This is a genomic window from Nereida sp. NH-UV-3 (genome assembly GCF_042939535.1).
Taxonomy (GTDB): domain Bacteria; phylum Pseudomonadota; class Alphaproteobacteria; order Rhodobacterales; family Rhodobacteraceae; genus Nereida; species Nereida ignava.
Genome location: NZ_CP132157.1, coordinates 1,355,913 through 1,465,830 on the forward strand (window position 1 = coordinate 1,355,913; position 109,918 = coordinate 1,465,830).

The 109,918-nt window shown below is 55.4% G+C and carries 117 protein-coding genes and 1 riboswitch (1 of these 118 running past the window's edge); of the genes, 63 read left to right on the forward strand and 54 right to left on the reverse strand.

Annotation, left to right across the window (positions count from 1 at the left end):
- Positions 1-293: the 5' portion of a DNA-directed RNA polymerase subunit omega gene (rpoZ, locus tag NeNHUV3_RS06730; protein WP_048598370.1), read on the reverse strand. 64 nt of this gene lie to the left of the window's left edge; only the first 293 of its 357 coding nucleotides appear in the window; its start codon is at positions 291-293; the stop codon falls past the left edge of the window.
- 82 nt (positions 294-375) lie between these two features.
- Positions 376-978, reverse strand: a complete 603-nt coding sequence (folK, locus tag NeNHUV3_RS06735) for a 2-amino-4-hydroxy-6-hydroxymethyldihydropteridine diphosphokinase (protein ID WP_391480515.1) — start codon at positions 976-978, stop codon at positions 376-378.
- Between the two features lie 120 nt (positions 979-1,098).
- Between folK and ispH the strand changes: the two genes are divergently transcribed.
- Genes ispH through rnhA form a run of 4 tightly spaced genes read left to right on the forward strand, consistent with a single transcriptional unit; the run spans position 1,099 to position 3,545 of the window.
- Complete coding sequence (gene ispH / locus NeNHUV3_RS06740) at positions 1,099-2,049, forward strand: 4-hydroxy-3-methylbut-2-enyl diphosphate reductase (protein ID WP_391480517.1); 951 nt, start codon at positions 1,099-1,101, stop codon at positions 2,047-2,049.
- Positions 2,046-2,498: a DUF3429 domain-containing protein gene (locus NeNHUV3_RS06745; RefSeq protein ID WP_391480518.1), complete on the forward strand. Its 453-nt coding sequence runs from the start codon at positions 2,046-2,048 to the stop codon at positions 2,496-2,498. Before ispH ends, NeNHUV3_RS06745 begins: the two co-directional genes overlap by 4 nt.
- Positions 2,495-3,085: a class I SAM-dependent methyltransferase gene (locus NeNHUV3_RS06750; protein WP_391480520.1), complete on the forward strand. Its 591-nt coding sequence runs from the start codon at positions 2,495-2,497 to the stop codon at positions 3,083-3,085. Before NeNHUV3_RS06745 ends, NeNHUV3_RS06750 begins: the two co-directional genes overlap by 4 nt.
- A 1-nt stretch (position 3,086) precedes the next feature.
- Entirely contained in the window at positions 3,087-3,545 is a 459-nt protein-coding gene (rnhA, locus tag NeNHUV3_RS06755) for a ribonuclease HI (RefSeq protein ID WP_391480521.1), read from the forward strand.
- 14 nt (positions 3,546-3,559) lie between these two features.
- Here rnhA and NeNHUV3_RS06760 read toward each other — a convergent pair whose 3' ends face one another.
- The 4 genes from NeNHUV3_RS06760 to def (NeNHUV3_RS06775) are packed head-to-tail and all read right to left on the reverse strand — an operon-like array spanning position 3,560 to position 5,750.
- A complete protein-coding gene (locus NeNHUV3_RS06760; RefSeq protein ID WP_391480522.1) occupies positions 3,560-3,799 on the reverse strand; it encodes a hypothetical protein in 240 nt (79 codons plus the stop codon).
- Position 3,800: 1 nt separating this feature from the next.
- Entirely contained in the window at positions 3,801-4,712 is a 912-nt protein-coding gene (gene fmt / locus NeNHUV3_RS06765; protein WP_391480524.1) for a methionyl-tRNA formyltransferase, read from the reverse strand.
- Positions 4,713-4,715: 3 nt separating this feature from the next.
- Complete coding sequence (gene def / locus NeNHUV3_RS06770) at positions 4,716-5,219, reverse strand: peptide deformylase (protein ID WP_391480525.1); 504 nt, start codon at positions 5,217-5,219, stop codon at positions 4,716-4,718.
- Between the two features lie 9 nt (positions 5,220-5,228).
- Complete coding sequence (gene def / locus NeNHUV3_RS06775) at positions 5,229-5,750, reverse strand: peptide deformylase (protein WP_391480527.1); 522 nt, start codon at positions 5,748-5,750, stop codon at positions 5,229-5,231.
- A gap of 120 nt (positions 5,751-5,870) precedes the next feature.
- Between def (NeNHUV3_RS06775) and NeNHUV3_RS06780 the strand changes: the two genes are divergently transcribed.
- Complete coding sequence (locus NeNHUV3_RS06780) at positions 5,871-7,052, forward strand: MalY/PatB family protein (protein WP_391480528.1); 1,182 nt, start codon at positions 5,871-5,873, stop codon at positions 7,050-7,052.
- A 23-nt stretch (positions 7,053-7,075) separates the two neighbouring features.
- Here the strand turns inward: NeNHUV3_RS06780 and cobM are convergent, their stop codons facing one another.
- The 7 genes from cobM to NeNHUV3_RS06815 are packed head-to-tail and all read right to left on the reverse strand — an operon-like array spanning position 7,076 to position 13,734.
- Positions 7,076-7,843 carry a precorrin-4 C(11)-methyltransferase gene (cobM, locus tag NeNHUV3_RS06785; protein ID WP_048598379.1) on the reverse strand — a complete coding sequence of 256 codons (768 nt, stop codon included), beginning with the start codon at positions 7,841-7,843 and terminating at the stop codon, positions 7,076-7,078.
- Positions 7,840-9,666, reverse strand: coding sequence for a precorrin-3B C(17)-methyltransferase (gene cobJ, locus NeNHUV3_RS06790; protein WP_391480530.1), 1,827 nt, complete (start codon positions 9,664-9,666; stop codon positions 7,840-7,842). The genes cobM and cobJ overlap by 4 nt, the downstream gene beginning before the upstream one ends.
- Positions 9,657-10,358, reverse strand: coding sequence for a precorrin-2 C(20)-methyltransferase (cobI, locus tag NeNHUV3_RS06795; protein WP_391480532.1), 702 nt, complete (start codon positions 10,356-10,358; stop codon positions 9,657-9,659). The genes cobJ and cobI overlap by 10 nt, the downstream gene beginning before the upstream one ends.
- Positions 10,355-11,563 (reverse strand): precorrin-6y C5,15-methyltransferase (decarboxylating) subunit CbiE, encoded by a 1,209-nt coding sequence (gene cbiE / locus NeNHUV3_RS06800; protein ID WP_391480533.1) that lies wholly within the window; start codon positions 11,561-11,563, stop codon positions 10,355-10,357. The genes cobI and cbiE overlap by 4 nt, the downstream gene beginning before the upstream one ends.
- Positions 11,564-11,603: 40 nt before the next feature.
- Positions 11,604-12,242, reverse strand: coding sequence for a precorrin-8X methylmutase (locus NeNHUV3_RS06805; protein WP_391480535.1), 639 nt, complete (start codon positions 12,240-12,242; stop codon positions 11,604-11,606).
- Positions 12,243-12,265: 23 nt separating this feature from the next.
- Positions 12,266-13,507 carry a sirohydrochlorin chelatase gene (locus NeNHUV3_RS06810; RefSeq protein WP_391480537.1) on the reverse strand — a complete coding sequence of 414 codons (1,242 nt, stop codon included), beginning with the start codon at positions 13,505-13,507 and terminating at the stop codon, positions 12,266-12,268.
- Positions 13,504-13,734, reverse strand: a complete 231-nt coding sequence (locus tag NeNHUV3_RS06815; RefSeq protein WP_391480538.1) for a DUF6732 family protein — start codon at positions 13,732-13,734, stop codon at positions 13,504-13,506. The genes NeNHUV3_RS06810 and NeNHUV3_RS06815 overlap by 4 nt, the downstream gene beginning before the upstream one ends.
- Positions 13,735-14,019: 285 nt before the next feature.
- Between NeNHUV3_RS06815 and NeNHUV3_RS06820 the strand changes: the two genes are divergently transcribed.
- Positions 14,020-14,994: a glutathione S-transferase family protein gene (locus NeNHUV3_RS06820; protein ID WP_391480540.1), complete on the forward strand. Its 975-nt coding sequence runs from the start codon at positions 14,020-14,022 to the stop codon at positions 14,992-14,994.
- Between the two features lie 17 nt (positions 14,995-15,011).
- Here the strand turns inward: NeNHUV3_RS06820 and NeNHUV3_RS06825 are convergent, their stop codons facing one another.
- A complete protein-coding gene (locus NeNHUV3_RS06825; protein WP_391480542.1) occupies positions 15,012-15,428 on the reverse strand; it encodes a response regulator in 417 nt (138 codons plus the stop codon).
- A gap of 150 nt (positions 15,429-15,578) precedes the next feature.
- Here NeNHUV3_RS06825 and NeNHUV3_RS06830 point away from each other — a divergent pair, with 150 nt between their 5' ends.
- From NeNHUV3_RS06830 to NeNHUV3_RS06845, 4 genes are read left to right on the forward strand one after another with little or no spacing between them, the layout of a single operon-like run.
- Positions 15,579-15,953 carry a DUF1636 family protein gene (locus tag NeNHUV3_RS06830; protein ID WP_391480543.1) on the forward strand — a complete coding sequence of 125 codons (375 nt, stop codon included), beginning with the start codon at positions 15,579-15,581 and terminating at the stop codon, positions 15,951-15,953.
- A complete protein-coding gene (locus NeNHUV3_RS06835) occupies positions 15,950-16,891 on the forward strand; it encodes a threonine-phosphate decarboxylase (protein ID WP_391480544.1) in 942 nt (313 codons plus the stop codon). Before NeNHUV3_RS06830 ends, NeNHUV3_RS06835 begins: the two co-directional genes overlap by 4 nt.
- Positions 16,888-17,781: an adenosylcobinamide-phosphate synthase CbiB gene (cbiB, locus tag NeNHUV3_RS06840; protein ID WP_391480545.1), complete on the forward strand. Its 894-nt coding sequence runs from the start codon at positions 16,888-16,890 to the stop codon at positions 17,779-17,781. The genes NeNHUV3_RS06835 and cbiB overlap by 4 nt, the downstream gene beginning before the upstream one ends.
- The gene (locus NeNHUV3_RS06845) at positions 17,778-18,965 is read left to right on the forward strand and encodes a lytic murein transglycosylase (RefSeq protein ID WP_391480547.1); all 1,188 of its coding nucleotides are present in this window, start codon (positions 17,778-17,780) and stop codon (positions 18,963-18,965) included. The genes cbiB and NeNHUV3_RS06845 overlap by 4 nt, the downstream gene beginning before the upstream one ends.
- Before the next feature lie 8 nt (positions 18,966-18,973).
- On the opposite strand, the gene smc is transcribed toward NeNHUV3_RS06845, so the two are convergent.
- A complete protein-coding gene (gene smc, locus NeNHUV3_RS06850; protein WP_391480548.1) occupies positions 18,974-22,429 on the reverse strand; it encodes a chromosome segregation protein SMC in 3,456 nt (1,151 codons plus the stop codon).
- Positions 22,430-22,652: 223 nt separating this feature from the next.
- Positions 22,653-22,868, forward strand: a riboswitch (cobalamin riboswitch).
- A gap of 32 nt (positions 22,869-22,900) precedes the next feature.
- On the opposite strand from smc, the gene NeNHUV3_RS06855 reads away from it, so the two are divergent.
- The 4 genes from NeNHUV3_RS06855 to cobN all read left to right on the forward strand — a co-directional run bounded on the left by NeNHUV3_RS06855 (position 22,901) and on the right by cobN (position 28,945).
- Positions 22,901-23,578: an energy-coupling factor ABC transporter permease gene (locus NeNHUV3_RS06855; protein ID WP_048598390.1), complete on the forward strand. Its 678-nt coding sequence runs from the start codon at positions 22,901-22,903 to the stop codon at positions 23,576-23,578.
- A gap of 89 nt (positions 23,579-23,667) precedes the next feature.
- On the forward strand, positions 23,668-24,783 hold the full coding sequence (gene cobW, locus NeNHUV3_RS06860; protein ID WP_391480549.1) for a cobalamin biosynthesis protein CobW: 1,116 nt from the start codon (positions 23,668-23,670) through the stop codon (positions 24,781-24,783).
- Positions 24,780-25,262, forward strand: a complete 483-nt coding sequence (locus NeNHUV3_RS06865; protein ID WP_391480550.1) for a GNAT family N-acetyltransferase — start codon at positions 24,780-24,782, stop codon at positions 25,260-25,262. The genes cobW and NeNHUV3_RS06865 overlap by 4 nt, the downstream gene beginning before the upstream one ends.
- A 5-nt stretch (positions 25,263-25,267) precedes the next feature.
- Positions 25,268-28,945, forward strand: a complete 3,678-nt coding sequence (cobN, locus tag NeNHUV3_RS06870) for a cobaltochelatase subunit CobN (RefSeq protein WP_391480551.1) — start codon at positions 25,268-25,270, stop codon at positions 28,943-28,945.
- Here cobN and NeNHUV3_RS06875 read toward each other — a convergent pair.
- On the reverse strand, positions 28,942-29,262 hold the full coding sequence (locus NeNHUV3_RS06875) for a hypothetical protein (protein WP_391480553.1): 321 nt from the start codon (positions 29,260-29,262) through the stop codon (positions 28,942-28,944). The two genes, cobN and NeNHUV3_RS06875, sit on opposite strands and share 4 nt — an antisense overlap.
- A 130-nt stretch (positions 29,263-29,392) precedes the next feature.
- Here NeNHUV3_RS06875 and cobO point away from each other — a divergent pair, with 130 nt between their 5' ends.
- Genes cobO through NeNHUV3_RS06890 form a run of 3 tightly spaced genes read left to right on the forward strand, consistent with a single transcriptional unit; the run spans position 29,393 to position 30,711 of the window.
- A complete protein-coding gene (cobO, locus tag NeNHUV3_RS06880) occupies positions 29,393-29,995 on the forward strand; it encodes a cob(I)yrinic acid a,c-diamide adenosyltransferase (RefSeq protein WP_048598394.1) in 603 nt (200 codons plus the stop codon).
- A gap of 18 nt (positions 29,996-30,013) precedes the next feature.
- Positions 30,014-30,367: a Lin0512 family protein gene (locus NeNHUV3_RS06885; protein WP_341246142.1), complete on the forward strand. Its 354-nt coding sequence runs from the start codon at positions 30,014-30,016 to the stop codon at positions 30,365-30,367.
- On the forward strand, positions 30,364-30,711 hold the full coding sequence (locus NeNHUV3_RS06890) for a Lin0512 family protein (protein ID WP_391480554.1): 348 nt from the start codon (positions 30,364-30,366) through the stop codon (positions 30,709-30,711). Before NeNHUV3_RS06885 ends, NeNHUV3_RS06890 begins: the two co-directional genes overlap by 4 nt.
- On the opposite strand, the gene NeNHUV3_RS06895 is transcribed toward NeNHUV3_RS06890, so the two are convergent.
- Complete coding sequence (locus NeNHUV3_RS06895) at positions 30,694-32,337, reverse strand: thiamine pyrophosphate-dependent enzyme (protein WP_391480555.1); 1,644 nt, start codon at positions 32,335-32,337, stop codon at positions 30,694-30,696. The genes NeNHUV3_RS06890 and NeNHUV3_RS06895 overlap by 18 nt on opposite strands.
- Positions 32,338-32,404: 67 nt before the next feature.
- Between NeNHUV3_RS06895 and NeNHUV3_RS06900 the strand changes: the two genes are divergently transcribed.
- A complete protein-coding gene (locus tag NeNHUV3_RS06900) occupies positions 32,405-32,929 on the forward strand; it encodes an NADPH-dependent FMN reductase (RefSeq protein ID WP_391480556.1) in 525 nt (174 codons plus the stop codon).
- Here NeNHUV3_RS06900 and NeNHUV3_RS06905 read toward each other — a convergent pair.
- Both NeNHUV3_RS06905 and NeNHUV3_RS06910 read right to left on the reverse strand, forming a co-directional pair.
- Entirely contained in the window at positions 32,926-33,318 is a 393-nt protein-coding gene (locus tag NeNHUV3_RS06905) for a VOC family protein (RefSeq protein WP_391480558.1), read from the reverse strand. The two genes, NeNHUV3_RS06900 and NeNHUV3_RS06905, sit on opposite strands and share 4 nt — an antisense overlap.
- Positions 33,318-34,340 carry an NAD(P)/FAD-dependent oxidoreductase gene (locus tag NeNHUV3_RS06910; RefSeq protein ID WP_391480559.1) on the reverse strand — a complete coding sequence of 341 codons (1,023 nt, stop codon included), beginning with the start codon at positions 34,338-34,340 and terminating at the stop codon, positions 33,318-33,320. The genes NeNHUV3_RS06905 and NeNHUV3_RS06910 overlap by 1 nt, the downstream gene beginning before the upstream one ends.
- Before the next feature lie 48 nt (positions 34,341-34,388).
- On the opposite strand from NeNHUV3_RS06910, the gene mnmD reads away from it, so the two are divergent.
- From mnmD to dapA, 3 genes are all read left to right on the forward strand, one after another.
- Positions 34,389-35,045, forward strand: coding sequence for a tRNA (5-methylaminomethyl-2-thiouridine)(34)-methyltransferase MnmD (gene mnmD, locus NeNHUV3_RS06915; protein WP_391480561.1), 657 nt, complete (start codon positions 34,389-34,391; stop codon positions 35,043-35,045).
- Positions 35,042-35,914, forward strand: a complete 873-nt coding sequence (locus NeNHUV3_RS06920) for a DMT family transporter (RefSeq protein WP_391480562.1) — start codon at positions 35,042-35,044, stop codon at positions 35,912-35,914. Before mnmD ends, NeNHUV3_RS06920 begins: the two co-directional genes overlap by 4 nt.
- A gap of 80 nt (positions 35,915-35,994) precedes the next feature.
- Entirely contained in the window at positions 35,995-36,864 is an 870-nt protein-coding gene (dapA, locus tag NeNHUV3_RS06925; RefSeq protein ID WP_391480563.1) for a 4-hydroxy-tetrahydrodipicolinate synthase, read from the forward strand.
- Positions 36,865-36,941: 77 nt separating this feature from the next.
- Here dapA and hemN read toward each other — a convergent pair whose 3' ends face one another.
- Positions 36,942-38,297, reverse strand: coding sequence for an oxygen-independent coproporphyrinogen III oxidase (hemN, locus tag NeNHUV3_RS06930; protein ID WP_391480565.1), 1,356 nt, complete (start codon positions 38,295-38,297; stop codon positions 36,942-36,944).
- A 54-nt stretch (positions 38,298-38,351) separates the two neighbouring features.
- Between hemN and fnrL the strand changes: the two genes are divergently transcribed.
- From fnrL to NeNHUV3_RS06990, 12 genes are all read left to right on the forward strand, one after another.
- The gene (fnrL, locus tag NeNHUV3_RS06935; protein ID WP_341246152.1) at positions 38,352-39,083 is read left to right on the forward strand and encodes a transcriptional regulator FnrL; all 732 of its coding nucleotides are present in this window, start codon (positions 38,352-38,354) and stop codon (positions 39,081-39,083) included.
- Positions 39,084-39,205: 122 nt separating this feature from the next.
- The gene (gene ccoN, locus NeNHUV3_RS06940; RefSeq protein WP_391480567.1) at positions 39,206-40,816 is read left to right on the forward strand and encodes a cytochrome-c oxidase, cbb3-type subunit I; all 1,611 of its coding nucleotides are present in this window, start codon (positions 39,206-39,208) and stop codon (positions 40,814-40,816) included.
- Positions 40,817-40,828: 12 nt separating this feature from the next.
- Positions 40,829-41,554 (forward strand): cytochrome-c oxidase, cbb3-type subunit II, encoded by a 726-nt coding sequence (gene ccoO / locus NeNHUV3_RS06945; protein ID WP_341246153.1) that lies wholly within the window; start codon positions 40,829-40,831, stop codon positions 41,552-41,554.
- 16 nt (positions 41,555-41,570) lie between these two features.
- A complete protein-coding gene (locus tag NeNHUV3_RS06950; RefSeq protein ID WP_341246154.1) occupies positions 41,571-41,807 on the forward strand; it encodes a cbb3-type cytochrome c oxidase subunit 3 in 237 nt (78 codons plus the stop codon).
- Positions 41,800-42,663 carry a cytochrome-c oxidase, cbb3-type subunit III gene (ccoP, locus tag NeNHUV3_RS06955; protein ID WP_391480569.1) on the forward strand — a complete coding sequence of 288 codons (864 nt, stop codon included), beginning with the start codon at positions 41,800-41,802 and terminating at the stop codon, positions 42,661-42,663. The genes NeNHUV3_RS06950 and ccoP overlap by 8 nt, the downstream gene beginning before the upstream one ends.
- A 181-nt stretch (positions 42,664-42,844) precedes the next feature.
- On the forward strand, positions 42,845-44,257 hold the full coding sequence (gene ccoG, locus NeNHUV3_RS06960; protein WP_391480571.1) for a cytochrome c oxidase accessory protein CcoG: 1,413 nt from the start codon (positions 42,845-42,847) through the stop codon (positions 44,255-44,257).
- A complete protein-coding gene (locus NeNHUV3_RS06965) occupies positions 44,254-44,733 on the forward strand; it encodes a FixH family protein (protein ID WP_391480572.1) in 480 nt (159 codons plus the stop codon). The genes ccoG and NeNHUV3_RS06965 overlap by 4 nt, the downstream gene beginning before the upstream one ends.
- A complete protein-coding gene (locus NeNHUV3_RS06970; protein WP_391480573.1) occupies positions 44,730-46,856 on the forward strand; it encodes a heavy metal translocating P-type ATPase in 2,127 nt (708 codons plus the stop codon). Before NeNHUV3_RS06965 ends, NeNHUV3_RS06970 begins: the two co-directional genes overlap by 4 nt.
- Positions 46,853-46,993, forward strand: coding sequence for a cbb3-type cytochrome oxidase assembly protein CcoS (gene ccoS, locus NeNHUV3_RS06975; protein ID WP_048598412.1), 141 nt, complete (start codon positions 46,853-46,855; stop codon positions 46,991-46,993). Before NeNHUV3_RS06970 ends, ccoS begins: the two co-directional genes overlap by 4 nt.
- Before the next feature lie 56 nt (positions 46,994-47,049).
- Entirely contained in the window at positions 47,050-47,529 is a 480-nt protein-coding gene (smpB, locus tag NeNHUV3_RS06980) for an SsrA-binding protein SmpB (RefSeq protein ID WP_048598413.1), read from the forward strand.
- A 96-nt stretch (positions 47,530-47,625) separates the two neighbouring features.
- Complete coding sequence (gene sseA / locus NeNHUV3_RS06985; protein ID WP_391480574.1) at positions 47,626-48,486, forward strand: 3-mercaptopyruvate sulfurtransferase; 861 nt, start codon at positions 47,626-47,628, stop codon at positions 48,484-48,486.
- The gene (locus tag NeNHUV3_RS06990) at positions 48,479-49,663 is read left to right on the forward strand and encodes an aromatic amino acid transaminase (RefSeq protein WP_391480575.1); all 1,185 of its coding nucleotides are present in this window, start codon (positions 48,479-48,481) and stop codon (positions 49,661-49,663) included. Before sseA ends, NeNHUV3_RS06990 begins: the two co-directional genes overlap by 8 nt.
- A 63-nt stretch (positions 49,664-49,726) precedes the next feature.
- Here NeNHUV3_RS06990 and amt read toward each other — a convergent pair whose 3' ends face one another.
- Positions 49,727-51,043 (reverse strand): ammonium transporter, encoded by a 1,317-nt coding sequence (gene amt / locus NeNHUV3_RS06995; RefSeq protein ID WP_177193405.1) that lies wholly within the window; start codon positions 51,041-51,043, stop codon positions 49,727-49,729.
- Positions 51,044-51,070: 27 nt separating this feature from the next.
- Positions 51,071-51,409: a P-II family nitrogen regulator gene (locus NeNHUV3_RS07000; RefSeq protein WP_048598770.1), complete on the reverse strand. Its 339-nt coding sequence runs from the start codon at positions 51,407-51,409 to the stop codon at positions 51,071-51,073.
- Between the two features lie 265 nt (positions 51,410-51,674).
- On the opposite strand from NeNHUV3_RS07000, the gene NeNHUV3_RS07005 reads away from it, so the two are divergent.
- A complete protein-coding gene (locus tag NeNHUV3_RS07005; RefSeq protein ID WP_391480577.1) occupies positions 51,675-53,858 on the forward strand; it encodes a transglycosylase domain-containing protein in 2,184 nt (727 codons plus the stop codon).
- Positions 53,859-53,883: 25 nt separating this feature from the next.
- Here NeNHUV3_RS07005 and NeNHUV3_RS07010 read toward each other — a convergent pair whose 3' ends face one another.
- The gene (locus tag NeNHUV3_RS07010; RefSeq protein ID WP_391480579.1) at positions 53,884-54,483 is read right to left on the reverse strand and encodes a phospholipid-binding protein MlaC; all 600 of its coding nucleotides are present in this window, start codon (positions 54,481-54,483) and stop codon (positions 53,884-53,886) included.
- The gene (locus tag NeNHUV3_RS07015; protein ID WP_334067006.1) at positions 54,467-55,228 is read right to left on the reverse strand and encodes a VacJ family lipoprotein; all 762 of its coding nucleotides are present in this window, start codon (positions 55,226-55,228) and stop codon (positions 54,467-54,469) included. The genes NeNHUV3_RS07010 and NeNHUV3_RS07015 overlap by 17 nt, the downstream gene beginning before the upstream one ends.
- Before the next feature lie 230 nt (positions 55,229-55,458).
- Between NeNHUV3_RS07015 and NeNHUV3_RS07020 the strand changes: the two genes are divergently transcribed.
- The 5 genes from NeNHUV3_RS07020 to NeNHUV3_RS07040 are packed head-to-tail and all read left to right on the forward strand — an operon-like array spanning position 55,459 to position 59,018.
- On the forward strand, positions 55,459-55,920 hold the full coding sequence (locus NeNHUV3_RS07020) for a RidA family protein (RefSeq protein WP_391480581.1): 462 nt from the start codon (positions 55,459-55,461) through the stop codon (positions 55,918-55,920).
- On the forward strand, positions 55,917-56,666 hold the full coding sequence (locus NeNHUV3_RS07025) for a glycerophosphodiester phosphodiesterase family protein (protein WP_391480582.1): 750 nt from the start codon (positions 55,917-55,919) through the stop codon (positions 56,664-56,666). Before NeNHUV3_RS07020 ends, NeNHUV3_RS07025 begins: the two co-directional genes overlap by 4 nt.
- Before the next feature lie 30 nt (positions 56,667-56,696).
- Positions 56,697-57,878 (forward strand): GNAT family N-acetyltransferase, encoded by a 1,182-nt coding sequence (locus NeNHUV3_RS07030; protein ID WP_391480584.1) that lies wholly within the window; start codon positions 56,697-56,699, stop codon positions 57,876-57,878.
- Complete coding sequence (locus NeNHUV3_RS07035) at positions 57,875-58,162, forward strand: 4a-hydroxytetrahydrobiopterin dehydratase (protein WP_391480585.1); 288 nt, start codon at positions 57,875-57,877, stop codon at positions 58,160-58,162. The genes NeNHUV3_RS07030 and NeNHUV3_RS07035 overlap by 4 nt, the downstream gene beginning before the upstream one ends.
- A 1-nt stretch (position 58,163) precedes the next feature.
- Positions 58,164-59,018: a mechanosensitive ion channel family protein gene (locus NeNHUV3_RS07040; protein ID WP_391480586.1), complete on the forward strand. Its 855-nt coding sequence runs from the start codon at positions 58,164-58,166 to the stop codon at positions 59,016-59,018.
- On the opposite strand, the gene NeNHUV3_RS07045 is transcribed toward NeNHUV3_RS07040, so the two are convergent.
- On the reverse strand, positions 59,015-59,506 hold the full coding sequence (locus tag NeNHUV3_RS07045; protein WP_341246170.1) for a peroxiredoxin: 492 nt from the start codon (positions 59,504-59,506) through the stop codon (positions 59,015-59,017). The genes NeNHUV3_RS07040 and NeNHUV3_RS07045 overlap by 4 nt on opposite strands.
- An 82-nt stretch (positions 59,507-59,588) precedes the next feature.
- Here NeNHUV3_RS07045 and NeNHUV3_RS07050 point away from each other — a divergent pair, with 82 nt between their 5' ends.
- Together NeNHUV3_RS07050 and rsmD are read left to right on the forward strand one after the other, a co-directional pair.
- The gene (locus NeNHUV3_RS07050; protein ID WP_391480587.1) at positions 59,589-60,794 is read left to right on the forward strand and encodes an NAD(P)/FAD-dependent oxidoreductase; all 1,206 of its coding nucleotides are present in this window, start codon (positions 59,589-59,591) and stop codon (positions 60,792-60,794) included.
- Complete coding sequence (rsmD, locus tag NeNHUV3_RS07055) at positions 60,791-61,330, forward strand: 16S rRNA (guanine(966)-N(2))-methyltransferase RsmD (protein WP_391480589.1); 540 nt, start codon at positions 60,791-60,793, stop codon at positions 61,328-61,330. The genes NeNHUV3_RS07050 and rsmD overlap by 4 nt, the downstream gene beginning before the upstream one ends.
- On the opposite strand, the gene map is transcribed toward rsmD, so the two are convergent.
- Together map and sfsA are read right to left on the reverse strand one after the other, a co-directional pair.
- A complete protein-coding gene (gene map / locus NeNHUV3_RS07060) occupies positions 61,327-62,139 on the reverse strand; it encodes a type I methionyl aminopeptidase (protein WP_048598423.1) in 813 nt (270 codons plus the stop codon). The genes rsmD and map overlap by 4 nt on opposite strands.
- Positions 62,140-62,171: 32 nt before the next feature.
- Positions 62,172-62,882, reverse strand: a complete 711-nt coding sequence (gene sfsA, locus NeNHUV3_RS07065) for a DNA/RNA nuclease SfsA (protein WP_391480590.1) — start codon at positions 62,880-62,882, stop codon at positions 62,172-62,174.
- 49 nt (positions 62,883-62,931) lie between these two features.
- Between sfsA and NeNHUV3_RS07070 the strand changes: the two genes are divergently transcribed.
- The 3 genes from NeNHUV3_RS07070 to NeNHUV3_RS07080 are packed head-to-tail and all read left to right on the forward strand — an operon-like array spanning position 62,932 to position 65,272.
- Positions 62,932-63,654, forward strand: a complete 723-nt coding sequence (locus NeNHUV3_RS07070; RefSeq protein WP_391480591.1) for a competence/damage-inducible protein A — start codon at positions 62,932-62,934, stop codon at positions 63,652-63,654.
- Positions 63,651-64,343, forward strand: coding sequence for a GNAT family N-acetyltransferase (locus NeNHUV3_RS07075; RefSeq protein ID WP_391480592.1), 693 nt, complete (start codon positions 63,651-63,653; stop codon positions 64,341-64,343). Before NeNHUV3_RS07070 ends, NeNHUV3_RS07075 begins: the two co-directional genes overlap by 4 nt.
- Positions 64,340-65,272: an OmpA family protein gene (locus tag NeNHUV3_RS07080; protein ID WP_391480593.1), complete on the forward strand. Its 933-nt coding sequence runs from the start codon at positions 64,340-64,342 to the stop codon at positions 65,270-65,272. The genes NeNHUV3_RS07075 and NeNHUV3_RS07080 overlap by 4 nt, the downstream gene beginning before the upstream one ends.
- 21 nt (positions 65,273-65,293) lie before the next feature.
- Here the strand turns inward: NeNHUV3_RS07080 and NeNHUV3_RS07085 are convergent, their stop codons facing one another.
- From NeNHUV3_RS07085 to ilvD, 6 genes are all read right to left on the reverse strand, one after another.
- Positions 65,294-66,199: a LysR family transcriptional regulator gene (locus tag NeNHUV3_RS07085; protein ID WP_391480595.1), complete on the reverse strand. Its 906-nt coding sequence runs from the start codon at positions 66,197-66,199 to the stop codon at positions 65,294-65,296.
- Between the two features lie 129 nt (positions 66,200-66,328).
- The gene (locus tag NeNHUV3_RS07090; RefSeq protein ID WP_391480596.1) at positions 66,329-68,356 is read right to left on the reverse strand and encodes an FAD-dependent oxidoreductase; all 2,028 of its coding nucleotides are present in this window, start codon (positions 68,354-68,356) and stop codon (positions 66,329-66,331) included.
- A 99-nt stretch (positions 68,357-68,455) separates the two neighbouring features.
- Positions 68,456-68,824, reverse strand: a complete 369-nt coding sequence (locus NeNHUV3_RS07095) for a hypothetical protein (RefSeq protein ID WP_391480597.1) — start codon at positions 68,822-68,824, stop codon at positions 68,456-68,458.
- A gap of 26 nt (positions 68,825-68,850) precedes the next feature.
- Entirely contained in the window at positions 68,851-69,621 is a 771-nt protein-coding gene (locus NeNHUV3_RS07100; protein ID WP_391480599.1) for a DUF6478 family protein, read from the reverse strand.
- A 115-nt stretch (positions 69,622-69,736) separates the two neighbouring features.
- Positions 69,737-70,354, reverse strand: a complete 618-nt coding sequence (locus tag NeNHUV3_RS07105; protein WP_391480600.1) for a hypothetical protein — start codon at positions 70,352-70,354, stop codon at positions 69,737-69,739.
- Complete coding sequence (ilvD, locus tag NeNHUV3_RS07110; RefSeq protein WP_048598431.1) at positions 70,335-72,062, reverse strand: dihydroxy-acid dehydratase; 1,728 nt, start codon at positions 72,060-72,062, stop codon at positions 70,335-70,337. The genes NeNHUV3_RS07105 and ilvD overlap by 20 nt, the downstream gene beginning before the upstream one ends.
- Positions 72,063-72,145: 83 nt before the next feature.
- Here ilvD and NeNHUV3_RS07115 point away from each other — a divergent pair, with 83 nt between their 5' ends.
- From NeNHUV3_RS07115 to NeNHUV3_RS07135, 5 genes are all read left to right on the forward strand, one after another.
- Positions 72,146-73,021: a CPBP family intramembrane glutamic endopeptidase gene (locus tag NeNHUV3_RS07115; protein ID WP_391480601.1), complete on the forward strand. Its 876-nt coding sequence runs from the start codon at positions 72,146-72,148 to the stop codon at positions 73,019-73,021.
- 55 nt (positions 73,022-73,076) lie between these two features.
- Positions 73,077-73,988, forward strand: coding sequence for an acetyl-CoA carboxylase, carboxyltransferase subunit beta (gene accD, locus NeNHUV3_RS07120; RefSeq protein WP_048598433.1), 912 nt, complete (start codon positions 73,077-73,079; stop codon positions 73,986-73,988).
- Complete coding sequence (locus NeNHUV3_RS07125) at positions 73,985-75,256, forward strand: bifunctional folylpolyglutamate synthase/dihydrofolate synthase (protein ID WP_391480603.1); 1,272 nt, start codon at positions 73,985-73,987, stop codon at positions 75,254-75,256. Before accD ends, NeNHUV3_RS07125 begins: the two co-directional genes overlap by 4 nt.
- A gap of 167 nt (positions 75,257-75,423) precedes the next feature.
- Positions 75,424-76,044, forward strand: a complete 621-nt coding sequence (locus tag NeNHUV3_RS07130; RefSeq protein WP_391480605.1) for a rhodanese-like domain-containing protein — start codon at positions 75,424-75,426, stop codon at positions 76,042-76,044.
- Positions 76,041-76,859 carry a LysM peptidoglycan-binding domain-containing protein gene (locus NeNHUV3_RS07135; RefSeq protein ID WP_391480607.1) on the forward strand — a complete coding sequence of 273 codons (819 nt, stop codon included), beginning with the start codon at positions 76,041-76,043 and terminating at the stop codon, positions 76,857-76,859. The genes NeNHUV3_RS07130 and NeNHUV3_RS07135 overlap by 4 nt, the downstream gene beginning before the upstream one ends.
- An 88-nt stretch (positions 76,860-76,947) precedes the next feature.
- Here the strand turns inward: NeNHUV3_RS07135 and zapE are convergent, their stop codons facing one another.
- Entirely contained in the window at positions 76,948-78,000 is a 1,053-nt protein-coding gene (gene zapE, locus NeNHUV3_RS07140) for a cell division protein ZapE (protein ID WP_391480608.1), read from the reverse strand.
- A gap of 57 nt (positions 78,001-78,057) precedes the next feature.
- Here zapE and NeNHUV3_RS07145 point away from each other — a divergent pair, with 57 nt between their 5' ends.
- Both NeNHUV3_RS07145 and NeNHUV3_RS07150 read left to right on the forward strand, forming a co-directional pair.
- The gene (locus NeNHUV3_RS07145; RefSeq protein WP_391480609.1) at positions 78,058-78,342 is read left to right on the forward strand and encodes a DUF5665 domain-containing protein; all 285 of its coding nucleotides are present in this window, start codon (positions 78,058-78,060) and stop codon (positions 78,340-78,342) included.
- Between the two features lie 52 nt (positions 78,343-78,394).
- Entirely contained in the window at positions 78,395-79,639 is a 1,245-nt protein-coding gene (locus NeNHUV3_RS07150) for an MFS transporter (protein ID WP_391480610.1), read from the forward strand.
- A 10-nt stretch (positions 79,640-79,649) separates the two neighbouring features.
- Here the strand turns inward: NeNHUV3_RS07150 and NeNHUV3_RS07155 are convergent, their stop codons facing one another.
- From NeNHUV3_RS07155 to NeNHUV3_RS07170, 4 genes are read right to left on the reverse strand one after another with little or no spacing between them, the layout of a single operon-like run.
- Positions 79,650-80,270, reverse strand: a complete 621-nt coding sequence (locus NeNHUV3_RS07155) for an HAD family hydrolase (protein ID WP_391480611.1) — start codon at positions 80,268-80,270, stop codon at positions 79,650-79,652.
- Positions 80,267-80,734, reverse strand: a complete 468-nt coding sequence (locus NeNHUV3_RS07160) for a YaiI/YqxD family protein (RefSeq protein ID WP_048598440.1) — start codon at positions 80,732-80,734, stop codon at positions 80,267-80,269. The genes NeNHUV3_RS07155 and NeNHUV3_RS07160 overlap by 4 nt, the downstream gene beginning before the upstream one ends.
- On the reverse strand, positions 80,731-81,555 hold the full coding sequence (fghA, locus tag NeNHUV3_RS07165; RefSeq protein WP_391480612.1) for an S-formylglutathione hydrolase: 825 nt from the start codon (positions 81,553-81,555) through the stop codon (positions 80,731-80,733). The genes NeNHUV3_RS07160 and fghA overlap by 4 nt, the downstream gene beginning before the upstream one ends.
- A 9-nt stretch (positions 81,556-81,564) precedes the next feature.
- The gene (locus NeNHUV3_RS07170) at positions 81,565-82,500 is read right to left on the reverse strand and encodes an AEC family transporter (RefSeq protein WP_391480613.1); all 936 of its coding nucleotides are present in this window, start codon (positions 82,498-82,500) and stop codon (positions 81,565-81,567) included.
- 123 nt (positions 82,501-82,623) lie between these two features.
- Between NeNHUV3_RS07170 and NeNHUV3_RS07175 the strand changes: the two genes are divergently transcribed.
- Positions 82,624-83,241: a TetR/AcrR family transcriptional regulator gene (locus tag NeNHUV3_RS07175; RefSeq protein WP_391480614.1), complete on the forward strand. Its 618-nt coding sequence runs from the start codon at positions 82,624-82,626 to the stop codon at positions 83,239-83,241.
- A 9-nt stretch (positions 83,242-83,250) separates the two neighbouring features.
- Here the strand turns inward: NeNHUV3_RS07175 and NeNHUV3_RS07180 are convergent, their stop codons facing one another.
- The gene (locus NeNHUV3_RS07180; RefSeq protein ID WP_391480615.1) at positions 83,251-84,363 is read right to left on the reverse strand and encodes an S-(hydroxymethyl)glutathione dehydrogenase/class III alcohol dehydrogenase; all 1,113 of its coding nucleotides are present in this window, start codon (positions 84,361-84,363) and stop codon (positions 83,251-83,253) included.
- A gap of 306 nt (positions 84,364-84,669) precedes the next feature.
- Between NeNHUV3_RS07180 and NeNHUV3_RS07185 the strand changes: the two genes are divergently transcribed.
- Positions 84,670-85,005, forward strand: coding sequence for a DUF2794 domain-containing protein (locus tag NeNHUV3_RS07185; protein WP_048598445.1), 336 nt, complete (start codon positions 84,670-84,672; stop codon positions 85,003-85,005).
- A gap of 4 nt (positions 85,006-85,009) precedes the next feature.
- Here the strand turns inward: NeNHUV3_RS07185 and NeNHUV3_RS07190 are convergent, their stop codons facing one another.
- The 3 genes from NeNHUV3_RS07190 to NeNHUV3_RS07200 all read right to left on the reverse strand — a co-directional run bounded on the left by NeNHUV3_RS07190 (position 85,010) and on the right by NeNHUV3_RS07200 (position 87,639).
- Positions 85,010-85,741, reverse strand: coding sequence for an NlpC/P60 family protein (locus NeNHUV3_RS07190; RefSeq protein ID WP_391480617.1), 732 nt, complete (start codon positions 85,739-85,741; stop codon positions 85,010-85,012).
- 3 nt (positions 85,742-85,744) lie between these two features.
- Positions 85,745-87,127, reverse strand: coding sequence for a leucyl aminopeptidase family protein (locus tag NeNHUV3_RS07195; protein WP_391480619.1), 1,383 nt, complete (start codon positions 87,125-87,127; stop codon positions 85,745-85,747).
- A gap of 155 nt (positions 87,128-87,282) precedes the next feature.
- Positions 87,283-87,639 carry a hypothetical protein gene (locus NeNHUV3_RS07200; protein WP_391480620.1) on the reverse strand — a complete coding sequence of 119 codons (357 nt, stop codon included), beginning with the start codon at positions 87,637-87,639 and terminating at the stop codon, positions 87,283-87,285.
- A 191-nt stretch (positions 87,640-87,830) separates the two neighbouring features.
- Here NeNHUV3_RS07200 and NeNHUV3_RS07205 point away from each other — a divergent pair, with 191 nt between their 5' ends.
- Genes NeNHUV3_RS07205 through NeNHUV3_RS07215 form a run of 3 tightly spaced genes read left to right on the forward strand, consistent with a single transcriptional unit; the run spans position 87,831 to position 89,782 of the window.
- Positions 87,831-88,493: a carbonic anhydrase gene (locus NeNHUV3_RS07205; RefSeq protein ID WP_391480622.1), complete on the forward strand. Its 663-nt coding sequence runs from the start codon at positions 87,831-87,833 to the stop codon at positions 88,491-88,493.
- Positions 88,494-89,474, forward strand: a complete 981-nt coding sequence (locus NeNHUV3_RS07210) for a sodium-dependent bicarbonate transport family permease (protein WP_391480623.1) — start codon at positions 88,494-88,496, stop codon at positions 89,472-89,474.
- Positions 89,474-89,782 (forward strand): P-II family nitrogen regulator, encoded by a 309-nt coding sequence (locus tag NeNHUV3_RS07215; RefSeq protein ID WP_048598451.1) that lies wholly within the window; start codon positions 89,474-89,476, stop codon positions 89,780-89,782. The genes NeNHUV3_RS07210 and NeNHUV3_RS07215 overlap by 1 nt, the downstream gene beginning before the upstream one ends.
- A 91-nt stretch (positions 89,783-89,873) precedes the next feature.
- On the opposite strand, the gene NeNHUV3_RS07220 is transcribed toward NeNHUV3_RS07215, so the two are convergent.
- Positions 89,874-90,896 carry an aspartate-semialdehyde dehydrogenase gene (locus NeNHUV3_RS07220; RefSeq protein WP_391480625.1) on the reverse strand — a complete coding sequence of 341 codons (1,023 nt, stop codon included), beginning with the start codon at positions 90,894-90,896 and terminating at the stop codon, positions 89,874-89,876.
- A gap of 313 nt (positions 90,897-91,209) precedes the next feature.
- Between NeNHUV3_RS07220 and NeNHUV3_RS07225 the strand changes: the two genes are divergently transcribed.
- The gene (locus NeNHUV3_RS07225) at positions 91,210-92,535 is read left to right on the forward strand and encodes a DEAD/DEAH box helicase (RefSeq protein WP_391480626.1); all 1,326 of its coding nucleotides are present in this window, start codon (positions 91,210-91,212) and stop codon (positions 92,533-92,535) included.
- Between the two features lie 365 nt (positions 92,536-92,900).
- On the opposite strand, the gene NeNHUV3_RS07230 is transcribed toward NeNHUV3_RS07225, so the two are convergent.
- The 3 genes from NeNHUV3_RS07230 to NeNHUV3_RS07240 all read right to left on the reverse strand — a co-directional run bounded on the left by NeNHUV3_RS07230 (position 92,901) and on the right by NeNHUV3_RS07240 (position 96,546).
- Positions 92,901-93,755, reverse strand: a complete 855-nt coding sequence (locus NeNHUV3_RS07230; protein WP_341246196.1) for a universal stress protein — start codon at positions 93,753-93,755, stop codon at positions 92,901-92,903.
- Position 93,756: 1 nt separating this feature from the next.
- Positions 93,757-95,259 (reverse strand): SulP family inorganic anion transporter, encoded by a 1,503-nt coding sequence (locus NeNHUV3_RS07235; RefSeq protein ID WP_048598456.1) that lies wholly within the window; start codon positions 95,257-95,259, stop codon positions 93,757-93,759.
- Between the two features lie 123 nt (positions 95,260-95,382).
- Entirely contained in the window at positions 95,383-96,546 is a 1,164-nt protein-coding gene (locus tag NeNHUV3_RS07240; RefSeq protein ID WP_391480628.1) for an MFS transporter, read from the reverse strand.
- A 112-nt stretch (positions 96,547-96,658) separates the two neighbouring features.
- On the opposite strand from NeNHUV3_RS07240, the gene NeNHUV3_RS07245 reads away from it, so the two are divergent.
- Complete coding sequence (locus NeNHUV3_RS07245; RefSeq protein ID WP_391480630.1) at positions 96,659-97,867, forward strand: Coenzyme F420 hydrogenase/dehydrogenase, beta subunit C-terminal domain; 1,209 nt, start codon at positions 96,659-96,661, stop codon at positions 97,865-97,867.
- Here the strand turns inward: NeNHUV3_RS07245 and NeNHUV3_RS07250 are convergent.
- On the reverse strand, positions 97,855-98,721 hold the full coding sequence (locus NeNHUV3_RS07250) for an amidohydrolase family protein (protein WP_391480631.1): 867 nt from the start codon (positions 98,719-98,721) through the stop codon (positions 97,855-97,857). The genes NeNHUV3_RS07245 and NeNHUV3_RS07250 overlap by 13 nt on opposite strands.
- Before the next feature lie 70 nt (positions 98,722-98,791).
- Between NeNHUV3_RS07250 and NeNHUV3_RS07255 the strand changes: the two genes are divergently transcribed.
- The 4 genes from NeNHUV3_RS07255 (at position 98,792) to NeNHUV3_RS07270 (ending at position 101,580) form a co-directional block, all read left to right on the forward strand.
- Positions 98,792-99,499: an ABC transporter permease gene (locus NeNHUV3_RS07255; protein ID WP_391480633.1), complete on the forward strand. Its 708-nt coding sequence runs from the start codon at positions 98,792-98,794 to the stop codon at positions 99,497-99,499.
- The gene (locus NeNHUV3_RS07260) at positions 99,492-100,244 is read left to right on the forward strand and encodes an ATP-binding cassette domain-containing protein (protein WP_391480635.1); all 753 of its coding nucleotides are present in this window, start codon (positions 99,492-99,494) and stop codon (positions 100,242-100,244) included. The genes NeNHUV3_RS07255 and NeNHUV3_RS07260 overlap by 8 nt, the downstream gene beginning before the upstream one ends.
- The gene (locus NeNHUV3_RS07265; RefSeq protein WP_391480637.1) at positions 100,234-101,055 is read left to right on the forward strand and encodes an extracellular solute-binding protein; all 822 of its coding nucleotides are present in this window, start codon (positions 100,234-100,236) and stop codon (positions 101,053-101,055) included. Before NeNHUV3_RS07260 ends, NeNHUV3_RS07265 begins: the two co-directional genes overlap by 11 nt.
- A gap of 72 nt (positions 101,056-101,127) precedes the next feature.
- The gene (locus NeNHUV3_RS07270; protein ID WP_341246201.1) at positions 101,128-101,580 is read left to right on the forward strand and encodes a DMT family transporter; all 453 of its coding nucleotides are present in this window, start codon (positions 101,128-101,130) and stop codon (positions 101,578-101,580) included.
- A 40-nt stretch (positions 101,581-101,620) separates the two neighbouring features.
- On the opposite strand, the gene NeNHUV3_RS07275 is transcribed toward NeNHUV3_RS07270, so the two are convergent.
- The 7 genes from NeNHUV3_RS07275 to NeNHUV3_RS07305 form a co-directional block, all read right to left on the reverse strand.
- Positions 101,621-102,580 (reverse strand): DMT family transporter, encoded by a 960-nt coding sequence (locus NeNHUV3_RS07275; RefSeq protein ID WP_391483198.1) that lies wholly within the window; start codon positions 102,578-102,580, stop codon positions 101,621-101,623.
- Positions 102,581-102,679: 99 nt separating this feature from the next.
- Positions 102,680-103,783, reverse strand: coding sequence for a 3-isopropylmalate dehydrogenase (gene leuB, locus NeNHUV3_RS07280; protein WP_334066947.1), 1,104 nt, complete (start codon positions 103,781-103,783; stop codon positions 102,680-102,682).
- Positions 103,784-103,849: 66 nt separating this feature from the next.
- Positions 103,850-104,794, reverse strand: a complete 945-nt coding sequence (locus NeNHUV3_RS07285) for an endonuclease/exonuclease/phosphatase family protein (RefSeq protein ID WP_391480639.1) — start codon at positions 104,792-104,794, stop codon at positions 103,850-103,852.
- A gap of 71 nt (positions 104,795-104,865) precedes the next feature.
- Positions 104,866-105,738: a hypothetical protein gene (locus tag NeNHUV3_RS07290; RefSeq protein WP_391480641.1), complete on the reverse strand. Its 873-nt coding sequence runs from the start codon at positions 105,736-105,738 to the stop codon at positions 104,866-104,868.
- Positions 105,739-106,099: 361 nt separating this feature from the next.
- Positions 106,100-106,705, reverse strand: a complete 606-nt coding sequence (gene leuD, locus NeNHUV3_RS07295) for a 3-isopropylmalate dehydratase small subunit (RefSeq protein ID WP_391480642.1) — start codon at positions 106,703-106,705, stop codon at positions 106,100-106,102.
- Positions 106,706-106,780: 75 nt separating this feature from the next.
- Positions 106,781-108,187, reverse strand: a complete 1,407-nt coding sequence (gene leuC, locus NeNHUV3_RS07300; RefSeq protein WP_048598464.1) for a 3-isopropylmalate dehydratase large subunit — start codon at positions 108,185-108,187, stop codon at positions 106,781-106,783.
- A gap of 65 nt (positions 108,188-108,252) precedes the next feature.
- Positions 108,253-108,342, reverse strand: coding sequence for an isopropylmalate isomerase (locus NeNHUV3_RS07305; RefSeq protein ID WP_218151592.1), 90 nt, complete (start codon positions 108,340-108,342; stop codon positions 108,253-108,255).
- 179 nt (positions 108,343-108,521) lie between these two features.
- On the opposite strand from NeNHUV3_RS07305, the gene NeNHUV3_RS07310 reads away from it, so the two are divergent.
- Positions 108,522-109,829, forward strand: a complete 1,308-nt coding sequence (locus NeNHUV3_RS07310; protein WP_391483200.1) for a mechanosensitive ion channel family protein — start codon at positions 108,522-108,524, stop codon at positions 109,827-109,829.
- Positions 109,830-109,918 lie beyond the last annotated feature (89 nt).

Sequence of the window (109,918 nt, forward strand, 5' to 3'; positions counted from 1 at the left end):
TCTGCCGGTTTGTCAGTTTCCTGACCCATCAGAAGCGCCATATCATCGTCTTCTGCTTCGTCGACTTCGATCTGGTTCTGGTTGCTCTCGATCAGACGCTCGCGAAGATCATCCGCTTGCTGTGTCTCATCAGCAATCTCACGCAGAGAAACGACAGGGTTTTTGTCGTTGTCACGGTCCACAGTGATGGGCGCCCCGCTCGAGATTTCGCGGGCGCGATGAGCAGCCAGCATAACCAAATCGAAACGGTTCGGAACCTTATCAACGCAATCTTCTACGGTAACGCGCGCCATCAGGCAGCCCTCCAAATTGGGAAAAATCCATGAAGAATAGGCAACTAGGGCAGATTCCCTTTATTTGCAACTGAAAACTAGCTCAAATGCGCCATTCTTCGCCAGAGCAGATCAACGACACCTCTGAGATGTCTTCTGCAGGACTGCGCGCAAGCATCTCTGTCACCGTTTGCCCCACCACAGGGTGGCACCATGTTGGCGCAACGTCCGCAAGCGGCACAAGGACAAACGCCCGCTCGTGCAAACGTGGGTGCGGCAAGATCAATTGGTCTGGCGCGCGTAGTTTCTGGGTTTCAAGCGGCAGGTTTTGCCAGTGATCAAATGTCGCCAGATCAGGGGCGACCTGTGTACCAAGTGCCAATAGATCAAGATCAAGCGTCCGCTGCCCCCACCGCTGCACACGCTGGCGGCCAAAATCGGCTTCTATTTCGTGCAACGCCTTCAGCACAGAGGCTGCTGGCAAATCCGTGAAAAGCGCCAGCGCGGCGTTGACATAATCAGGGCCCGCCCCCGCCGGAAAGCAAGGCGTTGCATAAAGACCGCTTTGTTGCACTGGACCCAAAACGCGCGCGACTTCGACTGCTGCGCGCTCGATAATCATGCGGCTGGTTTCTGCCTCGGTCTGCATGTTGCTGCCCATCGCAATCAAACACACAGTCGGCTCGGTTTTGGTTTGTGTCGCCACAGTGACGGCCCCTTAACAATTCTTGTCTCTTCTAACGCACACCACAGCAGCATTTTCAATCCGCCCCTAGACGCCGCCACCGCAAAACGCATAGTTTCTGGGCAATCGTTGGAGACCCTCATGACCAAAGCGCCGCTTACTTTATATCTTGCAGCCCCACGCGGCTTTTGCGCCGGCGTGGACCGCGCCATTAAGATTGTCGAAATGGCGATCGAGAAATGGGGCGCACCTGTCTATGTTCGCCACGAGATCGTTCACAACAAATTTGTTGTCGACACCCTGCGCGAGCAAGGCGCGGTTTTTGTTGAGGAACTGGATGAATGCCCAGATGACAGGCCAGTTATTTTCTCAGCTCACGGAGTGCCAAAGTCAGTACCTGCCGCCGCCGCCGCCCGTGAAATGGTGTATGTGGATGCAACCTGCCCACTGGTGAGCAAAGTGCACATCGAAGCACAGCGCCATGCAGACAATGGATTGCAAATGGTCATGATCGGTCACGCCGGACACCCCGAAACAGTAGGCACCATGGGACAGCTACCCGACGGTGAGGTCATACTGGTTGAGACTGTCGACGACGTGGCTCGCATCGACGTACGCAACCCCGATCAGCTTGCCTTCGTGACCCAAACGACCCTGTCGGTCGATGATACCAAAGACATCGTTGAGGCGCTGAACACACGTTTTCCCAACATTGTTGGACCACATAAAGAAGACATCTGTTATGCCACGACCAATCGCCAAGAGGCCGTCAAAGCTATGGCGCCGAAATGCGATGCAATGTTGGTGGTGGGTGCGCCCAACTCCTCGAACAGTCAGCGCCTTGTTGAGGTCGGTCGCAAAGCAGGCTGCACCTATTCCCAACTTGTGATGCGCGCTGAAAACATTGATTGGCGCGCGCTTGAGGGGATCAAGAGCATCGGCATCACCGCAGGTGCATCAGCCCCCGAAGTGCTGATCAACGAGGTCATTGATGCGTTCAAATCACGGTTTGATGTGACCGTTGAGCAAGTTGTCACCGCAGAAGAAAACGTTGAATTCAAAGTGCCGCGCGTGTTGCGCGAACCTGCATGATGCAAATACCGCGCTCTGCCCTGTTGCTTGGTCTGGCCGGTGTGATCCCGTTTGCTTGGGGTGCGCTGACAACCGTGAACGCCGATCTGCAAATTTGGGGCAGCACCAACTTGGGCCCACGCTTTGTTGGGCCTTACGTGCAGCTTTTCTATGGCTCAGTCATCTTGTCATTTATGTCCGGCGTGCTTTGGGGATTTTCAGCCAAAACAACAGGACGCATGGCAACGGCGGGATACGCCCTTTCGGTCATTCCAGCGCTTTGGGCATTTTTCATGACCGGTGGCGGGCCTACGTCTGCGGCGACATCCCTAATTTTCGGGTTCCTTGGGTTGCTATTGCTTGACTGGTTCTTTTGGCGGCTTGGGTTAGCACCAAGCTGGTGGATGAACCTGCGCGGATTGCTGACCGCACTGGTTGTGGGCTGCCTTGCAGTCGGAGTTTACGCGTGAGCGACCCTGAGACGATCGCCACCTACGATGCACGTGCGGCGGCCTACGCAGAGCATTTTTCCAACACTTCGCCCGATGCTGATCTTCAGGCGTTTATTGACGCACTGCCTGACGGCGGGGACGTTCTTGATCTAGGATGTGGGCCGGCACATTCCGCCGCAATGATGCAGCGCGCAGGCCTGTGTGTTACCGCATGGGATGCCAGTGCTGAAATGGTGGCATTGGCGCGTCGGTTGCACGGCATTGAAGCCGAGCAGAGAACGTTTGATGCGCTTGAATACCAGCAGACCTTTGATGGTGTCTGGGCGAACTTCAGTCTGTTGCACGCCCCGCGCCAAGATTTCCGGCGCCACCTTAAGGCCATTCACGCGGCGCTGAAGGACGGCGGCTTACTGCATCTTGGCCTTAAAACAGGTACAGGCACCAAGCGCGACACATTGGGGCGGCTTTACACGTTCTTTACCCCTACCGAATTGACTGACCACCTGCACAGCACAGGCTTTACGCCAATCGCGTCTCGACAGGGTCGGGAAGTCGGGCTAGCAGGCACAAAAGATCCCTTCATTATCCTAAGAGCAACGCGCTGATATGGCCCAAATCTATGCATATACGGACGGCGCGTGCAGCGGAAACCCTGGCCCTGGCGGATGGGGGGCGATCCTGATCGCCAAAGACGGTGATACAGTGCTGAAAGAACGCGAATTGAAAGGTGGCGAAGCGCAGACCACCAACAACCGCATGGAGCTTTTAGCAGCCATCCATTCACTTGAAACACTTGAGCGGCCCGCCGTGGTCACGGTGGTCACGGACAGTGCCTATGTGAAGGGTGGCATCACCGAATGGATACACGGTTGGAAACGTCGCGGCTGGAAAACTGCCGCGAAAAAGCCCGTGAAAAATGTCGAACTGTGGCAGCGCCTTGATGAAGCAGCCGCTCGGCATTCAGTGACTTGGGAGTGGGTCAAAGGCCACGCAGGACACCCAGAAAACGAGCGCGCAGATGAGCTTGCCCGCGCAGGCATGGAGCCGTTCAAGCAGCGCAGCTAAGCTTTGGCCAAGCGTTACCTACGCCAATGCCACGGAACGATCGCCAGCGCGCCAATGCTTGAAACAATCGCATTCACGCCCGTGCTGCCGAAGCTGACACCAAACATGACCCGCAGCATGAAAAATGCTACCGTCCCGCCGATACAAATGATGATAGAGGGCACATAGCCGTTGTGCGTAAAGCCTGACTTTTCGGCAATATACCCAACAACACACGCAACAAACAAAGACCCGAAAAAGGCAAAAAACGCCATACTAGCTCCCTAATAACGAGGGAAGCGGCTTCCCTCGTAAGAACTCATCCACATCTTGGGCTGACTTGCCAGCCCTTTGCGCCCGACCGATCTGTACGGCACCCTCACCGCAGGCAACTGTAAAGCCCCCAAGCACCTGACCGGCTTGCGCAGTATCGCGAGCTTCATCAGCAACAAGGCTCTCCAAAAGCTTCACACGCACACCGTCCGCGATGGTCCACGCACCGGGAAACGGCGATAGGCCACGGATTTGGCGATCAATCTCAGTCGCGGTTTTGAACCAATCAATCTCCGCCTCTGCTTTGTCGATTTTATGGGCGTAGGTCACGCCGTCCTCGGGCTGTGGCGTCGGGGTTAAATCATCAAGTTGAGCGAGCGCACTTACGATGGCCTGCGCACCGATACCTGATAAACGATCGTGCAGCACGCCAGTCGTTTCACCCGCAGCAACAGGTGTTTCATGCCGCGACAACACAGGGCCTGTATCAAGCCCCGCTTCCATCTGCATAATGCACACACCGGTCTGCGCATCACCGGCCATAATCGCGCGGTGAATTGGGGCAGCGCCCCGCCAACGGGGCAGCAGACTGGCGTGGATGTTCAAACATCCTCTTTCAGGCGCATCCAGCACGGCCTGCGGCAGGATCAAACCGTAGGCAACCACCACGGCAACCTCAGCCTGATGCGCTGCAAAATCGGCTTGGGCCTCGGGCGTGCGAAGGCTTACGGGATGATAAACAGGCAATCCCAACGCGTCGGCCCGTGCGTGAACCGGTGTGGGGCGGTCTTTTTTACCGCGCCCCGCAGGACGAGGCGGCTGACAATAAACGGCTGCAATCTCGTGTCCTGCATCCACCAACGCATCCAGAATAGGCACCGAAAAATCTGGCGTGCCCATAAATACAATACGCATGGCTTACCCCTTTTGAGCTTTGAGCGACTTCTTGATCAGCATATCGCGCTTGGGCCGTGACAAGCGGTGAATAAAGAGCCTGCCTGCAAGGTGATCAATCTGGTGCTGAACAGATGTGGCCCACACATCGACCAAGTCACGCTCTTGCGCCACGCCGTCGCGGTCAAGATATGCAACCGTCACAGCGCGCGGGCGCTTCACCACGGCACTTACAAACGGCAAATTCGGGCTGGCCTCTTCATGCTCACGCAGCACGCCACTGGCTGCAACAATACGCGGGTTTGCCATACAAATCGCTTGGCCACGTTTGTCACTCGCATCAACAACGGCGAGAGCCTGCATCACACCAATTTGTGGCCCCGCAAGACCAACACCGGGCATTGCATCCATCGTCTCGATCATGTCGTCCCAGATGCGGCGGGTCTCATCGGTTACAGCCTCAACAGCCTCAGCTTTGGTCAGCAAACGGCGGTCAGGCCACATAACAAACGGACGGATCTGCGCCATGTCTGGTCTCTACCCCCGCGCCAATTCGCGCTTAAGCTTTTGCATCTTGCGGGTGATCATTTGCCGTTTGAGGGGGCGCAGGTAATCGATGAACAGCTTGCCGTCCAAGTGATCAATCTCGTGCTGAACACAAGTTGCCCATAGACCGTCAAATTCTTCTTCGTGGGTCTGCCCGTCAAGACCAAGCCAGCGCACAGTCACAACCGCAGGGCGCTCAACTTCGGCGTATTGCTCGGGGATCGACAAGCAGCCTTCGTCGTAGACACCAACATCATCGCTTTCGGCGATCACTTCGGGGTTCATCATCACAAGCGGGCGCGGTTCTTCGCCCTCTTCTTTGACGCAATCCAGAACAATAATCCGCTGCAGCACACCAATTTGGTTGGCAGCAAGGCCAATGCCCGGGGCGTCATACATCGTCTCAAGCATATCATCGGCGAGCTTGCGCAGCTTATCAGTGACGGCCTCAACGGGCTCTGCTACTTTCTTAAGACGGGGATCAGGGTGGATCAGGATGGGTAAAATGCTCATGTGCGGCACATAAGACATCGCCGCTTTGCTTGCAATCACCCCGCAGGCAATAGCCCTGCTTGCAATCACGGTGGGCGCGGCTAACACTGCCAGTGTTACATGTAATCCGGAGAGACCCCCATGAGCTTTGACGAAATCATCGACCGCCGCGGCACCCATTCAGTGAAGTGGGACATGATGGAAAGCATCTATGGCGTTTCTGCCGATGAAGGTCTTTCGATGTGGGTGGCAGATATGGATTTTGCAGCACCCCAGTGCATCCAAGACGCCATCCAAAAGATGCGCGACCACGAGGTATACGGCTATTTCGGGGACGACAGTAAATACACAGCCGCAATTCAATGGTGGATGAAAAATCGCCACGGCTGGGACGTACAGCCCGAGTGGATTTTCACAACCCACGGGTTGGTCAACGGTACCGCCATGTGTGTGGACGCCTTTACAAACGAAGGCGATGCGGTCGTTCTGTTCACCCCCGTCTACCACGCCTTTGCCCGCGTCATCAAAGCCGCAGGGCGGACAGTAACCGAACTTGAATTGACCCAAACGGATGGGAAATACACCCTTGATTTCGACGCATTTGAGGGGGCGATGACGGGGCGCGAAACCATGATGATGCTGTGCTCACCGCATAATCCCAGCGGACGGGTCTGGACACATCAAGAGCTGACAGACATCGCGCATTTCGCCAAACGTCACGACTTGATCGTGGTCAGCGACGAAATTCACCACGATCTTATTTTGTCACCAGGCGCCCAGCACATCCCCTACCAACACATCGCCCATGAAACCGATACGGTCGCGCGCACCGTTATGATGACGGCGACAACAAAAACCTTCAACATCGCAGGATCACACTCGGGCAATGTAATCATTGAAGATGCTTCGTTACGCGCAAAATTTGCCGCGCGCATGGCCGCCCTTGGCATTTCAGCAAACAGCTTTGGCTTGTTTATGGCGACTGCGGCCTACTCACCGGAGGGAGCGAAATGGGTCGATGAAGTTTGTTCCTATATTGCCGAAAACGCCCGTATTTTCGACGAGGGCATCAACGCAATTCCGGGGCTAAAATCCATGCCCCTTGAAAGCACATATCTGGCTTGGGTAGATTTCTCAGGCACGGGCATGACCCGCGAGGAGTTCACCAAACGGGCCCAAGACGTGGCAAAGATTGCTGCCAATCATGGACCTACTTTTGGTAAGGGCGGCGAGAATTTCTTACGCTTCAACATCGCCTGTCCGCGCAGCACGGTGCATGACGCGGTCGCACGGATGCAACGCGCGTTCAGCGACCTTCAGTAGAAAATAACGTGCAGTGCGCCCGATCAGGTTTTGACCTTCGGGCGCAGCACATGCGGTGTGGCTGGATCGTAAAGCGCGCTGTCTTTGAAGTCTTTAACCTCGCCCAACACGGGGCCCACCATGATCAACGCGGTGCGCGTGATTTTTGCAGCACGGACTTTTTCGCGGATGTCTGACAGCGTGCCACGGATAAACAACTGATCCGGCCAACTGGCGCGGTAAGCAACAACCACAGGGCAATCTTCACCGTAGTACGGGATCAACTGGCGCTCAATTTCGCGCAGGTTACGAATTGCCAAATGGATCGCAAGAGTTGTACCCGTTTTGGCAAAATTCTCAAGCGTTTCACCTGCTGGCATTGATGTTGATTTCATCGACATCCGCGTCAGAACGATAGATTGACCAATCTCAGGGATGGTCAGTTCTTGACCAAGAGCCGCCGCCGCCGCCGCGTATGCAGGCACACCGGGGATGATCTCGTAATCAATACCGTCACGACGCAACAACCGGATTTGCTCTGCGATTGCGCCATAAAGCGACGGATCGCCAGAATGAACGCGCGCCACATCTTGACCCGCTTTATGCGCTGTCAGAATTTCAGCGTGCGTGTCCTCAAGGGTCATTGGGGCAGTGTCCATCACGCGCGCATCCGCAGGTGCTTCACCCACAACGGCTTCGGGCACCAAAGAACCGGCATAAAGGCACACAGGGCACCGGCTGATGATACGCTGCGCCTTCAGGGTCAACAGATCGGGATCACCGGGGCCGGCACCAATAAAATAAACGGTCATGACAGATCTCCATCGATTTTGCGTGCGTAACCGCGCGGCGTGTACATGCGCGGACCTTCACCCAATTGGGCAAGCTTTGAATGGCTTGAACCGACCAAGACAACTGTCAGCATGTCCACCTCATCCACCTCCAGATCCGCAAGATTGCGGTAGCGAATATGTTCTTCTGGACGACCCAAAGACGACGCCAGCATTACTGGCGTTGTGGCGGGGCGGTGCTTAAGCAAAATGTCGCGGGCTTCGGCCAACAAAGTGCGGCGGCGCATTGAAACGGGGTTGTAGAATGCAATCACAAAATCGCCCTCAGCCGCCGCATGCAAACGCTTCACGATATCTTCCCGCGGGGTCAGCAAATCTGACAGGCTAATCGCGCAGAAATCATGCCCAAGGGGTGCACCTGCACGCGCTGCCGCACCCTGCAAAGCCGACACACCAGGCGAGCAGACCACATCAACACGTTTGGCCACATCACTCACCCCAAGCGCATCTGCGTCGCGGTCCAGCAATTCAAACACCAGCGCGCCCATGGCGTAAATGCCCGCATCACCCGAACAGACCAGCGCCACATTCAGCCCCTTCGCGGCTTGTTCCAGCGCATAGCGACAGCGATCTTCCTCACCCCCCAACGGGAAGTCAGAGCGCGCTTTACCTGCCGCCAACGGACCCAGCAGATCAATGTAAAGACCATAGCCAACCAGCTCTTCAGCGTCGGCCACAAGGCGGCTGACCTCGGGGGTTCGCCAAGTGGCTTGTCCCGGTCCAATACCCACAATCGACAAACGCCCGCGTGAGCGGCCACGCATCTCAGTCAGCGGTTGCGCCAGTTCTGCCACAGCGCATGTGGCGTTGGCTGTTTTACGCTTTTCTACGCGCAAAGTGGCATCTGGGCCCGCTTGCGCAAGGGCTGCGCCTTCTGACACACCGTGGCATCCGACTTCAGCAAAAACCACATCAGACGGGTTAGCCAACCGAGGTGTCTCAGCTTCAAGGCTTGCCGCATCAAACACGCGGAAGGGCACACCAAGCTGTGCTGCAAGCTGGTTCATCGCCGGCTCATCCCCCTTCAAATCAAGTGAGCTGACAGAGTGGATCGCACCGGCTGCAATGCCCGCATCCGCAAGTGTTTGAGAAACCAGCTCAGCCAATTCCACAGGGTCAGCATTGCGCGCGCAACCCACACCCAATGCAAACAATTGGGGGTGAAACACCAAATGATCTGGCCCACCTTTTACGTCAGCGGTTGTGCAGGAAATACGAAGGCCGTCCCCCTTGGGCAAATCAGCAAGCCACGTCGCATCAGCGGCCGCGTCTCCGGAAATAGTAGCGCCCCCGCCCGCGAGCAGACCTGCCATAGCGGCTTTTGCATCTTCGGGGTTTGCCAAGCGCCAGCCAACTGGCGGTTCATCAAGCGACACACCAAGCGACACATCGCCTGCGGTCGTCACTGCAGCTGTCGCCCCAAGAGCCACTGAAATTTCGCGCGCAATCCGGTTGGCCCCGCGGTGCCCACCAAGCAAAGGCACAACAACCGACCCATCATCGGATACGGACACAACAGGCGGCTCTGATGTTTTGTCGCCCAACAAAGGCGCCACACCGCGGATCAAAATACCGCTGGCGCAAACACCCACAATCGGCATGCCTGCCGCAAATAAATCGCGTGCATGGTCAAGTGCGTTGGCAAAGAATACGTCAGCCTTCGCGACACGACCCTCGCGGCCATGCACCTGTGCGCCAATCGCCTTGGCAACACGGTGCGCTGTGGCCTCACCAGATGCAGACAGCGCCAACACAACAGGCGACTTAGGGGAAGTTAGAGCCATGGATCGGCCCCTTTCGTAATAAGGATCATAGAAAAATAGGGCGCCTTTTCAGGCGCTTTTGCGAGAGGCAGCGTGACCTGCGCAGGTAGCGTTGCGCGCTCAATATAAGTGGCTTGGTCCAACAGGCCGAGACGTTCAATCACCGCGCGAATTTTTGGCAGATGGCGACCAACCTTCATGATGACCAGACTGTCAGATCCGGCAATGCGCGCCTCAAGGGCTGCTTCTTCAAGGGGGCCGGGAATGACCGTGAGGACCTCGTTGCGCGCCGCAAGTGGCATACCTGTCATCGCAGCACTTGCCGTCATGGACGTAACGCCTGGCACGACCTGACAGGTGAACTCGCCCGACAAACGCGCGTAAAGATACATGAAAGAGCCGTAAAAGAACGGGTCACCCTCACACAGACACACAACATCAAGACCGCTGCGAAGGGCGTCTTCAATTTGTGCAGCGCCCGCATCATAGGCGTCTTGTGCAGGTTGGCGCGCAACGGTCATTGGCACGTCCATCACAATTTCTGTTGCGCCCTCAGCGATTGAGCCCGCCGCAATAGAGCGGGCAAAACTGTGCGCGCCAGCCAGTGTTGGATAGGCAATTACTTTGGCAGCACGGATCAAACGATCTGCCTTCAGCGTCATCAACTCCGGATCACCGGGGCCAACGCCTACGCCATAAAGAGTTCCAGTCATCTTTTGATAAGGCTCCATTGGGTCACAGGCATGGACGGTCGCCAGCCGTGATACGCACCAACCGGCTCAGCACGGCTGATCTGCAGCTTCGCCAACTGACCGCCATGTTTTTGATGCAGCGCGATTAACAGCGCCTCTGATTCAAGTGTCACTGCATTTGCCACTAACCGTCCGAGGGGGCGCAGGTTTTCCCAAGCAATGTTGAAAGTCTGTTCGCTTAGGCCACCACCGATAAAAATTGCGTCAGGTGCCTCAAGACCGTCAAGCATGTCTGGGACTTTACCCTCAACCAGCTCAAGTTTCGGCACGCCCAGTGCAAGTGCGTTTTGCGCGGCCATTGCACGCCGATCTGCGCGTGGCTCAATACCAATGGCGCGGGCATAGCGCGCCGCGCGCATCCACTCGATCGCAACAGAGCCGCACCCCGTACCGATATCCCACAGCAGTGCGCCGCGCATCGGCATCAGCTTTGCCACTGTTGCCGCACGCACTTCTTGTTTGGTCATGGTCCCATCTGATTGGAACAGCTCATCTGCCAAGCCAGGAACACGCGGCAACAAAGCCGCATCTGGTGCCGCAATGCATTCGACACAAAGCGTGTTGAACGCTGGCACTTCGTGGTTCCAACCGTCAGCGGTGGCATCAAAACGTTTCTCGTTTTCACCGCCCATGGCCGCAAGCACAGTCATTTTTGACTGGCCAAACCCGCGCGACGACAAAAACTCTGCGATCTGTGCCGGTGTTTCAACGCCCGTTGTCAAAACGATCAACCGCTGGTCCGGCTGAATGAACGCCACCATTTGGCTAACGGGCCGGCCATGAACCGTCAGGGTCTCAACATCCGCAAGCGACCAGCCCATCCGCGCCGAGGCCAGTTGAAACGCACTTAGCTGCGGATGGTAAGTGATTTGCTCAGAAGGGATAGACCGCCCAATTCGCGCACCCACAGAAAACCAAAGTGGATCACCCGTGGCCAACACAACAACACGTTGGCCTTTGTGCGCCTCAAGGGTGTCAATCAGCGCATCAAACGGGCTTGGCCACGCGATGCGTTGCGCTGATACATCTGGGGTTAAGCTGTGATGACGCTCGCCGCCAATGATGACGTCTGCGGCCTCAACCACTGCGCGCGTTGCGGGGGTCAGCCCGTCCATACCATCTTCGCCAATCCCGACGATATGCAACCATGGTGCCGCGTTACTCATGAGCCGAACCGCACCTCAGTTTTGGAAGATCGATCAACACTCACTTTGCAATCTCCGGCAGACCCGCGGACAGCGCATTTACTGCCGCAGACGCAATTGCAGACCCGCCGCGACGGCCGCGCAAAGCCACGAAGTCACATCCGCGCGCATTCACTGCCAACTCGGCTTTGGATTCGGCCGCGCCCACAAAACCCACAGGAAAACCAAAAATGATCGCGGGCTTTGGTGCGCCAGCGTCCAAATGTTCCAAAAGCCGAAAAAGGGCCGTGGGCGCGTTGCCAATCGCCACGACGGCTCCCTCAAGATGGGGCAACCACGCATCAACAGCCGCCGCTGAGCGGGTGTTTTCGATGGTCTTGGCGTGTTCAGGAGTTTCCGCGTTGTTCAAAGTGCAGATCACATCGTTGTTTGCGGGCAGGTAACGGCGAATGATCCCGCTGGCGACCATCTCACAATCACACAGCACGGGCGCACCGGCGCGCAACGCACTAGCGCCAGCCTCATAGGCACCGCCGGAAAAGGCGATACGGTCAGCAATTTCAACCATGCCACACGCGTGGATCAAACGGATAACAAGCGACTGCAACCCGTCATCAAAGCGCGCAAGGTTCGCCTCGGAGCGGACCGTGGCGAAAGACTGGGCATAAATCGCCGAGGGAACTTTTTCATATGGACGCATGGAGAGGCCTATCTGCGCGGCCCTTAACGGGCTTTGCGCGCGCTTTCGGGCCCATGCGGGTGTTTTGCATGAGGATATTCAGGGTGCGCATGATCATGATCGTGGTGATGATGATCGTGCTCCGCGTGATCATGATCATGACTGTGGTCACCATGATGATGATGGTGATGATTGTCCTGCATCTCAAGACGGCACATGCCCGTGCAGAACGTGTCGCAAAGCTTACAATCGGCCACGTTTGAACCCGGCGCAGACGCACCTTGCCCTTCAACATGGTGGTGATGGCTGTCTTGAATGGCGCCAACCTCAGCTTCAAAACCCAGCACCTGAGTACGGTATTTGCACAACACACATGTCGGTGGCGGTGTGTCGGAAAACGCAGGGTGGCTCGCACGCTCGGACGCGGGGATGGTGATCGGCGCCTGGCCATCCGGTGCGAGAACTTGGGTCCGATACGCGCATGTACCACAGTTGGGCGGCGGGTTTGCCCCCATCTGTTCGCGCACACGCTCCGCAAATGTTTCAAGCACTTTGGGGTGATCCCCAAGATAGCCCGCTTTGACAAAGCTGATATCAGGATGATCGGCAGCAACCTGATCCGTGAAGCCGTAAATGCGGTCGATCAAAATGCCTGAGAATAAGAAATACGGGAAGACGATGATCCGCTTGTATCCCAACTTGGCAGCGTGTTGCAGACAAGGCTCAACCAGCGGGAACGTCACACCTGAATAGCCAACTTCAACCCAGCCGAAACCGATGCCCTCGTGCAGCATCCGCGCAATCTTTGCCACGTTACCATTCGCATCGGGATCAGACGCACCACGGCCAATCACCACCAAGCAGGTATCGTGGTTTTCCACAAACTCGGACTTATTAGCTTCGTCAACCGCTTCTTGAATACGTCCCGCAGCAGCGGCAATCATCTTGGGATCAACGCCCAATTCACGGCCATAGCTCACATCAACCCCGTGCTTAGCGGCATATGTATTCAGAACGGTCGGGATATCGTTTTTCGCGTGCATCGCGGCAAACAACATGCCGGGTACCGCGAGGATTTTCTCGCACCCACCTGCGCGCAACTTATCAAGACCATCACGAATGACCGGATTGGCGAATTCAAGATACCCATATTCTGTCTGCCATTCAGGCGGCAAAAACGCGGGCAGTTTATCCGCAAGGGTCGCAAATTCATCCACCGCAGACTGCGAACGTGACCCGTGCCCACAGATCATCACACCGATTTTCGGGTTTGCATCGTTGCTCATGCGGGTTCCTCCTCGGTGGTGGGCTCAACCGCATCTGCCTCTTCGGCCTCTGCCTCGTCCTTTTTGCCCTTGCGCCACCCCCAAAGTGCCGCAGCCGCTGCAGCGCCAAGCGCGCCTGCCGCAACCCAATGATCATGCCCCGCCACATCAGCCCAGTGGCCAACGTGCGCATTTGCAGGTGCCGCAAAAAGAGGCAGCACACTTAGGATGGCAATCAGGTGTTTCATAGGGTCATCTCCCGCACATTCAGGCAGCCGTGCGGAACCTTGACGATACACGCGTCGATCCCCTGTCTGGGTCGATCATTGCATGCCTTCGGTCTGGCCCCACTTGGGCGTCGTCTTCGACAGGTGTATCGGCGCGCAGGCCTGTGTGCAAACGGATAAAAGGCACGCCAGCGCCCGTTTACGACCTGTGCAGATATGCGCAGTAGTTGCGCGCGCGTCGGGGTTTGTTGTGCATCTGCGCAACGTTAGGGTTGCGGCAACGATTAATGCGGAGGGAATTTCACAATGGGTCAGCTGGTTGATGGTGTTTGGCACGACGTTTGGTACGATACAAAATCCACAGGTGGCGCGTTCAAACGCACCACGGCTGCGTTCCGTAACTGGATCACTGCAGACGGCAGCGCGGGGCCATCAGGCACCGATGGCTTTAAAGCCGAAAGCGGTCGCTATCACCTTTATGTATCGCTTGCTTGCCCTTGGGCGCACCGCACGCTGATTTTTCGCCAACTCAAAGACCTAACGGATCACATCACTGTTTCAGTGGTCCACCCAGATATGCTCAGCGACGGCTGGACGTTTGAGAAGGACGACGATGGCGCAACAGGCGACACGCTTTTTGATCTGCCGTTTGCTCGTGACATTTACCTGCGCGCCGATCCAAAAGTCTCGGGCCGTGTGACAGTGCCCATTTTGTGGGACAAAGAGCGCAACACAATTGTGAGCAACGAAAGCGCTGAAATCATTCGGATGTTCAATTCGGCATTCAATGACATCACTGGTAACACAGCCGACTATTGGCCCGAAGAAATGCGCGATGACATCGAAGAGGTAAACGACCGCATCTACAACACCGTCAACAACGGCGTCTACAAAGCAGGCTTTGCCACATCACAAGATGCATATGAGGCAGGTGTGATCCCACTTTTTGAAAGTTTGGAGTGGCTGGAAGAGCGGTTGAGCAAAAGCCGCTACCTGATGGGTGACAAAGTAACCGAAGCAGATTGGCGCCTCTTCACCACGCTTGTTCGGTTTGATCCGGTGTATCACTTGCACTTCAAGTGCAACAAAAAGCGCATCATCGACTACCCCAATCTGTGGGCTTACACGCGCGATTTGTATCAAATTGAGGGCGTTGCTGGCACAGTTGGTATGGCGCACATCATCCGTCACTACCACTACAGCCACGACACCATTAACCCGAGCCGCATTTTGCCGATTAACCCTGATCTGGACTTCATGGAGCCCCACGGACGCGGCTGACCATTCGACCAGCCAACTTATGTCTGATCAGGCATATGATGGGTGACCAAAGCCGCTAAATCATGCGGGTTCGTTCCTTTACTCAGGAACCCGCATGCATTGGGCACGTTGCGGAAAATACTGCCATCCGAGAAGAACGTGCTTTTGGTCACCAGCACAACCTTACACATCGGATGGCGGTAGCTGATGATGTCGGCCAACCCAAGCGCACTGCCGTCAGGCAGGTCTAAATCCAGCACAACAACGCGGTAGTCCTTCTTGATCAAAGCATCAGTGGCCTCGTCAGCCGTTGCTGCAATATCGACCCAGGGCCCCATCCGCCGTAAATGGCTGGCCCAGATCTTTGCTAGATCACTATTATTCTCAACCACCAAAACCGGCATAAACTCACAACCCAAAAACACCCAAACAGAATCAACAATCGCTCTGTTCATTTTGCGTTCATAACACAGTTTGCCAGCCAACGGCTAAGTTTGTTGTTCAAAGCGGTAAACTATTCTTTACCAACCAATTCGCCTTGCAGTGCTCAGGCAATTACGGTTGTGTCTGCGCAGCAAAAACTGACAGCGGAAAAGGCAAAGATCATGACCACTTGGATTACCATTTGTGATACGTGCAAGCATGGCGATTGGGACGCTGCTACCGACGCGCAAACCCACGGCGAACAACTTGCTGCCTTGATCGAAGCCGAAGCGAATGGCGATGTGAAAACACGCCGCGTCTCGTGCCTGATGGGCTGTACCCGTGCGTGCAATGTGGCAATTCAGGGCGAGGGTAAACTGGCCTACACACTTGGCAACTTTGCCCCCTCTGAAGAAGCTGCCGCGGGTATCGTGGAATATGCGCAAAAACACGCCGCCAGCGAAACCGGGCAGGTGCCATTCCGCGAGTGGCCGCAGGCCATCAAGGGGCATTTTGTAACGCGCCACCAACCGCTTCCCAAGTCAGACCAAGCATGAGCAACGCCCGCGATCATGGGGGCGGGCTTGATGCGGCAGTGGCAACATTTGGCGGCACGCGTGACAGCTGGCTTGATCTAAGCACGGGCATCAACCCTGTTGCTTATCCGGTAAAAGACATCGCCGCGGATAGCTGGACTGCACTGCCCGACCAAGCAGCCCTCGATGCGTTGATCAATGCCGCACGGGATTTTTGGAACGCGCCAGACAATGCAACAATTATTCCCGCAGGTGGTGCATCAGCAATCATTGCGCAGATGCCGATGTTGCCGGCCCTCAAGGGGCTAAGCGGCGCACAAATTCAGAACCGCACCTACAATGAACATGCCGCCGCATTTCGTCATCACGGCTGGGATGTCAGCCCCGATGCCGGCGATGTTCACGTGTTGGTTCGGCCCAATAATCCAGACGGCGACATGTGCCTTCCGAACGCTGCTGCACGCCTCACAATCATTGATGAAAGCTTTGGCGATGTGTGTCCGAGTGATAGCATGGTGCACCGTACTGCAGATAAAAATACGATCGTTCTAAAAAGCTTTGGCAAGTTTTGGGGACTTGCAGGCGCGCGACTTGGGTTTGCCATTGGCCACCCCAAAACCCTTGCTGGGCTGAGCGAGCAACTAGGCCCTTGGGCTGTTGCGGGACCAACACTGGCACTGGGTGCGCGCGCGCTATCCGATCATGACTGGGCCACGGCAACCCGTCAGCGTCTGGCCGCAGATGCACGCCGCCTTGATGATCTGATGACCCAACATAACGCCAAAGTAGTAGGCGGCACGGACCTGTTTAGGCTGTACCAAGTCGACGACGCGCAAAGCTGGCAAACACGCTTGGCAGAGGGCCATGTCTGGTCACGCGTTTTCCCTTACGCGGGCGATTGGCTGCGCCTTGGCCTACCTGCCCCTGATCAATGGCAACAGCTTGAGGCCGCCTTATGATTTTGTCGCTTGCGATGATCCTTGATGCGATTTTCGGTGAACCGAAATGGCTTTGGTCGCGACTACCCCACCCCGCCGTATTGATGGGCCGGCTGATCGGTTTGGGCGACGAGCGCTTCAACAACGGCGAACACAAGCGCATCAAAGGTGCGCTCATGATGATCGCCTTTTGTTTTGCGATGGGCATTCTTGGATTGCTGCTCAGCACCCTTGGCTGGCCCATTCAGGTTATTATTACAGCAATTCTTTTGGCCCAAAGGTCACTGGTTGATCACGTGCTGGCCGTCGCAAAAGGTCTGCGCACAGGACTTGAGGAAGGGCGCGCAGAAGTCGCGATGATTGTTGGCCGCGACACACGCCAGATGGATGAGAACGCCGTTGGCCGTGCAGCCATTGAAAGTGCGGCAGAAAATCTGAGCGACGGCATTATTGCCCCAGCGTTTTGGTTTGCTGTCGCGGGTCTTCCGGGCTTGCTGATCTATAAAATTACGAACACCGCAGATAGCATGATCGGCTATCGCACGCCCCGCCACGAGGCGTTTGGCTGGGCCGCAGCGCGCCTTGATGATGTGTTAAATTTCATTCCAGCGCGGCTAACCGCGTTGTTAATTGCGCCAATGCAGATCACCAAAATTGGCCCCGACGCCCGCTTGCACCGCTCGCCAAACGCAGGCTGGCCCGAGGCCGCAATGGCCCTTCGTCTCGACATCGCCCTATCGGGTCCACGCACTTATGAGGGTCAGCTTACAGACTTTCCGTGGGTCAACGCCGCCGCAAGAAAGGTTGCAGCGCCCCGCGATATTGAGCAAGCTGTAGCAGTATTATGGAGCGCATGGGCAGCTGCCCTCGCCTTGTCACTATTGCTATGGTTAGGAATGAGTCAAGCATGAACGCCCTTCTCCGCATCGCCTTTGTCACGACCCTTACCTGCCTCGCACCGCTGACAGTGGCAGCACAAACGCCATGCGGCGGGTCGTTCAACGCCTTCATCGCTGATCTAAAGACAGAGGCCCTCGCCAAAGGTCATAGCCGAAGGACCGTCAACACATTCTTTGACGGCACCCAACAAAGCGCGTCCGTCTTGAAAGCCGACAGAAGCCAAGGTGTTTTTCAAAAGCCATTCATCGAATTTTCACGCGCTCTGATCAGCAGCAACCGCATCAACGCAGGGGCCGCAAACGCCAAAAAGTGGGCCAGCACGTTTGATCGCGCTGAGCGTCAATTTGGCGTGCCGCGTGGTATTTTACTGGCATTCTGGGCGTTTGAAACGGATTTTGGCGCATTTCAAGGCAACTACAACACCCGCGATGCGCTTGTGACGCTTGCCCATGATTGCCGCCGTCCAGACCTTTTCCGCCCGCAGGTTCTTGCCGCGATTGAGCTTTACGAACAGGGCGGCATGGACCCAAGCACAACGACGGGCGCTTGGGCTGGCGAAATTGGCATGGTTCAGATGCTACCCGAGGACATCTTACAAAACGGCGTTGACGCTGATGGTGATGGACGGGTCAGCCTTAAAACCTCTGCCCCTGATGCGCTGATGTCTGGCGCAAAACTTTTGGCAGACTTGGGTTGGAAAGCGAACCAGCCTTGGCTGCATGAAGTGAGCGCACCAGCAGGTTTTGATTGGTCGCTCAGCGGCACGGACAAAGAACTGACCGTCGCGGATTGGCAAAAGCGCGGCATCACAGCGCGCAGCGGATCACTAGGCAACAGCCGGCTGAAAGCATCACTGATTGCACCCCAAGGTCGTAACGGGCCTGTGTTTTTGGCCTATCCAAACTTCAAAGTTTTGTTCGAATGGAACCAGAGTTTTGTCTACGTGACCACTGCCGCCTATTTCGCAACACGGCTATCCGGCGCGCCAGTTTATGACGCCGGAAACCCTGATGCGGGCCTTGATGGTGACCGCATGAAAGCGCTTCAAAGCAAATTAGCGGCCCGTGGATACGACGTTGGGAAAATCGACGGCATCTTGGGCGCAGGCACCCGCGCGGCCGTTCAAGATGTGCAACAAAAGCTTGGCATGCCTGCGGACGCATGGCCAACACCTGAGCTACTTGATCGCCTTTAGAATTCAGCTCACGCAACCATCGCTTCGGCTTTTTTCAGATCGACACTGACCAACTGGCTCACGCCTTGTTCAGCCATTGTGACCCCAAACAGGCGATCCATCCGTGACATCGTCACCGCGTGGTGGGTGATCGTCAAAAACCGTGTGTTGGTGCGGCGGGTCATCTCATCAAGCATATCGCAAAAGCGCGTCACGTTGGCATCATCAAGAGGGGCATCAACCTCATCGAGCACACAAATAGGCGCAGGGTTGGCCAAGAATACCGCAAAGATTAGCGCGAGCGCAGTCAACGTCTGCTCACCACCAGAAAGCAGGGACAGGGTCGACAGCTTCTTGCCCGGGGGCTGGCACATAATCTCAAGGCCGGCTTCCAGCGGGTCATCGCTTTCCACCAAAACAAGACGGGCCTCACCACCGCCAAACAAATGAGTAAAGAGCATGCCGAAATTATCGTTCACTTGCTCAAAAGCTGTCAAAAGCCTCTCGCGGCCTTCTTTATTCAGGCTTGCAATACCAGTGCGCAATTCACGAATGGCTGCTTCCAAGTCCTGCTTCTCAGCGACAAGCGCGTCATGCTCAACTTGGACTTCTTTACTATCTTCCTCGGCGCGCAAATTCACGGCACCCAAGGCGTCCCGTTGACGCTTTAACCGGTTTACCTCTGACTCGATCTGCTCTGACGGGGGCATCTGATCTGCATCTACCTCAAGCTTTTCCAGCAGGGCTTGCGGCGTTACTTCCATCTCATCTTGAATACGTTCGGCGGCCACACCGACTGCTTCTTTCGCAGCATCCGCCAACGCCTCGGAACGTGCGCGTGCTTCGCGCGCTTCTGAGGCCGCACGTTCTGCCTCACGCTCTGCGTTTACCGCCGCGCGCTGCACTGTATCAGCTTCGGCCAGTGCGTCAGCGGCGGCTCGGCGGCGTGTCTCGGCGGTTGTAATCTCGGACAACAACGTCTCACGCTTCGCAGCAAGTTCAGCAGGGGCAGCTTGCGCTTTTTGCAACTCCTGCTCTGAAGTTTCACGGCGTTCAGCAAGTTCAGACGAGCGCTTCTCTGCTGTTTCCAGCCGACTTTTCCAGCTGCTGCTCTCTTTGGCTATGTCTTGGGAACGGCGCACGCGGGCCTCGCCTTCGCGGCGCACTTCATCGGACGCAGAACGCTTGGCCATCATGGTCATCCGCGCCGCTTCTACTGTCATCTTGACGTCTTCAACAGCACCGCGTGCTGCGTCCAAGTCCCCAAGTTCTGCTACGCTTTTTTCAGCCTCTGCTAAGCGGGCACGCGCAGCTGTTGCCTCATCCTCAAAGCGTTTAACCGCCAAATCTAGTGTCTCAAGCTTGCTTTGGGCGATCGATTGATCCGCTTCGGCGCGCGACACTTTTCGACCCGCATTTGATAGCAATTGATCCGCATCGCGGCGCGCCTGACGCGCTGCTTGGTCCGCCGCGGTCAACTCGCGCAAGCGCGTTTGCAAGAGGGTGTGGGCATCGCGTGCACCGTCGGCACGGGCCTCAGCCTCGTTCATTTCTTTTTTCAACGCCTCAAGACGGTTGAGCTGTTGCAGACGCAAAGCGGCGGCAGACGGCGCGTCTTCAGCACTAGCGCGAAACCCGTCCCAACGCCACAGATCACCTTCAACCGAAACCAACCGCTGGCCGGGCGCCAAATTAACCTGCGCGGCGTTTCCCCGATCAGCTTCAACCAGCCCGATCTGCGACAAACGACGCGCCAACACATCAGGTGCGTCCACATGCGCAGACAACGGTGTCACGCCATCCGGCAAGGCCTGCGTGCTGTCATACGCAGGCAAAACAGCCCATCCAGAGGGGTCATTGTTTGACACAAGCGGTGCTTTCAAATCATCCGCGAGCGCGGCACCAAGCGCTTTTTCAAACCCTGCGCCAACGGACAGAACATCCATCAACTGACCGCCCTCAGCGGTGTCACGATCAACCAATTTACTAAGTGCGTTCACTTCGGCACGCAGCGCGCTGACCTCACCATCCGCCTCAGACAGCGCCGCACGTGCATCCGCCTCCAGCGATTGGGTCTCAGTCCGGGCTGCTTCCGCCTCAATCAATGCCGCATCAGCGCTTTGCACTGTTTCAGCCGCTTCGACCGCTTCACGCTCAGCCACTTCAAACTCGGCCTTGGCGGTTGCTTGCGCCTGCTTGGCGACGCGCATTGCGTCACGTGATTTTTCGGCCTCCGCCTCATTTTTATCAAGTGTCTTACGGCTATCATCAAGGATACGGTTCGCAGATTGATGGCGGGCAGCGAGGCGCGCCACATCCTCGGTCATCTCACTTAAAGCAGCTTCGCGGTCTTGCAGGATTTGCGCTGCTTCAGAAGCCACTGTTTTGGCTTCCGCCAGGCGTGCGTCATGCCCCTCAGAAGCTTTGGCGATTTCCTGCGCTTCCCACTCAAGGCGCGCAATCGTCTCGTCAGCATCTTTGTTCAGGCCGGTTTCGCGCTCAATATCGCGGGTTAGCTGTGAAATGCGGCTGGTCAGGGTTTCAATCAACTCGGCGGCACGACTTTCTTGTTCAGAAAGCGCATCGCGGCCAACTTCAAGACGCTGCAACACCGCGGCGGCGATCGCCTCTTCTTCGCGCAATGGTGGCAAAGCTTCATCAGCAGCTTGCCGCGTTTTTGCGGCAGCGCGCGCCGCTGTTTCCGCTTGGGCAGCAAGCACAGTTTGCGCCTTTAGATGTTCATCTGCTGCAGCGCGGGCCTCGTCTGCTTCTTTCCAACGCCGATAGAGCAAAAGCCCCTCTGCAAGACGTAAACCCGAATTGATCTCGCGGTAGCGCGCCGCCTGTCGTGCTTGGCGGGCTAACTGACCTAACTGGGCAGCAAGTTGTTCAATCACATCATCGACGCGGCTTAGGTTCGTTTCCGCCCCCCGCAGTTTGAGTTCTGCTTCATGACGGCGTTGATACAGGCCACTAATACCTGCCGCTTCTTCAAGAATACGGCGACGCGCCTTTGGTTTGGCGTTGATCAACTCAGAGATTTGTCCCTGCCGCACCAGCGCGGGTGAATGTGCACCCGTGCTTGCGTCCGCGAACAGCATCTGCACGTCGCGCGCGCGAACGTCTTTTGTATTTGCTTTGTAGGCTGAGCCAACGTCCCGCGTGATCCGGCGCACGACCTCAAGCTGATCCGCGTCATTAAAGCCCGCAGGCGCCAAGCGTTCGGCATTATCAATGATCAGACTGACTTCAGCGAAGTTGCGTGCGGGCCGCGTTGAAGCCCCCGCAAAGATCACATCTTCCATACCACCGCCGCGCATCGCGGTTGGCCGGTTTTCCCCCATGACCCAACGCAACGCCTCAAGCAGGTTGGACTTGCCACAGCCGTTTGGCCCGACAACGCCAGTCAGCCCATCAGCAATGACCAAGTCTGTTGGGTCAACAAAGCTTTTGAAGCCGTTCAATCTGAGTCGTGAAAAGCGCAAGGCAAGTCCTTTGGGTGATTCCATTCACGCCCATAGTGGAACGCCCACGCCGCCTACCTGTCAACGCCACACCACCGTATCTGCCCCAAACCGCCCACTTATCCACAATATATTGCGCAAAATCTGCTAAATACATTGCAAAACCGTACATAAATCAAAGCGTACCCTGCCGTTCTTGGGGCGTGGTAGGTCGGAATCTCCCTTGCTTGAACGCGTCAGAACAGTCACAACATACCAGCATGGTTCCCCGATCAGACGCAAAGCGTCGGGGATCAAATGGGAATGCGGGACGGGCCAACCCAATTCGGGGTCCAAAACCGCAGCCGCCCCCGCGACTGTAAGCGGTGAGCGTCCGTCATTAAGCCACTGGGAAACTGGGAAGGCGACGGTACGTGTTGACCCGCAAGCCAGGAGACCAGCCGTGCAGAAATGCAAACCCCTGTCGGGTGTGACAGGCAAAGGAGAATAGTTATGCATATCGAACCAGGCGTCGTCAGTGGCGCAAAAATGGCCCTAAGCTACGCAACCTTCGCGGGTGCTGCCGGATACGGCGCGAAAATGGCGTGGGAAGCGCTTGTTCAAAAAGGTGCTTTGTCGCTTGTGGCACGCAGCTTGATCGCAACGATCGCTGTTTTCATCTTTTTCGAAGTCCTGCCCCACTTCGCTGTTGGCGTATCAGAAGTTCACTTCATCCTCGGCACGACAATCTTGCTGATCCTGGGCACCGGCCCTGCGGCGATCGGGCTGGCACTTGGCCTGTTGATCCAAGGCTTGTTCTTCGCACCAACTGACCTGGGCATGATCACAGTCAACGCAACAACACTTCTGGTGCCGCTCTTTGCGATCCACCACATGGCGAAAAAGATCATTGCGCCAAACACAGCTTACGTTGACCTGTCATACGGCCAGGCGCTGAAGCTTTCTGGTGCATACCAAGGTGGCGTTGTCGCTTGGGTGGCTTTCTGGGCAATCTACGGCCAAGGTTTTGGCGCAGAGAACCTTGCAGCAGTTGCGTCATTTGGCGCGGCGTACATGCTGGTGTTGCTCATTGAGCCAGTTGCTGACCTTGCGGTGCTTGCAGCAGCCAAGCGCATGAAGGGTCTCGATGGCACAGGTTTTGTGACACCGCGTCTCTACAACGCCGCCTAAGCACTCTCATTTGCGAACAGCAACTGAACGGTTTTGACGCCGGTGGCCCCCACGGGTTGCCGGCGCATCTTTTTGACATGGAGGCCATTATGGCTGCGAAAATTCCTGCTACTGTCGTCACTGGTTTTCTGGGCGCAGGCAAAACAACACTGATCCGCCACATGCTGCAAAACGCACAAGGCAAGCGCATCGCGTTGATCATCAACGAGTTTGGCGATCTTGGTGTGGATGGTGACATTCTTAAGGGCTGCGGTGACGAGACCTGTACCGAAGATGATATCATGGAGCTGTCAAACGGCTGCATCTGTTGCACCGTAGCCGATGATTTTATCCCGACGATGGAAAAACTGCTCGAGCGTGAAAACGCACCTGATCATATCGTGATTGAGACCTCTGGCCTTGCGCTGCCACAACCGCTTGTCCGCGCTTTCAACTGGCCCGGCATTTCAACCAAAGTGACCGTCGACGGTGTCGTTACAGTAGTGGATGGAAAAGCCGTAACGGAAGGACGCTTTGCACATTCAGTTGCGGCAGTAGATGCCCAACGCAAACTTGACGACAACCTTGATCACGAGACACCCCTGTCCGAACTATTCGAGGACCAAATCGCCTGTGCAGACATGATTGTGGTGAACAAATCTGACCTTCTAAGCGCAGATGAGGCCACTGCCCTTACGGACAAACTGAAATCCGAAGCACGAAGCGGTGTGCAGGTTGTCAAAGCCTCGATGGGCGCGCTGCCTGTTGACGTTTTGCTTGGCCAAGGTGTTGGTTCCGAGAGTGATATGGAAGCGCGCGCCGAGGTGCATCATCACCATCACGATGACCACCACGCAGAAGATGGCGAACATCATCATGACGATCATGATCACGCCCATGACGATGATAACGGACATCACCACCATCATCACGATCACGACCATGATGCCTTTGAATCCTTTGTTGTCACCTTGGGCGAAATTGGTGATGCGAAGGCGTTTGCAGCACAAGTCGCAGATGTCATCCAAACCCATGACATTTTGCGCCTCAAAGGTTTTGCTGCGGTCGAAGGCAAACCAATGCGCCTTACGTTGCAAGCGGTTGGGCCACGGGTTGATACGTATTTCGACCAGCCTTTTGGAACGGCCCCGCGTCAAACGCGGCTTGTTGTGATTGGCCAAGCGGGCCTTGACCGCAGTGCAATCGACGCTGCCCTGCGCGCATGATCATCGTAGAACCAGGCGATCCAAAAGACCCACAGGCGACGGCACTGCTTACGCAAAGCCATCGTCTGATGGAAAGCCTGTTTCCACCCGAAGACAACGCGTTCCTCAACATTGATGAGCTATGCGCACCGGACATCCACTTTTTTGTGGCTCGGCGCGGGCAAGTCATTCGGGGGACCGGTGCAGTAGCTGCGCGCGAAAACTACGGTGAGTTGAAGTCTATGTTCGTTGACCCAGAGGCCCGTGGCCAGGGGATCGCAGATGCTATTTTGCGCGCACTAGAAGATCACGCGCGCTCGCTCAAACTGCCCGAACTTAAGTTGGAAACTGGCAACGCTCTGCACGCGGCGCACCGCCTTTATGCACGCCACGGCTTTGAAACATGCGGCCCTTTTGGGGATTACACCCAAAACGCGACAAGTATTTTCATGACCAAAACGCTGGCTGACATCACCACCATTTCTCATAACCCAGAGTAAACCCAATGCACCTTCTTGCCGCGACACCCGGTTCAATTGATGACGGGAAAGAACCCGTAGACCTTGGCCAAACGCCAGCGGATGTTGTGTTCATTTCAGCAGCAGACACAGAGTTGGCAGCCTTGTCTGGCGCCCGTGCCGAGATGCAGTCTCCACCTACACTACGACTGGCCAGCATGATGCATTTGATGCATCCGATGTCCGTTGATTTGCACATCCAAGACTGCACATCAGGCTCAAAACTGATAATTGCGCGGGTGCTTGGGGGAACGGGATACTGGCGCTACGGCGTTGAGCAATACGCCGCCAATTGCCATGACAACGACATACCTTTGGCTTTGTTGCCCGGTGATGACAAACCTGATCCAGAGCTGCGCAATCTGTCGACCGTAAGCGATGAAGACTACGACGCACTCTGGGCATATTTGACAGAAGGCGGCCCGGCCAACGCCACTGGTTTTCTGGAATACACCAATGCCATGCTTGGGCGCGGGACATCACCGGCAGCAGCCGCGCCATTGCTACGCGCAGGACTTTATTGGCCGGGCGAGCAATCCCCCACGATGGCCAGCCTACAAGAAAACTGGACCAAAAACGCGCCAGTCGTTCCAATCATTTTCTACCGCGCGCTTGTCCAAGGCGCAGGCCTGAACCCCATAAACCGTTTGGTAAAATCACTGTTGCGAGCGGGGCTAAACCCAATGCCAGTGTTTGTGGCGTCCCTAAAAGACCCTGTTAGCCAAGCCACCCTTGAGCATCTATTTAGCGAAGCACCGCCAGCCAGCATTTTGAACTGTACGTCTTTTGCAGTTGGTAGCCCGCATGAGCAAAACACACCGGAAAACCCTTTGACGAGCGCTGCTGCCAATCAAGCACCCGTATTTCAGGTCGTGCTATCAGCAAGTTCACAAGACGCATGGGCAGACGGTTTGACGGGACTGTCCGCACGCGACATCGCGATGAATGTAGCCCTGCCAGAAGTAGACGGCCGCATCTTGAGCCGCGCTGTATCGTTCAAGGGCGAGGCCTATTTTGACGAGGCAACCCAATGTCCCATCGCAACGTATCAAGCCGTAGGTGACCGAATTGATTTCGTCACACAGCTTACAGCCAACTGGGCAAAGCTGCGGCACACCCCCAAAGCAAACAGAAAAGTGGCGCTCGTTCTGGCGAACTACCCCAACAAAGACGGCCGCCTCGCAAATGGCGTGGGCCTTGATACGCCAGCTGCAACAGTTGATGCGCTTGGCGCACTTACCCGTGACGGTTACAACACTGCGCCCCCTGCCTCATCCAAGGCACTGATGGATATGATCATGGAGGGTCCCACCAACTGGCTGACGGACCGTGCACAGACAACTGGCGGCGTGCATCTTCCGCTCAGCATCTACGAACAACACTTCAACGCGCTGCCTTATGACATCAAACAACAGATGAACGACAAATGGGGCGCGCCAACAGACGATCCCTTCTTTTGTTCAAAAATATCCGCGACGCAGGCACAAGAAGACGGCTTCAAACTATCGATCTTTGAGTTTGGTAATGCCGTGGTCGGTGTCCAGCCTGCACGTGGCTACAACATCGATCCTGAGGAAACATACCACTCACCTGATCTGATACCACCGCACAACTATCTCGCGTTTTATATCTGGCTTCGCCACCATTGGGGTACCAATGCAATTGTGCACATGGGCAAACACGGCAACCTCGAGTGGCTTCCAGGTAAAGCAGTAGCGCTTTCCCAAACGTGTTGGCCCGAAGTTGTCTTTGGTCCCACGCCGCACCTTTACCCGTTCATCGTCAACGATCCCGGCGAAGGCACCCAAGCAAAACGCCGCGCGCAGGCTGTGATCCTTGATCACCTCACCCCGCCGCTAACGCGCGCTGAAACCTACGGGCCGCTCAAAGATCTTGAGGCCCTCGTGGATGAATATTACGAAGCCGCTGGTGTTGATCCACGCCGGATCACCCATCTGCGCCGCGAGATTTTGTCCCTGACCGCAGCAACAGGAATTGACCGTGATGTTGGCATGAACGGGGCTGATGAAGATACTGATCTTGCAAAGCTGGACGCCTATCTTTGCGAGCTGAAAGAAGCGCAAATTCGCGACGGCCTGCATATTTTCGGCACCTCCCCCACAGATACCCAAGAGCGTGATCTAACGATTGCGCTGACCCGTGTAGCACGCGGCAGCGGTGAGGGTGTGGATGCGTCGTTGATTGGCGCGCTTGCCCGTGACTTTGAGCTTGGATTTGATCCCTTGAATTGCGAAATGTCCGCGCCGTGGGCAGGTCCCAAGCCGGACGCACTTGGCGGCGGCACGTGGCGCACGGCAGGCGACACAGTTGAGCGCCTTGAAGAATTCGCCATCAAATTGCTGGATGAAACTGCGCACGCCCCGGGCCCAGAAAGCGCGTTGGTTATGGAGCATATCGCCCAAGTGGTACGCCCAACCGTTGCAGCCTGTGGCCTCGCAGAAACAAACGCACTGCTCACCGGGTTGAACGGTTTGGCCGTCCCCGCGGGTCCGTCAGGTGCCCCTACCCGTGGTCGCTTGGACACACTGCCAACGGGCCGCAATTTTTATTCCGTCGACAGCCGCGCGATTCCCACACAAACCGCGTGGACCCTTGGGTGGAAGTCGGCAAACCTGCTGATTGAAAAGCATCTTCAGGACAACGGCGACTGGCTCCGCGCCTTGTTGCTGACCGCTTGGGGCACAGCCAATATGCGTACCGGCGGTGACGATATTGCACAAGCACTGGCACTGATGGGGGTTAAACCCAAGTGGGATATGGCATCGCGCCGCGTCACAGGTTTTGAGATTATCCCGCACAGCGTTCTGGGCCGACCACGGGTTGACGTGACATTGCGTGTCTCGGGCTTTTTCCGTGATGCGTTTCCGCAACAAATCGCGCTGGTGGACAGCGCTGCACGCGCAATTCAAGAACTGGATGAACCTGACAACCATGCCGCGCTAAACAAAGGGCCGCGCGTTTATGGTAGCAAACCCGGCGCTTACGGTGCTGGCCTGCAAGCCATGATTGATGAGCGTCTCTGGAGCGACAAAGCTGATCTGGGTGATGCCTATCTTGAGTGGGGTAGCTACGCTTACGGCGCAAACCTTGAAGGCGCGCGTGACCGCGACGGCCTAAGCGCGCGGTTGTCACAAGTAGATGCGATTGTGCAAAACCAAGACAATCGCGAGCATGATATTCTGGACAGCGACGACTACTATCAATTTGAAGGTGGCGCTGCGGCGGCTGTGGCATCGCTACAGGGCAAAGACCCACTGGTTTATCACAACGACCACTCGCGCCCTGAACGCCCGTTAATCCGAACCCTTGATGATGAGATTGGCCGTGTTGTCAGGTCACGTGTGGTGAACCCCAAATGGATCGATGGGGTTAAGCGGCATGGCTACAAAGGCGCTTTCGAAATTGCTGCAACAGTGGATTATCTGTTTGCATTTGCCGCTACGACAGGCGCTGTAAAGCAGCACCACTTTGACCTCGTGGAAGAGGCATTTTTGGCAGATGATGATACCCGTGACTTTATCGCAGAACACAATGACCCCGCGTTGCGCGACATCGCCGGTCGCCTTCAAGAGGCTATTGACCGTGGATTGTGGGTCCCCCGCTCAAACTCGGCCCGAGCGCGCATTGATGCCTACAAACGCTAGCGCTGTTTGATCTCATAGGTTCCGTCATCCACGCATTTTAGGCGCGCAACAGCCTTTGCCTGATCGCCGCTAAGTGTGCCCTTACGAACGATGCATCCAGTAGTTTGCTGGATAGCGATCAACATTTTATCAGCAACCGCACCCGCGTCCGGTGCCCACTCCATATTGGTGCGAATGACCTCTGCGCGGTCGTTTCGTTGACGAACCGTAAAATCGCTTCCGCCAACAGAAATGCGCATTGGCTCCAACCCGATGAACGCAGGCCCGCCCATATCACATCCCGCCAATACCAAAACGGCACACCAAAACAGACGCATCGCAAATCTCCTTAACTCGCTACGTCTTCACTAATCGGCAATATCCCTTAACAAAGCCCTAACGCCCATTGCCCTCCCAGGTATTTCCCTCTTAGATCGACACGACACATCAAGTGGATAGGAGCCGGACATGGATGATGATCGCCACGCAATGAAAATGGCCAAGAAGAAAGTTGCTCGTGATAAAATCATGGCGACTAAAACCGATGAAAAGGGCCTTGTTATTGTTCACACTGGCAAAGGTAAGGGTAAATCTTCCTCGGCCTTTGGCATGATCTTCCGCTGTATCGCGCATGATATGCAATGCGCTGTTGTGCAGTTCATTAAAGGTGGCATGTCCACAGGTGAGCGCGATCTGATCCTATCCAAATTCTCTGATACTTGTGCGTTTCACACCATGGGCGAGGGCTTCACTTGGGAGACCCAAGACCGGTCACGCGACACCGAAATGGCGCAGGCGGCGTGGGCCAAGGCAAAAGAGCTGATCTTGGATGACGCCAACAAAATGGTGCTGCTCGACGAGATCAACATCGCGTTGCGCTATGATTACCTTGACGTGAACGAGGTCGTAGCCTTCTTACGCGATCACAAACCCCATATGACCCACGTCGTTCTGACAGGCCGCAATGCCAAAGACGAACTGATCGAACACGCCGATCTGGTCACTGAGATGGAGTTGATCAAGCATCCGTTCCGCTCGGGTATCAAGGCGCAAATTGGCGTTGAGTTTTAGGCAAAGCTGGGGGCACTCATGAAGCATCGTTTGTTGACTGAATTTGGCATGGGCAGCTCCTTGCGCCGGCTAGATTACACAGCCGCCTCTGAAAAGGCCCTGAAGGATGCACTTTGGCACAACTCGATCAATCTGGCGGAGCTCTTTGGCAAAGACAAAGAGGACATGATCATCGACGTCGAGATTGCCTGCCAAGCGCCAGATACGGTGGACACAGAGCGCCTGAAATCCGTGTTCCCGTACGGCCAAATCAACATAACGACACACCACGGCGGCCTTGATATTCCTCGCCCAGAGGCCGCAGGTGGCAACCCCACCATCATGGCCCACGCGGTCATTCATGTGTCTCTCGAACTGGAGGGTACCGCATGAGTATTGATCAACGTTTCATCATTGAAATGGGCATGGGCAATGACCTCTACGGTATGGATTACACAAAAGCCGCAGCGCGTGCGATTGAAGATGCCCTGCGCCATTCATCTATTCCGATGTTCGAGGCTTTGGGTATTTCCCACGACATGATGCGCGTGCAAGTCACCGTTGGTGTGGCAGAGCCCGAAAAGCTTGATATTGACGCGCTAACCGCGAAACTTCCGCGCGGCAAAGCAACGGTTAAGGGCGTGAAAGGCGGACACAACAGTGCAAACCCCGCAACGGGCCAAACCATCGTTATTGCCACTGCAGCGGTTGAGGCATTTTTACCCTTTCAAGGCTAAAGCACGGGTCGCACTAAGCGATTGACCCGTTGAAAGCACGTCCTCATCAAGCTGCACTTCGATGATTGAAACTTTGCCACTGGCTTCAGCGCGCTTGAACGCTTCTGCGAATTGACCGTCATTTTGCACCGTCTCGCCGTGACCCCCATAGGCGCGGGCAAGGGCGGCAAAATCAGGGGTCGCCATATCAGTTCCGCTCACGCGCGAAGGATATGTCTTTTCTTGGTGCATCCGAATGGTGCCGTAGCGCCGGTTATTCATAACAATCACGATTACGGACGCACCGTGCTGCATCGCTGTCGACATTTCGTTAAGCGTCATTTGAAAACAGCCGTCGCCCGCTAAACAAACAACCGTTTTGGCAGGATGCTCAAGTTTGGCTGCAATCGCAGCAGGAAAGCCATACCCCATGCTGCCGCTAGTTGGCGCAAGCTGTGTGCCGTAGCTCTTGTAGCTGAAATAACGGTGCAACCACGCGGCGTAGTTCCCCGCGCCGTTCGTGACAATCGCGTCCTTGGGCAGGGTCTCCGACAGCCAACCGATAATGTTTTCCTGCTTCGCATCTCCGGGGCTTTCCGTGGGCTGTAGCCATGCATCATATGCTGCGCGGCACTCGGCCATCCAATCAGGCTGGCGTTGAAGGGGCGCGCACTTGTGCAGCGCCGCGATCATCTCATCAGCACGGGAAACAACACCAAACTCTGTCGGCCAAACACGGCCAATTTCTTCAGTACCCGCATGGATATGAACCAACGCTTTTCGGTCTGCCATCAGGAAATAGCCCTGCGTTTCGATGTCGCCCAACCGACTACCAAGCGCGATGATCAAATCAGCTTTTTTGAAGCATGCTGCCAACTTGGGGTTCAGGCCAACGTTCAAATCACCGGCATACGCAAAGCTTTGATTGTCGATGTAATCTTGCCGGCGAAACCCTGCGGCCACGGGAATGTTGTTAGCCTCGACAAACTCACGCAAACTCTGTGCCGCGTCTGCGGACCAATGCGGGCCGCCCACAACAAGAAGAGGACGCTGCGCACTTTCGAGCCGCTCCATGATTGTCTTCGCGGGTTCTGCTAGATCAGATGCTTGATGCAGCACGGCACCCTCACGCAGGGGTACATCGTTGCAGGCCGCGCTCAGCATATCTTCGGGCAACGCCAACACAACGGGACCAGGCCGCCCTGACAATGCCGTTTGAAAAGCGCGTTGGATAAACTCTGGCAAGCGTTCAGTCTGATCAACCTCCTCAACCCACTTCGCCAAATCACCAAACATCTGGCGGTAGTCGACTTCTTGAAACGCCTCGCGCCCCCGATCGGATCGCGCAATTTGACCGACAAACATCACCACCGGGCTGCTGTCTTGGCGCGCGATATGAATTCCCGCAGAGGCATTACAAGCACCAGGGCCACGGGTCACAAAGCACACCCCAACTTGGCCCGTGAGTTTTGCATGTGCCTCAGCCATCATGGCCGCAGCACCTTCATGGCGGCAGGTAACAACTTCAATATCGTGATCAAGCAAGCCATCCAGAGCCGCCAAAAAGCTTTCGCCCGGAACTTGGAAAACCCGCTTAACACCCATCTTTGCAAGCTGCGCTGCCAAGATTTTTCCACCATGCTGCATGATCACTGCCCTTGCTCTGTCATCGATTTGCCTTACCTGACACGCGTATCAACAAAAGGACAAGCCAATGCATGTACTCGGCATTTCTGGAAGCCTGCGTAAAGAGGCCACCAACCGTAAACTCATTCGTGAAGCTGCCCGCATTGGCGGCGCTAGCACCTATGTCGAGGCTGATTTGAACCTGCCACTTTATGATGGTGATATAGAGGCCGCTGAGGGCATTCCTGCCTCGGTTCAGGTGCTCGCGGATCAGATCAAAGCAGCGGATGCAGTGGTCATTTCAACACCTGAGTATAACAAAGGCATCTCGGGTGTTTTGAAAAACGCATTGGACTGGGTAAGCCGTACTGAGGGCAGCGTATGGCAAGATAAGCCAGTTGCAATTTTGTCAGCTGCAGCAGGCCGCGCGGGCGGAGAGCGGGCCCAGTCAAACCTACGCCTCGCGATGAACCCGTTCATGGCCCACGTCATCAGCGGACCCGAAGTGATGCTTGCCAACAGTTCTGACGCGTTCGACGAAAACGGGCACCTGACCAACGAGCGTACAGTAGCAGGTATTGAGAAGCTGATGGCAAAGCTGCGCCCAAGCTAAATGGCGTTTGAAACCTCAATCAAATTGCCATCGGGATCACGTACATAAACCGATAGCAATTTGGTTTGCGCGCCTGTGCGCTCAACAGGACCATCAACAATTTCGACGTGGTGCTTTTCGAACCATTGCACCCATGTAGACACCGCCTGATCGCTTAAGAAACACAGATCAGCTGACCCTGACTTGGGGTTGTCTGCATGGGGTACAAACTCTGCGCCCGCTTGGTGCAGGTTGATCTTTTGCTCCCCAAACATCAGCGCCCAACGGGATGTGCCATCCGCCGCGTCAAACCGTACGGGCTGCATGCCCAACACGTCCTCGTAAAAACGAACAGTTTCAGCAACATCCGCGACTGTCAGAACAAGATGATCAAGTGCTTCAACACGCATTACAATAAGGCCTCCACCCGAAACGCATCTGGAATTTCATCAACGCCATCCAAAACAAGCGCGGCCATAGTTTCACCCACCCGGGGCGCCATGCCAAAGCCAATTTTGAACCCGCCGTTGGCAACATATACATCACCGTAAGCCCCCAGCATAGGCGCGCGCGATTTGGCACGGGGCCGCAAGCCAGCCCAGCGCTCAATCACCGATGCGTCAGCCAAGACAGGAAACAAAGACTTCGCACGCGCAATCACATCGTCCAATTGATCATCCACATCAGTGTGCTCATAAAGTCGCTCGGACGTGGAACCGATCGCTACGGTACCGTTCCAATGTGGCACAATATGAAGCCCGTCTGCAAAAAGTTGGGGCCGGTCAGAGGCATCAAAATCAAGCACCGCGGCCTGCCCTTTCACACCATTGCCCACAGGCTTGTCCAATTTCTCAGACATTTGCTGCAGACCACTGACCCCTGTTGCCAGCACAACTTTACCTTCATCCGGACCTTCGGGGGCAATCTGCCCGCCTAAGGCAACAACCGCTTTGGCCAACGCTTGGGTCGCCGCACGCGGATGGATGCGTGCCGTCAAAGTATCTTGGATCAGCAGCCCTGTAGGCGATTGTGGCACCCAATCACCCGCCGCTTCAACGACTTGCCATGTATATCCATCACCCCAAAGGTCTTGCGCTGACACAGCCCTTTCGCGGGCCAAATGCACTGCGCGCTCATCCAATAGGGGTTGCAAGCGGCCTGTGCGGGCGTAGCCAGTTTTCGCATCCGCCGTTCTCTCAACAAGCTGCCAAAAGCTTTCCGCCTCATGCAGGCTCTCGAACTGAAACTGCTTTTTGGAGTTCCATTTGTCCGGCGCATGGGGCGCTAGCGCACCAACAACACCGCCACTTGCACCCGCAGCGACGCCGTTGGGGTCAATCACACGCACCTTTGCGCCGCGCTTGGCACAGCAAAACGCCACGCTAAGCCCGAACACCCCCGCACCCCGAACTGTTACATCAAACGTTGCCAAATCTTTGCTCCTGCGCCACTGCTATCACATCTAGCTTAAGGTAACCCCATGGACCAGTCGCACGGCGATCTTGAATGGCAAGACGGCACACCAATCGCGCGCCGCTTTGATGATCCGTATTATTCGCTGCAAGACGGGCTTGCAGAAACCCGCTTTGTTTTTCACGACGGCAATCAGCTGACCAAACGCTTCGCTGACGGTTTTCACATTGCCGAACTCGGTTTTGGCACCGGTCTGTCGTTTCTGGCGACATGGGACGCATGGCGCAAATCAGCGTGCAAAGGTACGCTACACTTCACTTCCTTTGAGGCATTCCCTTTGTCGATCGAAGATACCCGTGCAGCACTTGCACCATTTACAGAGCTTGCCCCCCTTACAGAACATCTGCTGGAGTTTTTGGCTGGCAAAGCGCTTCCTTCTGACATTCAGTTGACCATCATAGAAGGCGACGCCCGTGAAACAGTTCCCAACTGGCAAGGGCAAGCGGATGCGTGGTTTCTGGACGGTTTTTCCCCCGCCAAAAACCCCGAGCTTTGGAGCGCTGATCTAATGACCGCAGTCGGCGACCACACAAAGCGCGGCGGTACATTCGCCACATACACCGCCGCAGGTCATGTGCGCCAAAAGCTGTTAGACGCTGGCTTTACTGTTGAGCGGATAAGCGGCTTTGGCCGGAAACGTCACATGAGCGTGGGGAAACGATGATCGACACCACCCGCACAGGCATCGCCATTATGGTGCTAGCACTCGCAATTTTTGCGATCCAAGACGGCATCTCACGGCACCTTGCAGGCACTTATAACGTGTGGATGGTGGTGATGATCCGCTACTGGGTCTTTGCGGCGTTTGTTCTGATGTTGGCCCTGCGCCGCGGCGGGATCAAAAAGGCAGCGCAAACAAATCAGCCTTGGTTACAGATTAGCCGTGGCCTGTTGCTGGCGCTTGAGGTTTGCGTTGGAATTTTCGCGTTTACGCTCATTGGTCTAATTGAGACGATTGTCATCTTTTCGGCCTTCCCGCTTATCGTGGCTGCCCTGTCAGGCCCAATGCTTGGCGAAGCTGTCGGGTGGCGCAGGTGGGTTGCCATTTTCGTCGGCTTCATCGGTATTCTTGTCATCCTGCAACCGGGCTTTGGTGTGTTTGCCCCTGCGGCGCTGCTAGCTCTTTTGTCTTCGGTTATGTTTGCCGTTTATTCCCTTCTGACCCGCCTTGTCGCTAAACAAGACAGTGCGGAGACCAGTATCTTTTACACAGGCGTTTTTGGGGCATTGATCACCACAGCGATTGGAATTTGGTTCATTGAGCCAATGTCCCCAAGTGATATGCTTTGGATGGGCACATTAAGCCTGACCAGCCTTGTTGGGCATGCGCTCTTGATCAAGGCCTATACATTGGCCGAAGCCAGTGCTTTGGCCCCGTTTAACTTTTTGCACATGGTCTTCGTAACGGGTATCGGCATCACCATTTTCGGCGAAGTTCTCGAGATGAACGTTGTGATTGGTAGCATCATTATTGTGGGCGCAGGGCTGTTCACAATCTTCCGGTCAAAGCGCGCAAACCAAGAGCCCCTCTAGACATCATCACACATCCTTGGCATTCACGCGGGATACACCAACGGCGCGCATCTGCGCCCTTCAACCAATAGGAGCGTGTTATGTTCAAAGGGTCTCTTCCCGCACTCATCACGCCGTTTCAGAACGGCCAAGTGGATCTTGCCGCGCTGAAAAAGCTGGTTGATTGGCATTTGGACAACGGCACACACGGGTTTGTACCCGTCGGCACAACAGGCGAGTCACCTACTCTGAGCCACTCTGAGCATGATTTGGTTGTGCAGACCGTCATTGACCACACAGCCGGTCGCGCGCCCGTTATTGCAGGTGCGGGTAGCAACAACACATCCGAGACCGTGCGCCTTGTGCAAGCCGCCAAGGGTGCCGGAGCAAATGCGGCGCTGGTCGTGACGCCATATTACAACAAACCCACACAACGCGGTCTGATCGCGCACTTCACTGCTGCTGCGGACTGCGGTTTGCCAATCATCATTTATAACATCCCTGGTCGCTCTGTTGTGGACATGAGCCCCGAAACGATGGGTGAGCTGGCCAAGCATGAGATGATTGTCGGCGTAAAAGATGCGACAGGTGATTTGTCGCGCGTACCTTTGACCCGCATGACATGCGATACTGATTTTGTGCAACTTTCCGGCGAGGACGCTACAGCCCTCGGGTTTAACGCACATGGCGGCGTTGGCTGCATTTCGGTAACTGCAAACGTTGCACCAAAACTGTGCGCAGACTTCCAGAACGCGACTTTGCGGGGCGATTACGCAACAGCTCTAGAGCAGCTTGATGTGCTTATGCCGCTTCACAAGGCGATCTTCATGGAACCAGGCACCTGTGGCGCAAAATACGGCATGTCATTGCTGGGGCTGTGCACGGAAGAAGTACGCTCACCACTGATTGAACTGAGCCAAGGGACAAAAGACGCCATTAAATCTGCGATGGAATTTGCAGGGCTGCTCTAAGCGTCACCTAACAACACGTTTGAAAGGGCCGCTTCCAGTTTTGGAGGCGGCCTTTTTATTTTGACCAAGTTCTGCATTCAAACTGCGGCAGAATGGCTTTCGCCGACAGACGTAAAATCATCAATTCGTTTGGCGATGATACGGACCAACGCATAGGCCTGATGCCGCAACGTTAAGCCCTCCTTACCAATGAACAGCAGGTCCTGAAATTCGTTCATCAGGCTGACAACCGTTTGACGGATCACAGTCGCTTGATCCGGAAAAGCAGCCATCAGCTTTTTATCATCAATCGCAAAACGGCACATTAGGTCCTCAACCATTTGCGCGACCAGCAGATCATGGTCAGACATCACGTAGCCTTTGTGACCAGCAAAGCCGGTGTCAGCTATTCTCTCTTGGTAGGCAGAAGTTGACGGCGCGTTTTGAATGAACCCCTCGCGAAATTTCGAAATGGCTGAAGCGCCAAACCCGATCAAAGTGTCCGCAGTATCATCTGTGTAGCCCTGAAAGTTACGGCGAAGTTGACTGCGCGCATCGGCGTCAAAAAGGCTATCGGTCGCAAGGGCAAAGTGATCAATTCCAATCATACCGTAGCCCGCATCAACAAAACGGCGCTGTGCAATCTCGGCCAGCTCAAATCGGGTAATTGGCTTTGGCAAATCCGCTTCATTGATCATCACTTGCCGCTTCGACATCCAAGGCACATGCGCATAGCCATAAATAGCCAGCCTATCGGGACGCATTTTCAACACATCGTCGATCGTCGCATGAAAGCTCTGATGCGTTTGTGTGGGCAATCCATAGAGCAAGTCCATGTTAATGCTCGGTACGCCCGCAGCCCGCAGATGTGTCACCACGCGTGCGGTTTGTTCAAAAGTCTGGGGCCGGCCAATGGCGTCTTGTACGTGCTCGGCAAAGTCCTGCACGCCGATACTGGCGCGGTTAAGGCCAAATTCGACCAGCGTATCCAGCAATTCAGTTGATGCCTCGGTAGGATCAATCTCTACGGAAAACTCATGTGTTTCCATACACTCAAACGCGCCAAAAATACTACCAAGCAAATCGCGCATAGTATCTGCAGACAGGATAGTTGGCGTCCCGCCCCCAAGGTGAAGACGTGCCATCTTCACACCCTTCGGTAACTTCGAGCGCACCTTTGTGATCTCGGCTTTCAGCACCTCTACATAGGCATCAACGGGGCGCAGCGTTTTTGTCCCTTGGGTTCGGCATGCACAAAACCAACACAGCCTTTTGCAGAATGGGATGTGGACATAAACAGAAATTTCCGCCCCATCTGGAACTGCGCGCAACCAACTATCTTGATGCCGAGGCCCAACGCCGTTTTCAAAATGATTGGCTGGGGGGTAGCTTGTGTAGCGCGGAACTTTCGCGTCAAACAGCCCATATTTATTGAGAAGTGCTATCTTTTCCATGTGATTTGGTATTAAATACCGTCAGCCAACAGTCCTTGATATAGATCAACCGTAATGAAGTTTTCTGTCGATAACGCAGTAAGATGTAGTGAATGCCCGATCCGCCATCGCGCCGTATGTGCAAAATGCGATACGGATGAGCTTTTGACGCTTGAAGGCATGAAATCCTACCGCACTTTCAAAGCGGGTGAGACTATTTTGTGGCGTGGTGAGAAGCTGGAGTATGTTGCATCTCTGGTGCAAGGCGTCGCATCTCTTTCAAAGACATTAGAAGACGGTCGCACCCAAATGGTGGGTCTTTTGCTGGCGTCGGATTTCATTGGCAGACCCGGACGCGACGAGATTGAATTTGATGTCACAGCGACAACAGATGTCACTTTGTGTTGCTTCAACAAAGAGCCGTTTGAGCAACTGGTCGAGACAACGCCCCATGTAGCACAACGCCTTATGGAACTGGCACTTGATGAGCTGGACGTTGCCCGCGATTGGATGCTGTTGCTGGGTCGTAAAACCGCCCGTGAAAAAATCGCAACTTTTGTTGAGATGCTTGTCCGCCGCTCACAGCTTCCCGAAGACAACGGCACCGCCAGTGTATCGCTGCCAATGACTCGGGACCAAATTGCGAACTTTCTTGGCCTCACTCTTGAGACAGTCAGCCGTCAACTAAACAGCCTCAAGAAAGACGGCGTTCTCAGCTTTAATGACCGCAAACACCTTGTGGTCGAGGATCTATCCGCCTTGCACGAGGCAACTGGCGACGACTCTGACGGCGGAATTATTTTTTAAACATATTCCAAAAATTGCGGAGACTCTTGATGTAGATCAAGGACCGACCCCGCCGCATCTTCATAAAACGACCTCGCGAACAAAGGCATCACAAAGGTGCTTTGGAATTACGAGGGCGTTTCATGGATTACTTCAAAATCATAATCTTGGGCCTCATCACATTCATTGCCGCTGTTGCGGCAAGTAACGGCTATGATCTGGCGTATAAGCTGCATGCCGTGATCATCATGGTGGTGGCTTTTGGGATGCTTGTTTGGGTGCTACGCACATCAGACGAGCCACAGAAAATTGCACCGGAAGGCGCATATTTTGACGGGGTCATCCGTGCGGGCGTCATTGCCACGGCGTTTTGGGGCATTGCTGGCTTTTTGGTGGGCACGTTTATCGCCTTCCAGCTTGCTTTCCCTGCCCTAAACTTTGACTGGGGCCAGCCATTCACAAACTTTGGCCGCCTGCGCCCATTGCACACATCTGCCGTAATTTTCGCCTTTGGCGGTAACGCACTGATCGCCACGTCGTTGTATGTCGTGCAACGGACATCGGGCACACGGCTTTGGGGTGGCAACACCGCATGGTTTGTCTTTTGGGGCTATCAGTTGTTCATCGTGATGGCCGCAACCGGCTACCTTTTGGGTGGTACGCAAAGTAAAGAATACGCCGAGCCGGAATGGTATGTAGACCTGTGGTTGACCATCGTTTGGCTGACTTATCTGGCCGTATTCCTTGGAACAATTTTCAAGCGCCGCGAGAAGCACATCTATGTGGCCAACTGGTTTTTCCTAAGCTTCATCATCACTGTGGCGATGCTTCACGTGGTCAACAACCTGTCCATTCCTATCAGCATCTGGGGATCAAAGTCCGTCCAAGTCTTTTCGGGCGTACAAGACGCAATGACCCAGTGGTGGTACGGCCACAATGCCGTTGGCTTCTTCCTGACAGCGGGCTTCTTGGGCATGATGTACTACTTCGTCCCCAAACAAGCAGGCCGTCCGGTTTACAGCTATAAGCTTTCTATCATTCACTTCTGGGCACTGATCTTTTTGTACATCTGGGCAGGCCCGCACCACCTGCACTACACGGCGTTGCCAGACTGGGCATCGACCTTGGGCATGGTGTTCTCGATCATCCTTTGGATGCCCTCATGGGGCGGCATGATTAATGGTCTGATGACGCTTCAAGGGGCATGGGACAAACTTCGTACTGATCCAATTCTGCGTATGTTTGTGCTGTCACTGGGCTTTTACGGCATGTCCACATTCGAAGGACCGATGATGTCGATCCGCGCCGTGAACTCGCTCTCACATTACACAGACTGGACAATCGGTCACGTTCACTCTGGCGCACTTGGCTGGAACGGCATGATCACTTTTGCCTGTATCTACTTCCTCACTCCAAAACTTTGGGGCCGTCAGCAGATGTATTCCGTCAGCGCGATCAGCTGGCACTTCTGGTTGGCCACGTTGGGTATCGTTCTTTATGCCGCGTCAATGTGGGTCACTGGCATCATGGAAGGCCTGATGTGGCGCGAGGTCGATGACCAAGGGTTCCTCGTGAATTCCTTTGCAGACACAGTAAGCGCAAAGTTCCCAATGTATGTAGTCCGTGGTTTGGGCGGGGTTCTGTTCCTGGCCGGCGCATTGGTCATGGTCTGGAACATGTGGATGACCATCCGCGGGGCGAAACCCGCGGTGGCCAAGGTCCCCGGCGCACTCAATCTTTCACCCGCAGAATAAGGAGGTCGTTCAATGGCTTTTCTTGATAAACACGCAATCCTCGAGCGTTCTCCAACCCTGCTTTTGACAGCATCTCTTTTGGTGGTGACTGTCGGTGGCATGGTCGAAATTGCACCGCTCTTTTGGCTCGAAAACACAATTGAGGATGTAGAAGGCGTGCGCCCCTATACCCCGCTCGAACTGGCGGGTCGGGACATCTATATCCGCGAGGGGTGCTATACCTGCCACAGCCAAATGATCCGTCCGATGCGCGATGAAGTCGAACGCTATGGGCATTATTCACTGGCGGCCGAATCGCAATACGATCACCCGTTTCAGTGGGGGTCAAAACGCACCGGTCCTGATTTGGCACGTGTTGGTGGTAGATACTCAGATGCTTGGCATGTGGATCACCTCAAAGACCCGCAATCCGTTGTTCCCGAAAGCATCATGCCGAAATACGCCTTCTTGGCGTCGGCTGATCTTCAAACAAACCAGACCGAGGCAACCTTGCGAACCCACCGGTTTGTGGGAGTTCCCTACTCGGATCAGCAAATTGAGGCAGCAGTTGTCGATCTGCGTAATCAAGCTGACCCCGACAGTGACTATGACGGCCTAGAAGATCGCTATCCCGGTGTTGTGGTGTCGAACTTTGATGGTCAGCCAGAGTTGACCGAAATGGATGCTCTCATCGCATATCTCCAAGTCTTGGGCACCATGGTCGACTTCTCAACATTCACCCCTGACGCAAGCCGCTAATCAAAGGAGGTCCACAATGGATACCTATTCACTGCTCCGCCAAATTGCTGACAGCTGGGTTCTTTTGGCCATGTTTGTTTTCTTTATCGGGACAGGCATCTGGGCATTTTTGCCAAGCCAACGCAGCGCCCGCACAGAGGCAAGCATGATCCCGTTTCGCAACGATGACAGCGCCAAAACCTGCTCTGGGACATGTGCAACGTGCAAATGCAACGCCGCTGCTTTGAACGCGAAAGGACAATTCGATGTCTGATAAAAAAGTAGATGATGCGACCGGCGTTGAGACAACGGGCCACAGCTGGGACGGGATTTCAGAACTGAACAACCCGCTACCACGTTGGTGGCTTTGGACCCTTTATGCCACTATTATCTGGGGCATTGCATATACCATCGCCTATCCCGCGTGGCCCATGATCAGCGGCGCGACCGAAGGCATGCTTGGCTACTCAACGCGCGGCGAAGTCGCCACACAAATCGCCGAGCATGAGGCCAAGAACGAAGACCTTGTAGCTCAACTTGTTGCAGCTGATCTAGAGACCTTGCCCCCAAGTGATGACCTGCATCGCTATGCAGTGTCTCGGGGGGGTGCTGTCTTCCGCGCCAATTGTAGCCAGTGTCACGGCTCGGGTGCTGCGGGTGCAGTTGGCTATCCGAACCTTCTTGATGATGACTGGCTCTGGGGCGGCGACATCACAAACATCGCGGCAACGGTTGCCCACGGCATTCGAAACGAAACGGATGACGATGCGCGCTGGTCTGAGATGCCCGCCTTTGATGAAATCCTCGAGGACGCTGAAATTGCAGCAGTCGTTGAGCATGTGATCAGCCTCTCATCCCCGGATCACGATGCCAGCATTACAGATCAGGGAGCAGCGGTCTTTGAAGAGAACTGCTCGGCTTGCCACGGAGAAGCGGCACTAGGCAATCGCGACATTGGCGCACCAAATCTGGCTGATGCAATTTGGCTTTACGGCGGTGATCGTAGCGCCCTTGAACACTCGGTTCGCAACGCACGTTTTGGTCAGATGCCCGCATGGGGGCAACGTTTGTCTGAGGCCGATGTGCGCGCAGTTTCTGTCTATGTCCACGCCCTCGGCGGTGGCGAATAAGACGGATAGAAAGAGGTCTCCTCCCGATGGCCTCTTTCACACCCCGAAGCGGCCCTGTTCGCAAAACGCTGCCGCTTCGGGGCACATCCTTTACCCTCACAATTTTGCATATGTTTGACCCAGATCAAGGTCAGCTCACCCCTTCAGCGTCTATGTTCATCCTGCGAACAGGAACAAACACATGTCAGAAAACCTTCCCCTTTATGCCGCCCAAGAACCGGTTTTTCCCCGGCGCGTGTCAGGCAAATTCCGAAACCTTAAGTGGTGGATCATGGCCGTCACCTTGGGGATCTACTACCTGACGCCGTGGATACGCTGGGACCGTGGGCCAAGCCTGCCAGACCAAGCAGTGCTTATCGACATGGCGCACCGGCGGTTCTACTTCTTTTGGATCGAGATTTGGTCCCACGAGTTTTACTTTGTAGCAGGGCTGCTCATCATGGCCGGTCTGGGGTTGTTTTTGTTCACCTCGGCACTTGGTCGCGTGTGGTGCGGCTACACCTGCCCACAAACCGTGTGGACCGACCTGTTCATTCTAGTCGAGCGCTGGATTGAGGGCGACAGAAATGCCCGCGTTAGGCTCTATAATGCCAAGTGGACACTGAAAAAATGGCGTCTGCGCATCACCAAATGGATTGTCTGGCTTCTGATCGCAGTGGCAACAGGTGGCGCATGGGTGTTCTATTTTGCCGATGCGCCGACCCTGCTGAACCAGCTTGCAACGCTCTCGGCACATCCAGTTGCTTATGGGACGATCACGGTCCTGACTGCCACAACGTTTGTTTTTGGTGGTTTCATGCGCGAGCAGGTCTGCATCTACATGTGTCCATGGCCGCGCATTCAAGCCGCAATGATGGACCCCGATACCCTAACAATCGGCTACCGCGATTGGCGTGGTGAGCCGCGCGGCAAACAGCGCGTCGAAGGCGCCGGAGACTGCATTGATTGCATGGCCTGCGTCAATGTTTGTCCCATGGGAATTGATATTCGCGACGGCCAACAAATGGAATGTATCACCTGCGGGCTGTGTATTGATGCTTGTGATGACGTCATGGACAAAATCGGCAAGCCGCGCGGATTAATTGATTATCTGGCTCTATCAGATGAAACAGCAGAGCGCGCTGGCAATCCCCCCAAAGCAATTTGGAAGCACGTATTTCGCCCCAGAACCATACTCTACACGGCGCTTTGGTCTCTGATTGGTGTGGGTCTTGTGTACGCTTTGTTCGTGCGCACAGACATTGAATTAACCGTCAGCCCCGTGCGTAATCCGACATTCATCGTTCAGTCTGATGGGGCCATCCGCAACGTTTACGAAGTACGCCTGCGCAACAAATTAGGTGAGCCACGCCAGTTTCACCTAAGCCTTTCGAGCGATGAAATTCTACGCATTGACGTTGACGGAACTGATGGTCGCCTGACTTTTGATGTGCCCGCGAATGCCACACAGCTCAAACGTGTCTACCTGACTGCGCGCGCCACGGACCCTGCCGCACGTGCTGCAAACACGCCCGTCCGCATCTGGGTCGAGGACATCTCAAGCACCGAACGCGCCTACCGCGACACCACGTTTAACGGAAAGGTTTCACAATGACCCAAGTACGCCCAAACACACCCACGGCTTTCACGATCAAGGGCTGGCACGTCTTTGCCGTTTTCGCCACGGCCTTCGGGATTATCATCTCCGTCAACCTAACGCTGGCGTTCAACGCAGTGCGCACCTTCCCAGGTCTTGAGGTGAAAAACTCTTACGTTGCCAGTCAGTCCTTCAACCAAGACAGGGCAGCGCAACTTGCTTTGGGCTGGTCTGTCGCCGCCAAAGTACAAAACGACGAGTTAATCTTGACCATTGTGCAAGACGGTAACCCCATCGCACCGCGTATTGAACAAGCTATCTTTGGCCGCGCCACATCTGTTGCCGCAGATCAAACGCCGCAGTTCGTGCACGACGGCATGTCCTTTCGCGCCAAAGTGGTGGCGGGTGCGGGCAACTGGAACTTGCGCCTGAAGGCCCGCGCAGAAGACGGCACCCTATTTCAACAACGTATCATCGTAGAGACCCCGAAATGACAGCCGCCTGCCCTGCCTGCATCGGCGCAACGGGTCCCGCAGAATTTGCGGCAAGCAATGCACCTGATGCGATGCAATTTTCGTTGCCAACAATTCACTGTACCGCCTGTATCGGAAAGATTGAACGCGGGCTGGCCAGCCAAAACGGCGTGCAGTCCGTTCGTGTAAATCTGTCTCTAAAGCGCCTTACAGTAACTGGTCCGGTACAATCAGACGCCATCATATCTGCCGTAAAATCGCTCGGGTTTGAGATATATCCTCTGGATGCTGCGACACTTGCAAACACCACGGATAAAGCAGGCCGCAACCTGTTAATCCGTATGGCCGTCGCGGGCTTTGCCATGATGAATGTGATGCTCTTGTCCGTGGCTGTCTGGTCCGGTGCTTCTGACGCAACGCGCGATTTCTTCCACCTGATCTCGGCTGCGATCGCCCTGCCAACCGTCGCCTATTCCGCCCAACCGTTCTTTCAAAATGCTCTGAGTGCACTGCGTAAAGGTGGTTTGAACATGGACGTGCCAATCTCTCTAGCCATCATATTGGCTGCTGGAATGTCGCTGTTTGAAACCTTGAATGGTGGGGAACACGCCTACTTTGATGCAGCTGTGTCGCTGACCTTCTTTTTGCTAATTGGTCGCTATCTTGACCATCAAACACGCTCTGCGGCACGTTCTGCGGCCAAAGAACTGACTGCGCTTGAAAGTCATACGGCTGACCGTATTCGGAACGGTGTCGCGCAAACGGTGCAACTGTCAGAAGTGGCCATTGATGACATTATCGCTGTCCCCGCAGGCACCCGCGTCCCAGTAGACGGGGTTCTGTTGAGCGAAGCCGCATTGATGGATCGGTCGTTTCTGACAGGCGAAAGTGCGGCCGTGCCCTTGAACCAAGGATCAGAGATTCAAGCAGGTGAAGTGAACCTCGCAGGACCGCTACAAATTCGCGCAACCGCCGTTGGTGAAGACACAACTCTGCGCCGGATGGCAGAACTGGTGGAGTTGGCGGAGAGCGGGCGCAACGGCTATACCGCGCTGGCCGACCGGGCCGCCGCGATCTATGCACCGGCCGTCCACTTGTTGGCATTGCTCGCGTTTTTAGCATGGTGGGTCATCGGCGGCGACGTACGTCATGCCCTCAATATCGCGATTGCGGTGCTAATCATTACCTGCCCCTGCGCCCTTGGTTTAGCAGTTCCAGCAGTCACAACTGCCGCCATCAGCAGGCTCTTCAACTCGGGCTTTCTGGTCAAACACGCCACCGCCCTCGAACGACTGGCGGAGGTGAATTACGTTGTGTTCGACAAAACAGGGACTTTGACGAAACCCGCCGTCCACGTGCCAGAAAACCTTACCAAGTCAGAGCGCGCGGTCGCGCTTGGGTTGGCACAAGTCTCGCACCACCCGATGTCGCGTGCATTGGTTGAGCAATTGCAAACGCAATCTCCCGCCCCCTTGGAGGACATCACAGAAGTTGTCGGCCAAGGTGTTCAGGGGCGATATCTTGCTCAGGAGGTTCAACTTGGACGGGGTCAATGGCTTGGTGCGTCATTTTCGGGGTTGGGCATGCGCATCGGTGACGCAAGCCCAATTCAGTTTGAAGCACCCGAAACCCTGCGGACCGGTGTGCGTGAGGCGTTATCGGAATTGTGCTTGCCTGCAGAAGTTGTCACCGGCGACGCGACCGAGCCTGCGCACAGCTTTGCTAAACGGATCGGACTAAAGATCACTGCAAACGCGCGTCCCGCTGATAAGCTTGAGCGGATCAGCGCGCTGGAGGCGGAGGGTAAACGTGTTCTCATGGTTGGGGACGGGCTGAATGACACCGCCGCATTGGCGTCAGCACATGCATCGATCGCGCCGGCCTTGGCGCTTGAGGCATCGCGCAGCGCATCTGATGTGGTCATTTTGAAAGACAACTTTACCGCACTGCCCATGGTTTTGCGCGTTGCCAAGGCGACCCAAGACCTATCCAAACAGAACTTCGCTATTGCAGCGGCCTACAACATGATCGCAATTCCCATCGCGCTTGCAGGGGCGGCGACCCCCCTTGCGGCGGCGCTGGCAATGTCAGTTTCTTCCATTACAGTGTTGCTTAATTCGCAGCGCATGAGATCCGTCAAATGAACGTATTAGTTGTCCTCATTCCGATATCCCTAATCTTGGGTGGGCTCGGCCTTGCTGCTTTTTTATGGGCCGTGAAGTCTGACCAATTTGATGACGCCCAAGGCAACGCAGCCCGTATTTTACTTGATGATGAATGAGGCCCCGCGCCATGACGAACCTTGCCAAGCGGCATTGCTGCGCTTAGGTCTGCCCCATGGCCAAACCAAAGACAGACCCCAATTATAAAGTTATCGCCGAGAACCGCCGCGCGCGGTTTGATTATGCTATCGAGAGCGATCTTGAAGTTGGCATGATGTTGATGGGGTCCGAGGTGAAATCCCTTCGTACGGGGTCGGCCAACATTGCCGAAAGCTATGTGACTGTCGAAGACGGCGAGATGTGGATCGTGAACTCCTACATCAGCCTTTATGCCCAAGCAAAAACTTGGGGCCACATTGAGCGTCGCCGTCGCAAGCTTCTGGCGTCGCGCAAAGAAATTGCTCGGTTGTGGCAAGATGTAAGCCGTAAGGGCATGACGATTGTGCCGCTGGTTGTTTATTTCAATCACAAAGGGCTGGTCAAAATGAAGATCGGCCTCGCCAAAGGTAAGAAGAACCACGACAAGCGTGATACCTCTGCCAAGCGCGATTGGGGGCGTCAGAAACAACGCCTTTTGAAGCAAGGCAGCCAGTAACTTACCGTTTGAGAATTTACAGTTTACTTGGCGCATTCTTGCGTTATGTCGCTGCGCAGACTACCTGTGCCCCGCAACATCTGGAAAGCTGACCTCATGGAAAATGATATAAAATCACTCGTGTCCACTGATTGGCTCGCCGAGCACATCAAGGACCCTGATCTGCGCATTCTGGATGCATCTTGGTATCTGCCTGACGCGGGTCGTGACCCACGGGCTGAATTTGACGCAGCACATATCAAAGGCGCACGGTTCTTTGATATTGATGAAGTCGCTGATCTTCGTTCGGCACTGCCACACACCGTGCCACCAGTTGAGAAATTTATGTCCCGCATGCGCGCGATTGGCGTAGGCGACGGGCATCAGGTGGTGGTCTATGATGGCGCAGGCCTGTTTAGCGCAGCACGTGTTTGGTGGACCTTCCGCCTGATGGGTTTTGAAAACGTCGCTGTATTGGATGGCGGACTGCCTAAATGGCAAGCAGAGGGTCGCCCCGTTGACGCCAAGCCCGCGACAATTCGTGACCGCCACATGATAGTGAAACGCCAAGACCACCTCATTAAGGACGTCACCCAAGTTGCCCGTGCCGCCAAGCTGGAAGATCACACAATCATCGATGCGCGTCCCGCACCGCGGTTTGAGGGCACAGCCCCAGAACCCCGTGAAGGCATGCGCGCAGGCCACATTCCCAATTCGCAAAATGTGCCGTTCTCGACCCTGCTGAACGATGACAAAACTATGAAGACCAAAGCCCAGCTTCAGGCGATTTTTGACGCCGCTGGCGCAGATTTGTCCAAGCCGATTATTACCACGTGTGGCTCCGGTGTGACTGCGTGTGTTCTTGCGCTTGCTCTCTACCGGATCGGCAAAACCGACGCCGCCGTTTATGATGGCAGCTGGTCAGAGTGGGGCATGTACGGCGATCTTCCAATTGCAACAGGACCGGCAGATGCTTGAGAAGCTACAACCCCAAGCGGGCGACAAAATCCTCGCACTCATGGCGGCATACCGCGCTGATCCACGCGACACCAAAATTGATCTTGGCGTAGGGGTTTATAAGGACGCCACGGGACACACACCTATAATGCGGGCCATTAAATCAGCCGAGCACCGCCTTTGGGAGGAGCAAGACACCAAAACATACGTTGGGCTTGCCGGTGATCCAGAGTTCAGCACGGCTATGGCCCGTTTGGTTTTGGGAAATAGCACAAACCTTGATCACGTAGCGGCCGCCGCCACCCCCGGTGGTACGGGCGCCATCCGTCAGGGCTTTGAGTTAATCCACCATGCGAACCCCGATGCGACAGTCTGGATTTCAAACCCCACGTGGCCAAACCACCCCTCTATTCTTAGCTACCTTGGCATACCCACCAAAGAGTACCGCTACTTTGATGCGCAAACACGCGGAACAGATATTGAGGGCATGCTTGCCGATTTAACAGGCGCAAAAGCCGGTGACGTTGTTCTGCTGCATGGGTGCTGCCACAACCCGACCGGCGCGAACCTGACTGCACCTGAGTGGCAGCGCGTTATTGATTTGATGCAAGATCGTGGGCTAATCCCGTTTATCGATATCGCATATCAGGGCTTTGGTGACGGGCTTGAAGAAGACGCTGCAGCGACCCGCACAGTGGTTCAACAGATGCCGCAAACCCTGATTGCTGCAAGCTGTTCAAAGAACTTTGGCATCTACCGCGAGCGGACAGGTGTGCTGATGGCCATCAGCCAAGACGCCGCATTGAAAGAAACGGCTCAGGGCACGCTTGCGTTTTTGAACCGTCAGAACTTTAGTTTTCCACCGGATCATGGCGCACGACTGGTGACGATGATTTTGCAGGACGAAACGCTGCGCGCAGAATGGGCAAGTGAGCTTGAGGAGGTCCGCCTCAATATGCTGGGCCTACGGCAGCAGCTGGCTGATGAAATGAAACGTCTAACTAACTCGGACCGGTTTGATTTCATCGCAACGCACCGCGGGATGTTCAGCCGTATTGGTGCCACGGCAGAGCAAGTCGAAAAGCTGCGCCAAGATCACGGCATTTACATGGTTGGCGACAGCCGCGTGAATATTGCCGGACTAAGCGCGTCAACCGTCCCTGTACTGGCACGCGCGTTGGTTGAAGCAGGCGTATAAATAGAAAAGGCCCCCCACATTGCTGCGGGGGGCAAGTTTTTCGAAAATACCAACGGGAAGGTGTTAGCCTTTCGAGAACTCAGGGTATGCTTCCATCCCCAACTCGGTCACGTCCAAGCCGTTGATTTCTGCTTCTTCGCTGACACGGATGCCGATCACACCTTTCATCAATGTGAAGGCAATCAAGCTTACGACGAAGACGAAGATACCGATTGCTGCAAAGCCGATGAACTGTGTCACGAATGACGTGTCAGCTGTGTAAACCGGCACAACCATTGTACCCCAGAAACCTGCGATCAAGTGAACCGGAATGGCACCGACAACATCGTCAATCTTCAGTTTGTCGAGCATCGGGACAGCAACCACAACGATCACACCGCCAACAGCACCAATCCAAAGTGCACCGAACAATGTTGGGTCAAGCGGACCAGCAGTGATAGATACCAGACCAGCAAGCGCACCATTCAGAACCATTGTCAGGTCAGGCTTTTTGTAGAGAGCTTGTGTCAGCAACAGGGCTGCAACCGCACCGGCAGACGCCGCCATGTTGGTGTTTGCAAAGATACGACCAACGTCAGTGATGTCACCAACTGTACCCGCAGCAAGCTGTGAGCCGCCGTTAAAGCCGAACCAACCCAGCCACAGGATGAATGTACCCAAAGTGGCAAGCGCAAGGTTAGAACCAGGCATTGGAACAACACGGCCGTCTTTGTATTTGCCAATCCGCGCACCCAGAACCAAGGCACCTGCGAGCGCGGCGAAACCACCAGCTGCGTGTACCAAAGTTGAGCCAGCAAAGTCAGAGAAACCCATCTCGGACAACCAGCCGCCGCCCCACTGCCAGCTTGCTTCGATCGGGTAGATGAAGCCGGTCAGGACAACAACAAAGATCAAGAACGGCCACAGTTTTACGCGCTCGGCCAATGTGCCTGAAACGATAGAAGCAGTTGTCGCGCAGAACATCAGCTGGAAGAAGAAGTCAGAAGCAACAGATGCGTAATCCAATGATGCATCAGCAGCACCTAAGCCAACTGGCTCAAGTGATGTGGGGCTAAAGCCACCAAGCCAACCTTCGATGATCCATTCACCTGGGTACATCAGGTTAAAGCCAACGGCCCAATACATGATGCCTGCAAGTGAAAACAAAGCGATGTTTTTAGTAAGCTGAGTGGTAACGTTTTTCGAACGCACCAAACCCGCTTCCAGCATCGCAAAGCCAGCGGCCATCCAGAAAACCAAAAAGCCGCCCACCAAGAACAACAGCGTTGTCATGATGTAGGGGCCGATTTCGTCAAAGCCCGGCGCAGCGTCCTGTGCAAAACCCATGCTCGGCAGCGCAATCGCGGCTGCAGCAAGGGGGAGTGATTTCATAAATTTCATCGGTCCATATGTCCCTTAGTTGGCGCCTTAAAGCGCGTCATCGTTAGTTTCGCCGGTACGGACGCGCAGCGCGCTGTCCAGATCCAGAACGAAGATTTTTCCGTCACCGATTTTGTCGGTCTTCGCTGTGGTCGCGATGGTTTCAACAACCTGATCGACCATGGATGCCGCGACCGCGATCTCCAGCTTTACCTTCGGTACAAAGTTCACTGCGTATTCCGCGCCACGATAGATTTCCGTGTGGCCAGACTGCGATCCGAACCCTTTAATTTCTGTCACCATCATTCCGCGCACGCCGATGGATGTCAGCGCCTCGCGGACCTCCTCAAGCTTGAACGGTTTGATTGCTGCAATAATCAGTTTCACGTGCATCCCCTTGTTGATCTTCTACTCAGACCGCTAAGACAGCGCTCTTTGGATGACCTGAGCGGACACCTAGCGCCCCCTTCAAACAAGAGATCGGCGGATATCTGCTGCGCCGCAGCGTGACTTACTGCCTAAATTTTGAACATTTAGGCGCAATTGTCTAAAAAATAGGCGATTAGAAAAGCTGAAAATAAGAATCACCAGCTAAACAAGACCGATAAAACCCGATACAATTGGGAAAACACCGTCAAAACGGGCAGAGCAGATGGCACCCTCAAATAAACCCCGCAAGCCTCTTGTGGCGGACAAACGCTATTCGAAGCCCGCAAAGCCTGCGGCCAAGAAAGCTAAAAAGCGCAAAGCAAAACCTAAAGCCGCTCCAAAAAAACAGAGTGGCCTTTTTGGCTGGCTTAAGCGCCTGATCAAATGGGTGCTATGGACAATCTGGTCTTTCATCTGGCGCACCGGTGCAGTGATCACCTTACTGATCGTAGGGAGCGCCAGTTATTACGCTGCAACACTACCCGATATGGAGCAGCTTGTTGACGGACGCGCCCGCGGTTCTGTGACCATGTCAGATCGTGACGGCAGAACCTTTGCATGGCGCGGGGACCAGTTCGGCGGCATGGTTACGGCCACCACAGTATCAGCACACCTCAAAAACGCTGTCGTCGCCACAGAGGACAAGCGGTTCTATCGTCATGTCGGCGTATCACCACGCGGGATCGCGTCTGCTGTGCGGATCAACTTACGCGAAGGGCGCGGCCCACTGTCTGGTAACGGTGGCTCAACGATTACGCAGCAAACCGCCAAACTGTTATGCCTCGGTGTACCTTTTGATCCCAACAAATGGAAATCAGAGACCGCCTACGAAGCAGATTGCCGCCGCACCACGCTTTGGCGCAAAGTTAAAGAAGCGGTCTTCGCCCTTGGCATGGAGATCAAATACACCAAGGATGATATTCTGACGGTCTATTTGAACCGCGCCTATCTGGGCGCAGGTAGCCGCGGGTTTGAAGCCGCCGCACAGCGCTATTTCAGCAAGTCCGCCGCAATGGTGAACCCAGCCGAAGCAGCCATGTTGGCAGGACTTCTAAAAGCCCCCTCAACACTTGCGCCCACGAACAACCTGCAACGCAGCCAAGATCGCGCGAACCTTGTGATCGGTTTAATGGAACAGCAAAAGTACCTCACCCCAATCGAGGCCTCGCTGGCACGCGCAACACCAGCAGAGCTTTCACAAGCTGCCAAGCGCACATCGGGGGGATATTTTGCGGATTGGGTCATGGATAGCGGGCCTGAATTCTTCACGCGCTCTACCACGGAAGACGTCATCATACGTACCACGCTTGATCAACGGATGCAGACCGCCGCAGAAGAAGCGCTGCAATATATATTCGAGGAAAAGGTCCGCGAAGGCTCAAAGGCGCAAGCAGCCGTAGTCGTTATGTCTGCAGACGGCGCGGTACGTGCGATGGTGGGTGGACGCGCCACAAACGGCACAGGCGCATTCAACCGTGCCACCCAAGCAAAGCGCCAAGCTGGATCAACCTTTAAGCCGTTCGTCTACGCAACGGCACTTGATCGTGGATACACCCCTGAAGACGTCGTTTTGGATGAGCCCCTGTGCATCGACATCCCCGGGTCAGGCGAGTGGTGCCCCAAGAACTACGCAAAAGAATTCAAAGGCCAAGTTACCCTAACCGAAGCCTTCAAGGATTCCCTCAACATTCCTGCCGTGCGAATTTCCGAAGGATTGGGCCGTGAACGTGTCCGCGAAATTGCGCAGGGCTTTGGTATTCAAAGCGATCTTGCTGCGGGTCCGGCGCTGGCGCTTGGTGCGTCTGAAAGCACACTTATTGAAATGACCGGCGCCTATGCGGGTATTTTAAACGGCGGCTCGTCCGTAACACCCTACGGCTTAATCGAGTTGCGCGTTTTAGGTGACGACACGCCGCTGATGACGCAAACTGGCGGCATTGAGGACCGCGTGATCAGCCGTGAAGCCGCACAGCAACTCACGTGGATGATGTATCAAACAGTCGAAGCAGGCACCGGACGCCGCGCCCGCATCGAAGGCCGGGAAATTGCGGGCAAAACGGGCACCACGCAAGCCGCGCGCGACGCGTGGTTCATCGGGTTTTCCGGTGATTACGTTGCAGGCGTTTGGATGGGGTACGATGACAACACACCACTTAGTGGCGTGACGGGCAGTGGCCTGCCCGCCGAGATCTGGCATGAGACCATGCGACGTATTCTTCAAGATCTACCGGCTGTTCCCCTGCCGATGCAGCCATCAGGTGGCACACCATGGAGCAACCCGCCCCGCGGTTCAGAGCTCAATCGCACCATCCCGCAGCAGCCCCCACCCCAAAACAGCGATGGGTTTGAGGCAACTGCTGAAAACATCTTGATCGACGTTCTGCGAGGACTTCTAGGGGGCAATTAAGCCCTCCCAACCTAGCCCACTCAAGCTATAAAGAGGAAAGGTCGCGTGTCAGCTGATCCAGATTACCGTTGCGACGATCCAGAAGCGCACCGATTTCTGTCTTTTCTGTCCGCGCAAGGCTGATACCTTCAATCAACATATCCGCAAAAAGGCCATTGTCGTTCACACGGAAGGTCACATCAAACGGACGCTCGCCGCTTAACAGTGCCTCGGCGCGGACCTCAAAAAAGCTTTTCACTGATTTTGCAGATTTCACTGTGATCTCACCACCGATGAACTCACGGAAGCGGCGGCCATATTTACGCGAGATATATCCAGCAAATGCTTTGTTATACGCACGGATTTGACCCGACGATGCAGCACGCGCATCAGCGCCCAAAGTAAAGCGTGCGATGCGCTCTACATCTGCGTAGCGCTCAAAAATACCCGCAAATTCGCGGATCATAGCGTTTTCTGAACGGCCAGAATTAATGACCTTATTGATATCCGCCACGACGCTCTGGATAAGACGCTCGGCCTGCGCAGTGGTCAATGCCAGCGCAGGCATGGACAATGCAGCACCCGCAAAAGCAGCAATACCAGCTGTGACAAATGTGCGGCGTGAAAAACTAGTTGAACAGGTCATCATACGTATCCTCGGTTGTACTTTCGGGGCTCGCAACGGGCGTGCCCAACTCAAAACGGCGGCTTTGCAAATAGATGCTACGCGCTTGGGCGTAACTATCGGCGCTCTCATAAAGCACCTGATCAATCACACCGGAAAATGTGTAGCGATCACCAAGACGCGCCAAACCACCGGCAACAGGCGGCACAAGATTTTCGGGCGAGTCTAGATCGTAGCTGAGCGGGTTCGTAAACAGATCAACCACTTTACCCAGCGTTTCACGTTGGGTTGAGGCGCCAAGCAACGGCAACTCAATATAAGCACCCTCGGGGGCACCCCACGTGGCAAGTGTTTCGCCAAAATCTGCGCGCTCTTGCTCAAGCCCCGCCTCGGTTGCTGGATCCAGCAAACCGCCAAGCCCCAATGTCGTGTTCATTGCAAATCTGAAGAAATTGCGCGCAGCGCCGTCAATGTCGCCTTGCAAAAGCGTGTTCACAAACTGGGAAGGCAATGAAAGGTTTGCTGCAAAATTACCAACGCCCGTCCGTACGGTTTGTGGCACAATCGTCCCGTATCCGTTTGAGACCGGACGGAACAGGGCGCGGTCGACGCTTTTGTTAAACCCATGGATTTTGCGGTTCGTTTTTTCAAACGGGTCATGAATTTCCACAGGTGTTTGCGGGACTGAACACGCCGCCAGCGCCCCAATTGCGCAAAGCGCAAAACAACGCAGAACTGTATTTTTTAAGATTTTTGCAAACCGCATATCACGTCCTCACTCATTGAGCTTACCAAATAACGTAAAACCACGAGATTCCCAGTATCGACGTGGGGCCGACATATAAATGTGATAATTGCGCGACAGCGCAACATATCCAAACTTCATCAGCATCGCGGTACTTTGTTTTAATAGAGCCCGCTAATTGTAATTGCCCATGCCCGCGCGCAGGGCTAGCGTTTGATCAAACGTATAGATTACCAGAACAGGACTTTGAGATGAGCAAGATTGAGAAAAAACTAGCGGACCTTGGCGTAACCCTTGCAGACGCACCCGCGCCCGCAGCCAATTATGTGCCATTCGTTCAAGTAGGCGACATGTTGTTTGTGTCGGGCCAAATCAGCCGTGATGACGAAGGCTTGATCACAGGTAAAGTTGGCGATGACCTCAACGTCGAAGCTGGCGCTGCTGCCGCCCGCACCTGTGCAATTGCGCTGTTGTCTCAGATTAAAGCGGCCTGTGGCGGTGATCTGGACCGCCTTGTGCGCGTGGTCAAATTAACAGGCTTTGTGAACTCAACCCCTGATTTCACCGAACAACCACAAGTCATCAACGGATGCTCTGACTTTCTGGTAGAAGCACTTGGTGACATCGGGCGTCATTCACGCAGCGCGGTTTCAGCGGGCGCTCTGCCACTCAATGTGGCGGTCGAAATTGAAGGCATTTTTCAGATCAAATGATGCTGCCACGTTCCTTTCTTGATCGGCCCATAGCGCACCGTGCATTGCATGATGTAACGAACGGTCGGCCCGAAAACAGCCGCGCCGCTATTCGTGCGGCCATCGAGAAAGGCTACGGAATTGAGATTGACCTACAGCTCAGCGCCGACAACCAAGCCATGGTTTTTCATGACTACGGCTTGGACCGCCTAGCGCACGGCAACGGACCAATCAGCATCTATTCCGCGCAAACACTTGATGCAACAACGCTGCGCGGCGGGGATGAGGGCATCCCAACATTTGCCGAAGTTCTTGAATTGGTTGACGGACGTGTTCCACTGATGGTTGAGCTGAAGGACCAAGACGGCCAAATGGGGCCAAACGTAGGTGCTTTAGAACGGGCAACAGCGAAAGCCGCGCACGGCTATTCGGGACCAATCGCGATGATGTCGTTCAACCCCCATTCTGTTTTGCACATGGCCGATCTTATGCCGGAAATCCCTCGGGGCATCACAACCAGCTCGTTCGTCCCTGAAAAATGGGGCCTGCCCGAAAGCATCTGTGCGTCCCTTCGTGACATCCCTGATTATGACCGCGCGAAATGTTGCTTCATCAGCCATGAGGTAGACGACCTGGACCGCCCTCGTGTGGCTGAATTGAAATCCGAAGGTGCAACGATTTTATGCTGGACGGTTAAATCGGCCCAGCAAGAAATCACCGCACGAAAAATTGCCGATAACATCACATTTGAACAATACCTCGCTTGACGCCAATTGAACGGGCACCACCTCAAAACCATGAACAAAGCCCCAGAAATTGAAGTACGTATCGTCAGCCAAATTGCCGAGATTGGCCAAGCAGAATGGGACGCTTGCGCCACCTCTGGCCAAAAGCGCCCCGATGATCCGTTTACGACTTACCGCTTTCTTAAGGCGCTTGAAGATAGCGGATCTGTCGGAACAGGCACCGGTTGGCAACCGCACTATTTGCACGCACTTGAAGGCGGCGAAACAATCGGTGTGGCGCCGATGTACGGCAAATCCCATAGCCAAGGTGAGTACATCTTCGACCACAACTGGGCGCATGCCTATGAACGCGCAGGCGGCAGATATTATCCCAAACTACAGATCGCCGTGCCACACACGCCCGCGACAGGCCGCCGTTTTTTGGTCAAAGACGGACGTGAAGAAGTTGCACGCTCGGCCCTAATGCAGGGCGCTGTGCAGGTGGCGGGAAGTAACGGTTTCAGCAGCCTGCACATTACATTTTGCACAGATGATGAGCGCGCTTTCGGCGCAGAGTTGGGGCTTTTGGAGCGCTCAAGCCAACAATTTCATTGGCTCAACAACGGCTACGCGGACTTTGACGGTTTTCTCAGCAGCCTCTCAAGCCGCAAGCGCAAAAATATCCGCAAAGAACGCGAAAAAGCCCAAAGTTTTGGCGGTGAAATCCACTGTCTGACAGGGGATCAAATCCAACCAGAGCATTGGAACGCCTTTTGGATTTTCTACCAAGACACCGGTGCACGCAAATGGGGCACGCCCTACCTGACCCGCGCATTTTTCGATCATGCCCAACAGCATCTGCGCGATGACATGCTTTTGGTACTTGCGGAACGTGATGGCCAATACGTTGCCGGTGCGCTTAACTTTATCGGTCGCGATGTTCTTTATGGCCGGTACTGGGGCTGTATTGAAGACCACCCCTGTCTGCATTTTGAAGTCTGCTATTATCAAGCGATCGATTACGCGATCAAACACGGCCTGAACCGCGTTGAGGCAGGCGCGCAGGGATCGCACAAACTGGCGCGCGGCTACATGCCTGTCACTACCAACAGCCTGCACTGGATTGCCGATGAAAGTTTCAGCACAGCAATCGCTGATTATCTTCAAGCCGAGCGTGCCGCAGTCGATGATGAGATTGAAATCATGACAGCCTACGGGCCGTTCAAGAAATCCCAGCACGAGGAGCAAGAATGAGCACCCCAATTTCACGCGAAGATTTACAAACCCTACAAGACGCAGGATGGGCACACGATCAGACACGCGATGCGGTGAGCAAATCGTTTCAATTCGCGAACTTCGTTGAGGCCTTTGCGTTCATGACGAAAACCGCTATCTGGGCCGAGAAGTTGAACCATCACCCTGAATGGTCAAATGTGTACAAAACCGTTGATGTTACTTTAACGACCCACGACATACACGGGCTGTCCGACCTAGACGTCAAACTGGCGCAGAAAATGGATGCGCTCGCGAAAGGCTAAAATGGAATACCTGACGAAAATTTTGCAGACCGAAATCTATAACGGCAATTCAGTCGCCGATTACCTTACGCTTGATTTCCTTGTCTCGGTCCTTGGCACAACCGTGTCGGCAGTTGTCATCCTTGTGCTCGGCTTCATGATTTCAGGTGCAGCACAAAAGCGGATCAAACGCCTGTCTGAAGTCCACGCGCGCCTTGATGCGACCTTGTTCGATTTCCTGAGTAACATTGCCCGCTATGTCATTCTGGGCTTCACACTGCTGTTTTTGCTCAACACCGTGGGCATTCAAACCACGTCAATTGTTGCGGTTGTTGGTGCAGCCGGTCTGGCGATTGGTCTGGCTCTTCAAGGCACGCTGTCCAATGTGGCCGCTGGCGTGATGATCATCTTCTTCCGACCCGTCAAACTTGGCGATTTCGTTGCGGTCAACAATGTCATGGGTACGATCAAAGCGATCAACCTCAACTTCATTGAGCTAGCTGACCTGAGCAATGTGAAAGTCATCATTCCCAACGCAGAGGTATGGGGAAACACCATCCACAACTACTCGGCCAACAACACACGTCGGGCAGAGTGGACATTTGGCGTGGGCTACGGCGCAAATCTGGCGGATGCGCAGCGGATCATCACCGATACAATCATGGCCGATCCCCGTTCATTCCGCGATCCGGAGCCGTTCATTCAGGTAAACAATCTTGGGGACAGCAGCGTAGACTTTTTGGTCCGCGTCTGGTGCTCGGCCGATGAATACTTCGCCTACCAAGCGGACATGAAACGCGCTGTCAAAGAAGCGCTTGATGCGGGCAAGATCGATATTCCGTTCCCAACCCGCACCATCGTCAACGTCAGCGATTAAGCCATCGAATCCAGCAAGCCTTCGCCCGCAGAAATTTCACATTCACCGGGCGAGGCTTCAGCGTTCAAGATGACAACTTTACCGTCTTCCACCAGCATCGCGTAGCGCTTTGAGCGCGCCAAAAGGCCTGCGGGTGGGGCATCAAAATCCATTCCCAATGCCTTGGTGAAAGTTGATTCTGCATCAGACAACATTGTAAGGCCTGCATCAGCGGCACCCGTTGTCTCGCCCCATGCCTTCATCACGAATGGGTCGTTTACGGACACACAGATGATTTCATCAACGCCTTTTGCATCAAATTGCGCTTTTGTGCGGATAAAGCTGGGCACATGCGCAGAGTGGCACGTCGGCGTGTAGGCCCCAGGCACCGCGAAAAAGACAACTTTGCGACCTGCTGTCAGGGTGGCTGTTGTCACCTCTTCTGGGCCGTTTTCACCCAAACGAACAAACGTGGCTTCGGGAAGGGTATCGCCAACTGAAATGGTCATGAATTATCTCGCTTCATTGATTGATATAACTGGCTTAACTATAGCCGCAAAGAATGGTTCGGCCAGCGGGGGCGCAAAAGAAATGGAACATATCGTTGTAATTGGCGCAGGACAGGCAGGCGCGTCACTGGTTGCCAAATTGCGGATGCTGCAATTTGAAGGCCAGATCACCCTGATCGGCGAAGAGCCCGTGCCCCCATATCAAAGACCCCCGCTTTCAAAAGCGTACCTGCTTGGCGACATGACCCAAGAGCGTCTCTACCTGCGGCCCGCTGATTATTATGACGAGCAAAACATCACGTTGCGCCTAAATACACGTGTTGAGCGGATTGATACCGCAAGCCGCGAAGTCCATTTGGCAGGCGAGGTGATTGCCTACGACCAATTGGTCTTTGCAACCGGTTCAACGCCGCGCAAACTTCCCGCGCAAATCGGCGGGGCGCTTGATGGGGTATTCACCGTGCGTGATCTGGCGGACGTGGACGCGATGGCCGGTCCTATCAACAAAGGCGGTCATGTATTGATCGTTGGCGGGGGCTACATCGGGCTTGAAGCCGCTGCAGTCGCCGCGAAAAAAGGGGTCCAGATTACGCTAGTCGAAATGAACGAACGTATTTTGCAGCGTGTCGCCTGCGCCGAAACATCTGCTTATTTCCGCGCGCTGCACAAAGAAAACGGTGTGGACTTGCGTGAAGGTGTAGGCCTTGAACATCTGATTGGTGAGGGGCACGTGAGTGGCGCTAAGCTGACGGACGGAAGCACCTTGGATGTGGATTTTGTCATCGTAGGCGTTGGTATTGCACCTGCGGATAGTCTGGCAAAAGACGCAGGCCTCAAAATTGATAACGGCATTTGGACGGACACATTTGGTCAGACTTCCGTGCCTAACATCTGGGCCGCGGGTGATTGCGCAAGTTTTCCATGGCGAGACGCGCAGATGCGCCTTGAAAGCGTTCAAAACGCCATTGATCAGGCAGAATTGGTCGCTGAAAACATTCTGGGCGCACAGAAAGCCTATGACCCAAAGCCGTGGTTTTGGTCTGATCAATACCACATTAAACTACAGATTGCGGGTCTCAACACCGGCTTTGACCAGATCGCTGTCCGCGACACAGACGGCGGTCTTAGCCACTGGTACTATGCCGGAGACACACTCTTGGCCGTTGACGCAATGAATGACCCACGGGCGTTCATGGTCGCCAAACGACTTATTGAGGCCGGCAAATCACCAGCCGCTGATGTCGTAAGTAATGCTGAAACAGAGTTGAAAGACCTGCTACGCGCATGAGGATTATCGGCGGTAAAAACCGTGGCATTCGCTTGGCTGAAGTTGGCAAAGGGGACGCCGCCAAGCATCTTAGGCCAACTACCGACCGCGTTCGCGAGACGTTGTTCAACATCTTGAACAACCACATCGATTTTGAAAACCACATCGTGCTAGATCTGTTCGCAGGCACTGGCGCGCTTGGCCTTGAGGCGCTATCGCGCGGCGCGAAAGAGTGTCTGTTCGTGGATGACGGGCGCGCTGCCCAAAAGCTTTTGTCCCAAAATATCGAACGCTGTGAGGCGGCCGCCAAAGTGATCTGCCAAGATGCAACGCGCGTCATTTTACCGGTTCGCTTTGAAGCTTCACTGGTCTTTTTGGACCCGCCCTACGGCAAAGATCTTGTGGGGAAAACTTTGCGTCACATCGCGGCACATATTGAAGAAGACGCGCTCATCGTATGTGAAGACAACTGCCCCATTGCGCCGCCTTATGGGTTCAAGCTTCGCGACCAACGCCAATTCGGCGCAACGTGGATTACGCTCTTGGACGCGCCCTAGCTATAAGTTGGGTGGAACAGCGATTTTGGGCTTTGCGTGAAGATATCCGCGCCATCTGCAGTGATCCCGATCGAATGTTCAAACTGCGCTGACAACGATTTATCCCGCGTTACGGCAGTCCAATCATCAGCAAGCACTTTAGTCTCGGGGCGGCCTAAGTTTACCATCGGCTCAATGGTGAAGAACATCCCTTCTTCAAGCACAGCGCCGCGCCCTTCACGGCCATAGTGCAGCACATTGGGCGGGGCGTGAAACACGCGTCCAAGGCCGTGCCCACAAAAGTCGCGAACCACAGACATACGCTGCGCCTCCACATAACTTTGGATCGCGTAGCCAATATCCCCAAAGGTGTTACCGGGCTTTGCCGCCTCAATCCCCAACATCAACGCATCATGGGTCACTTGGATCAAACGTTCAGCCTTGCGGGGCAGTTTGCCTGCCACATACATTCGGCTCGTGTCACCATACCAACCATCTACAATGACCGTCACATCGATGTTCAGGATGTCACCGTCTTTCAGCTTTTTATCGCCGGGGATGCCGTGGCAAACCACATGGTTCACGCTGATACAGCTGGCGTGTTGATACCCGCGATACCCGATGGTCGCTGAAATTGCGCCTGCGTCCTCAACCATCTGCGTGATGATCCGGTCAATCTCGCCCGTGGTTTGGCCGACGAAAACGTGATCCACCATTGCGTCCAAAATCTCGGCCGCCAATTTACCGGCCACATGCATGCCCGCGTGATCATCGGGGTGGTAAATATGGATGCCGTCTTTGGTCACACGCGTATGCTTTGGATCGTTCATCAACTGGGCCTTTTCATCAATTCGAGGGGGTTCTAGGTCGCTTGCGGTGATTTGTCGATGGGCAGCGCTTTGCCAAGAACAATGTCAGTCGGCGAGATGCACGTGTCAAAGCAAAGCACCTCAACGCCAGCCTCCCGAGCGGCATCAAAAGCGCGGGCATATTTGGGATCAATATCACCCGCCAACCCAAACTCTTCACAATCCATCCGGCTCACCAAATACAACATAACCGCACGGTGCCCGCTTTTGACCATCTGCTCTAGATCAGCCAGATGTTTGGCGCCGCGGGTGGTTACACTGTCTGGGAACACCGCACAGCGTCCGCGTTTCATGGTGACGCTTTTCACCTCAACGTAAGTATCACCTGCGGGCCCACGTAGCAGGAAATCAATGCGGCTGTTTGCACTGTATTTTTGCTCGGGCAACACAGCATCATAAGGCAGCAATTCGTCAATCAACCGCGCCTCAAGCGCCTCCTGAACAATGCGATTGGGCAGCGAGGTGTCGATGTTCACGCACTGCCCTTCAACTTCCACAAGCCGCCAGCCATATTTCAGCTTTTTCTTGGGATCATCATTCGGCTCAAGCCAACAGATCGCCCCCTCATCCTTCAGGCCAGTCATGGCCCCGGGATTGGGACAGTGGGCACGAACGACCTCACCATTTTCGAGCCGCATGTCCGATAAAAAGCGGTTATACCGCCGGATAAGCGTTGCGGGGATCAGTTGGGTTTGAAAGCGCATGGTGGCTGGCCTATAGAATTGCAAAACACATGATAAGGAACCACGCGACATGAGCAATCCAACAGCAGCCATGCTAGTGATCGGCGATGAAATTTTGTCAGGTCGCACGCGTGATGCCAACATGCACCACCTTGCCGGACAACTAACGGAAGCTGGCATTGATCTGCGCGAGGTGCGTGTTGTAAGCGATGATGCACCCGCAATTATCAATGCGGTAAAGGCACTTTCGGCCGCCTATGACACAGTCTTTACCAGTGGCGGTATCGGCCCAACCCACGACGATATCACAGCAGATTGCATCGCAGCCGCGTTCGATGACCATATTGATGTGCGCGATGATGCCCGCGCTTTGCTGGCCACGCATTACGCAAAAACGGGCTCCGAGTTAAACGAAGCGCGGCTCCGCATGGCCCGCATTCCAGACAGCGCAACCTTGATTGATAATCCGGTTTCTGTGGCCCCGGGCTTCACGGTCCAAAATGTCCACGTCATGGCCGGTGTTCCATCCGTATTCCAAGCAATGGTCGCGACCGTCTTGCCCACATTAACAGGTGGCGCGCCGCTTATGTCGCGCACACTGCGCATTGATCGCGGCGAAGGTGACATTGCGGGACCACTAGGCGCGCTTGCAGCCGAGTTCTCTGACCTGTCCATTGGCTCATATCCGTTCCAGAAGGACGGAAAATTTGGCGCAAATATTGTGATGCGCGGCACGGATGAGGCACGGTTGGAAATGGCATTAAGCCAACTAGAAGCGCTTTTTGCCGAATGAATTCCGACGCGCTTTATGCTGCCATTGATGTGACTTGGCCCTCTGAAACAGTCACAACTGATGGGCCATGGGTGCACCGTAAAGCGGTTGGTGCCGGAAGCCGGCTTAACGCGACTACTTTAGAGTTAACCAGTGGTGGCGTGCCGGATGACATACCTGATCGCCCATTGTTTATGGTGCGCGGGGACCAAAGTGCGCTAGACACAGCCCTTGAGAACCGCGGCTATGCGGTCAAGGATCCTGTCACGGCCTACGTGATCAACGTTGAAAAAATCGCCCAAGCATCAGGTCCAACGCGGGTTTTCACTGGATGGCCGGAATTGGCCGTGATGGCAGAAGTTTGGGCGACTGGCGGCATTGGGCCAGAACGTATCGCATCGATGGAACGGGTCCAGACAACCAAGGCGGGGTTTCTATGCCGCGACAATGACCGCGCAGCCGGTGTCGCATTTGCAGCAATAGACGGAGAATTGGCCATGCTGCACGCCCTTGAGGTACTGACCCACGCACGCCGCACCAACGTTGCCACAGACATCTTGAAGCACGCCGCATATTGGGCCGCCGAAAACGGAGCGCGCCACTTGGCCGTACTGGTAACAACCGCAAATACCGGCGCAAACGCCCTCTACCAAAACTTAGGCTTTGAAAAAGCCGTGGGGTACCATTACCGCATCCGAGGGACCGTATGATTTACCGAGTTTTTCTTATCCTATTTCTACTGCCCACACTTGCCAGCGCTGCAACACTGTCAGTCCCCTCGAATGCTGTTCAGACCGCACAAAACACTGCAGCAGATAGCGAACTCCGGCTGGTTGATGCGCCTATAAATGGCGCCAGTGACCCAAGTGGACCGATTATTGAGGGAACAGTAACTACGCGTGCTTGGCGCATTGATGCCTCAGGGCTGACACCTAAACAAATGACAACACCCTTGGTTGAGCAACTGGCAGAGCAAGGGTTCAGCACCATGTTTGAATGCAGCGCAGCCCAATGTGGGGGCTTTGATTTTCGCTTTGCACTTGATGTAATCTCTCCGCCCGCGATGTTCGTTGACTTAGGCAGCTACCGTTTTGTGAGCCTTCGCAAGGGCGATATGGGCGTGACGATACTGGCCAGTGCGGCCCAATCGACGGCGTTCATCCAAATTGCACAAGTCAGCAAAGATGAGTTGATCGAGACCGAGGCCACAGCAAACACGGTCACGGGAAATCCTGCCACCGCCAGCTTGGGCAAAACCACCGCGCCCCTTGCACAGCGATTGAAAATTCATGGGTTTGCGGAACTACACGGGCTGTCGTTTATGACAGGCTCTGCCACGTTGACGGACCCGCGCGCGCTCGTGCTTGGGGCCTTGGCCGACTATCTACGCGCGCACCCTAATCAGCAAATTGCGCTTGTTGGGCACACGGACAGCCAAGGGGCGTTGAACGGCAACATCGCGCTGTCCAAAAAACGCGCGGAAGCTGTGTTGGAAACATTGGTATCCGATTTCAACGTACCACGGGCACAAATGGACGCGCAGGGCATGGGATATCTTAGTCCAATCGCCTCGAACCTGACGGCACAAGGTCGTGAAGCCAACAGGCGCGTGGAAGTTATCGTGACATCAACCCAGTAGCGCCACAAATAACGGTGCTACCTACCACTGGCTTGGGCCTTTTTCGGCAAACGCATGGGCCAGAAAATCAATGAAAGCGCGCACTTTTGGTTGGGTAAACCGACCCGGCGGATAAACTGCGTAGATGCCCTGCGTTTCGCCCGGAAGGTCCGGAATTGCTTCTTCAACCAAGCCAGCCGCTTCTGCTTCAGCGTACAGAAAGCTAGGTAAATATGCGATGCCAAGTCCACTAATCGCAGCATTCAAAAGCGATTGCCCATCGTTGACCGTAAGCCATCCAGCGGTGCGAACTTGGCGCTTTTCACCCGAAGGCGCGGTCAACTTCCATACATTTCCCGAGGCTTGGTTGGAATAATGCAGCAATTTATGGTCGTTCAAATCATCAATCTTGGCGGGCCGACCGTGCGTGGCCAGATATTGCGGTGACGCGATCATCCGCTTTGACGTTTCGGTCAGCTTACGCGCGCGTAATGTGCTGTCTTCAAGCTCTCCGATCCGGACGGCCATATCAAAACCCTCAGAGATCAACTCAACGTAGCGGTTGTTCAACACCATATTGACGGTGATATCGGGAAACTCGGACAAGAAATCCCCAAGGACCGGTGACAGGTGGTTCACCCCAAAATCCGTCGCGACACTGATACGCAACAAACCAGAAGGGGCCGATTGCATCGACGTCACCATTGAATCTGCCTCGCCAGCGTCATTCAACACACGGCGCGCACGATCATAGTAGGCAAGCCCGATTTCCGTAGGACTGACGCGGCGTGTCGTTCTGTTGAGCAAACGCGCACCAAGGCGCGCCTCCAGCGATGAGACATGCTTTGAGACCGCAGACTTTGAAATGCCCATTTTCTTGGCGGCATCTGTAAAACCGCCCTGATCCACAACCGTGGCAAAGGCTTCCATTTCAGTAAGACGATCCATGCGATCAACCTCAACAATCATTTCGTTGGGGTTGGGTATGGGATCGAAATCAGGCCGAATTGGGACAGTAACCCGACAATAGCGCGGTAATTACAACACCGTTTCAAGGCGGGAAACAGTAGCGTGTTCTTACAGGGTCATTGCCAATCGGGTGCCTTGATCGATGGCGCGCTTGGCATCCAGCTCAGCAGCCACGTCCGCGCCGCCAATCACGTGGCACTGCTTGCCCATAGCCATCAGTTGATCTGCCAAGCTTCGTTCTGGCAACTGACCGGCGCACAACACAATCGTATCAACGGCCAAAACCTCGGGCTTGGTGCGATCAGCACCGTAGCTAATGTGCAAGCCTTCGGACGTGATCTGCTCATAGTTCACACCCGCAATCATCTTCACGCCCTTCATCTTCAGCGCTGCGCGGTGGATCCAACCAGTCGTTTTGCCAAGCCGTTTGCCAACTTTTTCTGCCTTGCGCTGCAACAGAGTAATTTCACGCGCACTCGCTTTTAGCGCCGGACCTGTCGGGGCAAGCCCGCCGCGGGTCTGCGATGGATCACCGACCCCCCACTCTGCTTTCCATGCTTCCAGATCGACCGTCGACGACGTCCCGTCATGGGCAAGCGTTTCAGCCACATCAAACCCGATACCGCCCGCGCCGATGATCGCGACCCTATCGCCAACTACCGCCCCGCCGCGTAGCACATCCACGTAGCTCACAACGTTTGGCGCGTCTTGTCCGACGATCTGCGGATCACGGGGCGTCACGCCTGTTGCAACAATAATATGTTCGAAATCAGACAGAGCCGATGCGTCCACCTGCGCACCAAGACGCACATGCACGCCAGTGTGGGCAAGCATGGCGCGGTACCAATCCACAAGCCCCCAGAACTCTTCTTTGCCCGGCACTTGCTTGGCCATGTTAAGCTGCCCACCGACCTCACTGTGTGCATCAAAAAGCGTCACCTCGTGACCACGCTGAGCTGCAGTAATCGCAGCAGACATCCCCGCAGGTCCTGCCCCAACAACGGCAACACGTTCAGCAACCTCCGCCGGCTTCATCGGTAATTCGGTTTCATAACAGGCGCGTGGATTCACCAGACAGTTACTCAACTTGCCGCCAAACGTGTGATCAAGGCACGCCTGATTACAACCAATGCAAGGCGCGATCTGCTCAGGCTTTCCTTCCATCGCTTTGCGGACAAATTGGCTGTCAGCCAGAAACGGACGAGCCATGCTGACCATATTTGCGGCGCCCCGTTCAAGGATACCCTCGGCAACATCGGGCGTATTAATCCGGTTTGACGTAATGACAGGAATTTGGACACTGCCCATCAGCTTTTCAGTGACCCAGCTAAAGGCCGCGCGCGGAACAGACGTGGCAATGGTAGGAATACGTGCTTCGTGCCAGCCGATGCCTGTGTTCAAGATAGTCGCACCTGCCGCTTCAACAGCTTTGGCCAGCATCACAACTTCATCCCATGTTGAGCCGTTGGGGATGAGATCAATCATCGACAGCCGGTAGATCAAAATGAAATTAGGTCCAACGGCCTCACGGGTACGGCGCACCACCTCAACGGGCAGGCGCATGCGGTTTTCATAACTGCCGCCCCATTCATCTGTGCGGCGATTTGTGTGCGTGACCAAGAACTGGTTCAGAAAATACCCCTCGGACCCCATGATCTCAACGCCGTCATACCCCGCTTGGCGTGCGCGCGTTGCGGCCGTCACGATATCACTGATCTGTTTTTCGATACCCTCCGCGTCCAGTTCCTTGGGTGCAAAAGGCGAAATGGGCGACTTCACCGCAGACGGGCCAACGCATTCCGGCGAATAGGCATAACGACCTGCATGCAGAATTTGCATTGCAATTTTACCGCCCGCATCATGCACGCGGTCTGTGACGATCTTGTGATTGGCGATGTCATCATCATTGAAAAGACCCGCTGCACCGGGAAACACACCGCCTTCGCGGTTGGGCGCCATGCCGCCAGTCACCATCAACCCAACTTCGCCACGCGCACGCTCTGCGTAAAACTCCGCAACGCGGTTCCAATCTTTGGTTTCTTCAAGGCCAGTATGCATCGACCCCATCAGCACGCGATTTTTTAGCGTGGTAAAACCCAGATCAAGCGGAGCTAACAAATGCGGATAGGTGCTCATAATACGGATGCCTCTCTTTACGTGCAGGTCAACCATACATTCGCGGCCCCGCCTGTCACCCCCGACGTGGCGTTAGGGGCAATGTGCCACCCTGCGTTGCTACTGCGTTTCCACACAGTGGCGGCGAAACGCCTGTTTCAACAAATCTAACTCCGCACGCAGCAAATCCATTTCGGCGCGAATATCCTCGGCCAAGGCATCACCTGCCATGACAGTTATCCGTTCTAGAATATTGCCAGCAGCACCATCTGTAATCAGTGCCGTATGCACGCCGTCCGACATCATTTGATGGGGTAATGAAATGCGCAGCGCATATTCACCCGCCATTTGCGTGGGCTGCAACTGCACATCCTTAATTGGACGCTGCATATATATTACCTCAACGACTGGCTCTGCATCATCGGCCCACAAAAGCCCCTCCCACACAGCGCCTTGCAGACGGGTTTTGGTAAGTTTCATTTTCGACATGTCAAAATACTCCGTCCCTTACCCAATCAAAACTCAGCGCGCGGTTGGCGGCTGAACGTCAGGTCGCGCACAACAATTTCGTTCATTTGGGGATCTTCAAAAATGAGATCGACCCACATTCTCTCCACCCGCTTTTCGTTCATCTTGGTATATGCCAGATCAAATTCGACAAATATGTCAGAGCCGTTCAAGGGCAACTCGCGTACAATCTGATCCGTGTTTGGCCCGTGCTTGATGTTGAGCCGCGCAAATATCTCAAGCGGTTTCTCCATCTCAACTTGGGCATCCATCCGGATGATATGCCGCCGCCTTAGGCCATCAACACTGGCTTTGGGCAGATCAATCACCACAGACAAAAAGCTGCCATCAAAGTGAAATACATCAAGCCGCAACCCGTAGGGCGACAAATCCGTTGCACGCTGGTTTCGCAACTGCCGAACGGCCAACTCTGAAGTGACGCAGTCATGGAAAATCGTCGCTTCATTGCCAAAACGGGTTTTGTTTTGCACCGCTGCAATGCCGCTACGCGCCTGTGGGCCCCGCCATATTTCTGGGCGCCATGACCAATCACTATCGGGGGGGACTTGCATGGCCTGCGCACCAATCAACGGAAGCGCCAACCGGCCATCCGCCACAAACGCGAACTGATCCAAATGGCGTTTCAACTCACGCGCAGTTTGCCGTTGCGCGCGCAGCGCAGACAATGGGGCATCTGCCGCAGACACAGCCGCCTCGCGCCATTTGCGCAAGACACGGCGGTTTAATGCTGCATTCCAAAGTGAGGCCGATAGTTTCACTAGTTATTCCCAAAATGAACTGATCACTGATTACCCAAAAACCGTAAACGAAATCCCACCAAGCGCGAAGCCCGCTACGGGAATTTCTTTTGCCGCCTAAAACTGGCGTGGCGCCTTACGGGTTAGCGTCTTTCATACGCTTTACGAAACGCTGCAAAACACGCAGACCATCAGGCTCGGACAGCTGGTTTTTGCCATACCCCCCAACAGTCACGACTACCGATTGCCCGCCTACAACGCTCAAGGCACGCCAATGCTCCGTGTAGCCGCGGCCAAACGGGGTGGTGCTTGTGTCTTTGATGCGCACATAAAGCGCCTCGGACTGGGGCCAAATACCCAACACATCAACACTGCGCGGATTACCCGACCGGCTTATCGCCGTACGTCCTTCGGTTGAGCGCAACGCGGCCTCAATGGCATTGGCACGACCCAGACCATAAGTCGGAGCTTTCTCGCCCACTGACGTTGTGAACACGGCGATATAACTGGGCCAATCGTCAACCTCATTACTCAATGCCTTACAGGGCAACACTACGCTAAACCGGTCTTTACTGCTTGAGGTGTCAGGGCAGTAATCCGCAGGGAGTACAATCTTGAGGGAGCCAACGCGCTCTGTCTTTGATCCGGCTAGGGACAACCCAGAGAAACTTGGCAACGCCCCCTCAAGCGAGGCGCAGGCTGCCAGTGAAATCACCAGCAGCCCGACAATGGCTTTAGAGATCCATGTATACATGACGCTCCGCTTTGGCCCCTGGGTGCGTAACCGCCCCGAGCCGTGTTGAGCCAACAAGCTGTGCGTACTTATAAAGAGCGCCACTGGCGTACAAAGTTTCTTTCGGACCTGCCCATTCCGCACGACGTGCCGCCAGCTCATCATCCGTCAAATCGACAGACAATTCACCGTTGATGGCGTTGATGGTAATCATATCACCATCTTTCAGCATACCAATCGGGCCACCATGTGCCGCCTCTGGACCAACGTGACCCACGCAGAAACCTCGTGTCGCGCCTGAGAAGCGACCATCAGTGATAAGAGCAACTTTCTTACCCATACCCTGACCAGAAAGCGCCGCAGTCGTGGACAGCATTTCGCGCATCCCCGGACCACCAGCAGGGCCTTCGTTGCGGATGACAAGCACTTCGCCCTCTTCGTAGGCGCGCTGCTTTACAGCCTCAAATGCGTCTTCTTCACATTCAAACACACGCGCAGGACCGGTGAACGACTGCTCTTCCTCACCCATGCCCGCAACTTTCACGATAGCACCTTCTGGCGCGAGGTTACCCTTAAGGCCCACAACACCACCGGTTTTGGTAATCGGTGTTTCAATCGGGTAGATCACGCGACCGTCTGCTTCCAGCGACACCTTGTCCAACTCTTCGCCAATTGAGTAGCCAGTAACGGTCATGCAGTCTTCGTGCATCAGACCTGCTTTACGCAGCTCCTTCATGACCACTGGTACACCACCAGCCTCATAAAGGTCTTTCGCAACATACTGACCGCCGGGCTTAAGATCGACGAAGTAAGGCGTATCACGGAAAATTTCGCACACGTCATCAAGGTCGAAATCAATACCCGCTTCGTGGGCAATTGCTGGCAAGTGCAGGCCAGCGTTGGTTGACCCACCGGTACAGGCCACAACGCGCGCAGCGTTTTGCAGGCTTTCCAGCGTCACGATATCACGCGCACGGATATTCTTTTCGATCAAACGCATCACCGCTTCACCAGAAGCAACGCCGTATTGGTCACGGCTCTCGTAAGGGGCAGGCGCACCAGCCGAGTTTGGCAGCGCAAGACCAATCGCCTCGGACACACACGCCATAGTGTTCGCTGTGAACTGACCGCCACACGCGCCAGCAGACGGGCATGCAACGCGCTCAAGCGTGCGCAGTGCTTCGTCACTCATGTTGCCCGCTTGGTGCTGACCCACCGCTTCGAACACGTCCTGAACTGTAACGTCTTTACCCTCAAGGCGACCCGGAAGGATCGAACCACCGTAAATAAAGACAGACGGCGTGTTCAAACGCACCATCGCCATCATCATACCGGGCAAGGACTTATCACAGCCCGCAAGACCAACAATCGCGTCATAGCAGTGACCGCGCATCGTCAATTCAACCGTGTCCGCAATCGCCTCGCGTGACGCCAGTGAAGAACGCATGCCTTCGTGGCCCATCGCAATACCGTCGGTGACCGTAATGGTTGTGAACTCGCGCGGTGTACCCATGGCGGACTTCACGCCCAGCTTCACGGCCTGCGCCTGACGGTTCAATGAGATGTTGCACGGCGCTGCTTCGTTCCAGCAGGTCGCAACACCAACCAGCGGTTGTGCGATTTCTTCTTCTGTCAGGCCCATCGCATAATAATACGACCGGTGAGGTGCGCGCGATGGCCCCTCTGTCACATAGCGGCTTGGCAGCTTGGATTTGTCGACCTTCGTCATTGCTCAACTCCCTAAATTCATTGGAAAACTGGATAAGGCAGGGCTAAGTGATCCACAAGTGTGAACGCATCAAAGGTGTCTAAATGTCATACCCGTTTTTCAAAGCCATGATTGCCCCCGCCCGCCCACAGCCACAAATTTGGCGCATCGCATTGGGCACAATCCTTATCGGGGCCATCTACTTCGCTGGAATTTCAGCATTTTTTGCGGTTATGACGTTTCTTAGCCCGTCACAGACAGTCCTGCTCAACACCATGAATGGCACCACACCATTCGGCATGATGCTGTTGCTTAGTACCTTCTCATTTATGATTTTGGGCACATGGGCTGCACTTAAGCTGCATGGCCGCAGCTTTGTCAGCGTCTTGGGTCCCCAAGAAATGTTCCAAAGACACTTCAAACGAAGCGCGGGCTTTTTGTTCATCTTGATGGTCGCGCTAATGTTCATGCCACCTTGGGACATATTGAGCGAGCTAAACCAGCAGTATCCAGTACTAAAATGGGCCGCTTTCTTGATCCCGGCCATCGCGCTGACGCTGGTTCAAGTCAGCGCAGAGGAACTGGTCTTTCGGGGCTACTTGCAAAGCCAGCTTGCCGCACGTTTCAAAAGCCCGATCATCTGGATGCTATTGCCCTCAATTGCGTTCGGCCTGCTGCATCATGACCCTGCAACAAACGGCGGAAACGCATGGATAATTACGCTGTGGGCTGTGCTATTTGGTGTGATCGCTGCTGATTTGACGGCTCGCTCTGGCACTCTTGCCCCTGCGATCGCCCTGCATTTGCTCAACAACCTCAGCGCGCTTCTTATCGTGGGCCTTCCGGGCGTTTTGTCAGGACTTGCGCTTTTCACCCTTCCCTACCGCGCCGATGATCCTGAATTGATGAGCTATATCTGGCTTGATCTGGTCGCGATGGGGCTTGCGTGGGTCACGGCCCGTTGGGCGATACGCGCCTGATTGCATTTCCTGATCCACGGGCTTATCTGGGAAATGAAGGTAGCAGGGGCTTTCTATGAACTGGATTTCCAATTACGTCCGTCCGACGATTAATTCCATCTTTTCACGCCGTGAGGTTCCCGAGAACCTTTGGCAGAAATGCTCTGAATGCGGCACTATGCTGTTTCACCGTGAGCTGACGGAAAATCTGAACGTCTGCACGCAATGTGATCACCACATGGCGATCACCGCGCGCGACCGCTTCCAAGCGTTGTTCGACGGTGGCGTATATCTGGACGTAGCGGTGCCTGAACCACTTGCTGACCCGCTCGGGTTTAAGGACCAGAAGCGCTATCCCGACCGCATGAAGGCTGCCGTCAAATCAACGGGCGAAAAAGAAGCGATGCTGGTGGCAGAGGGTGAAATCCTGCGCACACCTATCGTTGCCGCCTGTCAGGATTTCTCGTTCATGGCTGGCTCAATGGGCATGTATGTGGGCAACGCAATTATCGCGGCGGCCGAACGCGCCGTAAAGCTAAAGCGCCCCCTCGTCCTGTTCTCTGCCGCTGGTGGCGCACGGATGCAGGAAGGCATTTTGTCTTTGATGCAAATGCCGCGCACAACAGTAGCGGTTGAAATGCTCAAAGAAGCAAACCTGCCCTACATCGTTGTTCTTACCCACCCAACGACTGGTGGTGTGACCGCCTCATACGCCATGCTGGGCGATGTGCATATTGCCGAACCAAACGCCCTGATTTGCTTTGCCGGACCCCGCGTGATTGAGCAAACCATCCGCGAAAAACTGCCCGAAGGCTTTCAACGGGCCGAATATTTGCTTGAGCACGGCATGCTTGACCGCGTGACACACCGCTCAAAGCTAAAGTCGGAACTGGTGACCATCATCCGCATGATGATGAAAGACAAACCCGCAATCCACGGCGATCTGCCTGCCCCTGCGGAACAACCAGAAATCACAGACGCGAAATGACAGCCGATACATCGGACGTCATCCTGCAACGGATGATGGCGCTGCACCCAAAGATCATCGATCTGACGCTGGACCGTGTTTGGGCGCTGTTGAGCGCGCTTGATAATCCGCAAAAACGCATGCCGCCTGTCATTCATCTGGCTGGCACCAACGGCAAAGGCTCAACCCAAGCGATGATCCGCGCGGGGCTTGAGGGCGCGGGTAAATCCGTGCACGCCTACACATCACCGCATCTGGCGCGCTTTCATGAACGCATCCGCCTTGCGGGCGAGCTGATCACAGAAGACGCCCTGACCCAAGTTCTTGACGATTGCTACACCGCCAACAACGGCGCGAATATTACCTATTTCGAGATCACGACTGTTGCGGCCCTGCTGGCTTTTTCACGCACAAAAGCAGATTATACGTTGCTTGAAGTTGGCCTTGGTGGGCGGCTTGATGCAACCAATGTGATGGACCCCGCGCTGTCGATCATCACGCCCGTTGACTTGGATCATCAGCAATTTCTTGGGGACACTTTGGGTGCCATCGCAGGTGAAAAAGCAGGCATCATCAAGCGCGGTGTGCCTGTTATTGTTGGCCCTCAGCATGATGAGGCCCTTGATGTGATTGAGGCCAAGGCAAACAGCCTTGGCGCGCCCATGCTGGTACACGGCCAACACTGGCACGTCTCCACAGAGCGCGGTCGCCTCATTTTTCAAGATGAAAGCGGACTGCTCGACCTGCCAATGCCCGCCCTGCCCGGCGCACACCAAGTGCAGAACGCAGGTGCCGCATTGATGGCGCTTCGCTACCTTGGTTTTGGTGAAGATGCCTGCGCCGCAGCAATGGAAAACGTAAGCTGGCCTGCGCGGATGCAGCGCCTCAAAACTGGTCCGCTGGTAGAGGCTGCCGGGCGCGCAGAACTTTGGCTTGATGGTGGGCACAACCCTGCCGCGGGGCGCGCGATGGCCGACCTAATCAAGACACTGCCGAACCGTTCAACGCATCTGATTTGCGGTATGTTGAACACAAAGGACATCGATGGATACCTCGCCCCGTTGGCGACAGTTGCCCAAAGCCTGACTGCGGTCGACATTCCCGATGAAGTAAACACCCTGCCTGCACAAACTACTGCTGATGCAGCGCAACGTGTTGGTTTTCAATCAGAAATTGCATCCAATGTGCAAACAGCGATTGAGAACATAACCGCCTCCGAACCCGATGCACGCATCTTGATCTGCGGGTCGCTTTACCTTGCTGGGGCCATTTTACGCAGCAACGGCTGAGGCCAACACCACACCAGCCGCCACAGAAAATCAAAAGAGTGATTCGAAAATCCTTTGACTACTGATTCGTTCTGTCTCTATATGTGGAGGCAGTAGCGATATTCATGGGCCTGCCAGCCCCACGCCACAACATGTGGGTGAATATTGTCCTGCTGGGGGACTTGTTAATGATTCGTAGCCTATTTTCAGGGGCTTTAGTTGGTATTTTGTCGGCGTCCGCTTTGGTCGCCCAAGCACAACAAGCCGGAAATGAAACCTCGTTTCGCTTTAACGGCGAGGCTTTCACCATCACGCGCGCCGCTCAGGTCAACGTGAACAAGCTAGTCGCCTTCGCGCGACCAAGTCTGTCATGTGAGGGCAGTTGCCTATCACCTATGTCCGCAGCCGAAGGCGTCACCACCATCGGCGAGTTGGACGTGATGAGCTTCATGACCGAACAGGTTGCAACGGGATCAGGGCTTATCCTTGATGCCCGCATGCCTGAACAACGCGCAGTTGGCTTTATTCCTGCATCTGTCAGTGTGCCGGTGCCCACAATGGCCGCCGACAACCCCTACCGTGTTGATATCCTGCGCGCGCTTGGTGCCAAAACAGCCGCAGGCGTGTCCAACTTCAGCGGCGCAGTTGAGCTGGTGATCGTTGACGCAGGTCCGGGGACCACAGACGCGCAAAGGCTTATCAGCACCCTTTTGGACAGCGGATACCCAGCAGAAAAAGTCAAATATTACCGAGGCGGCATGCAAGTCTGGACAGCTCTCGGCCTGACTACTCAGGAGACACCATCGTGAAAGTTGAGCCCATGACCAGTACCCCCAAAAAGACGCTTCCCCTTGTGCTTGCTATCAGCGGTTTCTCTTTCGTTGTTGGTGGTGCGCTGACGTATCAGGTCGTCAAAATGACCAGCGAACCAACGATCACGGCACAAGTCGCATCCGCATCATCGGGGTTGCCGCTGAAGCCAGAAGTCACACGCAACACAAGCGAAACACTCAACAGCTTGAACGTACAATCGGCAGTCAACGCATCGCTTAGCCCCGCGCCCGCGCAAACAGCCGAAGCCATTGCGGAAGAAAAAGCCCGCAAAGTCCAAGAGGCCGTGGATATCTTGAACGCCAACAAACTGCGCATGCTGGAAGAAGGCATCGTGGCGGGCCTCTACTCGATTGACGAAGATGAGAATAACCGCCTCAAGCTTAATTCAACCAACGCGCCAAGTGCGGTAACAGACGCGCAAAACCTGATCTCTGCGGCTGTGTCTAACGGGGTTTTAGTGCTGCCCAAAGAGCTTGGCACAACCGGCGGCGAAGTTAATCCAACGGCCGTATTGTTCAACGTTGTGCAAAAAGCATTGGTCGCCAAAGGTGAAACAGCCGCCGCCGCCGAATTGCAACGCCGCGCAGCCGAAGCCTCGCGCCCCATTGCGCGCGTTGAAAATGGCAACCGCGTCTACACCGTCGCCTCAGGCGATAGCTTGGCCTATATCGCGCTGAAGTTTTACGGCTCCACCACCGATTACCAAACAATCTTCGATGCCAACCGTGACAAACTCACAACGCCCGATCGCATTTTCATCGGGCAAAAGTTGCGCATCCCAAACGTATAAAAAAAGCAGGCATCTCCAAGCCATTGAGCAAAACTTACAAGGGGTCCTTCGGGGCCCCTTTTTTTGCTCAGCAGGATTTACAGACCGTCTACAGACCCCAATCCGCAGATTGCATTTCGCGCAATCGGCTTGCGGTGCGCTCAAACTCAAAAGTCCCCTCGCCTTCAACATACAGCAACTCAGGCGCCGCCGCAGCCGAACAAATCAGACGCGTGCCCGCCTCATAAAGCGCATCAATCAGCGTCACAAACCGCTTGGCTTCGTTGAAATTTGACCGCCCCAATCGCGGCACATCATCCAACAGCAAAACCTTCGCAGTATCAGCCAACATCAAATAATCCGCCGCCCCAAGGTGCTTGCCGCACAGATCAAAAAACTTGGCCCGCGCCACACCATTGTGAAATCGCGGTATCAGCAGGTCATGACCCTTCACGCGCAACGTAAGCGGCGCGCCGTCACCGTCCGCAAGTGCGGCCCAAGCTGCATCCATTGCAGCGCGCGCCTGTTGATCAACGGGGGTAAAATAAACATCCGACCCCGCAAGGCGGTCTTGGCGGTAATCCGTAGGTGACGCCAATTCATGCACCACCATTTTATCTTTCAAAAGCCCGATGAACGGCACAAACAAATCACGGTTCAGCCCATGTTTATACAGATCATCCGGCACTCGGTTTGAGGTGGTCACAACAACCACACCCGCCGCGAAAAGTTGCTCAAACAGACGCCCGACAATCATCGCATCGGTGATGTCTGTAATCTGCATTTCATCAAACGCCAAACACCGCACACTGTCAGAAATGGCATCCGCCACAGGCTTGATCGGATCATCAACACCGCGCGCACGTGCTTTGTGAATGGCCTCGTGGATTTCTTGCATGAAGGCGTGAAAATGGACCCGCCGCGCAGGCACGCTTAGCCCGCTGACAAACAAATCCATCAGCATCGACTTGCCACGCCCAACACCACCCCACAGATAAAGGCCCTGTATCGGGTCAGGGGCACGGCGGAAAAAGCCGCGCTTTACGGGCTTTGCCAGCTCGTTGGCAATGCGGTCAAATTCCGGCAGCACAGCGGTTTGCGCGTCATCTGGCGTCAGCTCTCCGGCGGCAACGCGGGCGGTATAAATCTCGGATGGAACCATAACGTTTGCCTAGTCGTTCAGTTTTACAAATACCAGAAAAAGACGCATGATTTCGAGATGGATCAAGACATCAAAAAACTGGCCGCCGAGGTCGCTAAACTGAACGGCCACCGCTTTGTGACGATGCACAACTCTGTGCCCAAGATGCTTGCGTTCAATTTTGCGCGCGGACTGGCCTTTGGTTTAGGGTCCGTCATTGGGGCCACGCTGCTGGTTTCTGTGCTTGTTTATTTGCTTAGCCAGATTGATTTCATCCCCATCATCGGTGAATGGGCCACAGTTCTCAGCACCGCTCTGGCAGACATCAACGGTGCAATGGACGAAAACGCTAACGTTCAATGACATATGTACAATAAGAATTGACCGGTCATTGAACCTGCGCCATCTAAGCGGGATGAAAACATCAAGCGCGCCTCTCATTACGCCGGTCCTCGTTGCGGGCTGCATCATCATCATGGTCAGCTTTGCGATCCGAGCAAGTTTTGGCGTGTTCCAAATTCCCATCGCAGAGGAATTCGGCTGGCTGCGCACAGAATTTTCGCTTGCGATCGCCATTCAGAACCTTGCGTGGGGCATTGGCCAGCCGATCTTTGGGGCCATCGCTGAAAAGCTGACAGACCGCAAAGCCATTATTCTGGGCGCGCTGACCTATGCAATTGGCCTTTTGCTATCATCACAAGCCATCACGCCCTTGGGCCACCAAGCCTATGCATGGCTGGTGGGCTTTGGCATCGCGGGGACAGGTTTTGGCGTCATTCTGGCCGTTGTTGGGCGTGCCGCGAGTGATGAAAACCGCTCAATGGCGCTTGCCATCGCCACCGCAGCCGGTAGCGCAGGCCAAATCTTTGGGGCCCCTGTCGCCGAGGCGCTTTTGACAATCATGTCATGGCAAATGGTCTTTATCGTCTTTGCGAGTCTGATCATCAGCACGCTCTTGTGCCTACCTTTGATGAACACGGCCGCGCCCGCCAGCAAAGCCGAGCTGGAAGAGTCGATGGGCCAAATCCTGATTAAGGCCTTTAAAGACCCGTCCTATTCACTCATCTTCCTTGGGTTCTTTTCCTGCGGCTATCAGCTTGCCTTCATCACCGCGCACTTCCCCGCAATGATTACCGAAATGTGCGGCCCCATTTTGGCGGGCGGCGTCCTGCATAACATGGGCATCACCACCACCAGCGCACTGGGCGCCATGGCCATCGCGCTGATCGGTGCAGCCAACATTGCGGGCACCCTTTTGGCCGGTTGGGCAGGCAAACGTTACTCCAAGAAATACCTACTGGCGGGCATCTATACAGGCCGGACACTCGTGGCGGCCGTGTTTATCCTGATGCCGATCACGCCCACAACAGTGATCGTGTTCTCGCTTGCGATGGGCTCATTATGGCTAGCCACAGTGCCCCTGACCAGCGGCCTTGTCGCGCATATTTACGGCCTGCGCTACATGGGCACGCTCTATGGCATCGTCTTTTTCAGCCACCAATTGGGCAGCTTTCTTGGCGTTTGGCTGGGCGGTAAAATGTATGACATCTACGGCGATTATAACATGGTCTGGTGGGTCGGCGTGGGTGTGGGTGCGTTCAGCGCAATCGTACATCTGCCCATCAAAGAGCGTCCGTTACCAGCTGCCGTGGCAAGCTAAGGCCGCTTAGCTAAGCGGCCTCCTCGGCGCTCAACAAGCCTTCGGCCACCAACCGATCGGCCCATCCTTGCGGCCCTTCAAACAGATGCGTTTGCCATCCACGTGAGGCCGCCATTGCGATGTTATCAGCGCGGTCATCCGTAAAGAGCAATCCTTCAGGCGCCACACCACAGTCATCTTCCATCATCTGATAAATCTGCGGTTCTGGCTTGATACAGCGCATGTGACCGCTGACGTATTGGCGATCAAAATTCGTCAAAAACGGATAATGGGTTTGCGCGTAAGCGAAACTCTCAATACCGAAGTTGGTCAGCGAGAAAACTGGAACCCCTTTGGCACGCAATGCGGTTTGCAAGCGGACGGAATGCTCAATCACCGGCGCGGCCATCTCGATCCAGCGATCATGCCAAATGCGGATTTCATCACGCCACTGCGGCGTTTGTTCCGCCTGCGCATAGATCACATCGCGAAAGCCCTCGCCGCGGTCAACACGGTCGTTCATCCCGTGCAAATCTACTTCCGCAAACATCGCTTCGCGGCGCTCCTGCCCAATTACACTGTCGAAAAAGCGTTCCGGGTGCCATTCAAGAAGCACGTTGCCGATGTCAAAAACCACTGCCTGAACACTCATGGTGCTGTTCCTTTTTCTGCGTCTGATTTGGCAAAGCGCACCACGCGCTCAAGCCCGTCTAAAAATCGCGATCTGTCGGCCTTGGAAAACGGTCGTCCGCCCCCTTGGCGAAACGGGTCCGCACTACGCAAATCCTGCATCAAATCCCGCGTCGCCAAAACCTGTCCGATATTGCGCGCGTCCAGAATTTCGCCGTTATGCTTAATCACGCGGGCCCCTGCCTCTACGCATTTCGCCGCCAGCGGAATGTCACCCGTGATCACCACGTCACCGGCTTTGGCGCGATCTGCGATCCACATATCCGCAACATCCGGTCCGTCGGGCACGATGATATTTTCAACCAACGGGTTCTGCGATGGGCGCAGTCCACCATTGCTTACCACGAAAAGGGTAAGCCCGTGCCGCGTCGCTACGCGCTCTGCCTCGGCTTTGACCGGACAGGCATCTGCATCAACGTAAATCACCCGTGCAGCGCCTCTGCGTGAAAGGCGATGTGATCGGCCATAAACGTCGAGACAAAGTAATAACTGTGATCGTACCCTTTCTGCATCCGAAATTCGCCGGCTTGGCGGCGCGCTGTCATCGCGTGGGCAAGGCTTTCAGGACGCAGCAAATCAAGAAACTGATCGTCGGTGCCTTGGTCAATCAACACAGGACCGGCAAACCCACGGTCAGCCATCAGTAAACTGGCATCGTGATTGGCCCATTCGGTTTGCGGCAAATACGCACCAAGCTGCTTTGTGCCCCAGTCGCTTTGGGTTGGGTTGGCAATCGGGGCAAACGCCGAAACGGCGCGGTAACGCTCGGGCATATGCATCGCCAAGGTCAACGCGCCGTGCCCACCCATGGAGTGACCCGTGATGCTCTGACGCTCAAGATCAACAGGCAGTTCAGCCAAAGCGCTGTGCAAATCCTTGGTGATATAATCCCACATCTTGAAGTGCGATGACCATGGTGCGTTTTGCGCATTCACGTAAAAGCCCGCCCCTTGGCCAAGGTCATATGCCTCGTCATCTGGCACGCCCTCGCCGCGGGGCGACGTATCAGGGAAAAGTACCGCAATGCCTTCCTCAGCGGCCCATCTTTGCGCACCAGATTTCTCCATAGCGTTGGCATGGGTGCATGTCAGACCCGACAAATATGTCAGCAAAGGCACAGGGCCAAACGCGGCCTCTGCGGGCAGATAAAGCCCAAATGTCATGTCGCAATCGCACGCCTCAGAACGGTGTGAATACACACGTTGCACGCCATCGAATGCACGGTTTTCAGAGATTATTTTTAACACAGCAATTCCTCACAAAAGAGTTTTCGTAACCCACGCGATCACCACTGAAAGGCTGACCACGGAAACCACGGTTGAGACAAAAATACTGGCCGAAGCCCGCGATGGTGCGACATCATAATGCCGCGCGATGATGTACACATTGCCCGCCACCGGAAGCGCCGCTGTCGCGATCATCACAGCCGCCGAATACGGATCGACCGTAAAGACAAACAGGGCAAGCGCGCCTACTGCGACGGGGTGCAGGACAAGTTTACAGAAAGTTAACCAACCCGCGACACTGATCCGTTCGGCAGATTTATCCGCCAAGGATGCCCCAATCGCAAAGAGCGCGCCAGGCGTGGCCGCTGCCCCCAAGATGCCCAGAAATTCGTTCACGGGTGCCGGCAGTGGCTGATCCGTTGCGGACCAACACAGCCCCAAAACGATGGATACAATCATCGGGTTTTTCACAAGACCAATGGCAATACTGCGCAAAATTCCAAGCGACATCCGCCCATCACGTGCACCTGTGATCAAAATGACGATCAGCGATCCAAACACAATTAGATCAACCGCCAACACCAACATCACAGGCCCAACGGAACGCTCTCCCAACAGCAAAATCAACATTGGAATACCCAAGAAACCAACGTTGCCGATAACGGCGCATTGCGCCTCAACCGCCCCTTCAAGGATGCCACGCTTGCGCACCAAGGCCACAACAGTTGCCAACAAATAGACCGCGAGCGAGCCCAGAAGATATGCCCACACAAGCGGCCAATCGATGACTTCCGCAAGGCTAAGGTTGGCCGAAAAGCGGAACAGCATGGCCGATAGGGCGAAGTAAAAGACGAACTTGGTTAGATATCCCGTGGCCTCAGGCGGAAAGAACCCCCGCCGCGCCGCGCCATACCCAAGTGCGATCAACGCGAAAAAGGGTAAAGTTTTCAGAAATATATCCACCATATCAAATCGCTAGCACGCAACGACCGAGCGGGGAAGAGCAGCGTTCTCCCAAATGTCTGCTTGGACAAACTAAACGAACCAGTTTATGTATTAGCTTCTGAATTTATCGCTTGGGTGGGTTTCATGAACGCCGAACTGCCGGTCATCAAAAAGGGTCGCAAGTTTGATCAAGTGATCGACGGCGCAACACGTGTGTTCATGCGCGATGGCTTTGACGGCGCTAGCGTGGACGACATCGCCCGCGAAGCCAAAGTCTCCAAGGCTACTTTATACAGCTACTTCACCGATAAGCGCGTTCTGTTCATGGAAGTTGCGCGGACCGAATGCACCCGCCAAGCAGACGCAGCACTTGATGAAATCAACATGGCGCTGCCGCCGCGTGATGTGCTGCGCAAAGCGTGTAAATCCATGATGCGGTTCTTTTATTCGGATTTCGGCGTGAATGTCTTTCGCATTGCCGTCGCTGAAAGCAGTCGCTTTCCCGAACTGGGACGCGCGTTTTACCTCAATGGTCCAATGGAAGCGCGCAAGCGGTTGATCACGTATCTCAACGCGGCGATTGCCAAGGGTGATCTGGTGATTGACGACATTGACATGGCCGCGGACCAACTACCGCAATTGTGCAAAGCGGACCTGCACGAAAAACTGATATTCGGCATCCAAGACGGGTTTACCGAAGAAGAGATCGACCGCATTGCAACTGCCGCGGTCGATCTGTTTTTGTCACGCTACGGCGCGTAGACGCAGCGCTTAATACACCACAACAGAACGGATCGACTTGCCCTGATGCATCAGGTCAAACCCGTGGTTAATGTCATCAAGCCCCATTGTGTGCGTGATCATTGGATCGATCTCGATTTTACCGTCCATGTACCAATCAACGATCTGCGGCACATCTGTACGACCGCGTGCGCCGCCAAAGGCCGTACCGCGCCATGACCGGCCTGTCACCAATTGGAACGGACGGGTGCTGATTTCTGCACCGGCGGGCGCGACACCAATGATGATGCTTTCGCCCCATCCTTTGTGTGCAGATTCCAACGCAGTACGCATTACGTCCACGTTGCCTGTTGCATCAAACGTGTAGTCCGCGCCGCCCTTGGTCAGCGCCACAAGATAGGCCACCAAATCACCATCGACTTCTTTGGGGTTCACAAAGTCAGTCATCCCAAAACGCGTGGCCATCTCAACTTTGCTGGGGTTGATATCAACGCCCACAATCTGATCCGCACCTGCAAGCCGCAGCCCTTGGATCACGTTAAGGCCAATGCCGCCCAACCCAAAGACAATCGCGCGGCTGCCAATCTCGGCCTTCGCCGTGTTAATGACCGCACCAATGCCCGTTGTGACACCGCAACCAATGTAGCAAATCTTATCGAACGGTGCGTCTTTGCGTACTTTGGCCAGTGCAATTTCAGGCACAACCGTGTGGTTGGCGAAGGTCGAACAGCCCATGTAGTGAAAAATAGGATCACCATCGAGCGTTGTAAAACGACTGGTTCCATCGGGCATAAGGCCCTGACCTTGGGTGCTGCGAATAGACTGGCACAAGTTAGTCTTGGGGTTGAGGCAATATTCGCACGTCCGGCATTCGGGTGTGTAAAGCGGGATCACGTGATCGCCCTTCTTAAGCGAAGTCACATCAGGACCCACGTCCACAACAACGCCCGCCCCTTCATGGCCCAAAATCGCGGGGAACAGCCCCTCTGGATCGGCACCAGACAGAGTAAATTCATCTGTGTGACAAATGCCAGTGGCCTTGATTTCAACCACAACCTCGCCGGACCGTGGGCCCGCCAAGTTTACTTCCATCACTTCCAAGGGCTTGCCCGCTTGGGTTGCTACTGCAGCACGCGTACGCATAATCCAACTCTCCGATCATTGCTTATTCGCCCTGACACTAGGCCCGCCAAGCGGCCCAATGCAATGCGCAATAGGTTGTTACGGGGTAACTAAAACATATCGTTAGGGTGCTAATAACCAAAGTTGTCGACGTAAACGCGTGGGCCTTGGCAAGGGATAAAGTGGGGGCTCGGACCATTGCCATGCACGCACGCGTTTACGCCGCACGGGCATTAGCTTCGGGGCACAAAGGGGCGAGACAAAGAACACAGCGAGACATTTTTGTGACCGCCTTGATTTTCCGCCCCATCGACGCAACTGTTGGGCATGACTTCAGCAACACCCATCACCCGCGTCACCGAGCAAGACGTGATGTTTCACCGCCTCGAGCTTAACATGATCTTGTCGCTCTATGGGCGCATGGTCGCGGCTGGTGAGTGGCGCGACTACGGCATTTCCGCCATGCGCGATGTTGCCATTTTTTCAGTGTTCAAACGCACCGCAGAGCAACCGCTTTACCGTATTGAAAAGCGCCCCAAGCTACGTCTGAAGCAAGGGATGTATTCCGTTATTGGAATGGATGGGCAAATCCTGAAACGCGGCCACGAGCTTAAGCCCGTTTTGCACGTTCTTGAACGTAAGCTAATCCGCGCGGTGACCTGAGCAATCAAAGCCTGCGACGCGTTGTGACCGGCCCGTCCCCTTGGACCTCAATCCGCGTGATAGCTGCTGCGACGCTTTCGTAAACTGTTGCCATGTGGTGCGCATTCGCGTGGATCAGTGTCTCTGCATCAACCATCATGGCAACATGCCCTTTCCAGAACAAAAGGTCCCCACGCAGATAAGGCGCGTCCAACGCTATCTGCCCGCCAATCATTTGTTCTTGATCACCGCTGTCGCCCGCACACGCCTCACCGCACGCCAAAAGTGCCGCTTGAACAAGCCCGGAACAATCGACCCCAGCACTCGAATTACCGCCCCAAAGGTAAGGCGTGCCAAAGAAAATCTGCGCAATTGTAACGGGGTCGCTAAAGCGCTGCTCAATGGGGCGAAGGTGCTTTTTAGGGATAAATCCAACCGATGTTTCAAAGAACTTCTTGCGCTCATCCACAACCTGAACCCGCGCACCAAAACTCAACGCGTACCGCTCAGATGATTTAAAACTTTCGGTGCTATAGGCATGGGTCGCGCGGCTTGCCACCATATGCGTGGGCGCGTTCTGCTCCGAAATCAGCCCGTCGGCGACATAACCGATGTAGCTGTCCTTAACCGATTGCACGTAATGAAACCCGTCGCCACTTTGCAATGATCGCACCTCATCGCCCATCAACAGCTGTCGGTCCCGCCGCCCATCAGGGCTTCGCAGCAGATCGACCACTGGGGCATTAACGCACAACACCGCTTACAGCCCCAGAATTTTAGGAAGCGCCTCAAGAAGGGCGCGCGCGCCTTGGCCAACACCACCTTTGGGCCGCGCAGGGGCCGCAGAGGGCTGCCAGCCGTAGATATCAAAATGGCTATAGGGCGCATTTTCAACGAACCGGCGCAGGAATAAAGCTGCCGTAATCGCGCCCGCAAAACCGCCCTTTGGGGCGTTATCCAGATCTGCGATCCCCGGTTCGATCATCGCCTCGTAAGGATCCCAGAACGGCATGCGCCAAACCGGATCATCAACCTGGCTACCTGCTTGGCTAAGGGTCTGCGCAACACTGTCGTCATCCGTGAAGAACGGCGCCAAATCGGGACCAACCGCGACACGTGCAGCCCCCGTCAGCGTTGCCATAGAAATAATCATATCGGGGTTGTCTTCATCGGCGAAAGCAAGCGCATCGGCCAATACCAAACGGCCTTCTGCATCGGTGTTATTGATCTCAACAGTCAGCCCGTTGCGCGCGGTCAGAATATCTTGCGGGCGGAATGCGTTGCCGCTGATGCTGTTTTCAACCGCAGGGATCAGCACCCGAAGCTGCACCTTCAGGCCCGTTGCCATGATCATATGCGCAAGGCCCAGCACTGTCGCACTGCCGCCCATATCCTTTTTCATCAAGCCCATGCTGCCGCCGGGTTTAATATTCAGCCCGCCCGTATCAAAGCATACTCCCTTCCCCACAAGCGTCAGCTTTGGTCCTGCATCGCCCCATTTCATATCGATCAAACGCGGCGCACTTGCGCTGGCGCGGCCAACCGCGTGGATCATCGGAAAGTTCTGCTCAATCAGCGCATAGCCCGTGGTGACATTGATCGACGCGCCATGTGTTTGGGCCAATTCGCGCGCTGCCGCTTCAAGATGTTCGGGCCCCATGTCTGCCGTTGGCGTGTTGATCAAATCGCGGGTCAAACATTCACCAGCGGCAATTGCCTCAACGCGAGCGGCGTCAACACCCGTTGGCGCAACAAGCTGCGCACGGGCCTGCACCCCATCCGCGTACCGCGTAAACCGGTAGCTGCCCAACAACCAACCAAGCGCAAAGGTTTCTGCCGCTTGGCCTTCCAGTGCGCTGGCCAATGCATAGACACCCTCGGGCAAGGCAAACGGCAACGCACCAGACAAGAACCGGTTGCGCGCACGATCCGCTTTTGTCCCTGCACCCACTGCCGCAGATGCCACACCGCCCAGCGCGCTTGGGAAAGTAATCACCTGCCCATAAGCCGCACTAAATCCTTGGGCCTTCGCCCATGATTGCGCAGTCTCAGGCAGGCCCTGCATCCACTCGGCCAGCTGATCGGCCTCAACAACATAAAGCGCAATCGCATCATCGGTGGCGGCAGAAAAACTAGGCGACATGGGAACATCCTTTTGAGATAGCTGTGCAATTCTCGCCAGCCTACCCTAGTGCCGCGCACCCGCAAGAGCACGCGTGCACCTACCCGCCTATTCTGTGCCTTCTGTGCGCCCAGCTTAATGTGCGCCCGATCTGTGTCAGCAGTCGCGCAGCGCCTTCAGAACGACACGTCCTGCATTTCCCAGACTGCGGATAATGATGCCTCGGCCACGCGCTGCATTCGGGTCACCGTGGCCACAATCGCCACGCCGTCCCCGCCCCGTGCGGCGTCAACCACAGCAAGGCACGCCGTAGACAGTTCAAGAAGGCCAATTTGCTCAGCGATGCTGACGTTGCTTTTTGCGGTTTTCATCAATGCAGCATGTTCGCCATCAAGCATGTGCTGATGGGCACGGGCCACGCGGGCTGCCAATTCCTCAAGCGCGCGGCACACAATCCCTTCGGCCCCTTGCTGCCCAAGCTCGGCATAAAGCTGTGCCAAACAGTCACGGTCCAAGGTTGCGCGATCGCGCATGTCTAATCTTGTTATCTTTTCCACCATTTCACCCTAATTTACGTCTCACACCCCCGCGTGAGTACTCAGGTTACTGCCAGCAAATGGTATCCAAATCGTTTCGACCACCGAAAACCTAGACGCAAATATAACTCGAATAAGTCTTAGATTTTAAGTATCACGGTCCCAGAATATCGCAGCGGAGAACCCTGATGCCCCTGTCTAAACCCCTACCCCAATATCTTGTCCAACGTTTCGTTGGCTGGAAGGCGACCATCTATGCCGACAACGAAGTCTGGCACCGACGCCTTGCCGAAGTGGGGCAGCATCCACGCGCGATGGTGATCTCATGCTGTGACAGTCGCGTGCAGGTGACATCACTTTTCGGTGCGGACCCTGGTGAGTTTTTCATCCACCGCAACATCGCCAACCTTGTGCCCCCGTACGAACCCGACGGCGATCCACACGGCACTTCTGCGGCGGTTGAATACGCTGTGACACATCTCAAAGTGGCACATCTGATTGTGGTCGGGCATTCCGATTGCGGCGGCATTTCCGGCTGTGAACAAATGTGTAGCGGCAACGCCCCCGCCCTTGAGGAAAAAACCAGCTTCCTTGGCAGGTGGCTCGATATCATCCGCTCGGGCTATGAAGATGTGAAACACATCGAGGACGCAGATGACCGCCAAGAAGCCCTGGAGAAGAAGGCAGTCGAAATCAGCCTTGAGAACCTACAAGGCTTTCCGTTTGTTCTTGACGCTGTGAAAGCAGGCGGGCTAAGCCTGCATGGCCTTTGGACGGACATCGCTGAAGGGCGACTGGAATCGTTTGTGCCGGGCCAAGGCTTTACACGTGTTGGACCAGAAGGGCTTTAAATGGAAAATGTACTTTCGCTCGCGCTGAATAATCTGTTGTCACCGATTATTCTGTCATTCGCACTCGGACTTTTCGCAGCCCTCGCACGATCAGAATTGACCATCCCCGAAGCTGTGGCCAAGGGTCTGTCAATATATCTGCTTTTTGCTATCGGCTTTAAGGGCGGCGTTGCGGTCACCAAGAATGGCCTAGACTCCACTCTCATTATGACACTTATAGCAGGTTTTGTATTATCGGCCCTGCTACCCTTGTTGGCATTCGCCCTACTGCGCCTGCTTACCAAGTTAGACACCGTGAACGCCGCAGCGGTGGCTGGACACTATGGGTCGATCAGTATCGTGACTTTTGTGGCCGGCACCTCCGTGCTTGAAAGCAGCGGCATCACATCAGAAGGCTACATGGTTGCGGTTGCCGCCGTTATGGAAGCACCTGCGATCTTGTCTGCTCTTTGGTTGATCTCCCGGGGCTCAGGCGGGGCGCGCATGGACGCGGGCCTGTGGCGCGAAATTTTGCTGAACGGCTCAATCGTTTTGTTGGTCGGCTCATTCTTCATCGGCATGGCAACAGGTCAAAAAGGGCTGGACGAAATCGGACCGTTTATCGTGGCGCCGTTCAAAGGTGTGCTGTGCCTGTTCTTGCTGGACATGGGTCTGGTCGCGGGACGCGGCTTGCGCCAAGCCAAAGGCACGATCACATTTGGCTTGCTTGCGTTCGGCATCGTGATGCCACTGGCCTCAAGCGTTATCGGCCTTGCGATGGGTGCTGCAATCGGGCTGTCACTGGGTGGCATAGTCTTGTTGATGGTGCTTTGCGCTTCTGCCAGCTACATCGCGGTGCCCGCGGCCATGCGGGTTGCGGTGCCTGAGGCGGATCCGGCAATTTACTTGACGCTATCACTTGGCGTCACATTCCCCTTCAACCTTACGGTTGGTATTCCCTTGTATCTGGCACTGGCCACAATGTTTTCTGGAGCAGTTTAATGGAAACCCACAAAGCAAAACGCGTTGCAATTATCATCGAAGAACCAATGGAGCGCCGCTTAACCGCCGCGTTGGATGGCGCTGGTGTGCAGGGCTATTCGATCCTACCCGTACTTGGTGGTTCTGGCCGCTCAGGTGGGTGGACTGCGGACGGTCAGTTGGGCCGCTCTGGCATGCGCCAAGTAGTATGCATTATCCGTCCCGAGCGTCTTGATGACCTGCTGACGGCTGCGTTCAAAGTGGTGGATCGCCACATGGGTGTTGTCACTGTCAGCGACTGTGACGTGCTACGCGCCGAGCGCTTCTAGCCCACATACAAAAGACCGCTACACAAAAGAAAACGCGCGCCGCTTTGTATGTAAGCGGCGCGCGTTTTGTATTTCAAACGTGAAGAGCGGCTTAGCCCTTTTTCAGAACCTCACGGCCCAACAACTCGGCGATCTGTACCGCGTTCAACGCAGCACCTTTGCGCAGGTTGTCAGAGACGCACCACATGTTCAGGCCGTTCTCAACAGTTGTATCTTGGCGCACGCGGCTGATGAATGTTGCGAAATCACCCACACATTCGATCGGCGTGACATAGCCGCCGTCTTCGCGCTTATCGATCACCATGATGCCCGGCGCTTCGCGCAGGATGTCGCGTGCTTCGTCTTCATCAAGGAAGTCTTCAAACTCGATGTTCAGCGATTCAGAGTGACCAACGAACACAGGCACACGGACGCAAGTCGCGGTGACTTTGATGCTGCTGTCGACAATCTTCTTAGTCTCGGCAACCATCTTCCACTCTTCTTTAGTGTCGCCGCTATCAAGGAACTTGTCGATGTGCGGGATCACGTTGAAGGCGATCTGCTTGGTGAACTGCCGCGCTGGCTTGTCATCAGTGGGGTTGTAGATCGATTTGGTCTGATCCCACAGCTCATCAATGCCGCCTTTGCCTGCACCAGAAACCGACTGGTACGTGCTGACCACAACGCGCTTGATCTTGGCACGATCATGAAGCGGCTTAAGGGCCACAACCATCTGCGCGGTTGAGCAGTTGGGGTTGGCGATGATGTTCTTCTTTGCATAGCCGTGCACGGCTTGGGGGTTCACTTCCGGCACGATCAACGGGATGTCCGGATCATAGCGGTAAAGCGATGAGTTATCGATCACAACACACCCTGCGGCAGCCGCTTTGGGCGCATATTGCTTGGTGGCGTCAGAGCCAACAGCGAACAGAGCAATGTCGCTTCCCGTGAAGTCGAAGGTGTCCAGGTCTTCGGTCTTCAGGGTTTTGTCGCCAAAGCTTACTTCCGTGCCCAGTGATTTGCGGCTGGCAAGCACGGTAATCTTTGCTACGGGGAACTGACGCTCCGCCAAAATGTTCAACATTTCACGGCCCACGTTACCAGTGGCGCCAACGACGACGATATTATAGCCCATTGTTGTTTCTCCAGAAAAAAAGGACTTGGCGGCCTTACTCTGTATTGCAGCATATGGAAAGTGCGCTGGCTCAATAATCGTTGACATGTGACCATTGAGCGCCCATATGCGGGCCAACCGTCAAAGTCCTGCCGCGTGAGCAGGTGGGCAAAGCCCCCCTTTGACGCCTTACCCCATGATCCCCTCACGCAGGGTTCAGACGCGGCCATTCGGTCTGGGCCATGAGGCTCCGGATCAGCAATTCGTCGCCCTGTGCGTTGCACCCCTTGGCCATATGGTCTGGGCGTTTTCGCTTTTGTGAAAGGGTCATCTTGTGACCGACTTTACCATGCTGGGGCTTAACCCCAAGCTTATGAAAAACATTGCCGATGCCGGCTTTGACAAAGCCACGCCAATTCAGGCGCAGGCTATCCCACTTGTACTTCAAGGTACCGACGTGATGGGCCTTGCCCAAACGGGTACGGGCAAAACTGCTGCTTTTGGCCTGCCAATGGCGGAACTGCTGATGGACCAAATCGGTAAGCCGATGCCCAAAACAGTCAAGGCACTCGTGCTGGCCCCAACCCGCGAGTTGGTGAACCAGATTTGCGACAACCTGAAAATCTATGTGGCGGGCACACCGCTTAAGGTGAACTCGGTCGTTGGCGGGCAATCCATCAACAAACAGATCAACCTGCTGCAACGGGGCACTGATATTCTGGTGGCGACACCGGGCCGTTTGATGGACCTTGTTGACCGCAAAGCCGTTTATCTGGACAGCGCCAAGATGCTTGTACTCGATGAAGCGGATCAGATGCTCGATATGGGCTTTATCCACGCGCTGCGCAAAATCGCACCGCTGTTGGGCACACCGCGTCAAACCATGTTGTTCTCGGCCACGATGTCGAAACAGATGGAAGAGCTTGCGGGCGCGTTCCTAAACAACCCCAAGAAAATCCAGGTCAGCGCACCGGGCAAAGCTGCCGACAAAATCAAGCAATCACTTTGGTACGAACCCCAAGCCTACAAAGCTGACAAGTTGGTTGAGCTGCTGTCAGAGCACAAAGGCGATCAAGCGATTGTCTTTGGCCGCACCAAACACGGCTGCGAAAAGCTGATGAAATTCTTGGTAGCCCAAGGGTATGAGGCAGTATCAATCCACGGCAACAAATCGCAAAACCAACGCGACCGCGCCCTGAATGCGTTCAAAAAAGCCGAAGCCACCGTCTTGGTTGCAACGGACGTTGCTGCACGCGGCATCGACATTCCGGATGTGCGCTATGTCTACAACTTCGAGCTGCCCGAGGTGGCCGAAAACTACGTGCACCGCATTGGCCGTACGGCACGTGCGGGTGCGCAAGGTGAAGCAATTGCTTTGGTTTCAGCCCAAGAGATTGGCTACCTGCGCCAGATCCAGAAAGTCATGAAATTCACCATTCCCGTTGCCGGTGGCCGCGAGCCTATGGAAGAAGATCCCCCCAAGCGCGGTGGTGGCGGCGGTGGCCGTCGTCGCGGTGGCGGCGGTGGTGGTGGGGGCGGTTCTCCTAAGGCGGGCGGCAAGCCACGTCGCTTCGGCAAACCATCTGGTGGTGCTGGTGGCGGCCCCGGTGGTGGTGCAGGTGGCGGCAAACCGCGTCGCCGTCGCAAACCCGCAGCATAACTGCTGATCCCACAAGAAATTCGGTGCGGCGCGTTGCTAAAAACCCGCCTCACCGCTCTTTGGCCTAAAACTTGGTTAACACGTTTTGGATAAACCTATGCGCAAGGACGTCCCCGCATTGGTTTGACACGCTGATGCACCCACAAGCTACTGACACGCAGCAGGCTTTCCACCTGATCTGACGTGTCGTCCAACGGACTGCGCGAGGGGTAAAATCCACCGCGCAAGGACACAGCATATTGGGCGGCGCCGCCTTCTTTAACGGCCACTTCCCTTACATAATAATTGAGCGATGACGCAACAAAACGCCGACAGCCGATGCCCCAAAACGGGACATAGGCCAATTGGCGTTTCTCAATCAGGATTTAGCGGAACAACAACAGCGGCACATGGGCCGAACGCACCATCTCAGTGGTGGTGGAGCCGATGATCAAACTGCGCACGCGGCTGTGCCCGTAAGCACCCATCACCAACATATCCGCACCGTCATCACCCACCAGACCGGCAATCGCTGTCTCGGGCTGTCCGTCTACAAAAGACGCAGTGACCTCAAGGCCCGCACCGGACAACAGCGCCGCAGCACCGTCCAGCTTTTGCTTGGCCTCGGCGGTTTGTGTGCCAACTGTTACAACTTGGCCCGGCAAGCCTTGGAACAGCTTTGCGTTCGCCACATGATCCGCCGCTTTCAACGAAGACGCGCCCCCATCAAACGCAAGCGCAAAGCTTTCAACCGGCTTGAACGCGCGCGATGTGACAAGGATCGGCTTTTCGCAAGAACGCACAACGCGCTCAACGTTGGAACCAAGATGCAGCTTGGCAAAATCTGCCGCCTCGCCGCGCTTGCCGATCACGACCAACTCAGCATCCGCCGCCAATGTCGCAAGCTCAGCCAGCAGATCACCTTGGCGCAAAACCGTGCTGACCGAAACGCCCGCGGCCGCGATGCGCGCCTCGGCGTCTTCCAAAATGGCACGGCCCCGCACTTGGTTCAGTTTGGCGCGTTCTTCATCAAGGGCCGCAAGGTCCTCCATCAACTTGGTACGTGCGCCAAGTCCAATGTTACCCGAACGATCCGCTTTGGCTTCACGGCGTCCCAAAATATGCGCCACAACAACATGGCCGCCAATTTTGCTGGCGACCCAAGCCGCATGATCACACACGCTGTGCGAATACTCAGAGCCATCAACAAGCGCGACAATCTTTTCCAACGTATCAGCCATGTTAGTGTCCAATCATATCTTCAAGCGCGCCCGGTTTGTCAGCGACACCCAGTTTATCAACGATGGTTTCTGACGCCTCATTCAGGCCAATCACATCCACCTCGGCCCCGTCACGGCGGAACTTCATCACAACCATATCAAAGGCTGCCACTGACGAAATATCCCAAATATGCGCGTTGCTTACGTCAATCGTAACACGCTCAAGGGCTTCGCCAAAATCAAACGACTTGGTGAACTGATCAGACGAGGCAAAGAAAATCTGACCCTCAACAGTGTAGGTGCGGTGACGCCCGTCATCAGATAACACACTGCGCACCCGAAAGATTTGCGCAATTTTGCCAGCAAAGAAAATGCCCGACAGCAAGACACCCGTCAGAACACCAATGGCCAAGTTGTGCGAATAGACAGTGACCGCAACAGTGGCCAACATCACGATAGACGATGACATCGGGTGCTCACGCAGGTCTTTCAAAGAGGACCAGCTGAACGTGCCGATCGACACCATAATCATGATCGCCACCAAGGCAGGCATCGGGATTTGCTTCACGATATCGCCCAGCACAACAATCAAGAACAGCAAGAAAACACCCGCAGCAAAGCATGACAAACGCCCGCGCCCACCGGATTTCACGTTAATCATCGACTGACCAATCATCGCACAACCAGCCATGCCGCCGATGAATCCCGTGGCCGTGTTGGCCAAACCTTGGCCGATACATTCGATGTTTTTGTCAGAATTTGTATCCGTCAGATCATCAACCAACGAGGCAGTCATCAAGCTTTCCAGCAGACCCACAACCGCAATGGCAAGCGCCACAGGGAAGATGATCTGCAGCGTCTCAAACGTTAGCGGAATGTCAGGCAACAAGAAGATCGGAAGGGTATCGGGCAACTCGCCCATGTCGCCCACAACACGCACATCAAGCCCCATGAACATCGCAAGCGATGTCAGCACAACAATCGTCACCAGCGGCGATGGAATGGCTGTGGTCACGTATGGGAACAGATAGATGATCGCCAAACCCGCCGCCGTCATCACATAGGTTAGCGTGTTCACACCCCCTGTGGCGGGGTTGAGTTCCGGCAATTGCGCAAGGAAAATAAGGATCGCCAGCGCATTCACAAAACCTGTCATCACAGATTTGGAAACAAAGCGCATCACACTGCCCAGCTTAAGCACACCCGCACCAATCTGGATCAGACCCGCCAGAACCGTGGTCGCCAACAGATATTCCAGACCGTGATCGCGCACCAACGTCACCATCAACACAGCGGTCGCGGCGGTGGCAGCACTGATCATACCGGGGCGGCCACCTGTGATCGCGGTAATCACCGCGATGCTGAACGAAGCGTAAAGGCCGACCTTAGGATCAACGCCCGCAATGATCGAAAACGCAATCGCCTCTGGGATCAGCGCAAGCGCCACCACAAGGCCCGCAAGTAAATCATTGCGGATGTTGCCAAACCAATCGTTGCGAAAATTCGTTATATAATACGCCAGCATCTTTATGTGTCCTCAGTCGGGGTTAGGCGCGATGTAACAGGGGCGCTGCGCGATGCATACCCCCCTCCTCACATCCGGCCCGTTGTGACCAAAGACGCTACACAATGCGCGCGCTGTTACGGCCTAGTCCGTGCGGTCGTCAGAAAAAGCGTAAATGACCAACCCGATGGTAATGGTCACAGCGAACAAACCAAAGATCACCGGATATGCACCCTGCGCGCCAAAACTGTCGTAGATGCGCCCTGTGAGCATCTGAAAAATCCCAACGCCACCAATCCCGAACAAGTTCAACAACGTCACTCCGCGCCCCGTCAGATGGGACGGGAAAAAGCTGCGCGCATGGGCGGTAATCACAGGAAATCCGGATCCTGCCATGCCAATCACGGCAAGCAAGATCACCGCAGTCCAAATTTGTGGTACCGGATTAATCGCCAGAAACGCCAGACACAGCACACCGATGCTGTTGCCGATAATGATGACCCATTTGCGCGTACCAAAGATGCGGTCTGCCGGTGCGTAAAGGAATGTGCCCGCCACCATAGCAAGCCCCATCACAAGGCCCGCTGTACCAATAAACGCCGGAAACGCGCCGTGCAGATCATCGAAATACGGCCCGATCCAAAGCCCCCTAATCCCTGCGGCAGCGGCATAATTCACAAACATCAGCGGGAAAATTAGCCACAGCGCGGGCATCCGCAAAAGCGTCAAAACAGAGCCGTCTTTGGGCGCGTCCACCTCACGCGCAGGGTCGCGGATCAGGGCAAACATCACCACAGCCGTGGCAGCCGTAAGTGCCGCAAGCCCCATCAACGTGGCACGCCAGCCAAATGCTTCAACCGCCCAAGCTGTTGGCGCGGCCGACAGCAAATTTCCCAAACTCCCGATCCCGATCATCACGCCTGCAAGGGTGGCGAACACGGCCGGTGCATAGATTTTGGCAAAGATGAAATACCCCGCCATCAACACCGCTGAACAGCCGATGCCAATCAAAACCATCGCCAATTTGATGTGCAGCACCGTGGTGGCCATCGCAAAAACCACCGCCCCAAGCGCACCGATCATCAACAACGCAGGCGCTGTTTTACGCGGCCCGATTGTATCAAGCGCCCAGCCCACGGGGATTTGCATCACCGCAAATGTCAAAAACCACAGGCCCGAAGCCGCCGCCAGATCATCTGGCGTGGCGCCAATATCGCGACCCAGAACGCCTGTCAGAACCGCCAAAAACGCGCGGTAGAATTGCGACAACACATAAGCAAAGATCAATGCGGCGATGCCAGCTTTCATGGGGGTGCTCCGGTTCAAGTTATCCTCGGGCGTACCGCTGCCATGCAACGGGCAGCCGCGCAAGTCTGCAATCAACTTTGCGGCGCAGCGCGCCTATGCCATACATCACACCATGACAGTCCTGACCCCCTCCGCCGGCCCTGCTGAACCCCGTGGCCTTTGCACAGATTGCGGCGTCTCGCGCATGGGGATCGCCAAGTCCTGCGGCACCGCGTGCCAGTTCATCAAACCGGACTACCCCGCGATGGAAGCCGCCGTGCAAGGGCGCACTCGGCGCGCAACGGGGGACGAGGTTTTCTTTGGTCCGTTCCAAGCCATGTACCGCGCCGCTTTGACCCCTGCGCGCGAGGGGGCGCAATGGACGGGGCTGACAACGCGGCTGGCTGAAAAGATGCTGGAAGACGGCAGTGTCGACGGCGTCATTTGCATGGTGCCTGACGCTGATGATCCGTGGAAACCCGTGCCCGCGATTATTACTGAGGCCGCCGATATGGCCCAAGCCCGCGGGATGCGGATGGGCTACGCGCCGCTGCTGGCCATGCTGGAACCTGCCGCCGAAATGGGCCTGAAACGGCTGGCGATGATCGGCATCCCCTGTCAGGTGTATGCCCTGCGCCGCATCGAAGAACAGCTTGGATTTGAGGCCATTACCGTGATCGGAACACCGTGTTCCGACAACACCACCACCGCCAATTTCCACGACTTTCTGGCGCGCCTGTCCGACAAACCCGAGACGATCACATATCTTGAGTTTCGCGCCGATTATCACGTTGAGCTGCGCTTTGAGGATGGCCGCTCGCAAACCATTCCGTTCCTGCAGTTGCCGCTGTCTGATTTATCGCCCGACTTCTTTCCACTGACCTGTCGCACCTGCGTGGATTACACCAACACGCTGGCTGATATCACCGTGGGCTACATGGGCGGCACCGGTGAGCAATGGGTGATCGTACGCAATGATCGTGGCGCCCGCGCCCTTGAGGCGATCCGCCCAGAGGTCAAACTTTCAGCCCCCGCCGATAAGGGCAAACGCGCCGGTGCCGTGGCCGGTTTTCGTGACAATACTGCCCGCGCGGCGGGGGGGCTTCCCCTGCGCAAAATGCCAAATTGGTTGCGTCCGATTGTGGGCTGGCTCATGCCCCGCATCGGACCGCGCGGCATCGAATTTGCCCGCGCAAGGCTTGAGATGAAAGCAGTTGAAACCGTGCTGCACCTGCGCCGCGAAGAGCCTGCAAAGATGAAGAACATGATCCCCGATCATGTCTGGGACTTGGCCGCGCCCTATGATGTGACCCCCCAAGAGGGCGAGCGTCAAAAGCCGTAAAGCCGCGCAGGTGTATCAACCAAAATGCGGCGGCGGGTATCCTCATCGGTGACGGTCCCCATGAAGTGGTTCAACAAGACGCCCGCATCCGGCAGTTTTGCATCCGCCAGCATAATATGGGGCCAATCGCTGCCCCAAACGCAGGCGTCAGGGTTTGCGCGCGCCAGTGTTTCGATAAAGCTGCTGGCCGCTTCATACGGCGCATCGCACAACCTGTAAGGGGCGCTTAGCTTCACATGACAGGCCCCATCAGACACCAATTGGCGCAGTGTCTCAAAGCCTTCTTGCTGGGTGCCGAGACTTAGATCAGGCCAACCGATGTGGTCAAAACACACGGGCACCGGCATGGCGCGCACATCGTCCGCAAGTTCTTGCATGTGTTTGTGGGTGTTCATCAGCATCTGCACGTGCATCCCGCGCGCCGCAAGCATTGGCGCAATCCGCTTTACGCCGTCCCACGACAACACACCACCGTGCACATAGTTCAGCCGCACGCCCACAATGCCCGCGTCACGCAAATCATCCAAATCCGCCTCGGTCGCCGCATCCGTGACAAGCCCGATCCCCCGCGCCGCATCGCCCATCGCTGAAACAGCGGCTTTCGTCACATCATTGTTGGCCCCGTAAAGAATGGAGTGCACGATCACGCAACGCTCCATACCCAGCACATCCATATGGTGGCGGTAGCGCGTGACATACTCATCAAGGCTGCCGGCGGCAGGGTCCTCAACACGGCCATCCCACAAGGGCATATCATCGCCAACCATATGAATATGCGCATCACACGCCCCATGCGGCACGTTTCCAATGGGCGACGTTGGTGTGTCGATCGGGGGCAAGGCAGTGGGCAGCATGTCGGCTCCTATCGGATTTATGGCGTTTCTTAGCTTTGGAGTAGCCCAGCAGGTTTGGTAGAGACAAGGGATGGAAACATTTGCCGACATACTGCTGCGCGCCTTTGCTCTGATCGCCCAAGGGGATCCGGTGCTGCGCGGTGTTGTGGGGCTGTCGCTTTATGTGACGTTAAGTGCGACCGCTATTGCCTGTGCGATTGGCCTGCCATTGGGCGCAGTTGTGGGCGGCACACAGTTTGCCGGACGCGGCGGCGTCATTATCTTTCTGAACGCGCTGATGGGCCTGCCGCCTGTGGTGGTGGGTTTGGTGGTGTATCTGCTGTTGTCAGCAAGTGGCCCGCTTGGGGTGCTGGGCCTGCTTTACACGCCCGCTGCCATGATTATTGCACAGACCATTTTGATCACGCCGATTGTTGCGGCCCTAACGGTGCAAGTGACGTCGGATATGCACCGCGAATACCGCGAGCAGTTCCGCTCGATGGGTGTTGGACGGCTGGCACGCATTGTGGCGCTGATGTGGGATGCGCGGTTGGCGTTGGTGCCTGTGGCGCTTGCGGGTTTTGGCCGTGCGGTGGCCGAAGTGGGCGCGGTCATGATTGTGGGTGGCAACATCAACCACGTCACCCGAGTCATGACCACCTCAATCGCACTTGAAACCAGCAAGGGCAATCTTGAACTGGCGCTGGCCCTTGGGATTGTGCTGTTGCTGATCGCACTTCTGGTGAATGCGGCCGTGATGACACTGCGCTCTGCCTCTGTGAGGGCTGCTTATGCGTGAGCCCGCAAATATCATCCGCGCTGATTTCGGCGGCACCCTTCTTGAAACACGCGGGCTTACCTACCGCGCCGATGGCACGCGCTTTGTGGATGACGTCTCGCTTCGTCTGCGCGAGGGGCGCATCACAACAATTTTGGGACCCAACGGTGCGGGCAAAAGCCTGTTGCTGCGGTTGATCCACGGGCTGATCGCGCCCACATCTGGCGATGTCATCTGGAACGGGCGCACCCTTGATGCCCCTGCCCGCGCGGCCCAAGCCATGGTGTTTCAGCGCCCCGTGATGATGCGCCGCTCTGTTGCGGGTAATTTGCGTTTTGCATTGAAGGTGAAGGGCGTGCCCCGCCACGCGCGCGCCGCTCAAGTAGAGGCGCTGCTCACCAAGGCGGGCCTTCAGGATATGGCAACACGCCCCGCACGGCTTTTGTCAGGTGGTGAGCAACAAAAGCTGGCGATTGTGCGTGCCACTATTGGTGCGCCGCGTATGCTGATGCTTGATGAGCCGACAGCCAATCTTGATCCATCGGCGACGCGGGCTGTCGAAACATTGGTGCAAGATGTGCAGGCCCAAGGCACCACGGTGGTGATGGTTACCCACGACCAAGGACAGGCGAAACGCCTCGCCCAAGATGTGGCGTTCCTGCAAAGCGGCCGCCTTGCCGAGGCCGGTCCCGCCGCGCGCCTTTTGACTGAACCACAATCACGGCCCATGAAAGCGTGGCTGGATGGAGAGCTTTATGTGGACTAAATGCGCAGGCCTGATTTTTGCGTTGGTACTGTCTGTGGCGGTGATGCCAATGGGCGCAAAAGCTGAGCAATTCATCGTGGTACAATCCACCACATCCACACAAAACTCTGGACTGTTTGATACGATTTTACCCGTGTTTGAAGCCGCAACCGGTATTGAAGTTCGCGTTGTGGCTGTTGGCACAGGGCAGGCATTGCGCAATGCCCAAAACGGCGACGGAGATGTTTTGCTGGTGCACGCCAAAGCCGCAGAGCAGGCCTTTGTGGATGCGGGTTACGGCCTGCCGCGCCACGATGTGATGTATAATGATTTCGTGCTGATCGGCCCAAAAGACGACCCTGCGGGCATTCGCGGAACACGCAGCGCGGCTAAGGCGCTGGCCCGTATCGCCGCCCAAAAAGCACCCTTTGCCAGCCGCGGTGACGACAGCGGCACCCACAAAGCCGAGATGCGGATGTGGGGTGCGCTTGACCCAACAGACGCCTCAGGCACGTGGTACCGCGAAACGGGCAGCGGCATGGGCGCAACTCTGAACACCGGCATCGCCATGGGGGCATATGTGCTAAGCGACCGCGCCACGTGGCTGGCCTTTGGCAACAAAGCCGACCACGACGTGCTGGTTGAGGGCGATCCCGCGATGTTCAACCAATACGGCGTGATCGTGGTAGACCCGGCGCGCCACCCCCACGTCAAAGTGGCCGAGGCCCAACGCTTTGCCGATTGGTTAACCCAAGATGAAGGACAGAGCGCCATCGCCGCGTTCACCGTCGCGGGCACCCAGCTTTTCTATCCAAACGCAACGCCGCGTTAAGGGCTGTCATTTGCCGCGCGATGGTGATTTATCACAGCGGAATTTGACGGACGTTTTACAAGGGACATCCAAATGGACAAAGATCTCAGCTTTTTCTTGATCATCGGCCTGATGCTTGTGGTCGGTGTGATGGTTGCCCTTCAAGGGCCGCTTAACGCCAAACTGTCACAAAACATCGGCAGCTTTATTCTTGGCTCAGCCATTTCATTTGCTGTTGGCTTGGTCGCGCTGATCATCTTGTGGTTTGCCGGCGGCGCACAAGGCAGCCTTGCCGCAATCAAAGTGCAACCGCTTTACCTGTTAAGCGGTGGTTTGTTGGGCGTATGCTTCGTGTGGGCCTTCACATGGGCAGTACCGCAAATTGGTGTGTTCTTCGTGGTGATCTCCGCAATCATCGGACAGATGATCGGCGCAGTTGTGATTGCGCGGATCGGCATGTTCGGGGTCGCCCCCAGCTATCTCGGCTTATCGCAGTTTGTCGGGCTTGGCTTTTTGACTGTGGGCGCTGTGCTGATCTATCGCTAGGTCGGCGGACCCGTTAACGGCCCCGCCTTTCAAACAGAAATTACTTCCGATCGATGATCCCGCGTTTGCGCAACGTGGGGCTAAGACGGGCGGCGGTACCTGTTTCAAACCGTGAACGAGTGCGCAGAACCGGCGTCGTTTCAGAGGCGTCTTTCGTGCCCTCGCGGAACACAATGATCAAACCACTGGCAATGATGATCGCTGCGCCAAGTAGGGTCATCGCGTCAGGGAATTCCGAAAAGAGCAGCACGCCAAAAATAGTCGCCCAAATGATTTGGCTGTACTGCATCGGCGCGACGATTGCCGCGTCCCCCTTTTTGTAGGCCACAATCATGCAAAGCCCCGCAAGGTTCACGAGGATGGACATGGCAAGGGTACCGACCAAATCAGGCAGGGTCATGGGAACATAGACAAACGGCAGCGCCACCCCCATCAACACAAAGTTGGCCATCATGGGGTAGAGCATCAAAACAATCGTACGTTCGTCCTTACCGATTTTGCGCACGATCACCGAGGCAAGCGCCCCGCCAAACGCGCCCATCAAAGCAGCGGCATGACCAAGCCCAAGGTCGGTCCCCCCCGGGCGCAGCACCACCAAAACACCGCTCAGGCCCAGCGCAACTGCAACCCAGCGCCGCCAGCCAACAGTCTCACCCAAGATCGGGATGGACAGGACGGTAATGATCAGCGGACTTGCGAAAATAATGGCGTAGGTCTGGGTCAACGGCAGCACAGAGAAGGCGTAAAACACACTGATACCTGTGGCGACTGCAGCAAGCGTGCGCAGGGCTGTCCACCACGGGTGACGCGGAATAAGGTTGGCTTCGGTCTGGTCGCGCATCAGCATCATCATGACCATCGGAAAGCCGAACAGCACGCTAAAGAACAAAATCTGGAAAGGCTGATAACTCACGCCCAGTACTTTCACGATCACATCATGGGTCGAGAAAATAGCAAAACCCAAAAGGGCATAAAGCGCGGCGGATGTATTGTTGGACATAAAGGCGGCCTGACTGGTTTCAGTCATGGCTAAAACAAACGCCCGCCCTGTGACAAGATGCATCAGGGCGGGCGCTGTGAATTGTTGTGAAACGTGCCCTTAAAGGGACGCGTCCAAAGCGGCCAAGATAACGTCGCCCATCTGGCTGGTGCTGATTGGGGTACCGCCGTCTGGGCCCATCAGATCACCGGTACGCGCACCATCGGCCAGTACTTTTTCAACCGCTGCTTCGAGGCGAGCAGCCTCAGCGCCTTGGTCAAACGAATAGCGCAGCGCCATCGCGAAGGACAAAATACACGCGATTGGGTTCGCTTTGCTTTGGCCTGTGATGTCAGGCGCGGAACCGTGTACCGGCTCATAGAGCGCTTTGGGGCGACCATTTTCGCCAATTGCACCAAGGGATGCGGAAGGCAGCATGCCAAGAGAGCCCGTCAGCATCGCGGCACAGTCAGACAAGATATCGCCAAACAGGTTGTCTGTCAGGATCACGTCAAACTGCTTAGGCGCGCGGACCAACTGCATTGCGCCGTTGTCTGCGTACATGTGGCTTAGCTCAACTTCGGGATATTCGGCGTGCACTTTGGTCACGACTTCGCGCCACAAAATGCCACTTTCCATCACGTTGGCTTTTTCCATAGAGCAAACGCGTTTGTTGCGGCGCATGGCCAACTCAAACGCAGAGCGCGCAACGCGGTCAATCTCGGCTTCGGTGTAGCGCTGGGTGTTGATGCCTACGCGTTGACCGTCTTCTTCAAATATGCCCCGTGGCTCGCCGAAGTATGAACCTGATGTCAGCTCACGAACGATCATGATGTCGAGGCCAGAGACGATGTCACGCTTCAGGCTTGAGAAGTCAGCCAATGCGTCAAAACATTGTGCGGGGCGCAGGTTTGAGAACAGATCCATCTCTTTGCGAAGGCGCAACAGGCCGCGCTCAGGCTTCACGGAGAAGTCCAGATCATCATAGGCAGGGCCACCAACAGCACCCAACAAAACCGCGTCCGCAGCATGTGCTTTGGCCATCGTGTCATCATGCAAAGGCGTGCCGTGGGCATCGTAGGCCGCGCCACCGACAAGGTCGGTTTCAACGTCAAACGACAGGTCACGCTTGTCGCCGAACCACGCGATAACGCGCTCAACCTCGGCCATGACTTCGGGGCCAATGCCGTCACCGGGCAGGATCAAAAGGGAGGGGTTCGCCATTGCAACAAGTCCTTCTTAAAATTGGTTGCTTAGCGGGTAGCCCGTTCGCCCCCGATGGTCAAGAAATCAGGGCCTCAGGGTCACATCCGCCCAGACCAAACCGTGCCGCCCCATGCCGTTAGGCGGCCATAAAACACCGCTGCTGCGCGGTGTAATATCGGGCGAGGCCAGAACATAACTAAGCCGTAGACGGTAGGCATTTCGAAATTCGGCTGTGTGGGCGGTTGGTGCTGCATCTTGCAGATCAGGGCGCGCAAACATTTGTTCCATCAGTGTCCCCTGCGACGGATCAAGATTGAACAGCCCCGCAAGAATAAAGGGCTGGGATATGCCTTCGGCTCCGTTTGGCGCACCACGTTCGGCCAAGGCGGTATCAAGGTGACCATCCAAGAGATGCGCCCAAAGGCGGATCTCGGCTGCATTACGTTTGCCGTTGCGGTCTTCATCCCCATCAAAGATGGGTGGCGTTGCCGCAAAAGTAGCTAGGGTAAAGCCATCAAACGGCACGATCCAATGCACCTGAGATGACAGCCGTTGCGCCGCTTGGGCGCGCGCAGATGGGAAAGGGGCGCCATCTGGGTAGGTGGGCAAATCAGCATCGGGTAGGTCGCGCCATAAAAGATCAGACAGATCAATCACTGGCCCAACGATGGGGCGTTTCGAAAGCACTGCAACACCGCCGTGGCCCGCAAACCGCCCGTACCCTTGGGCGTCGCGGGGTTGGCCCAGCTGACCGTCACCATCCATATCAAGGCCCGTAGCCATGCCCGCGTTAGGCAAGCTGGTAAACATGTGATCAAAACCAAGATGGGCATTCAGCGCGGTAAGCGCGCGGGCATCATAATCCCAATCGACCCCCTGCAAGATCAGTACATCCGGATTTGCCTGTTTGATCAGCGCGACGCGGGCCATGACCTCATCAGTTTCGCGTTTGATATCGCGGAGCAAAAGCGCGGGACCACGGGCCTGAAGTTCTGTTTGATAGGTCGCGATGCGCAGAGTCTGAGACATCGCAAGGCCCGCGCAAACTGTTACCCAAAGACCAAGGGCCGGCAGGATTGGTTTCGCAAAACCACTGAGGTCTAGGCCACCAAAAAGTCGTCGGCCTCGGCGGCTTCTGCGGCATAGGTGCGGCGGCGTTGATCGGCGATCATATGGGCCACGCGGCTCATCGCGATGCCACGCATAAACAAAGATGCCGGTAAAAATGCCCACGCTGCCATCGTCCATATCAAAGTCTGCGGGTTGGTCATTGCCATCGGACCAAAGAAATCAGCCGCAAGCCGAACCGCCACAGGGATGATGAATGGCAGCAGAAACCCTAACATAATGTTAAAACGTGCGTCCTTGTTGAGGCGGCGCACCACATCACCACCGGCGGTCGGGTCGAACATAGGCAGGTTAATCCACACATTGAACGTGCCGGAATTACGCGGCCAACGGGACAAACGAAGCGCAGCCAAAAACACCGCCAGCGATAGAAGCGAGGTCAGATAGCTGATGCCTGCGGCGGTGCGCACGGCGGTGACAATATCGGCGGTGCTGTCTGCGGGAAGCATGCCCACCACCAAACGCACAGGCGAGAACGGGAAATCAATCGATGCAGCGATCAGCTGACCGATGGCGGCGGTAAACTCGGTGACGGGCGTGGCGTGGTACTTCCCACTACAGATGATCGACAGGACCAAAACGGTAAAAAGCAGCGAGCCGAAACGAATACGGTTAAAGGGCGGCGCAAAGCGGAACTCAATAAGCGAGGGATAGTCCGATTTATATTCGATGAACGTCAGAATGGCGGCGGCGATGGCGATAAAGGACACAATTTCCGACCCACCAGCGATGGTTGCGGGCAACATCACCGATGGCAACGCAATAAGCAGGACAACACAAAGGGCGCGAATAGCTGCGCCAGCAAAACGGGAAAACATCACCAAAACCTCGAACTCGTTATGCATAAACCAAGTATACACACGCTTATTTACGCGCCCTTTTGCGCGAAAACCTGCGCATGGGCATCTAATTAATGATCAAGATATGCCCATATTCAAAAATCCAAACAACTGTTTTGCATCTGTGAGGTCTGATTTTGATACTACTTTAGGGGGGAAGTGGTGCGGGTTTGCACCACGTTTGGAAATCCATAAAAACAAGGCACAAGATGTTGCGAGAGGCAAAAACGAAGGCACAAGTCCGTTAAGCCAAGATGAACAGCAGCAGTGAGTAATTTGCCCAAACTTGCCCAAACCCAAGGCCCAAAACGAAAAACGCCCACCCAGAAACCACTGGATGGGCGCATAATCTGAAAGCCTAGGGGCGTTAGACCCAAGGACGGCTTTTGGACAGCTCAGCCTCAAATGTATCGATGGAGGCAGCCTTTTCCATGGTCAGGCCAATGTCATCGAGACCGTTCATCAGGCAGTGCTTTTTGAACGCGTCAACTTCGAACGAGAACGCTTCGCCGTCGGATGAGGTGACGGTTTGCGCTTCCAGATCGATGATCATGCGCGCGTTCGAGCCTTTCTCAGCGTCTTTCATCAACACATCAACAGCCTCTTGGGGCAGCACGATCGGCAGGATGCCGTTCTTGAAGCAGTTGTTGAAGAAGATGTCTGCAAAGCTGGTTGAGATAACAGACTTCACGCCGAAGTCTTTCAGCGCCCACGGCGCATGCTCGCGCGAAGAGCCGCAGCCAAAGTTATCGCCAGCGACCAAAATCTCAGCGTTGCGGTAGGCCTCTTGGTTCAGAACGAACGTCGGGATTTCCGCGCCGTCATCATCATAACGCATTTCGTCAAACAGGTTCACACCAAGACCCGAGCGTTTGATGGTTTTTAGAAATTGCTTCGGGATGATCATATCGGTGTCGATGTTGATCAACGGAAGCGGTGCGGCGATCCCAGTAAGGGTTTCGAATTTATCCATAATGGTCTCCTTCGTGAGACAGAAATTTATGTGGCCCGCTGCTGCGCATTTTGCGGCGCGCAGCGGGCAAAAGACTTAGCTAAAATCCCGAACGTCAGTCAGCTTGCCGGTTACAGCAGCCGCCGCCGCCATGGCAGGTGACATCAAGTGCGTACGACCACCGCGGCCCTGACGGCCTTCGAAGTTACGGTTGGACGTTGCCGCACAGCGCTCGCCGGGGGCGAGTTGGTCGGGGTTCATAGCAAGGCACATAGAGCAGCCCGCAAGGCGCCATTCGAAACCAGCTTCTTTGAAGATGTCCGCAAGGCCTTCTTCTTCGGCTTGCGCACGCACAAGGCCGGAACCGGGCACGACCATGGCGCGCATACCGTCTTTAATCTTTTTGCCTTTGAGGATTTCCGCTGCTGCGCGCAAATCTTCGATACGGCCGTTGGTGCATGACCCGATGAAGACCGTGTCGATCTCAACGTCAGTCAGCGGTGTACCTGAGGTCAGGCCCATGTAATCAAGCGAGCGTTGCGCTGCGTCGACTTTGCCGCCTTGGAAATCAGCCGCCGCCGGAACATCTGCGGTGATTGGCAGCACATCTTCCGGGGATGTGCCCCATGTGACAACCGGTGCGATGTCTTCTGCTGCGATGGTAACAACCATATCCCAATGCGCGTCATCGTCGGAATAGAGTGTTTTCCACCACGCAACTGCGGCATCCCAATCAGCGCCTGTTGGGGCGTTGGGGCGACCTTTGCAGTACTCGAATGTTTTCTCATCAGGGGCGATGATACCCGCACGCGCACCGCCTTCGATAGCCATGTTGCAAACCGTCATACGGCCTTCCATGGACAGATCACGGATTGCTTCGCCGCAATACTCAATCACGTAGCCCGTACCACCTGCCGTACCGGTTTTGCCGATAACAGTCAGGGTGATGTCTTTTGCAGTCACGCCCGGGCGCAGTTTGCCTGTGATCTCAACCTTAAGGTTCTTTGACTTTTTCTGGATCAACGTTTGTGTTGCCAGAACGTGCTCAACCTCGGATGTGCCGATGCCGTGGGCAAGCGCACCGAATGCGCCGTGGGTTGCAGTGTGGCTGTCGCCGCACACAACAGTCATACCTGGCAGGGTCCAGCCTTGCTCGGGGCCGACGATGTGCACGATACCTTGGCGAACGTCGGACACGGGGTAGTAATGGATGCCGAATTCTTTGGCGTTGCTGTCCAACGCGGCCACTTGAATGGCGCTGTCTTCAGTCATGTTCTTCGGGTCATCGCGGCCCGGCGTTGTTGGCACGTTATGATCCGGTACAGCGATTGTCTTTTCCGGTGCGCGCACAGTGCGGCCCGTCATGCGCAGACCTTCGAACGCTTGGGGTGACGTTACTTCGTGCACCAAGTGGCGGTCGATGTACAAAAGGCACGTGCCATCTTCGGCTTCGTGGGCCACGTGGGCATCCCAGATTTTATCGTAAAGTGTTTTGGGGGACATGTTGGTCCTCTCCCGTAATAAATGTGTGAAGAATAGAAGGTGGGTAGAAAATTGAGGGCTGGCGCCTAGTGTAGTCGCGCAAGCACAGTCATGGACGCGCCGTAAAAGCGTTCGCGCAGGCGGGCTCGGTCTTCCATGATGTATCGTTGTTCCATAGCGCTCAGATACAGAGAATCGGCTCTTCTCGCAAGAAGTTAGGCTTGAGATATCTGTATGCGTGGCGCAAACTCGCCCCATGGCAGAACATATTGGTGAGACATGGAGCGATTGGGGCCCAGACCCCGAGACGGCAACTGCCGCCCCTGACGCGTTTCAACCCGCAACGATCGAAGTCATGACAGACACTGCGACGGGCATTTTGCGCCAAGCCGAAATTTTCGCCCAAGGGCTGCTGCGCCCCTCAAGTCTTGTGCAGATCGCAGTTGTTGTTGTTCTGCTGATTATTGCCGAAGTATTGCGGCGGCTGATTAAACCCAGAATGCAGGCGTGGGTGCGCGGCAAGCAGGGTATTCCCAAGTGGCAATTAAGGTGGTTTTTGGTCATCCAGAACCGTCTGCGCGGCATCATGTTTGTGCCCCTTGCCTACGGCGCTGTGGCGATCATGCAGGATCTCTACCGCTTTCCGTCAAAATATTACCTGTTGGTTATTGTGGCCAACCTCGCCACGGCTTGGCTGATCGTGGCGTTTGCCACCCGACTTATTCACAACAATCTCTTGCGACGCGTGGTGAATTGGGCGGCTTGGGCGTGGATCACTTTGCGCATCGTCGGGCTGGACAGCGAAGTCCAACAGATGCTGGAAAGCGCGCGCATTGGCCTTGGCGAAAGCACCATCAGCGTGTGGCAGATTTTGCAGGGTCTGGCCCTGTTGGCGGTTCTCTTTATTGGTGCGCGCTTTCTGACCCGAACGACCACAACGCGGGTTAACAGCAACGAGGAAATGTCGCCCTCAATGCGGGTGTTGGTGGTGAAAGCCACGCAGGTTGCTCTGTACGGTGCGGCGTTTTTCATTGGGATGCGGGCAGTTGGGATTGATCTGACCGGCCTAGCGGTGCTGTCTGGTGCCATTGGTGTGGGGCTTGGTTTCGGGCTTCAAAAAGTGGTCTCGAACCTTGTGTCCGGCGTGATCATTCTGCTTGATAAGTCCATCAAACCGGGCGACGTGATCAGCCTTGGCGACACATTTGGTTGGATCAACAGCCTTGGCGCGCGGTACGTCAGCGTCGTGACGCGCAACGGCAAGGAATACCTCATCCCGAATGAGGATCTGATCACCGGCCAAGTGGTGAACTGGTCTCACTCCAATGATTATGTGCGCCTCGATATTTATTTCGGCACCGCCTATCACGATGACCCGCACAACGTCCGCGCCCTTGCGATTGAAGCCGCCAAAAGCGTGGACCGCGTCCTGAGCAGCCCCCGCGCACCGGTCTGTCATATTGTGGGTTTTGGGGATTCGTCTGTCGATTATATCCTGCGGTTTTGGATCAAAGACCCCACAGGCGGGCTGACAAACGTGCGCGGACAAGTCTTTTTGGCCCTGTGGGACACCTTCAAAGCCAATGATATCTCTATTCCGTTCCCGCAAAGGGAGGTAAAGATGATAGAAGGGTCACAGTTAAGCACCAATGCGCTTGACTAGGCGACAGACCGTCACGTTTGTGTTTACATCCTGATTATTGAGATTTAGCAGGCCCGATGCTACTTTGGTGGCAGGCCCAGCGTCGGGGC

What these genes read in the sequence shown, in the direction of transcription:
- NeNHUV3_RS07095 (WP_391480597.1), bottom strand. Translation starts at nt 68,824, where the DNA reads ATGTCGAAAATGAAACTTACCAAAACCCGTCTGCAAGGCGCTGTGTGG.
- NeNHUV3_RS07115 (WP_391480601.1), top strand. Translation starts at nt 72,146, where the DNA reads ATGTCATACCCGTTTTTCAAAGCCATGATTGCCCCCGCCCGCCCACAG.
- NeNHUV3_RS07035 (WP_391480585.1), top strand. Translation starts at nt 57,875, where the DNA reads ATGAGCACCCCAATTTCACGCGAAGATTTACAAACCCTACAAGACGCA.
- NeNHUV3_RS07210 (WP_391480623.1), top strand. Translation starts at nt 88,494, where the DNA reads ATGGAAAATGTACTTTCGCTCGCGCTGAATAATCTGTTGTCACCGATT.
- NeNHUV3_RS07105 (WP_391480600.1), bottom strand. Translation starts at nt 70,354, where the DNA reads ATGTATACATGGATCTCTAAAGCCATTGTCGGGCTGCTGGTGATTTCA.
- NeNHUV3_RS07010 (WP_391480579.1), bottom strand. Translation starts at nt 54,483, where the DNA reads ATGACCTGTTCAACTAGTTTTTCACGCCGCACATTTGTCACAGCTGGT.
- NeNHUV3_RS07205 (WP_391480622.1), top strand. Translation starts at nt 87,831, where the DNA reads ATGCCCCTGTCTAAACCCCTACCCCAATATCTTGTCCAACGTTTCGTT.
- NeNHUV3_RS06905 (WP_391480558.1), bottom strand. Translation starts at nt 33,318, where the DNA reads ATGCGTGTTGAAGCACTTGATCATCTTGTTCTGACAGTCGCGGATGTT.
- NeNHUV3_RS07050 (WP_391480587.1), top strand. Translation starts at nt 59,589, where the DNA reads ATGGAACATATCGTTGTAATTGGCGCAGGACAGGCAGGCGCGTCACTG.
- NeNHUV3_RS07175 (WP_391480614.1), top strand. Translation starts at nt 82,624, where the DNA reads ATGAACGCCGAACTGCCGGTCATCAAAAAGGGTCGCAAGTTTGATCAA.
- NeNHUV3_RS07180 (WP_391480615.1), bottom strand. Translation starts at nt 84,363, where the DNA reads ATGCGTACGCGTGCTGCAGTAGCAACCCAAGCGGGCAAGCCCTTGGAA.
- fnrL (WP_341246152.1), top strand. Translation starts at nt 38,352, where the DNA reads ATGAAGTTTTCTGTCGATAACGCAGTAAGATGTAGTGAATGCCCGATC.
- def (WP_391480527.1), bottom strand. Translation starts at nt 5,750, where the DNA reads ATGAGCATTTTACCCATCCTGATCCACCCTGATCCCCGTCTTAAGAAA.
- NeNHUV3_RS07290 (WP_391480641.1), bottom strand. Translation starts at nt 105,738, where the DNA reads ATGCATAACGAGTTCGAGGTTTTGGTGATGTTTTCCCGTTTTGCTGGC.
- NeNHUV3_RS06845 (WP_391480547.1), top strand. Translation starts at nt 17,778, where the DNA reads ATGAACGCCCTTCTCCGCATCGCCTTTGTCACGACCCTTACCTGCCTC.
- NeNHUV3_RS07195 (WP_391480619.1), bottom strand. Translation starts at nt 87,127, where the DNA reads ATGTCGCCTAGTTTTTCTGCCGCCACCGATGATGCGATTGCGCTTTAT.
- NeNHUV3_RS07285 (WP_391480639.1), bottom strand. Translation starts at nt 104,794, where the DNA reads ATGTCTCAGACTCTGCGCATCGCGACCTATCAAACAGAACTTCAGGCC.
- leuC (WP_048598464.1), bottom strand. Translation starts at nt 108,187, where the DNA reads ATGTCCCCCAAAACACTTTACGATAAAATCTGGGATGCCCACGTGGCC.
- leuD (WP_391480642.1), bottom strand. Translation starts at nt 106,705, where the DNA reads ATGGATAAATTCGAAACCCTTACTGGGATCGCCGCACCGCTTCCGTTG.
- NeNHUV3_RS07200 (WP_391480620.1), bottom strand. Translation starts at nt 87,639, where the DNA reads ATGCGCGATCGCGCAACCTTGGACCGTGACTGTTTGGCACAGCTTTAT.
- NeNHUV3_RS07145 (WP_391480609.1), top strand. Translation starts at nt 78,058, where the DNA reads ATGGATCAAGACATCAAAAAACTGGCCGCCGAGGTCGCTAAACTGAAC.
- def (WP_391480525.1), bottom strand. Translation starts at nt 5,219, where the DNA reads ATGGCGCAGATCCGTCCGTTTGTTATGTGGCCTGACCGCCGTTTGCTG.
- NeNHUV3_RS06895 (WP_391480555.1), bottom strand. Translation starts at nt 32,337, where the DNA reads ATGCAGCATGGTGGAAAAATCTTGGCAGCGCAGCTTGCAAAGATGGGT.
- ccoP (WP_391480569.1), top strand. Translation starts at nt 41,800, where the DNA reads ATGTCTGATAAAAAAGTAGATGATGCGACCGGCGTTGAGACAACGGGC.
- leuB (WP_334066947.1), bottom strand. Translation starts at nt 103,783, where the DNA reads ATGGCGAACCCCTCCCTTTTGATCCTGCCCGGTGACGGCATTGGCCCC.
- NeNHUV3_RS06920 (WP_391480562.1), top strand. Translation starts at nt 35,042, where the DNA reads ATGATCGACACCACCCGCACAGGCATCGCCATTATGGTGCTAGCACTC.
- cobW (WP_391480549.1), top strand. Translation starts at nt 23,668, where the DNA reads ATGGCTGCGAAAATTCCTGCTACTGTCGTCACTGGTTTTCTGGGCGCA.
- NeNHUV3_RS07270 (WP_341246201.1), top strand. Translation starts at nt 101,128, where the DNA reads ATGGACAAAGATCTCAGCTTTTTCTTGATCATCGGCCTGATGCTTGTG.
- NeNHUV3_RS07020 (WP_391480581.1), top strand. Translation starts at nt 55,459, where the DNA reads ATGAGCAAGATTGAGAAAAAACTAGCGGACCTTGGCGTAACCCTTGCA.
- NeNHUV3_RS07085 (WP_391480595.1), bottom strand. Translation starts at nt 66,199, where the DNA reads ATGGATCGTCTTACTGAAATGGAAGCCTTTGCCACGGTTGTGGATCAG.
- NeNHUV3_RS06760 (WP_391480522.1), bottom strand. Translation starts at nt 3,799, where the DNA reads ATGGCGTTTTTTGCCTTTTTCGGGTCTTTGTTTGTTGCGTGTGTTGTT.
- NeNHUV3_RS07265 (WP_391480637.1), top strand. Translation starts at nt 100,234, where the DNA reads ATGTGGACTAAATGCGCAGGCCTGATTTTTGCGTTGGTACTGTCTGTG.
- NeNHUV3_RS07150 (WP_391480610.1), top strand. Translation starts at nt 78,395, where the DNA reads ATGAAAACATCAAGCGCGCCTCTCATTACGCCGGTCCTCGTTGCGGGC.
- ccoG (WP_391480571.1), top strand. Translation starts at nt 42,845, where the DNA reads ATGTCAGAAAACCTTCCCCTTTATGCCGCCCAAGAACCGGTTTTTCCC.
- NeNHUV3_RS06900 (WP_391480556.1), top strand. Translation starts at nt 32,405, where the DNA reads ATGCATGTACTCGGCATTTCTGGAAGCCTGCGTAAAGAGGCCACCAAC.
- ispH (WP_391480517.1), top strand. Translation starts at nt 1,099, where the DNA reads ATGACCAAAGCGCCGCTTACTTTATATCTTGCAGCCCCACGCGGCTTT.
- NeNHUV3_RS07125 (WP_391480603.1), top strand. Translation starts at nt 73,985, where the DNA reads ATGACAGCCGATACATCGGACGTCATCCTGCAACGGATGATGGCGCTG.
- dapA (WP_391480563.1), top strand. Translation starts at nt 35,995, where the DNA reads ATGTTCAAAGGGTCTCTTCCCGCACTCATCACGCCGTTTCAGAACGGC.
- fmt (WP_391480524.1), bottom strand. Translation starts at nt 4,712, where the DNA reads ATGCGTATTGTATTTATGGGCACGCCAGATTTTTCGGTGCCTATTCTG.
- NeNHUV3_RS07030 (WP_391480584.1), top strand. Translation starts at nt 56,697, where the DNA reads ATGAACAAAGCCCCAGAAATTGAAGTACGTATCGTCAGCCAAATTGCC.
- NeNHUV3_RS07215 (WP_048598451.1), top strand. Translation starts at nt 89,474, where the DNA reads ATGGAAACCCACAAAGCAAAACGCGTTGCAATTATCATCGAAGAACCA.
- cobJ (WP_391480530.1), bottom strand. Translation starts at nt 9,666, where the DNA reads ATGGCTCTAACTTCCCCTAAGTCGCCTGTTGTGTTGGCGCTGTCTGCA.
- NeNHUV3_RS06780 (WP_391480528.1), top strand. Translation starts at nt 5,871, where the DNA reads ATGAGCTTTGACGAAATCATCGACCGCCGCGGCACCCATTCAGTGAAG.
- NeNHUV3_RS07130 (WP_391480605.1), top strand. Translation starts at nt 75,424, where the DNA reads ATGATTCGTAGCCTATTTTCAGGGGCTTTAGTTGGTATTTTGTCGGCG.
- zapE (WP_391480608.1), bottom strand. Translation starts at nt 78,000, where the DNA reads ATGGTTCCATCCGAGATTTATACCGCCCGCGTTGCCGCCGGAGAGCTG.
- cobI (WP_391480532.1), bottom strand. Translation starts at nt 10,358, where the DNA reads ATGACTGGAACTCTTTATGGCGTAGGCGTTGGCCCCGGTGATCCGGAG.
- NeNHUV3_RS06835 (WP_391480544.1), top strand. Translation starts at nt 15,950, where the DNA reads ATGAGCAACGCCCGCGATCATGGGGGCGGGCTTGATGCGGCAGTGGCA.
- NeNHUV3_RS06865 (WP_391480550.1), top strand. Translation starts at nt 24,780, where the DNA reads ATGATCATCGTAGAACCAGGCGATCCAAAAGACCCACAGGCGACGGCA.
- ccoO (WP_341246153.1), top strand. Translation starts at nt 40,829, where the DNA reads ATGGCTTTTCTTGATAAACACGCAATCCTCGAGCGTTCTCCAACCCTG.
- NeNHUV3_RS07310 (WP_391483200.1), top strand. Translation starts at nt 108,522, where the DNA reads ATGACAGACACTGCGACGGGCATTTTGCGCCAAGCCGAAATTTTCGCC.
- NeNHUV3_RS06820 (WP_391480540.1), top strand. Translation starts at nt 14,020, where the DNA reads ATGGGTCAGCTGGTTGATGGTGTTTGGCACGACGTTTGGTACGATACA.
- NeNHUV3_RS06745 (WP_391480518.1), top strand. Translation starts at nt 2,046, where the DNA reads ATGATGCAAATACCGCGCTCTGCCCTGTTGCTTGGTCTGGCCGGTGTG.
- amt (WP_177193405.1), bottom strand. Translation starts at nt 51,043, where the DNA reads ATGAAATTTATGAAATCACTCCCCCTTGCTGCAGCCGCGATTGCGCTG.
- NeNHUV3_RS07220 (WP_391480625.1), bottom strand. Translation starts at nt 90,896, where the DNA reads ATGGGCTATAATATCGTCGTCGTTGGCGCCACTGGTAACGTGGGCCGT.
- NeNHUV3_RS06990 (WP_391480575.1), top strand. Translation starts at nt 48,479, where the DNA reads ATGCTTGAGAAGCTACAACCCCAAGCGGGCGACAAAATCCTCGCACTC.
- NeNHUV3_RS06950 (WP_341246154.1), top strand. Translation starts at nt 41,571, where the DNA reads ATGGATACCTATTCACTGCTCCGCCAAATTGCTGACAGCTGGGTTCTT.
- NeNHUV3_RS06885 (WP_341246142.1), top strand. Translation starts at nt 30,014, where the DNA reads ATGAAGCATCGTTTGTTGACTGAATTTGGCATGGGCAGCTCCTTGCGC.
- cobN (WP_391480551.1), top strand. Translation starts at nt 25,268, where the DNA reads ATGCACCTTCTTGCCGCGACACCCGGTTCAATTGATGACGGGAAAGAA.
- NeNHUV3_RS07260 (WP_391480635.1), top strand. Translation starts at nt 99,492, where the DNA reads ATGCGTGAGCCCGCAAATATCATCCGCGCTGATTTCGGCGGCACCCTT.
- NeNHUV3_RS07235 (WP_048598456.1), bottom strand. Translation starts at nt 95,259, where the DNA reads ATGCTGGCGTATTATATAACGAATTTTCGCAACGATTGGTTTGGCAAC.
- NeNHUV3_RS07240 (WP_391480628.1), bottom strand. Translation starts at nt 96,546, where the DNA reads ATGAAAGCTGGCATCGCCGCATTGATCTTTGCTTATGTGTTGTCGCAA.
- NeNHUV3_RS06855 (WP_048598390.1), top strand. Translation starts at nt 22,901, where the DNA reads ATGCATATCGAACCAGGCGTCGTCAGTGGCGCAAAAATGGCCCTAAGC.
- NeNHUV3_RS07025 (WP_391480582.1), top strand. Translation starts at nt 55,917, where the DNA reads ATGATGCTGCCACGTTCCTTTCTTGATCGGCCCATAGCGCACCGTGCA.
- NeNHUV3_RS07040 (WP_391480586.1), top strand. Translation starts at nt 58,164, where the DNA reads ATGGAATACCTGACGAAAATTTTGCAGACCGAAATCTATAACGGCAAT.
- NeNHUV3_RS07275 (WP_391483198.1), bottom strand. Translation starts at nt 102,580, where the DNA reads ATGTCCAACAATACATCCGCCGCGCTTTATGCCCTTTTGGGTTTTGCT.
- NeNHUV3_RS07075 (WP_391480592.1), top strand. Translation starts at nt 63,651, where the DNA reads ATGAATTCCGACGCGCTTTATGCTGCCATTGATGTGACTTGGCCCTCT.
- NeNHUV3_RS07155 (WP_391480611.1), bottom strand. Translation starts at nt 80,270, where the DNA reads ATGAGTGTTCAGGCAGTGGTTTTTGACATCGGCAACGTGCTTCTTGAA.
- mnmD (WP_391480561.1), top strand. Translation starts at nt 34,389, where the DNA reads ATGGACCAGTCGCACGGCGATCTTGAATGGCAAGACGGCACACCAATC.
- NeNHUV3_RS06810 (WP_391480537.1), bottom strand. Translation starts at nt 13,507, where the DNA reads ATGAGCAACGATGCAAACCCGAAAATCGGTGTGATGATCTGTGGGCAC.
- NeNHUV3_RS07245 (WP_391480630.1), top strand. Translation starts at nt 96,659, where the DNA reads ATGACAGTCCTGACCCCCTCCGCCGGCCCTGCTGAACCCCGTGGCCTT.
- cbiB (WP_391480545.1), top strand. Translation starts at nt 16,888, where the DNA reads ATGATTTTGTCGCTTGCGATGATCCTTGATGCGATTTTCGGTGAACCG.
- NeNHUV3_RS07070 (WP_391480591.1), top strand. Translation starts at nt 62,932, where the DNA reads ATGAGCAATCCAACAGCAGCCATGCTAGTGATCGGCGATGAAATTTTG.
- NeNHUV3_RS07250 (WP_391480631.1), bottom strand. Translation starts at nt 98,721, where the DNA reads ATGCTGCCCACTGCCTTGCCCCCGATCGACACACCAACGTCGCCCATT.
- NeNHUV3_RS07080 (WP_391480593.1), top strand. Translation starts at nt 64,340, where the DNA reads ATGATTTACCGAGTTTTTCTTATCCTATTTCTACTGCCCACACTTGCC.
- NeNHUV3_RS07015 (WP_334067006.1), bottom strand. Translation starts at nt 55,228, where the DNA reads ATGCGGTTTGCAAAAATCTTAAAAAATACAGTTCTGCGTTGTTTTGCG.
- NeNHUV3_RS07230 (WP_341246196.1), bottom strand. Translation starts at nt 93,755, where the DNA reads ATGGCTGATACGTTGGAAAAGATTGTCGCGCTTGTTGATGGCTCTGAG.
- NeNHUV3_RS07255 (WP_391480633.1), top strand. Translation starts at nt 98,792, where the DNA reads ATGGAAACATTTGCCGACATACTGCTGCGCGCCTTTGCTCTGATCGCC.
- smpB (WP_048598413.1), top strand. Translation starts at nt 47,050, where the DNA reads ATGGCCAAACCAAAGACAGACCCCAATTATAAAGTTATCGCCGAGAAC.
- NeNHUV3_RS07185 (WP_048598445.1), top strand. Translation starts at nt 84,670, where the DNA reads ATGACTTCAGCAACACCCATCACCCGCGTCACCGAGCAAGACGTGATG.
- hemN (WP_391480565.1), bottom strand. Translation starts at nt 38,297, where the DNA reads ATGGAAAAGATAGCACTTCTCAATAAATATGGGCTGTTTGACGCGAAA.
- ccoN (WP_391480567.1), top strand. Translation starts at nt 39,206, where the DNA reads ATGGATTACTTCAAAATCATAATCTTGGGCCTCATCACATTCATTGCC.
- NeNHUV3_RS07305 (WP_218151592.1), bottom strand. Translation starts at nt 108,342, where the DNA reads ATGGAACAACGATACATCATGGAAGACCGAGCCCGCCTGCGCGAACGC.
- map (WP_048598423.1), bottom strand. Translation starts at nt 62,139, where the DNA reads ATGAACGATCCAAAGCATACGCGTGTGACCAAAGACGGCATCCATATT.
- NeNHUV3_RS07090 (WP_391480596.1), bottom strand. Translation starts at nt 68,356, where the DNA reads ATGAGCACCTATCCGCATTTGTTAGCTCCGCTTGATCTGGGTTTTACC.
- NeNHUV3_RS06830 (WP_391480543.1), top strand. Translation starts at nt 15,579, where the DNA reads ATGACCACTTGGATTACCATTTGTGATACGTGCAAGCATGGCGATTGG.
- cobM (WP_048598379.1), bottom strand. Translation starts at nt 7,843, where the DNA reads ATGACCGTTTATTTTATTGGTGCCGGCCCCGGTGATCCCGATCTGTTG.
- NeNHUV3_RS06970 (WP_391480573.1), top strand. Translation starts at nt 44,730, where the DNA reads ATGACAGCCGCCTGCCCTGCCTGCATCGGCGCAACGGGTCCCGCAGAA.
- ilvD (WP_048598431.1), bottom strand. Translation starts at nt 72,062, where the DNA reads ATGACGAAGGTCGACAAATCCAAGCTGCCAAGCCGCTATGTGACAGAG.
- rnhA (WP_391480521.1), top strand. Translation starts at nt 3,087, where the DNA reads ATGGCCCAAATCTATGCATATACGGACGGCGCGTGCAGCGGAAACCCT.
- NeNHUV3_RS06890 (WP_391480554.1), top strand. Translation starts at nt 30,364, where the DNA reads ATGAGTATTGATCAACGTTTCATCATTGAAATGGGCATGGGCAATGAC.
- sfsA (WP_391480590.1), bottom strand. Translation starts at nt 62,882, where the DNA reads ATGCGCTTTCAAACCCAACTGATCCCCGCAACGCTTATCCGGCGGTAT.
- NeNHUV3_RS07045 (WP_341246170.1), bottom strand. Translation starts at nt 59,506, where the DNA reads ATGACCATTTCAGTTGGCGATACCCTTCCCGAAGCCACGTTTGTTCGT.
- NeNHUV3_RS06815 (WP_391480538.1), bottom strand. Translation starts at nt 13,734, where the DNA reads ATGAAACACCTGATTGCCATCCTAAGTGTGCTGCCTCTTTTTGCGGCA.
- cobO (WP_048598394.1), top strand. Translation starts at nt 29,393, where the DNA reads ATGGATGATGATCGCCACGCAATGAAAATGGCCAAGAAGAAAGTTGCT.
- NeNHUV3_RS07005 (WP_391480577.1), top strand. Translation starts at nt 51,675, where the DNA reads ATGGCACCCTCAAATAAACCCCGCAAGCCTCTTGTGGCGGACAAACGC.
- NeNHUV3_RS07170 (WP_391480613.1), bottom strand. Translation starts at nt 82,500, where the DNA reads ATGGTGGATATATTTCTGAAAACTTTACCCTTTTTCGCGTTGATCGCA.
- cbiE (WP_391480533.1), bottom strand. Translation starts at nt 11,563, where the DNA reads ATGAGTAACGCGGCACCATGGTTGCATATCGTCGGGATTGGCGAAGAT.
- NeNHUV3_RS06965 (WP_391480572.1), top strand. Translation starts at nt 44,254, where the DNA reads ATGACCCAAGTACGCCCAAACACACCCACGGCTTTCACGATCAAGGGC.
- sseA (WP_391480574.1), top strand. Translation starts at nt 47,626, where the DNA reads ATGGAAAATGATATAAAATCACTCGTGTCCACTGATTGGCTCGCCGAG.
- ccoS (WP_048598412.1), top strand. Translation starts at nt 46,853, where the DNA reads ATGAACGTATTAGTTGTCCTCATTCCGATATCCCTAATCTTGGGTGGG.
- rsmD (WP_391480589.1), top strand. Translation starts at nt 60,791, where the DNA reads ATGAGGATTATCGGCGGTAAAAACCGTGGCATTCGCTTGGCTGAAGTT.
- NeNHUV3_RS06875 (WP_391480553.1), bottom strand. Translation starts at nt 29,262, where the DNA reads ATGCGTCTGTTTTGGTGTGCCGTTTTGGTATTGGCGGGATGTGATATG.
- accD (WP_048598433.1), top strand. Translation starts at nt 73,077, where the DNA reads ATGAACTGGATTTCCAATTACGTCCGTCCGACGATTAATTCCATCTTT.
- NeNHUV3_RS06805 (WP_391480535.1), bottom strand. Translation starts at nt 12,242, where the DNA reads ATGCGTCCATATGAAAAAGTTCCCTCGGCGATTTATGCCCAGTCTTTC.
- NeNHUV3_RS06825 (WP_391480542.1), bottom strand. Translation starts at nt 15,428, where the DNA reads ATGAACAGAGCGATTGTTGATTCTGTTTGGGTGTTTTTGGGTTGTGAG.